86 protein-coding genes, 6 tRNA genes and 1 riboswitch are annotated in these 94898 nt (G+C 38.7%); of the genes, 46 read left to right on the forward strand and 46 right to left on the reverse strand.

Annotated elements, in window-relative coordinates:
• Positions 1 to 674 precede the first annotated feature (674 nt).
• Together H5159_RS12965 and H5159_RS12970 are read left to right on the forward strand one after the other, a co-directional pair.
• A complete protein-coding gene (locus H5159_RS12965; protein WP_182734577.1) occupies positions 675 to 1868 on the forward strand; it encodes a porin in 1194 nt (397 codons plus the stop codon).
• Positions 1868 to 2329, forward strand: coding sequence for a hypothetical protein (locus tag H5159_RS12970; RefSeq protein WP_182780407.1), 462 nt, complete (start codon positions 1868 to 1870; stop codon positions 2327 to 2329). Before H5159_RS12965 ends, H5159_RS12970 begins: the two co-directional genes overlap by 1 nt.
• 40 nt (positions 2330 to 2369) lie before the next feature.
• On the opposite strand, the gene H5159_RS12975 is transcribed toward H5159_RS12970, so the two are convergent.
• Entirely contained in the window at positions 2370 to 4463 is a 2094-nt protein-coding gene (locus tag H5159_RS12975) for an EAL domain-containing protein (RefSeq protein WP_182780408.1), read from the reverse strand.
• A 259-nt stretch (positions 4464 to 4722) separates the two neighbouring features.
• Here H5159_RS12975 and H5159_RS12980 point away from each other — a divergent pair, with 259 nt between their 5' ends.
• The 8 genes from H5159_RS12980 to H5159_RS13015 all read left to right on the forward strand — a co-directional run bounded on the left by H5159_RS12980 (position 4723) and on the right by H5159_RS13015 (position 10747).
• Complete coding sequence (locus H5159_RS12980) at positions 4723 to 5655, forward strand: CHAD domain-containing protein (RefSeq protein WP_182696304.1); 933 nt, start codon at positions 4723 to 4725, stop codon at positions 5653 to 5655.
• Between the two features lie 26 nt (positions 5656 to 5681).
• Complete coding sequence (locus tag H5159_RS12985) at positions 5682 to 6581, forward strand: DUF350 domain-containing protein (RefSeq protein ID WP_024597420.1); 900 nt, start codon at positions 5682 to 5684, stop codon at positions 6579 to 6581.
• 3 nt (positions 6582 to 6584) lie between these two features.
• Positions 6585 to 8306: a polyamine aminopropyltransferase gene (locus H5159_RS12990; protein WP_182737918.1), complete on the forward strand. Its 1722-nt coding sequence runs from the start codon at positions 6585 to 6587 to the stop codon at positions 8304 to 8306.
• A gap of 79 nt (positions 8307 to 8385) precedes the next feature.
• A complete protein-coding gene (locus tag H5159_RS12995) occupies positions 8386 to 8799 on the forward strand; it encodes a YjfI family protein (protein WP_004335098.1) in 414 nt (137 codons plus the stop codon).
• Between the two features lie 24 nt (positions 8800 to 8823).
• Positions 8824 to 9516 (forward strand): PspA/IM30 family protein, encoded by a 693-nt coding sequence (locus H5159_RS13000; protein WP_004335088.1) that lies wholly within the window; start codon positions 8824 to 8826, stop codon positions 9514 to 9516.
• 74 nt (positions 9517 to 9590) lie between these two features.
• Positions 9591 to 10229: a DUF4178 domain-containing protein gene (locus tag H5159_RS13005; protein WP_182780409.1), complete on the forward strand. Its 639-nt coding sequence runs from the start codon at positions 9591 to 9593 to the stop codon at positions 10227 to 10229.
• Positions 10226 to 10546, forward strand: a complete 321-nt coding sequence (locus tag H5159_RS13010) for a hypothetical protein (RefSeq protein ID WP_024597423.1) — start codon at positions 10226 to 10228, stop codon at positions 10544 to 10546. The genes H5159_RS13005 and H5159_RS13010 overlap by 4 nt, the downstream gene beginning before the upstream one ends.
• Positions 10547 to 10561: 15 nt before the next feature.
• Positions 10562 to 10747, forward strand: a complete 186-nt coding sequence (locus H5159_RS13015) for a hypothetical protein (protein ID WP_024597424.1) — start codon at positions 10562 to 10564, stop codon at positions 10745 to 10747.
• A gap of 29 nt (positions 10748 to 10776) precedes the next feature.
• On the opposite strand, the gene H5159_RS13020 is transcribed toward H5159_RS13015, so the two are convergent.
• From H5159_RS13020 to H5159_RS13040, 5 genes are all read right to left on the reverse strand, one after another.
• The gene (locus tag H5159_RS13020) at positions 10777 to 11178 is read right to left on the reverse strand and encodes a hypothetical protein (RefSeq protein WP_024597425.1); all 402 of its coding nucleotides are present in this window, start codon (positions 11176 to 11178) and stop codon (positions 10777 to 10779) included.
• Positions 11179 to 11188: 10 nt separating this feature from the next.
• Positions 11189 to 11722, reverse strand: a complete 534-nt coding sequence (locus tag H5159_RS13025) for a hypothetical protein (protein WP_182737919.1) — start codon at positions 11720 to 11722, stop codon at positions 11189 to 11191.
• Positions 11723 to 11831: 109 nt separating this feature from the next.
• On the reverse strand, positions 11832 to 13208 hold the full coding sequence (locus H5159_RS13030) for an aspartate ammonia-lyase (RefSeq protein ID WP_182725032.1): 1377 nt from the start codon (positions 13206 to 13208) through the stop codon (positions 11832 to 11834).
• 11 nt (positions 13209 to 13219) lie between these two features.
• Positions 13220 to 13585, reverse strand: coding sequence for a hypothetical protein (locus H5159_RS13035; protein WP_223231703.1), 366 nt, complete (start codon positions 13583 to 13585; stop codon positions 13220 to 13222).
• Between the two features lie 101 nt (positions 13586 to 13686).
• Positions 13687 to 13872: a hypothetical protein gene (locus H5159_RS13040; protein WP_024596419.1), complete on the reverse strand. Its 186-nt coding sequence runs from the start codon at positions 13870 to 13872 to the stop codon at positions 13687 to 13689.
• A gap of 200 nt (positions 13873 to 14072) precedes the next feature.
• Here H5159_RS13040 and H5159_RS13045 point away from each other — a divergent pair, with 200 nt between their 5' ends.
• A complete protein-coding gene (locus H5159_RS13045; protein WP_039488722.1) occupies positions 14073 to 14663 on the forward strand; it encodes a DUF938 domain-containing protein in 591 nt (196 codons plus the stop codon).
• Here H5159_RS13045 and H5159_RS13050 read toward each other — a convergent pair.
• From H5159_RS13050 to H5159_RS13065, 4 genes are all read right to left on the reverse strand, one after another.
• Positions 14640 to 15779 carry a GNAT family N-acetyltransferase gene (locus H5159_RS13050; protein WP_138489881.1) on the reverse strand — a complete coding sequence of 380 codons (1140 nt, stop codon included), beginning with the start codon at positions 15777 to 15779 and terminating at the stop codon, positions 14640 to 14642. The two genes, H5159_RS13045 and H5159_RS13050, sit on opposite strands and share 24 nt — an antisense overlap.
• A 6-nt stretch (positions 15780 to 15785) precedes the next feature.
• Positions 15786 to 17186 (reverse strand): carboxylesterase, encoded by a 1401-nt coding sequence (locus H5159_RS13055; RefSeq protein WP_182737920.1) that lies wholly within the window; start codon positions 17184 to 17186, stop codon positions 15786 to 15788.
• Positions 17176 to 19896, reverse strand: a complete 2721-nt coding sequence (locus H5159_RS13060) for an ATP-binding protein (protein WP_182712680.1) — start codon at positions 19894 to 19896, stop codon at positions 17176 to 17178. Before H5159_RS13060 ends, H5159_RS13055 begins: the two co-directional genes overlap by 11 nt.
• A gap of 72 nt (positions 19897 to 19968) precedes the next feature.
• Complete coding sequence (locus H5159_RS13065) at positions 19969 to 20424, reverse strand: Lrp/AsnC family transcriptional regulator (RefSeq protein ID WP_076925888.1); 456 nt, start codon at positions 20422 to 20424, stop codon at positions 19969 to 19971.
• Positions 20425 to 20560: 136 nt separating this feature from the next.
• Here H5159_RS13065 and H5159_RS13070 point away from each other — a divergent pair, with 136 nt between their 5' ends.
• On the forward strand, positions 20561 to 21730 hold the full coding sequence (locus H5159_RS13070) for a monodechloroaminopyrrolnitrin synthase PrnB family protein (protein ID WP_182712681.1): 1170 nt from the start codon (positions 20561 to 20563) through the stop codon (positions 21728 to 21730).
• Position 21731: 1 nt separating this feature from the next.
• Positions 21732 to 22856 carry an aminotransferase class V-fold PLP-dependent enzyme gene (locus H5159_RS13075; protein ID WP_182780410.1) on the forward strand — a complete coding sequence of 375 codons (1125 nt, stop codon included), beginning with the start codon at positions 21732 to 21734 and terminating at the stop codon, positions 22854 to 22856.
• Here the strand turns inward: H5159_RS13075 and H5159_RS13080 are convergent.
• From H5159_RS13080 to H5159_RS13095, 4 genes are all read right to left on the reverse strand, one after another.
• Complete coding sequence (locus H5159_RS13080) at positions 22840 to 23328, reverse strand: RNA-binding protein (protein WP_024597153.1); 489 nt, start codon at positions 23326 to 23328, stop codon at positions 22840 to 22842. The genes H5159_RS13075 and H5159_RS13080 overlap by 17 nt on opposite strands.
• Positions 23329 to 23452: 124 nt before the next feature.
• Positions 23453 to 23545: transfer RNA gene (locus tag H5159_RS13085), tRNA-Ser, on the reverse strand.
• Between the two features lie 52 nt (positions 23546 to 23597).
• A tRNA-Ser gene (locus H5159_RS13090) sits at positions 23598 to 23688 on the reverse strand.
• A gap of 218 nt (positions 23689 to 23906) precedes the next feature.
• Entirely contained in the window at positions 23907 to 24047 is a 141-nt protein-coding gene (locus tag H5159_RS13095) for a hypothetical protein (RefSeq protein ID WP_004335040.1), read from the reverse strand.
• Positions 24048 to 24372: 325 nt separating this feature from the next.
• On the opposite strand from H5159_RS13095, the gene H5159_RS13100 reads away from it, so the two are divergent.
• On the forward strand, positions 24373 to 25242 hold the full coding sequence (locus H5159_RS13100; RefSeq protein ID WP_182716502.1) for a diacylglycerol kinase family protein: 870 nt from the start codon (positions 24373 to 24375) through the stop codon (positions 25240 to 25242).
• Between the two features lie 37 nt (positions 25243 to 25279).
• On the opposite strand, the gene H5159_RS13105 is transcribed toward H5159_RS13100, so the two are convergent.
• Entirely contained in the window at positions 25280 to 26209 is a 930-nt protein-coding gene (locus H5159_RS13105) for a DMT family transporter (protein WP_182716501.1), read from the reverse strand.
• A 103-nt stretch (positions 26210 to 26312) separates the two neighbouring features.
• On the opposite strand from H5159_RS13105, the gene H5159_RS13110 reads away from it, so the two are divergent.
• A complete protein-coding gene (locus tag H5159_RS13110; RefSeq protein ID WP_182780411.1) occupies positions 26313 to 27755 on the forward strand; it encodes a PLP-dependent aminotransferase family protein in 1443 nt (480 codons plus the stop codon).
• A 238-nt stretch (positions 27756 to 27993) separates the two neighbouring features.
• Here the strand turns inward: H5159_RS13110 and H5159_RS13115 are convergent, their stop codons facing one another.
• Positions 27994 to 28788, reverse strand: a complete 795-nt coding sequence (locus H5159_RS13115; protein ID WP_033030970.1) for a YggN family protein — start codon at positions 28786 to 28788, stop codon at positions 27994 to 27996.
• A gap of 387 nt (positions 28789 to 29175) precedes the next feature.
• On the opposite strand from H5159_RS13115, the gene H5159_RS13120 reads away from it, so the two are divergent.
• A complete protein-coding gene (locus tag H5159_RS13120; protein ID WP_007579801.1) occupies positions 29176 to 29361 on the forward strand; it encodes a PA3496 family putative envelope integrity protein in 186 nt (61 codons plus the stop codon).
• A 118-nt stretch (positions 29362 to 29479) separates the two neighbouring features.
• Here H5159_RS13120 and H5159_RS13125 read toward each other — a convergent pair whose 3' ends face one another.
• From H5159_RS13125 to H5159_RS13135, 3 genes are all read right to left on the reverse strand, one after another.
• Positions 29480 to 29977 (reverse strand): glutathione peroxidase, encoded by a 498-nt coding sequence (locus H5159_RS13125; RefSeq protein WP_182780412.1) that lies wholly within the window; start codon positions 29975 to 29977, stop codon positions 29480 to 29482.
• A gap of 73 nt (positions 29978 to 30050) precedes the next feature.
• Positions 30051 to 30350, reverse strand: a complete 300-nt coding sequence (locus H5159_RS13130) for an AzlD domain-containing protein (RefSeq protein ID WP_024597147.1) — start codon at positions 30348 to 30350, stop codon at positions 30051 to 30053.
• A complete protein-coding gene (locus tag H5159_RS13135) occupies positions 30347 to 31051 on the reverse strand; it encodes an AzlC family ABC transporter permease (protein ID WP_182780413.1) in 705 nt (234 codons plus the stop codon). The genes H5159_RS13130 and H5159_RS13135 overlap by 4 nt, the downstream gene beginning before the upstream one ends.
• Before the next feature lie 107 nt (positions 31052 to 31158).
• Between H5159_RS13135 and H5159_RS13140 the strand changes: the two genes are divergently transcribed.
• The 4 genes from H5159_RS13140 to H5159_RS13155 all read left to right on the forward strand — a co-directional run bounded on the left by H5159_RS13140 (position 31159) and on the right by H5159_RS13155 (position 35324).
• The gene (locus H5159_RS13140; protein ID WP_182780414.1) at positions 31159 to 31815 is read left to right on the forward strand and encodes a cytochrome b/b6 domain-containing protein; all 657 of its coding nucleotides are present in this window, start codon (positions 31159 to 31161) and stop codon (positions 31813 to 31815) included.
• Positions 31816 to 31903: 88 nt separating this feature from the next.
• Positions 31904 to 31992: riboswitch (cyclic di-GMP riboswitch) on the forward strand.
• A gap of 96 nt (positions 31993 to 32088) precedes the next feature.
• Positions 32089 to 32652, forward strand: coding sequence for a hypothetical protein (locus H5159_RS13145; RefSeq protein ID WP_024597144.1), 564 nt, complete (start codon positions 32089 to 32091; stop codon positions 32650 to 32652).
• Between the two features lie 137 nt (positions 32653 to 32789).
• Positions 32790 to 34865: a S9 family peptidase gene (locus tag H5159_RS13150; RefSeq protein ID WP_182780415.1), complete on the forward strand. Its 2076-nt coding sequence runs from the start codon at positions 32790 to 32792 to the stop codon at positions 34863 to 34865.
• A 60-nt stretch (positions 34866 to 34925) separates the two neighbouring features.
• Complete coding sequence (locus H5159_RS13155) at positions 34926 to 35324, forward strand: hypothetical protein (RefSeq protein WP_024597142.1); 399 nt, start codon at positions 34926 to 34928, stop codon at positions 35322 to 35324.
• Positions 35325 to 35346: 22 nt separating this feature from the next.
• Here the strand turns inward: H5159_RS13155 and H5159_RS13160 are convergent, their stop codons facing one another.
• On the reverse strand, positions 35347 to 36099 hold the full coding sequence (locus H5159_RS13160; protein ID WP_024597141.1) for a LytTR family DNA-binding domain-containing protein: 753 nt from the start codon (positions 36097 to 36099) through the stop codon (positions 35347 to 35349).
• A gap of 238 nt (positions 36100 to 36337) precedes the next feature.
• On the opposite strand from H5159_RS13160, the gene H5159_RS13165 reads away from it, so the two are divergent.
• Entirely contained in the window at positions 36338 to 39280 is a 2943-nt protein-coding gene (locus tag H5159_RS13165) for a TonB-dependent receptor domain-containing protein (RefSeq protein ID WP_182716496.1), read from the forward strand.
• A gap of 282 nt (positions 39281 to 39562) precedes the next feature.
• Here H5159_RS13165 and H5159_RS13170 read toward each other — a convergent pair whose 3' ends face one another.
• A complete protein-coding gene (locus tag H5159_RS13170) occupies positions 39563 to 40036 on the reverse strand; it encodes a Dps family protein (RefSeq protein ID WP_004334993.1) in 474 nt (157 codons plus the stop codon).
• 334 nt (positions 40037 to 40370) lie between these two features.
• Between H5159_RS13170 and H5159_RS13175 the strand changes: the two genes are divergently transcribed.
• Complete coding sequence (locus H5159_RS13175) at positions 40371 to 40580, forward strand: hypothetical protein (RefSeq protein ID WP_024597139.1); 210 nt, start codon at positions 40371 to 40373, stop codon at positions 40578 to 40580.
• Here the strand turns inward: H5159_RS13175 and H5159_RS13180 are convergent.
• Together H5159_RS13180 and H5159_RS13185 are read right to left on the reverse strand one after the other, a co-directional pair.
• On the reverse strand, positions 40577 to 41182 hold the full coding sequence (locus tag H5159_RS13180) for an alpha/beta fold hydrolase (protein ID WP_149601930.1): 606 nt from the start codon (positions 41180 to 41182) through the stop codon (positions 40577 to 40579). The two genes, H5159_RS13175 and H5159_RS13180, sit on opposite strands and share 4 nt — an antisense overlap.
• 183 nt (positions 41183 to 41365) lie before the next feature.
• The gene (locus H5159_RS13185) at positions 41366 to 41902 is read right to left on the reverse strand and encodes a YaeQ family protein (protein ID WP_182725042.1); all 537 of its coding nucleotides are present in this window, start codon (positions 41900 to 41902) and stop codon (positions 41366 to 41368) included.
• Between the two features lie 91 nt (positions 41903 to 41993).
• Here H5159_RS13185 and ylqF point away from each other — a divergent pair, with 91 nt between their 5' ends.
• Positions 41994 to 42938: a ribosome biogenesis GTPase YlqF gene (ylqF, locus tag H5159_RS13190; protein ID WP_004334981.1), complete on the forward strand. Its 945-nt coding sequence runs from the start codon at positions 41994 to 41996 to the stop codon at positions 42936 to 42938.
• 553 nt (positions 42939 to 43491) lie between these two features.
• On the opposite strand, the gene H5159_RS13195 is transcribed toward ylqF, so the two are convergent.
• A complete protein-coding gene (locus H5159_RS13195) occupies positions 43492 to 46470 on the reverse strand; it encodes a DUF3857 domain-containing transglutaminase family protein (protein ID WP_182780416.1) in 2979 nt (992 codons plus the stop codon).
• 498 nt (positions 46471 to 46968) lie between these two features.
• Here H5159_RS13195 and H5159_RS13200 point away from each other — a divergent pair, with 498 nt between their 5' ends.
• The 7 genes from H5159_RS13200 (at position 46969) to fusA (ending at position 55863) form a co-directional block, all read left to right on the forward strand.
• Positions 46969 to 48210, forward strand: coding sequence for an OprO/OprP family phosphate-selective porin (locus H5159_RS13200; protein WP_008136526.1), 1242 nt, complete (start codon positions 46969 to 46971; stop codon positions 48208 to 48210).
• An 11-nt stretch (positions 48211 to 48221) separates the two neighbouring features.
• The gene (locus H5159_RS13205) at positions 48222 to 49193 is read left to right on the forward strand and encodes a tripartite tricarboxylate transporter substrate binding protein (RefSeq protein ID WP_008136527.1); all 972 of its coding nucleotides are present in this window, start codon (positions 48222 to 48224) and stop codon (positions 49191 to 49193) included.
• 13 nt (positions 49194 to 49206) lie between these two features.
• Entirely contained in the window at positions 49207 to 49674 is a 468-nt protein-coding gene (locus H5159_RS13210) for a tripartite tricarboxylate transporter TctB family protein (protein ID WP_008136528.1), read from the forward strand.
• Positions 49675 to 49677: 3 nt separating this feature from the next.
• The gene (locus H5159_RS13215; protein ID WP_008136529.1) at positions 49678 to 51198 is read left to right on the forward strand and encodes a tripartite tricarboxylate transporter permease; all 1521 of its coding nucleotides are present in this window, start codon (positions 49678 to 49680) and stop codon (positions 51196 to 51198) included.
• Positions 51199 to 51209: 11 nt separating this feature from the next.
• Positions 51210 to 52832 (forward strand): sensor histidine kinase, encoded by a 1623-nt coding sequence (locus tag H5159_RS13220; protein ID WP_024597083.1) that lies wholly within the window; start codon positions 51210 to 51212, stop codon positions 52830 to 52832.
• Positions 52833 to 52846: 14 nt separating this feature from the next.
• Complete coding sequence (locus H5159_RS13225) at positions 52847 to 53572, forward strand: response regulator (RefSeq protein WP_008136531.1); 726 nt, start codon at positions 52847 to 52849, stop codon at positions 53570 to 53572.
• A 206-nt stretch (positions 53573 to 53778) separates the two neighbouring features.
• Complete coding sequence (fusA, locus tag H5159_RS13230) at positions 53779 to 55863, forward strand: elongation factor G (RefSeq protein WP_004334977.1); 2085 nt, start codon at positions 53779 to 53781, stop codon at positions 55861 to 55863.
• A gap of 471 nt (positions 55864 to 56334) precedes the next feature.
• On the opposite strand, the gene mdoH is transcribed toward fusA, so the two are convergent.
• From mdoH to H5159_RS13300, 14 genes are all read right to left on the reverse strand, one after another.
• Positions 56335 to 58296 carry a glucans biosynthesis glucosyltransferase MdoH gene (gene mdoH, locus H5159_RS13235; protein ID WP_182780417.1) on the reverse strand — a complete coding sequence of 654 codons (1962 nt, stop codon included), beginning with the start codon at positions 58294 to 58296 and terminating at the stop codon, positions 56335 to 56337.
• Positions 58268 to 59887, reverse strand: coding sequence for a glucan biosynthesis protein (locus H5159_RS13240; RefSeq protein WP_182693856.1), 1620 nt, complete (start codon positions 59885 to 59887; stop codon positions 58268 to 58270). Before H5159_RS13240 ends, mdoH begins: the two co-directional genes overlap by 29 nt.
• Before the next feature lie 330 nt (positions 59888 to 60217).
• Entirely contained in the window at positions 60218 to 62950 is a 2733-nt protein-coding gene (locus H5159_RS13245) for an ExeM/NucH family extracellular endonuclease (protein ID WP_182780418.1), read from the reverse strand.
• 126 nt (positions 62951 to 63076) lie between these two features.
• Positions 63077 to 64087 (reverse strand): porphobilinogen synthase, encoded by a 1011-nt coding sequence (gene hemB / locus H5159_RS13250; RefSeq protein WP_024597079.1) that lies wholly within the window; start codon positions 64085 to 64087, stop codon positions 63077 to 63079.
• A gap of 12 nt (positions 64088 to 64099) precedes the next feature.
• Entirely contained in the window at positions 64100 to 65953 is a 1854-nt protein-coding gene (locus H5159_RS13255) for a diguanylate cyclase (protein WP_182780419.1), read from the reverse strand.
• A complete protein-coding gene (locus H5159_RS13260) occupies positions 65953 to 66738 on the reverse strand; it encodes a TatD family hydrolase (protein ID WP_182780420.1) in 786 nt (261 codons plus the stop codon). The genes H5159_RS13255 and H5159_RS13260 overlap by 1 nt, the downstream gene beginning before the upstream one ends.
• Positions 66738 to 67253 (reverse strand): hypothetical protein, encoded by a 516-nt coding sequence (locus tag H5159_RS13265; RefSeq protein WP_138489908.1) that lies wholly within the window; start codon positions 67251 to 67253, stop codon positions 66738 to 66740. The genes H5159_RS13260 and H5159_RS13265 overlap by 1 nt, the downstream gene beginning before the upstream one ends.
• A 1-nt stretch (position 67254) precedes the next feature.
• Entirely contained in the window at positions 67255 to 67995 is a 741-nt protein-coding gene (gene tatC, locus H5159_RS13270) for a twin-arginine translocase subunit TatC (RefSeq protein ID WP_004334958.1), read from the reverse strand.
• Between the two features lie 48 nt (positions 67996 to 68043).
• Complete coding sequence (gene tatB, locus H5159_RS13275; RefSeq protein ID WP_024597077.1) at positions 68044 to 68376, reverse strand: Sec-independent protein translocase protein TatB; 333 nt, start codon at positions 68374 to 68376, stop codon at positions 68044 to 68046.
• A 5-nt stretch (positions 68377 to 68381) separates the two neighbouring features.
• A complete protein-coding gene (tatA, locus tag H5159_RS13280) occupies positions 68382 to 68630 on the reverse strand; it encodes a Sec-independent protein translocase subunit TatA (protein ID WP_004334954.1) in 249 nt (82 codons plus the stop codon).
• Between the two features lie 80 nt (positions 68631 to 68710).
• Positions 68711 to 70312, reverse strand: a complete 1602-nt coding sequence (gene ubiB / locus H5159_RS13285) for a ubiquinone biosynthesis regulatory protein kinase UbiB (protein ID WP_024597076.1) — start codon at positions 70310 to 70312, stop codon at positions 68711 to 68713.
• Between the two features lie 9 nt (positions 70313 to 70321).
• On the reverse strand, positions 70322 to 71005 hold the full coding sequence (locus H5159_RS13290; protein WP_182780421.1) for an SCP2 domain-containing protein: 684 nt from the start codon (positions 71003 to 71005) through the stop codon (positions 70322 to 70324).
• Positions 71006 to 71016: 11 nt separating this feature from the next.
• The gene (gene ubiE / locus H5159_RS13295; RefSeq protein ID WP_024597074.1) at positions 71017 to 71772 is read right to left on the reverse strand and encodes a bifunctional demethylmenaquinone methyltransferase/2-methoxy-6-polyprenyl-1,4-benzoquinol methylase UbiE; all 756 of its coding nucleotides are present in this window, start codon (positions 71770 to 71772) and stop codon (positions 71017 to 71019) included.
• An 83-nt stretch (positions 71773 to 71855) separates the two neighbouring features.
• On the reverse strand, positions 71856 to 72842 hold the full coding sequence (locus H5159_RS13300) for a GGDEF domain-containing protein (protein WP_182780430.1): 987 nt from the start codon (positions 72840 to 72842) through the stop codon (positions 71856 to 71858).
• A gap of 334 nt (positions 72843 to 73176) precedes the next feature.
• On the opposite strand from H5159_RS13300, the gene H5159_RS13305 reads away from it, so the two are divergent.
• Positions 73177 to 74955, forward strand: a complete 1779-nt coding sequence (locus H5159_RS13305) for a DUF885 family protein (protein ID WP_182780422.1) — start codon at positions 73177 to 73179, stop codon at positions 74953 to 74955.
• A 175-nt stretch (positions 74956 to 75130) separates the two neighbouring features.
• The gene (locus H5159_RS13310; protein WP_138489912.1) at positions 75131 to 76612 is read left to right on the forward strand and encodes an FMN-binding glutamate synthase family protein; all 1482 of its coding nucleotides are present in this window, start codon (positions 75131 to 75133) and stop codon (positions 76610 to 76612) included.
• Positions 76613 to 76658: 46 nt separating this feature from the next.
• Here H5159_RS13310 and mtnK read toward each other — a convergent pair whose 3' ends face one another.
• Entirely contained in the window at positions 76659 to 77876 is a 1218-nt protein-coding gene (gene mtnK, locus H5159_RS13315) for an S-methyl-5-thioribose kinase (protein WP_182780423.1), read from the reverse strand.
• Positions 77877 to 78005: 129 nt separating this feature from the next.
• Here mtnK and mtnA point away from each other — a divergent pair, with 129 nt between their 5' ends.
• Positions 78006 to 79031: an S-methyl-5-thioribose-1-phosphate isomerase gene (mtnA, locus tag H5159_RS13320; RefSeq protein WP_182725052.1), complete on the forward strand. Its 1026-nt coding sequence runs from the start codon at positions 78006 to 78008 to the stop codon at positions 79029 to 79031.
• 62 nt (positions 79032 to 79093) lie between these two features.
• Here mtnA and H5159_RS13325 read toward each other — a convergent pair whose 3' ends face one another.
• The 3 genes from H5159_RS13325 to H5159_RS13335 are packed head-to-tail and all read right to left on the reverse strand — an operon-like array spanning position 79094 to position 80945.
• A complete protein-coding gene (locus tag H5159_RS13325; RefSeq protein WP_182725053.1) occupies positions 79094 to 79636 on the reverse strand; it encodes an acireductone dioxygenase in 543 nt (180 codons plus the stop codon).
• The gene (gene mtnC, locus H5159_RS13330) at positions 79633 to 80319 is read right to left on the reverse strand and encodes an acireductone synthase (RefSeq protein WP_182780424.1); all 687 of its coding nucleotides are present in this window, start codon (positions 80317 to 80319) and stop codon (positions 79633 to 79635) included. Before mtnC ends, H5159_RS13325 begins: the two co-directional genes overlap by 4 nt.
• Complete coding sequence (locus tag H5159_RS13335; RefSeq protein ID WP_004334937.1) at positions 80316 to 80945, reverse strand: methylthioribulose 1-phosphate dehydratase; 630 nt, start codon at positions 80943 to 80945, stop codon at positions 80316 to 80318. Before H5159_RS13335 ends, mtnC begins: the two co-directional genes overlap by 4 nt.
• 108 nt (positions 80946 to 81053) lie before the next feature.
• Between H5159_RS13335 and H5159_RS13340 the strand changes: the two genes are divergently transcribed.
• The 4 genes from H5159_RS13340 (at position 81054) to H5159_RS13355 (ending at position 85061) form a co-directional block, all read left to right on the forward strand.
• Positions 81054 to 82196, forward strand: coding sequence for a methionine aminotransferase (locus H5159_RS13340; protein ID WP_182672410.1), 1143 nt, complete (start codon positions 81054 to 81056; stop codon positions 82194 to 82196).
• Positions 82184 to 82957 carry an amidohydrolase gene (locus tag H5159_RS13345; RefSeq protein WP_182693263.1) on the forward strand — a complete coding sequence of 258 codons (774 nt, stop codon included), beginning with the start codon at positions 82184 to 82186 and terminating at the stop codon, positions 82955 to 82957. Before H5159_RS13340 ends, H5159_RS13345 begins: the two co-directional genes overlap by 13 nt.
• A 75-nt stretch (positions 82958 to 83032) precedes the next feature.
• Positions 83033 to 84448, forward strand: coding sequence for a mannose-1-phosphate guanylyltransferase/mannose-6-phosphate isomerase (locus tag H5159_RS13350; protein ID WP_182780425.1), 1416 nt, complete (start codon positions 83033 to 83035; stop codon positions 84446 to 84448).
• Positions 84435 to 85061: a hypothetical protein gene (locus H5159_RS13355; RefSeq protein ID WP_259399113.1), complete on the forward strand. Its 627-nt coding sequence runs from the start codon at positions 84435 to 84437 to the stop codon at positions 85059 to 85061. Before H5159_RS13350 ends, H5159_RS13355 begins: the two co-directional genes overlap by 14 nt.
• Positions 85062 to 85101: 40 nt before the next feature.
• Here the strand turns inward: H5159_RS13355 and H5159_RS13360 are convergent, their stop codons facing one another.
• The 3 genes from H5159_RS13360 to H5159_RS13370 all read right to left on the reverse strand — a co-directional run bounded on the left by H5159_RS13360 (position 85102) and on the right by H5159_RS13370 (position 88669).
• A complete protein-coding gene (locus H5159_RS13360) occupies positions 85102 to 87258 on the reverse strand; it encodes a response regulator (protein ID WP_182780426.1) in 2157 nt (718 codons plus the stop codon).
• 166 nt (positions 87259 to 87424) lie between these two features.
• Positions 87425 to 88081, reverse strand: a complete 657-nt coding sequence (locus H5159_RS13365) for a response regulator transcription factor (RefSeq protein ID WP_004334929.1) — start codon at positions 88079 to 88081, stop codon at positions 87425 to 87427.
• A gap of 219 nt (positions 88082 to 88300) precedes the next feature.
• Positions 88301 to 88669, reverse strand: coding sequence for a histidine triad nucleotide-binding protein (locus H5159_RS13370; RefSeq protein ID WP_004334923.1), 369 nt, complete (start codon positions 88667 to 88669; stop codon positions 88301 to 88303).
• Between the two features lie 92 nt (positions 88670 to 88761).
• On the opposite strand from H5159_RS13370, the gene H5159_RS13375 reads away from it, so the two are divergent.
• On the forward strand, positions 88762 to 89361 hold the full coding sequence (locus tag H5159_RS13375) for a DUF2057 domain-containing protein (RefSeq protein ID WP_004334921.1): 600 nt from the start codon (positions 88762 to 88764) through the stop codon (positions 89359 to 89361).
• Positions 89362 to 89419: 58 nt separating this feature from the next.
• On the opposite strand, the gene H5159_RS13380 is transcribed toward H5159_RS13375, so the two are convergent.
• A complete protein-coding gene (locus tag H5159_RS13380) occupies positions 89420 to 91261 on the reverse strand; it encodes a M1 family metallopeptidase (protein ID WP_182780432.1) in 1842 nt (613 codons plus the stop codon).
• 143 nt (positions 91262 to 91404) lie between these two features.
• Here H5159_RS13380 and murB point away from each other — a divergent pair, with 143 nt between their 5' ends.
• The 8 genes from murB to H5159_RS13420 all read left to right on the forward strand — a co-directional run.
• Positions 91405 to 92412, forward strand: coding sequence for a UDP-N-acetylmuramate dehydrogenase (gene murB / locus H5159_RS13385; protein ID WP_182780427.1), 1008 nt, complete (start codon positions 91405 to 91407; stop codon positions 92410 to 92412).
• A complete protein-coding gene (birA, locus tag H5159_RS13390; RefSeq protein WP_182780428.1) occupies positions 92412 to 93404 on the forward strand; it encodes a bifunctional biotin--[acetyl-CoA-carboxylase] ligase/biotin operon repressor BirA in 993 nt (330 codons plus the stop codon). The genes murB and birA overlap by 1 nt, the downstream gene beginning before the upstream one ends.
• The gene (locus H5159_RS13395; RefSeq protein WP_182780429.1) at positions 93401 to 94111 is read left to right on the forward strand and encodes a type III pantothenate kinase; all 711 of its coding nucleotides are present in this window, start codon (positions 93401 to 93403) and stop codon (positions 94109 to 94111) included. Before birA ends, H5159_RS13395 begins: the two co-directional genes overlap by 4 nt.
• Positions 94112 to 94237: 126 nt before the next feature.
• A tRNA-Thr gene (locus H5159_RS13400) sits at positions 94238 to 94313 on the forward strand.
• Between the two features lie 40 nt (positions 94314 to 94353).
• Positions 94354 to 94438 (forward strand) — tRNA-Tyr (locus tag H5159_RS13405).
• 44 nt (positions 94439 to 94482) lie between these two features.
• Positions 94483 to 94557 (forward strand) — tRNA-Gly (locus H5159_RS13410).
• Positions 94558 to 94568: 11 nt separating this feature from the next.
• Positions 94569 to 94644: transfer RNA gene (locus H5159_RS13415), tRNA-Thr, on the forward strand.
• A 129-nt stretch (positions 94645 to 94773) separates the two neighbouring features.
• On the forward strand, positions 94774 to 94898 hold a 125-nt coding region (locus H5159_RS13420), incomplete at its 3' end, for a GTP-binding protein (protein ID WP_033023824.1).

Below are 94898 nucleotides of genomic sequence, written 5' to 3' on the forward strand. Positions count from 1 at the left end.
ACCTGACTCCATGCCGAACTCAGTAGTGAAACGAAACAGCGCCGATGATAGTGTAGCATTTGCTATGTGAAAGTAGGACATTACCAGGCTTCAAATTGTAGAGAGCCCGACTAGAAATAGTCGGGTTTTTTTACGTCTGCAGAAAAGTGAAATACGCGCAATTAATACACACTCATATCGCGACACAAAGAGAGTGTAGCATTTCACTGCGACTTTCTACCGCTGTGGGCACTACGACATCATCAGGGTTCAAATTGTAAAAAGTAAAATGTGGTGAATTACTCACATATCGCATTATAATTTAGCTAATTTACATCCTACCAAGCACTTATGTAAAACACTCAATCTTGGTGAACGAGATAAATTAAGAATCAGTTTGATCCCCTACTTAGTTGAAAAGTATCTATATAAATATAGTTAAGCTCTATCTCAATAATACTGAATGGGATTGAGGTAAAAACAGTGTTACCTAGGTACTTAATACTCTTATAGAGCACATATATTGTGCCAACATGTAATTCATTGACTATAATCATTAATCCTAGGTCGCGGTAAAGAGCGCTACTTAAAATAATTAAATAATGGATTATCCGAACTGGTGAATTATTTCCTTGTTAGCATAATTAATCTTCATTGTACTTTGCATAATTCAACAAAGGATTTAATTTTCTCTGATGCGATATAAAATATCTTGGTGCTTACTTTTTACCACTATGCTTACTCATTTTTCAGCTTTTTCTAATGAGTTAGAATTTTCTGGTTATGCTCGAGTTATTGGTGGTTACTTAGACGAAAAAAATGTCGAGTTTAAGGGATATGAAGACAGTATTAAATTTTCTCCATCTAGTTTAATTGGATTCCAAGGCGAGTATCAATTTGATGATAAGTGGTCTGCAACAGCTCAATTTTTGTTAAGAAGCAATAACACAACAGCTTCCGATAACTCAGGGTTAGAGTGGTTATATTTAACATATAGACCGACAGATAATATTCAAATAAAACTCGGAAAGTTACGCACACCTTTTTTTACCATGAGTGACTTTTCGGATGTTGGTTTTGCGTACCCATGGATCAATCCACCTCAACAAGTTTATGATACTTATTTATTTAAAACGTTTAATGGCATAGATGCTGTTTATAAATTTGGTGCAGAAAACTTTGATTTGAGCTTTGAAGGTTACTATGGTGAAGAGTCGGGTGATATAGGGATTGGCGCCTTAAGAACGGGCTTTGAAGTTGATAATCTTTTAGGGTTCATTGGTAAGATTAATATTGAAAACTTAGAATTTAGAGTTTCCCGTTATAATGGGAATATCAAGCTTGATATTGATGAGATAAGACAGCTAGAAAATGTGCTTAATAGCCTTAATTTTACAAAAAGCGCCAGCTCGGTAAAAACAAAAGGTAGAGCACATGCAAATCAATTTGGCGTAATTTACGACAATTTAGATTATTTTTTTAGAGGTGAATGGGTCCGCATTAAAACTGATTTGGGGATAGTGCCTATAATTCAAAGCTATTATTTAACTGCCGGTGTTAATCATGCTCCTTTTACATACCACTTAACATTTGCAGATAGCGACGTAGAAACTCGTTCTGCTGAAAATGAAATTCCGTTAGGTATTAATAGCGACTTAGATCAACTTGCATATGGGTACAATCGTATTTTTGATGAATCTACGCCTGATTCAATTAAGAGTTGGACGGTTGGTGTACGCTGGGATGTGCTGCCAAACCTTGCCTTAAAAGCTGAGTTTTCAACCCTAGAAGGTGACGATGTAAAAGACTCGTTTTTCGTTACTCCTGATGACTCTGATTTTGATAAAAAAACTAATCTTTATCTTATTGGTTTGGATTGGGTGTTTTAATGATATTTTTTAAACCTATTAATAACATTAAAAAAATAATGATGCTCTTTGTAGTCGCTAGTAGCCTATTTGGTTTTAGCATTTCAGTTTATGCAGAAAATACAAACCCCTTGAACGTCATTATTGTAGTAAATACCACAGATAAAAACTTATCTTTTAGTAAGCAACAAATTCGCCATATTTATATGGGCGGAGCTATGAGCAGACAATTTAAAGCAGTTAACCTATTTGTCGGCAATCCGCTTAGAATAAATTTTAACACTAGGATGGTAGGTCTTACTGAATCTAGAATACAAGCTTATTGGGCCCAAATGCGATTCACGGGGCGCAGCAAGCCCCCTGTCGAATTTGAGTCTACAGAAGAGGTTATAGAGTACTTACTAACCGTTGAAGACTCAGTAGCTTACCTTCCAGCAGGAATTACTATACCTAAAGAGCTCACCATAATTGCACTAAATTAAAAGTAAGCCGTTTGCTTAGTAAAAAATCAATTGCACTGAGTTATTTTGAAGTTATTGTTAGTTCTTTAAATAATATTTTCGCTCGTTCAATTGCGTGTGGTAGTTGTGCAATGCACACTGGTTTTGCAAAGTAATAGCCCTGCATTTCATCACTACCATTTGATACTAGGTAGTTAGCTTGGTCGGTTGTTTCAATTCCTTCGCTACATATTTTTAAACCAAGGCGTTGGCCTAAATCGAGTATTGCTTGTAATACTGCAGTGTCTTTTGCTGAGCTTGCATATTGATTTACAAACATTCGATCTATTTTTAATGTATCAATTTCAATTTTAGTAAGGTAACTCAATGAAGAGTAACCTGTGCCAAAGTCATCTAATGCAATTGAGCCTCCCATAACTTTAACTTGATTAAAAAATTGATTCGCGTTTTCAAAATTTTCTAAATAGCTTGATTCTGTTATTTCAAACTGAACATTTGAAATATCGACGCTATGTTCAAGTAGTTTACTTTTTACAGTATGAATGAAGTTATGATCTTTTAAGTCATGGCTTGAAAGATTCATTGAGACGAGTACATTATTCCCCATAAGTTGTTTTAGCATTTGCACATCTTTAAATACTTGTGTGATCACCCATTGGGTAATCGCTTTTATTTTACCTGCTTGTTCCGCTATAGGTATAAACTCATCAGGAGAAACAAAGCCTAGCTCTTTGCTTTGCCATCTTATTAAGGCTTCTAAGCCTTGAGCTTCGCCTGTATTCGACATTTTAAGCTGATAAAATAACTCAAATTCATTTTGCGCTATTGCGTGAGATATTAAGTTAGCGACTTGCGCTTTTCGTTTGTTATCTTCAAGCATTTTATGGTGGAATATTGTATATGCGCCTTTGCCTTTTTCTTTTGATGTGTACATTGCAATATCGGCATTACTGATAAATGTATTTATATCAAATTCAGCTTCTTTGGCACTTGCAATACCAATACTAATACCCGCTGGTACGTCCCACTCATTTATAGTGAATGGCTCTTTCATACCCTCAATGATACTTTCGGCAATATCTATAACAATAGATTGCTCAGTGATATTAGGTAGCATAATTAAAAACTCATCACCGCCTAAGCGTGCAATTATGTCGTTACTACGCAGATAACTTTTCACTTTTTTAGCCACAGCTTGTAAAAGCATATCTCCGGTTTCATGGCCTAGGGTGTCGTTAACGCCTTTAAAACTATCAACATCAAAGAACATAATCGCAACGTCTCGGTCGTTACTTTTACTACTAGCCAGCTCGAGTTTGAGTAGGTCCATAAAAAACATGCGATTAGGTAAACCTGTTAATATATCGTAGTTGGCGAGGCGCTCCATTGAATGCGTTTGTACTAAAAGTTGTGCGGTGTGTTTATGATTGGTTTGAACTTGGGAGTCAATTGTTTGTAGTAATGCATTAATGTCGTTACCAAGTTGAGATACTTCATCATGACCAGTGACTTGGTATTGAAGCTTATAATTTGTTGATTTTTCAACTTTCTGTGTGAACTTCGAGAGCGCTAAAAGTGGGCTTAATAAACGCTGATATATCCAAAATGAAATAATAATGGTGAGTGCAATAATTAAAACAACAAATGGAGCTGCACTATAAAAAAGGCTAATTTTACTTTCATTCAATGGCTTTTTAAAGTCTTGCACAATGAGCAAATATCCAATAGGAAATTGCTCCTCCCCAATTGCCTTTAAGGCCACTAGTCCTTCATTGGTTATTGTAACCGCATAAGGTAAATTTTTTGGTTGAATACTTATAAGCTCAGGCTTAAAGCTCTCAAGCTCTAAATAGTTAGGGTGGACATACGATTGGATTAATTGCCAGTCAGCGTCAAATACATTAACAAACTTAATGTGTTCATATCGATCAAAACCGAGTAATTCGGTGGTTATAGAGAACAAATCAACTTGCTCAGACATAACACGTAATAAGCTATCGGAAATATTTGAAGACATTGCATCTAAGTTTTGTTTAACAGATTGGCGATATAAATCTTCGTGTTCATTAATTGCGAGGAAAAAAACTAAATTTGCGCTAAATATAATTAAAACCGTTGTTATTATAATAAATTTATATCGAATACTATGAAGCATCAAATCTAACCCTTAACCATCATTTAATTATGTTTTAGTTATTATTGTGTAATCAGGCAATCCATAATTACAAAAAAGTTACTTACTACGCCCTTTGTAGCACTAAAAGCTTAACATTGAGAATGCTTTTAAATTCATATACTAAATATAGCTGTTTATTTAATTTTGTACTGACTTACTTTGTTGCAATTTCATTCTTGGTTTAATAAGTGACCTGTGTAAAACTACCTAAGTTAATTTAGTAAATCAGGTGACATGAATGTCGAATATTAAAGCTTGGAAACTTATAAGCCTGTTTTGTTTGTTCGCAGTGCTTATGGGTTGTCAATCTAAAGAAGAGCAGCTGCAACAAACAATTCAAGAGTCTATTAAAAAAGCAGATACAGAGCTGTCACAGCTTGGTACTGCGCTTGATAATGGGAATGTGCGCAATGCTGTATTACTTAAAGGATATGGCGAGCTCCTTAAAAAACAACAACCAGAGCTTACAAAAGTTGTTGATGTAATTACCCTTGATGCAACGCGCCAAGGTGCACTTTATAGTGGTTTAACACAGCGACTTAAAGATATTAAAGGAACTTACTTAATTCCTCCTTACGAAGATACGTTGCATAGCATTGATTTGTTGCGTGATGCGTCTAAACCTACGCTATTTTCTGATGCGTTAACCGATCCTATTAATATGCTAGCTGATATGTCCAAAGGCACTTTAGCGCGTGTAGGCGCAATTAGTAAGCAAGCTGAAGGTGAGGGTGTTGGTAACCAAATGGTAGGTAACCCTAACTATGGTAACTGGCAAACAAATAGTAATGGTATTAGCTTTTGGCAATGGTACGGCATGTACCGTATTTTAGGCGATGTATTTGACCGCGTTGAATATGGTAGTTGGAGCAAGCGCCGAAAGTATAGTTATTACAATGACTATGGCCGTTCGCGTTATTCAAGCCCTAAACAAATTAAAACCCAAAGCGCGCTAGAAACACGCACGCGCCAAACATACCAACGCCAAGGTAAGCAGTTTACAAGCCCTTATGCGAGTAAAAAAACAGGTGCATCCGGTTTAAGCCGTAGTAGTTATACGCCACCAAAAAGCCGCAGTAGTTATTCTCGTTCTAGCAGTTATAGCAATAGCTCAGGATCGGTGCGTGATAGCGGTAGCAGAACCTCTCGTGGCGTGAGCCGTGGTAAGTAAAAGAATAAAGTTGGAGTTAGAATAATATGTATGAATTTAATGGAATAACTATGTGGTCGCTACAAGCATTGGCGATTGATTTTGCAATTATTGTTTTATTATTTGTAAGCCTTAAATATATAAAAGGCTGGGTTTCAAACTTACACGCAAATGATGAAATAACAGAGCGTGATAACTTTGCTTTTGGTATTAGCTTTGCCGCTGGTTTAGTGGCACTGGCGATTGTATTAACAGGTGTAAGTAGTGGTGCTTTTGCTGCAACACTGCAACAAGAAGCACTGCAAATGTTAGCTTACGGCGCATTAGCAATTGTACTTATTAAGTTGGGTCACTTTTTTCAAGATAAAGTAGCGCTTCGTAAAGTAAGCCTGCACGACGAAATAGTTAAAGGTAACGTTACAGCTTCAATAATTGATTTTGGTCATGTTGTTAGCGTTGCAATAGTTATTCGCTCAGCACTTTTATGGGTGGCTACTGATGGCTGGCATGGCCTTCCAATTGTAATTGCTGCCTTTATTATAGGTAGTGTTGTATTACTACTTGTTAGCCAGTACCGAGTGCAGTTATTTAAGCGTACAAACAAAAGTGGCGACTGCCTACAACAAGCAATTGTTGATGGTAACTTAGCTGTGGGTATTCGTTACGCTGGATTTTTAATAGGTAGTGCATTAGCTATTACAGCTGCAACGGGTGTTGCGCCATACGCTGCTGATAACATTAATGCGAGTTTACTATACTGGGCTATTAGCGCTGTAGTGAGCCTTGTCGCATTTATTATTTTGCACTTAGTGACAATTAAAATAATTTTATCTGGTTGCGATATTTCAGATGAAGTTAATCGTCAAAAAAATGTAGGTGTAGCAGCTATTTCTGCAGCAGTATCATTTGCTGTAGGTATCACTATGGCAACCTTACTAGGCGCATAATCAGTGTCATCAACCAACACTCCCCCAAGTAAGTCTCGCTTACTTGGGCACGATATATTACTAATTACTGTTATGGCCGTGCTTGCTGGGTGCGGCCTTATTTATGAATACTTACTGTCTCATTATGCGGGCCGTGTACTTGGCTCAGTAGAAAGCGCTATTTACGCCATGATCGGTACTATGATTGTAGCAATGGGCTTAGGCGCTTTTTTAGCGCGCTGGTTTAAAGATGCATTTACCGCTTTTGCTTGGCTAGAAAGCATTATTGCTTTGGTTGGCATGGGCTGCATTTTAGCGATAGCGGGTGTAATAGCTGTAAGTTATTCTCTTCCTCATTTATTTTCGAGCATTTTTAACTTACCCCCAGACGTTGTACTTAATGGTTACGTATTTCAAAAGCTACAAGAGTGGTCACGTTTTCTACCTTATGTTTTTGGTTTAATACTGGGTTTATTTATTGGTATGGAAATACCGCTTATAGCGCGCATTCGTCAGCACGTTTATGGCCGTTTTTTAGAAAACAACGCAGGGACTATTTATGGTGCCGATTATATCGGTGCTGGTATTGGTGCAGCCATTTGGGTAAGTATCATGCTCTCAATGCCTATAATGCAAGCTGCAGCGTGGACGGCGTTATTTAATATCATCGCAGGACTCGCTTTTTTATGGCGTTACCATGCCCATGTGCGCTTTGCTAAGGCACTTTTAGTTTGCCATATAGTACTGTTGGCATTGTTTGGCTTTATTTTAGTATTTGGCAGTAGCTGGATGAACAATCTAAGTAATGTTTTATACAAAGATAAAGTAATTTATTCGCAAGCAACCAAATACCAGCACGTAGTTTTAACCGAAAGGTTAAGCAAAAACCAACCTCAGCCAATCACCGATTTATATTTAAATGGACGTTTGCAGTTCTCAAGTATTGATGAACAAATATATCATTCAATGCTGGTTTACCCTGCAATGCTTGCCTCTAACAGACACGACCGTGTATTAATAATTGGTGGTGGTGACGGGCTTGCACTTAGAGATGTTTTAAAATGGCCTGTGAGTGAAGTAACGTTAATAGATTTAGACGCGCAGCTTCTCAATTTATTTGGTCATAAATACGGTGACTTTACCCCGCCAGAGCACATCAATAAGCGATTACTACAGCTAAACAATAAATCGATGCAAGACTCGCGAGCCAACATAATTGTGGGTGATGCATTTTTAGAAGTAGAAAAGCTACTTGATCAATCTAAGCAGTTCGACACTATCTTAATTGATTTACCGGACCCAAATCACCCTGATCTAAATAAAATGTACAGTGATTACTTTTATAATCATGTACGTCAGTTATTAGCACCCGATGGCGCAATGGCGGTTCAATCAACTTCACCTTACCACGCTAAAAAAGCGTTTTTAAGCATTGCTAAAACAGTTAAAGCCGCAGGGTTTGAGTATGTTGAGCAGTATCAGCAAAACATACCTTCGTTTGGGCAGTGGGGCTGGACTATAGCCACTAAAATGGGTCAGTCGGCTAGTGGCCGTATTAATGATGCGACGGCTATGCCTGTGCCATCAAGATGGATTAGTAAAGAATATTTATTGGCAAGTTTTGTATTTCCTAACCAATACTTTGAACAAGTTAAAAGTATTGAGGTCAATAGGTTAGGATCTGGTCAGCTTTATGATTACTACCGAACTGCATGGCAAATAGAAAGCGAATTGTATAAAAACTAACAAAACATGGTTGACATAATATGTCGACCATGAGAATCTTAACTCAGACATAATATGTCAAACGACAAAAGGCAGAGACATGGAATTAAATGAACTTTCAATAAAATTAGCTTCTTTTGAAACTGAAGGCGCTAACTTTGAGTCTTTCTTGATTGCCAACCCAGGCGAGCAAGATGTTTTACAAGTCATTGTTGATGGAAATGATGAACTTCCAATTTTTGTTACACAAACGCAAGAGCAGTTGTTATGTATTAGCTACTTGTTTGACGAAGATGAAGTTAAGAGTGAATTACGCAACGAGTTAAACGAAACATTACTACGTTTAAACGTGCCAATTCCACTGAGTGCATTTGCTAAAATCGATAACAAATACGCGATTTTTGGTGCACTGTCGGTAAATTCATCATTAGATGACGTTACCCACGAACTAGTGACTTTAGCCGATAACGCTATCGATGCACTAGAAGCCGTGACCTTGTATTTAAACGATTAATAGCCAGTTAGTGGAGTTAAGATTATGAGTATTTTAAAAAAATTATTTACAGCAGTACGTGGCGGCGCTCGTGAAGCAGGCGAAGCAATTGTAGACAAAAATGGCATCCGTATTTTTGAGCAAGAAATTGCAGACGCGCAAAATGCACTTCACCGCGCAAAAAAAAGCCTTACAGAAGTAATGGCTAAAGAAATGCAGACTAAGCGTAAAATTAGCGCTGTAGATGCATCAATCGCTGAACATGAAGCGTATGCAGGCCAAGCTCTTGAAAAGGGCAACGAAGCGTTAGCATTAGAAATTGCAGAAAAAATTGGTGACTTTGAAGCAGAAAAAGCCGAAAACGAGCAAGTATTATCTGGTTTTAGTAACCATATTGTTGCGCTTAAGCAGCAAGTTAAAGATGCTGAAAAATCAATTAAAGAGAATCAGCGCCAGCTTACAATGGTTAAAACCACTGAAAGCGTACAGCAAGCAACAATGGCTGTTAACAGCACGCTTAATACAAACAGCTCGTCTATGACATCGGCTCGTCAATCGCTTGAACGCATTAAACAGCGTCAACAAGATCGTAGCGACCAGCTAGGTGCTGCAAAGCAACTTGAGTCAGACGTAAATGGCGATGACTTAAAAGCAAAAATGGCTGAAGCAGGCATTGGCGACACAAGTCCAAAAAGTGCTGATATTTTAGCTCGCATCAAAGCGAAGCAAAATAGCTAACCATTACGTTTATACTTTAAAAAGGTAACCGAGTTTTGCTCAGTTACCTTTTTTGCTTAGAAGGCAGCCTTCCTATGTTTAATTTTTTCAAATCTAAAAAAGAGCCAGAGCGTCAGCTTAATCATCCGAGCGAGCTAAAAAAAGGCGACATGTTTAGCGTTATCGACTCATTTGCTTATCCGGTATGGTTAAAAGGTGAAACGCTACGTGTTACTGATATTCAGACTTACCAATATCAGCACAGCAGCGATACTGAATTTGTACTTGAGACAAATAGCGGCCAAGTTGTATTTTTACAAATTGAGCAAGATGACGGCGAAGAGTGGGCTAACTTTTCTATTAAAATTCAGCGCAACGAAGTTGAAGAGATATTTGGCCTTGATGAGTTTGCGCGTATTTTTGATGAAGAGTCGTTAACCCACATTACAGTGCAAAATACACCAGAGCGCTTTATGCAGTTTTTAGCTAAAAGTTATCAACAAAGCGAGTCGCCTTATGTGTGTTATTTCCATAATAAAGATTACCGCAACCAAACATTGCCTCGCTATGAGCAAGAAGGTGGTGAACCATGCGAAATGATTTGTTTAGCATCAGATAATGAAGGCTTTGGTTTAAATATCGAAATTTGGGATGGCGGCGAAACCGAAGTATCGCTAACGCTCATGCGTCCAATGTCTGATATTGTAGACTTGTTTCCCGGAGATGCTAAGTGAGTGATGCTAAAGACAAGTGGTTGCGTCAGGAACAAGCTGTACGTGCCACACAAATGGCATTTGATCTAAGCAGTGAAGTTCAAAAGCTGATAAAAAAGCAAGCTATTGACCAAGAGTTAACGCCGTCAGATATGATCCGTAAAATACTTGGCTTAGATGTAAAGTCTAAAAAAACGCGTCAACGTTTATCGTTTAATTTAAATGATGATGAGATTGCGCAACTAGCCAGTCGCTTTGATGTCCCAAGTGATGATAAGCGAGCCGTAAAACAACAAGTAGCTGACTTACTAATTGCTCACACTAAAAAAACTAAGTAGTTGCACTAGATTATTATGAATATTACTCTAATTGCTTATCTACTTATTTTTGCATTGTTTGGTACTGCGGCGAGTTATTTTGTACGCTTTATTTATGCATATTGGGTGCTTAAAACAATGCCCATGAAGTACATTATAAAAGCGGGTATTTGCGTAGTGCTGGTTGTTGTAATTTCAGCGTTAATTCCGTATTTAGGTTAACGCTGAAATTAGCTTATACGCGACCGTTTTTATTTTATATCAAACGACTGGCATTGGTGATTAATACACAGCGATTGCACTTCAAGTACTGGTGAACAATCGGTTAAGCCTTGTGCTTTATTTTGTATTTTTTCTTGTTTTGTTATTTGTTGAGCAAGCTGTTCTGCTTCTTCTTGAGATGTGTTCAGCGTTGAATAAACAGCATACTTACTCGGTCCGCCGCATGCGCGGGCGCCCACTTCAAGTACTTTGCACTGAAAGCTTGCAGTGCAGCTGTTATTACTCACCATGTTATTCAGATCATAGTTTAAGTCAGATAAGTTTTTACTTTGCTCATTTGACGTCACAGTACTAGCACAACCACTTAGTAGTAAAATGCTGCTAGCAATGCTTAAAATTGATAGTTTAATTGCCGATGGTAAACAACTCATAACGTTATCCTTAAAATGCACTTACCGCTGAACCTTCAAGTTTAACACATTTATTTTCAACACACTGCGTGCTTGGCGTTGTTAAATGCTGACAAATGCTCATCATCCCTTTTTGTGAATTATAACTACTTTCAAGCTTAGTAATTTTGTCGCTAAGGGCTGCTACTTGTTTTTCAGACGCTGATTTTGTTGAATACACAACAAAGCTACTTGGCCCGCCACACGCGCGACTGCCTACTGCACTTATTCTGCATTGAGTGCTGGTATCACATTGCTTATCTGTAATTAGCGTATTTAATTCGGCTTTAGCTGTTTTTATATCGTCTATTGAAACGTTTTTTAAATCAGCTTTTGGTATTTTTTCAGCAACTAGGTTCTTTTTAGTATTTTCTTGTAATTGAGTGTTTTCTTTTAGCTTTTGTAGCTCTTGCTTTGGTGCTTCAGCTTCTGAGGTTATTGTTACTTGCTGCGTTTCAGTTGGCGTTTTATCTAAGCATGCAGTTAAACAAAGTGGTAAAAGTATGGCTAACAATGGGGTACGCATAACAAACCTTGATAGTGATGAAATATTCATCACTATCATACACGGTGCATTTTTTACGGCAATAAAAACTATATTATCAAGTAATTAAAGCCGTGAAAAATATCGTTTATTAAAGTCCACCCTGCGTTAGTTTGGTGGGATTAAGTAGCTTTTCGAGTTCATTGCGTGGTAAATCGGTTTCTTGTTCGGCTACATCAATAATAGGGCGGGCTTCCTTATAAGCCTGCTTTGCTATTTTTGCTGCTTTTTCATAACCGATCACCGGATTGAGCGCAGTCACTAAAATTGGATTTTTAGCGAGTGCTTTATCTATATTAGGCTTATTTACTTTAAAGCTGGCAATGGCTTTATCGCCCAATGCTTGTGCGCTATTGGCAAGTAATTCTATGCTTTGCAAAATATTATACGCAATGACTGGCAGCATAACGTTTAGCTCAAAATTACCCGCTTGGCCTGCTACTGTAATGGTCGCGTCGTTACCGATTACTTGTGCGCTTACCATGGCTGCGGCTTCTGGTATTACCGGATTTACCTTGCCAGGCATAATAGACGAGCCCGGTTGAAGTGCTTCTAGCTCTATTTCGCCTAAGCCCGCAAGTGGTCCTGAGTTCATCCAGCGTAGGTCGTTCGCTATTTTCATTTGTGCTACAGCGAGTACTTTTAATTGCCCCGAAAGCGCTACTATGGCGTCTTGTGAGCCGATGTTATAAAAAAAGTTACTACTAGGCGTAAATCTAATGCCTACATTGGCACTCAGGTTTTCTGCAAATTTGGCTGCAAACTTAGGATCTGCATTTATTCCTGTTCCAACAGCTGTACCGCCTTGTGCCAGTTCGCATACACGCTCTAAGCTATGTCTAATTCCTGCTGCGGCATGGTTAACTTGTGACTGCCATGCACTTAGTGTTTGATCAAATGTAACAGGCATTGCATCCATTAAATGCGTACGGCCCGTTTTAACTATATGGCCTACTTCAGCTTTTTTCTTTTCTAGGCTTTGCGATAAGTTTTCAAGCGAAGGAAGTAATTCATACACTACATTTATTGCGCTACTGAGTGCGATAGCAGTAGGGACTACATCGTTAGAACTTTGCCCCATGTTTACATCATCATTAGGGTGAATGCTTTCACTGCCTAATCGGCTAGCAAGCGTTGCAATAACTTCGTTGGCATTCATATTTGAGCTTGTGCCCGAACCGGTTTGAAAAATATCAACGGGGAAATGCTCAACATGCTCGCCATCAATAATACTTTGACAAGCTTGCTCAATAGCATTTGCTTTGTCTTTACTTAAATGGCCAAGCTCGCAGTTACTTTGCGCAGCAGCTTGTTTTATATAAGCCAGTGCAGTGATAAATTGCTTTGGCATAGATAAGCCACTAATGGCAAAGTTATTAACTGCTCGTTGTGTTTGCGCCTGATAGAGCGCATCAGTAGGTACTTGTAGCTCGCCCATGCTGTCTGATTCTGTTCTAAAGTTGCTCATAAGTGTGCTCCTTAAAAAGGGTTGAATTCGTGACTAAGAATACGAGCTTCACGCTCAAGTATTAAAAATTGTGCAGTATTGTTATGCACCTTATAAAACCGTTTTAATGCTAATAATGGCTTGTATAGCTGCTCTAAACATTGTTTACGAATAGCATTATGTATAAGAGGGTCGCACATTTTGTTCATAATTTCATGGTGTGTGCGCCTAAGATAAAACTCTTGAAGCAAGGGATTATGTTGTTGCTCAAATTTTTTGGCGACGTTAAGGGCGGTTTCTATGTAATCGGCAACGAGCATGGGGGCATGCAGGCCAGGTCTTAAGCAATGACAAGAGAGTTCTTGATGGTAGCGATGCTGGGCATAATTTGAAGACATAAAAAAACCGACTCAAGTTAACGATAATAGTTATCATTACATTTAATCGGTTTCAGTGTAAACAGTTATTATAAAAATTATTTGCGTTACTAATTTGAGTATTAATTGTAGCCAAGAATAAATATCTGATCTGTTTCATGTTTGCTCATCGCCTGTTGATTATGTTTAGGGTGCGAAAGTAAATCGATTACTGTAGCTCTCATATCAACGGCGTAACTATGATCGTCGGTGGTTTTTTCGGTTATAGCAATGGCCGCGTCTACAGCGGTATAAGGGGGTATATGCATAATTTTATCCTTTGAAATTTAATATAAGTTAAACCCTTTAGTGGGTTAACAATATAAAAGCATATTACGTACCAACCATAATGAGCCAGCTCAACCATATGATAGTTATAGTATTTAAAAATTACCTTTTTTTCATCACGACAAAATAAGCTAAATTTGCTTTACTGTTGTGCATTAATCTACAATTTTGGTGCACAGTAATGACAAAGCCATTTTCACAAGCCTGTGAAAACAATAAAACCCCTATTTTAGAGCAATTAAAGGACGTATTAAAAAATACTAAAACAGTCCTCGAAGTCGGATCAGGAACCGGCCAACATAGTGTGTTTTTTGCAGAGCAATTACCGCATTTACAATGGCATACAAGTGATCGCGCTATAAACCACGAAGGGATTAATTTATGGCACCGCGAAGCTAATTTAACTAATTTACATGCACCACTTGAGCTTGATTTAAATAATGAATGGCCTGTAGATAAGGTTGACGCTATTTATACTGCAAACACATTTCATATTGTAAGTTGGCAATTAGTTGAACGTTTTTTTGACGGTGTTAAACGTCACTTAAATAGCGACGGTATGTTGTGTATTTACGGACCATTTAAGTACCAAGGTGAATTTACCAGCCCAAGTAATGATGACTTTAGTGCCTTTTTAACAGAGCGCGATCCGTTAAGTGGAATAAGAGATTTTGAAGCAGTTGAACAACTAGCTAAGCAAGCAGGGCTTACGCTTATTAGCGATACTGCCATGCCTGCAAATAATCAGTTACTCGTTTTTAAACGGCAGTAATGAGCTACATTGCTCTTTATATATATCAATATGGCCGCGTTCACGCTTTAAGTAGTCGCTTATTGCATTACTGAAATCGCCATCAACAATATGGTGAGCAGAGTAGGTAAGTACGGGTTCAAATCCGCGTGCTATTTTGTGCTCACCTTGTGCTCCCGAATGAAAGCAGCTGAGTTTATGCTTTATTGCAAACTCAATACCTTGGTAATAGCACAGCTCAAAGTGAAGCGAATCTACTTCTTCACTTGCTCCCCAGTAGCGCCCATAAAGTGTATTCTCACCTACTAAACTAAGTGTTGCAGCAATCACGTTGTCGTCTTTTTTGGCCAGCATAATAACGAGGTTATTAGCCATTAATGCATGTAAAAGCGTAAAAAACTCCATATTTAAATAGCCCAAATGACCAGATCGCTTTAAGTAGGTACGCTGATAAAACTCACAAAACAATTGCATTATCTCGGGCGTAATTTGCGTTCCTTGCAGCCATTCAATATCAATATTTTGTTGCGCTATTTTAGCTCGCTCTTTTTTAAGTGACTTACGTTTTCGTGAGTTAAGTATTTGCAAAAAATCGTCAAAGGTTTCAAAACCTTTATTAAACCACTGAAATTGCACACCCACTCTTAGCATGGCATGTTGCTCAGTTAATGATGTTGCTTGGGCTTGGTCGCAAAAATTAACATGCCACCCCGACCACCTTTGCTCAGCACTGTGTATATTAAGTTGCTCTGTAATGTACTGATACACCGCATTTGGATTCGCGTGCTCGATAGCAATACGCTTGCCTTCAATAGGGCTAAAGGGAATGCCAGATAGCCACTTGGGATAATATTCTAAACCGTGTTTTTCGTATGCCTCAGCCCATGCCCAGTCAAATACGTACTCGCCGTATGAATGACTTTTTAAATACCCAGGTGCAAGCGCAATGAGCGTATCATCTTCAAAAATAGCGAGGTGATGGGGCTGCCAACCGCTTTTTTGTGTTACGCATTGGCTTTGTTCAAGGGCATATAAAAAAGCATGTTGAGTAAATGGTTCATCACCAAATAAACGTTGCCACTGCGCCTGATCAATCTCATTAATACTGCTAAACCATTGGTGCGAAAACGTTCCCATGACTACTTACCTTGTAGTTGTTCTAAGCTGTTCTACGTTTTTAATAAACGTACTAATTTGCTTTTTAAGATCGGTAAAATGAGGATTATAAGTTAAGCGTTGTAAAGCCGGATAGTGTTTTAAGTTGGCGCTTGTACGCTCTCCTAGTTGTGGATTTTTTGTTGTTTTACATGTTTTGTACAGGGACTCGTCGTTAATAAAGCTGCCACAATTACGATAGGTTGCGTTAATCCCATAATGTGGATTTTGCGGTGAGTTAACAATAGCAATATGCGACATACCATGAACTTTTTTACACTGAGGCGATGTGCATTGCGGGTTATTTACTGTGTAGTCACTAGCAAAGTCTGGCGGTAAAATATCAGTGTTTCCATAAAGTACTAAAGTATCGAGCGGCTTATATTTTACTGAATTATCTTTGTGTAACGCACTTAATAATTTTAGCGTGGCACGCGTATCTATCGTGGTATCAATATCGCTAAGTACACTAAAAATAGGTAATTTAAGTGCAGAGCGTTTGTTTAAGCTACTTACGCTTGCAAGTGACATTGCATCGTACGACGCGGCAGCTGCATTTAAAGGAAATGATTCATACTTAGCAAAGTCTACATCGGCGTCTTTATCTATCCAATTAACAAAGGGTATGTCATCAATCCACTTTGCTATCCAGCCGTACTTATTATGTGGCTCGGAGCCTGGCGAATAAAGCATAAGCGCTTTAATTTTGGGTGAAACAGTGTGCTTGGTTGCGTAATCAATAAGTAACGCTGCACCGGTAGAGTAACCTGCGAGTATCACCTCATCAAAGTCTTGCACCGAGCGTTTAATACCGTATTTTATTGCCTGTTGCCATTGGCTAACCTCTACATTGAGTAATGCACTTGCGGCGCTTCCATGTCCTGGTAATAAAATAGTACGCACAGTATAGCCTTGTTGATAATACACTTGTGCTAAATCGTGATACGTAAAGGGTGAGTCAGTTAGCCCGTGAATTAGTAGTGCAACTTTATTGCTGTTTGGATGCGTAAGCTCAAAAGGGGCAATAATATCTGCAATAGTAGGGTCAGGTTTTCGCGTACCTTGTGTTACTAATTGCTGGTACGTTTGTGTAATAACAGGGCATGGCATATCTGCACGTGGATTGGTTTTATTTATATGTTTATATGCAAAATCTAAGTAATCGTTAAATGGTAAAAGTGCGTGGTAATTAAAGCGCTGGTGGTTGTGCTCTTTTTCAAAGCGTAATAAGCCTTGTTGCTTACTTTTTGTTATAAATTTAAAGTCGCTCGCCTGCGAGATACAGTTTTGAGCGACAGCAATATGCGAAAAAACACTTAAAACAAAACCAAAAGCGACTCTTAAAACTATTCTTAAAACTATTCTTAAAATTAAACCACTATTGTTCATTAACTTCTGCATATTGGACAAGACACTCGGTTAGCTTAATGAGTTCAAGCGGTTTTGCAAGGTGCTGGTTAAATCCAACGGCTTGTGCATGTGCTTTATCCTCTGGCATAACGTCGGCAGTTAAAGCAATAATCGGGAGCTCTTGTTCAGTTTTAAACTGGCGGATCAGTGCCGTTGCTCTATAGCCATCCATTACAGGCATTTGGCAATCCATAAGCACTAAGTCAAAATGCTGCTTTTTAACTATATCAACGGCCAGTTCGCCATTTTCTACTATATACGGCACAATTCCTAACGAGCCAAGCATCGCTTTAATAACCATTTGATTTACTGGGTTATCCTCTGCGACCAAAATATCTAGCGAAGTAATATTAGTATTATCAAATGTAATAACATGTTCTTTTTTAGGTTCTGTTGTTTCTAATCGCATTGAAAATGTAAAAGTAGAGCCTTTATTTATTTCACTTTTAAGTGTTATATCAGCCCCCATTAGTTGGCTTAACTCTTTCGCTATGGTTAAGCCAAGGCCTGTACCACCAAACTGCCTTGAGGTAGAACTATCCGCTTGGGTAAATGCGTTAAATAATTTTTTATGTTGGCTTGGTTTTATACCTATGCCGGTATCACTAACGGTTATAACTAGCTGTACTTTATTGGCGGCGGTAAACTCTGTTTCTATGTTTAAAGTAACGCTGCCTTGGCTTGTAAATTTAATCGCGTTGCTACATAAATTAAGTAATATTTGCTCAATTCGCATAGGATCACCAATAAACCAGGTATCAACAGGTAGCTTTGAATTAACTTGCCATTTAATACCTTTGTTAACTGCGCTTTGCTCAAACATGTTGTTTATACGTGTTATTAAAGCACCTAAGTCGAATGCAATAGATTCAATAACTAACTTTTGGGATTCTATTTTTGATATATCAAGAATGTCATTAATTAAGTTTAATAAGCTTTTAGATGCTGAGTTTATTTTATCTAAATAGCCAATGAGTGTATTTGCATTGTCTTTTTCTCTAGCAAGTGAAGAAAAACCAATAACGGCGTTTAATGGTGTTCGTATTTCGTGGCTCATATTCGCTAAAAATTGGCTTTTAGCCTGATTAGCTAAATCGGACTGCTTCTTTGCTTGTGCGAGTGAGTGAGTACGCTCTGCAACTTGACGTGTAAGTGCGATTTGTTGCTGATTAAACAGCAGTAAAACCATTAAAATTAAAGAACATACGGCAACTTGAAGTATGAGTAATAATAAAGTTAGTTGACTATTATGTTGTGTTAAAAAGCTTTCTTTAAGGGCTAGTTTTACAATCCATTTTTGCCCTGCAAAGTCCACATCAAACGACATTAAGCGGCTGCCTTTAGCTTGCTGAACATTTTGAGAGTAATTACTATAAAACGGCGGAGTGTTTGTATCTTCGTATATACCAATCGAAAACATATCAGACTGTTCTTTAGAAATTGCCTGCTCAATAATACTACGCACTAAAAATACACCAGTGGCATAGCCTTTAATTGTTTTTTCATCACTATGCTGGGAGTACACAGGGGCAAATAATAAATAGGCTGGTTTAGGTTGTTTGGTTTGCACTAACTGAATTATTTTAGTTCCTACTGGCATGTACTTTATAGCGGGGTTAAGCAGAGAGCTTTTTCGATCAGGGTTTGAAAATACATTAAAGCCAATAGCTTTTTGATTACCATTAAAAGGAGCTATGTATTTTACTATCACAAGGGGATCGCTACTTTCAAGAGGTTCGCCAACTACATCAATATCTAAATGATAAATGTTTGATATTTCTTGGGCAAAGACGTCGCGTTGATCTTGAGGTATTTTTGCGTTCCACGATAAGGCGTTAATAAATGCGTGCTGAGTTAGTAACTGGCTAGCATAAGAATAAAAATCTTGCTGGCTTAGCATGGGAGATGACTGTACCTGACTTGCTAGGCTCTGCACTGCAATAATACTACGATTTGTATATCTATAAAGGCTGTTTTCTATAACATGGACTTCACGTTCAGCAATTTTAATAGTGTTTATACGATTTTCTTGATCGTATAACTGCGTTGTTACCGCGACTGATAAAAATAAAATAGAGCATACTGCAATTGTCGGAAACGCCGATATATTATGTTGATTAGACTTTTGTGGTAATAAAGAAAGTAAAAGCGGAGTCGCAATTAATACTCCTAATGTATCACCAAGCCACCAGTAAGTAACATTCTTCCAATGATTATCAACACTGTAAACCGAGTTGAATTGGCTTAAGGCAAATACGCCAAAGTTAGCCGAAATTAAGCTGACCAATATTGCTATGACAAGGATAAAGTAAATTATATTTTTGCGCTTTTTAAAGCGCAGCGGGTGCCCAAGCCAATACTTTAAAAGAGCTGCGCCGACCATTGCCTGTATAACAACACCAAAGGCGATATACATAGCCTCGTTAAATGAGTTACCGACCAGGACTAGCTCATGAGCTGAACTATCAAAAATATTTAAATTAAATGCAATTGCAGCTACAAATAAAGGCGGGATAAAGCGCCACCACCAAATATAACAACCGACCAAAGCTATACCAGCAGGTAACCAAATTGGAATTATTTGCGAATTAAAAGCAAGTTTAGTGAGTGCTATACCCACTAAAAAATATGCTAAAGCAAACATGATGTAAAAAATAATAGAATGATTTTTAGAGTTAAAATTTTTCACATAAGGTCCAAGCAATTATTATTATCGTTTTGAAATATCAGTATAGCTAACAGTAAGTTATTTGGGTTATTTTTATAATGGTAACTGTTTTTTGCTAAATGATTGTTTAAGCACAACTGTTGATTCTATATTTGCGATACAACTTAAGCCACCTAGTTGATGTTTTACAAATGTTTCGTAGCTCTCAAGATCATGTGCAATGATTTTTAATAAATAATCATAGCTTCCTGATATTACACAACACTCTAATACATGTGGTAATTTTTCTACATGTTGCTCAAATTGCTCTGCAGCACTGACCGAGTTTTGGCTTAATCGTACAAACGCATATACCAACACATTAAGGTTAAGTGCTTTAGGGTTTATGGCGGCGTGGTAGCCGGTAATAATGTTTTCTTGCTCTAACTTTTTTATACGTCTTAGGCAAGGTGTATCCGATAGGTTAATACTACTGGCCAAGTCTGAAACCGACATACGAGCTTGGCTTTGCAGTGCAACGAGTAATTGCTGATCTTTTTTATCTAACATAGTTGTCGGCTTTTATTAATTATTTTTATATTTGTAGTGATTATTGCTAAGTATTGCAGTTTTTACTAATTTTTTTGGCGTTTTACCCTCATTGAACTCTGTTAGCATTTAACTATAAAAATAATAGAGCACAACAATGAACACACATACCGCTATTTTCGATCACTGGATACGAACAGAGTTTGTCACTTTAAATAGTGAATTAGAGCAGCTTTATTGGCAGCAAACCGATAAAGCAAATGTAGAAGGGGTAGGCGAGGCCTTAAAGCAACAATTAGAAAAAGAAGGCAACGTATTAATTAGCAATTTATTAGCCGAGGGAAACACAGATCAAGGCTTTGATAGCGCTTTTGACTTACTCGGTAACGTAGGATTATTTATGGCAGCGTGTAGGCGCCATGAAATTACTGAGCCAAGCAGAGAAACCACTTCACCGCTAATAGAAGCCTCAGCGCTTGCTATGCATATAGGCGCATCTATTGGCGTAACCCCTCGTTTTGCTACCGCCCACTTAACTACTCATAACAAAGCACTTAACGGTATTTATAAACGATTTACCAATTTACCTGATGAAAAGCTGTTTCTTGATTATAACACTCAAGGCATTTTGGCCTACAAACGGGCAAGTGATGCATTATTAAAAATATTGCCGTTAGGTATTTCACATCCCTTGTGTGGTGAGTTATTAAAAGTAGCTAAACAAGCGCTTATAGATGTAATTGAGTCAAACAATGCACTTTATTCTGAGCTCGATACAGATCGCTTTTTTAACTGCGTTCGCCCTTATTATAAACCGTACCGTGTAGGTAAAGAGGTTTACAGAGGGGCAAATGCTGGTGACTTTGCAGGTATTAACGTGATTGATATGCTGTTAGGGCTGTGTAGTGCAAACGAGCCTAGTTACTCGCAAATGCTGGTGGATAAGTTTTTATATATGATGCCAGAGGATCAACAAATCCTGCGAGAAGCCATGCGTATGCAAAGCTTTATGGATGACTTTTTACAAGCAGAGCAATATAAAAATACAGATTGGTTTAAAAGCCACGCAACGTTATTTATCCAAGTGTGTAAATTACATGGCGACACCGCAGTCGGTCATCATAATCAACTGGTTGAAAAGTTTATTGCTCAGCCTTCAAAAAATATGCAACAGCAGCATATGAGCAAGGTAACAGCAAGTGGTCCGCCGCTTAATGTATTACTTGATTCGCTCGAAAAATTAAGAGATAGACGAGCCAGTGCCAAACGCGACGATATAAAAACACGTTTTGACGATCTAAATACACTTAAAGAATGGGTTAAATAGCATGCTTAAAAATGATTTTTGTATGGCTGATGGCTGTTATTTATTAAACCACTCGGTAGGGCGTCCTCTTAAAAATACGCAGCAATATTTAGCACAGCACTACTTTTTACCGTGGGAGAGCTCAAATAAAGAACCTTGGCAACAATGGCTGCCCGCAGTTGAGCAATTTACTACCGCGCTTGGTAAGTTATTTAATGCGCCTAGTTCGCAGTTTTGTCCTCAGGTTAATTTATCAAGTGGCTTAACAAAATTGCTTATGTCGCATCCACGGCTACAGCAAAAAAATTGTAAAGTGCTTATGGCGCAAAGTGATTTTCCGAGTATGGGTTTTGCAATGCAAAAAGCGTTGCCAAAGTGCGCGCAAATCATATTTATACCTGAGCACGAAAACCTAACTGATATTAGTGTTTGGCAGCGTTATATAACCGCCGACATCGATTTAGTTTTTATAAGTCATGTATATTCAAATACAGGTTTACAGGCGCCTGTGTACGATATTGTAGCTATAAGTAAATTAACCAATAGTTTATCAATAGTTGATGTTGCTCAGTCAGCGGGGGTTATACCGCTTGATTTAAGCGTGCTCGATGCGGACTTTATGATTGGATCGAGCGCTAAATGGTTATGTGGTGGCCCAGGTGCAGCTTATTTATGGGTTAACAAAAATCAAATAGAGTATTGTGAGCCTAAAGATGTGGGTTGGTTTTCGCATCAAAACCCATTTGAGTTCGATATTAATAATTTTGAATATAACAGCAGTGCGCTTAAGTTTTGGGGTGGAACACCTTCTGTAGCGCCTTATATTATTGCCGCAAATAGTATTACCTACTTTGCAGAGCTAACAGCTCACAAGGTAAGGGTGCATAACTTAGCGATGCTTACGCTTATTCATGAGCAACTAAGCGAATATGTTGCATCACCTATGAGTGGTGATAAATGCAGCGGGACTGTTATTTTGTTTTTTAACAAGCAGCAAGACCATGTACTTACAGAGCTTAATAAAGCGAAAGTCAGTGTAGATGCTCGCAAATTTGGAATACGAGTATCGCCACATGTTTATAATACTCAAGAAGACGTTGCGCAATTTATTTCTATAGTAAAACGAGCGCTTAAGGGTTTTGGCTAAGCTGCTGCTTTCTTTGCTTTAATGACTCTATTTTTTGCTGCGTTTGACTAATTGATGCGTCGTAGGCTTGTTTTAATGAATTTGTTTTAGTTGCGATAGCATCAGCAATAGACGAAGCGCCTAAACGATTGGCCTTATCTTGGGTCATATAATCTATTTGTTGTTTTTTAGCTGCGTATTCTTTTTGGCTTTGTTCAATAGATAGCTCAAGGCGCTTTATTTCACGCTCTATTTGCTGAACCTCTAAGTAGTCATCAACAGAGGTATCGGTAATACCTTTACCGGGCGTAGAGCTTTTATATGCTTCAATTACATTTATATCTTTTAGAGTAATAACTTGTGCATCTTTAGCGCAAGGCGTTTGGCTAAAAGTAGGAACGCCCTTAATTACACACTTATACACTGTTGTACTTTGTGCCAAGGTAAAAAATGGTGCTGCCGCGCAAAATGATAGCAATATGAACCGGATCATAGCTAAACCTAAAAGTGGCTAAAGTTGTGTTAATAATGCCCTAAGTTATTACTAGGCACAATTTGTTTAGTTTTTATAAAATTTAGGCACAAAAAAACCACAATCAAGTGGTTTAAATTAAGTATGGTGGAGAGGGAGGGATTCGAACCCTCGATAGAGCTACAAACTCTATACTCCCTTAGCAGGGGAGCTCCTTCGGCCACTCGGACACCTCTCCAACGCATAACCGTTTGTATTGATGGAAGTAAAAAAAGCCACCAATTAAAATATGGTGGAGAGATAGGGATTTGAACCCTAGATGGGCTATAAACCCATGCCGGTTTTCAAGACCGGTGCATTCGACCACTCTGCCATCTCTCCGTGACGCAGAATAATACTTAGGTGATACCGCTGTGTAAATAGCAAAATGACTGTTTGCCTAAAAAATATACGTAAATGAGGTTTTTTTTGTAAATAAGGGGAAATTAAGGCAATTTTTAATAAAATAAATAGGTTGCAGCAAACAATGGGAGCTAAATAAGTGACTTCATTTAGTGGTTGAGTGTTAGCTGCACCGAAAAATAATCATGGTTGGGTGATTATTTATATTGAGCTGCACCGCTAAGTGCTAGTCTTTTACCAATCGTGTTAAGTTTAGCTAACATTCTTGCTTTACGGTTAGTTGGTTTAACGGCTACTTGCGCTGCTGCTGTTTGATTTAATGTATTAATTGGTTTCATTATTTTGCTCCGGTTGTATCTGTTGAAATCGCGTGCATTTTGCACGTTGTTTGATTAAAAATACAACGATAAAAATTGAGTCTGAGGGATTAGTTAAACTAATCTGAATTGATTTTATTAATATGCGATTCAGTAAGTTGCATTACTGTTTTTGCATAGCTATTTATATGACGGTTGGTTTTAACCCCTTTGCTGTTGGGGTTTTTGATTTTTTAATTTATTTTTATGCATTTTATACAATGTTTTTTGATTATTTATTCAGATTAAAAAAATTTAATTAAACGTTTGTTATCTCACTCTAAAATACATTGCTGGAAACAAAAGCTTGTCACTACTTATAATTATTAAACCAAGTATCAAAAAACAGAGCCAAAAATCATTGGCATGGCTTAAAAATATCTGTAAAAAACGCAGCTTTTCTTATTGTATATTTACTACAACGGGAAGCTTTGACGATGACTGCGCTCAAATAAGGTTGTTACTGAGTAAATTTCCCAAAGTAGTTGCACTAGGTGGCGATGGTACATTGAACTTGGCGGTCAATGCGCTAATAGGGAGCAGTTGTTCGTTAGCATTATTACCTTGCGGTACAGGTAACGATTTCTCCAGAGGGTTTAATTGCAAAGAAGATGATTGGCGAAAGGCATTATTTAATACACCGACAGCAATTGATATAGGAAAAATTAATAGCCGCTATTTTATTAATATTGCAGGGGTAGGATTTGATGCTCATGTGATTAAAACTATTAACGATAAAGCTAATTTTTCATCTTTTGATTACAGTTGGACGAGCATTAAAGAGCTATTTTATTATCAAGCTCAGCAGTTACAAGGTACGTTTAATAACGATGCTCGGCAGTATCAAAATTTAATTACTGTATTTGCTAATCATAAGTACTTTGGTGGCGGGCTAAAAATAGCGCCAAAAGCAGATTTAACTGATGGCCAGCTTGAGTGTTATCAAATGCGATCGGGTGGGCTTTTTTATAATCTAATAAGCTTTATGAAGTTGTTTTTTAAGCGCCATCAGCATATAAAAAACCTTAACTACAATCGCTTAAATACAGCTTCTATAAAAACTGAAGGGTTATTGATTGAAGCAGATGGTGAACTGGTAGGTAAAACTCCAGCCGTTATTAGTGTGCATGGGCAGGCTTTACTTTTTCATATGCCAATAAAAAAGCGCCTACAGTAGGGTAGGCGCTTTTGTGTTAGTTGCGTTAATAACGCGTCTAACTGGGGACGGAGCCACTTTTAGCTACTGCTCTATTAGCTAAAAAGGCGTTAATTCGTTTTGTTGGGGTAAGCACAATGGCGTTACCTAATAGCACTAGGCTAAATCCTGCAAAGGTATTTGCGTGCCATTCAAAGCCTTCAAAAAAGCTACTCAGTGTTACTGCCACTAATGGGAATAAAACAATAACGTAGCTGGCTTTTTCAGGGCCTATATTTCTTAGTAGAGCAAAGTAGCAACCAAAAGCGATTACAGTGCCAAATATTGATAGATAAAGTAGTGATAACCAGTAACTTGGTGGAGCATTCAAACTAAATTGCACATCGTTCATTAATACATATAAAGCCAAGCCTATAGCGCTGTATAGCATGCCCCATGCATTGCCTTGCAATACACCAATTTGTTTACGAGAATTACGAACGCTTACCATGTTTCCTAATGAAGCCACAAAGGTGCCACCAAGGGCAAGTAGTAACCCGACCAACGCACCATTACTCAAGTCGAACTGCTGTAACTGTGGCCAAAACAGACACGTAATACCTAATACAGCGAGAACAGCACCTGTATAAATTCGTTTTGAGATAGGTTTACCAAAAAATAGTCGAGTGTTAACTATGTTCATAACCAGCAATAGTGAAAAGGCGATAGAGGTCATAGCGGAGGTTAAGTAATTTTGTGCCCAGTAAAGCATTAAGTAATTTAAGGCAAAATTACAAATAGCCAACAAAGCAAAAAAGCCATGATCGATTAATGAAAAGCGCATATCCGGTTTTTTGTACGCTACATATAACCACATTAAAAGTGCTGCAATAGCAAAGCGATAAAATAACGATAGCTCTACCGCAATATCACCTAGCTGAAATTCGATGGCTAACCAAGTAGAACCCCAAATTAAAACGGTTGTAATGTATAGCGCTGCACTTTTCATGGTTACTCTCCAAAGCCCGATTGAATGGCTATTTTAAGACCTGTCTGTATACTTACCATATACAGAAAAGTAAAAATGTAACCTATACAGATTTGGATGCGTGATGATAAGACAAAAAAATAGCCAGGGGCATGAGTTTCTATATCAGCAAGTTATTCAGTTGATCAGAGATATGAGCGCTCAACAAGTTTTACTCCCCGGCGAAAAACTTCCATCACTGCGTAAAATGGCAGATAACTTAAATATAAGTATCCCCACTGTAAAACAGGCTTACCAGTCACTTGAAGATCAAGGGTTGGTAGAGGCGCGTGAAAAATCAGGATATTTTTTAAAAGTCGTTAGCATGGCGCATAATTTACCTAAGCGAGTTAAATTAAGTCGCGAACCTGTTGTGGTAAATAAACAAGCCTTAATAGAGCAGGTGTATAGCGCGATTCATCAAGCTAACGTAGTCCCTTTTGGTATAGCCAACCCAATTGCAGCAGCACCTACCGATAAAGCACTCGCCAGAAACATGCGCCGTGTAATGACAATTGCGGGCAGTAAAGCTATTAACTATGGACCAACAGATGGGTTTGTACCGCTGAAAAAGCAATTGGTGCATCGCTATTTAGATTTTGGTATTGGCATAAATATGGACGAGCTTGTGATCACCAATGGTGCGCAAGAAGCCATGGCTATTGCACTTAAGTGTGTGACAAAGCCAGGCGATGTAGTTGCCATTGAGACGCCTTGCTATCACGGGATTATCGAGTTAATAGAAAGCCTAGGGCTTAAAGCGCTCGAAATACCACTGTGCCCAGATAATGGTATTTGGTTAAGTGATTTGGAACGCGCTTTAAATGAGCATGATATAAAAGCGTGTTTATTCTCGACTGCAATTAGTAACCCTGTGGGCAGCTTTATGCCTGATACAAACAGACAGCAGCTGGTGGAGCTACTTGAAAGTCATGACGTAGTGCTTATTGAAGATGACGTATATGGCGATTTATATTTTACGGCAAAACGAGGCACACCTGCTTTAGCGTACTCTAAAAAAGGATTAGTGATTAGTTGCTCATCTTTTTCTAAAACGGCAGCGCCGAGCTATCGTGTAGGTTGGTTAGTTGCGGGTAAATTTGCAACGCAAGCAAGGCGATATAAAAGAGCACTAAGTTGCTCTGCTTCGTTAATAAACCAATGGACGTTATCTGAGTTTATTGCCAGTGGTGAGTACGACCGAAATTTAAAAGTACTTAGGCAACGCCTGCGCGATAACAAAGAGCGTATGCGATGGTGCTTACAACAAGCTATGCCAAAAAACACACGTATAAGCGATCCAAAAGGAGGCTGCGTTATGTGGCTAGATTTAGGAGGCGAGTACGATAGCCAAACATTGTTTTTACTTGCGCTTGAGGTTGGTATTAGTATTACCCCTGGGCTTGTTTTTTCGGCCTCTAATAAATATAAAAGCTGCGTAAGATTAAGTTATGGTGTGCAATGGAACGCGCAAATTGAGCAAGCAATAGTTACATTGGGTAAGCTTACTTTATTAGCTAAAAAGTAATACCAATCTGCTTATATATGGGGTCTATTTAACGTTAAGAAAATTACGCTAGAACTAGGCAAAAGTTTTTGTATCTAGTTGTTCTAAATAAAAAATTTTTAACGACGTTATAGTGCAATTTAATTCGTTAAATTGCTCAAAGATTTATGCAGGTTGGTATAAGTTTGCGAAACACAAAAAAGCAGCATTTAAGTAAACTTAAGTGCTGCCAAAGGGATGTTAAATAACGTTTGCTGTACTAATTTTGTTTAAAGCTAAATAACTGGTAACCTTCAAGCTCAGGCACTTGCATTACTAATTGCTCTTCTTGTTTTGCAATATCAGCAAAGTTTCCACATAAAGAGTTGGCACGTTCTTCAAGTGCGCTTGCATGTAGCTCTACTTTTTCTTCTATTTGTGCACCCATATTTTCCATACGTTGTTCAAAGGCATCCATATCACCGCCTGAACCAAGTAACTCAGAACCTAAAGCTACTAAAATACTGCCCATTGATTGCATTACTGCTGATTCAACCGCTGTTTCTATCTGCTGCTCAAATTGTTGTTCAAAGTTTTCGCCAAATTGATTAAAACTTTGTTGGCCCATCACAAATGTACCTTGCTGGTAAAATGTGTTTTCTACTTCGATTTTAATGTCATCCATAAGCTCAGACATATTATCAAGACCGTCAATATTAAATGCATTGCCTACTTCTTCTAATGCTACTCCGGCAATTTTAACACCCTCAAGCGCTATATTAGCTACTTCAGGTAATTGAGTGCGTAAGCTATCAGAGTACTTGGTTAGCGCGTCGCGCTGCGAACTATTCAGCGCTACAAGTTCGCCATTTACGGTTAAGTCACCATGGGTATTAAACTGCATGGTTTTATTGTTGGCGGTAAAAATTTCCAATTCGTTTGGCTTAATGCGCACATCATTTTTAAATTCGACGTTACATTCATCATTACTAAATGAAATTGCAGAATCGTTATCGTTATGAGCCATAGCGGCTGGTGAACAAATTAATGCGCTAACTAATAGTAATTTTTTCATGTTTGTTCTCTACTTTTTGTTGATGACGATTAATTAATAACAAGTTTGATGCCAGTTTTATTTTTTAATATAAAACATATGCTTAACTGTTTTTGTTTGTTTTTTAGTAAATGAAATTAATTAATAAATAACTATTTTTTAGTCAAATTGGCTAACTAATAAAAATTAATAAATTTTATTTATCGATACGATAAAAAACTCTCACTTTCCTCAATTCAAATTTAGCGCTATTTATTCACATTACTGACATGAAGACTATTTACAGTAGTCACGTGGCTTTATTTTGATGTTAATTTGCACAGCATTTTGACGTTAAACATTTTAATTTTACCGACTATTGCGATAATAAAATCCTTGGTTGGTCTCAAACACTTTATGGAGTGGGTTGTGGGTAAGACATTTAGTTACGATGCGCTAGATGACGATTTTGTTGAAGACGAGTACGAAATGCTCGGCCGTAATCAACACGATAAGAACAAGCAAAAGGTTAAAAAGAAGTTGGAAGACTACCTTGAGCAAAAACGCTTGCGTAAAAATCTAGGCGAAGATGATTTAAGCGATTACACCGATTAAATTTCACTAGTATAAATAAAATACCAATTAATATTGAGAGTTTAAATGTGCAGTTATGCGTATGTTTAAGTTTCAGTAGTATTGGCAATAAAGAGGCCTTGCGCCTCTTTATTACTTTTTAAAGCGCATTTTTAGTTTGTGCCAAAGCTTTTTGAATTGTAAGTTCTAGCTTTTCTGGTTTAGTAAAAGGTGCATAACGTTTAATTGGCGTGCCATCTGTAGCAATTAAAAATTTAGTAAAATTCCACTTTATTTTACGTGTTAAAAAACCAGGTAAAGCCGATTTTAAAAAACGAAAGACTGGGTGAGCATGCTTACCGTTTACATCTACTTTGGCCGCCATTAAAAAACTCACACCAAAGTTAATTAAACATCCTTGCTCTATTTGTGTAGCGTCGCCGGGTTCTTGCTGACCAAATTGATTACACGGAAACCCTAAAATAACTAAACCTTGGCTGGCATATTTATTATGCAAAGCTTGCAGCGACTCGTATTGGTAGGTAAATCCACATTTACTTGCGGTATTAACAATAAGCACAACCTTACCTTCAAAATCACTAAAGTTAATAGGTTGACCCTGCAAGCTTGTTGCGCTTAATTGATGGAATTTGTGCATATTGGCGTCTTTTTTATTATTGTTATCGGTATTTTAACCTGAGTACAGTATTTCATAAAGTATAAAGAGCGCTCTAATTTAAAATCAGAAATAGCCCCATACCGGCAAGTGTTGTGTAATAAATATTATGTGTTTTATAGGCAACAATGATGGCGACTATCGCTGCGCTTAAATAAGGGTTTTGCCAGTCTAAGTTAATGCCATCTTCATTCAAAAACACGATAGGCACCCAAATTGCTGTAAGCACCGCAGGTGCGCTAAAGCTTAAAAATTGCTGCATTTTAGGACCTACTTTAAACGGTAAAGCGCGGTGTAAAAATAAATAACGCGTAAAAAATGTAATGCACGCCATGAGTAAAATAGTTGTCATCATAGCGTTGCTTCCTTTTTAGCGGTTAGCCTTGCTGTGCTGTAACCTGCGGCCATTGCCAGCAGCGCTGAGCAAACAAGCCACAACTCAAATCCTGTACTTTTTAAAAGCGTTGCGCTAACACCAGCTACAATTACCGTAACGAGTGAGGCCAAATTTTTGATTCCCGGAATAACTAACGCGATAAACGTCGCGGCAATTGCAAAGTCGAGCCCTAAATTAGTTAGGTCGGGCAGCATTGTGCCCGCTACAATGCCAATTAACGTCCAAATATTCCATGCAATATAAAAGCTAAAACCAGCGCTTAATGCGTATATTAAGCGTGTTTTTGTTCTATATGCTCTTCGATGATGAGAAAACGCAAACAGCTCGTCGGTTAAAACAAAACTTACTGGTAAGCGCCAACGCATAGGTTGATCAATCACCTTATGACGCACGGCTAAACCGTATAAAAAATGTCGAGAGCTAATAATAAATGTTGTGAATAAAATTGTAAGCAATGGTGTGTTGCCCGCTATAAGTTCAATTGCAACAAGCTGTGCAGAGCCTGCAAATACTAATAACGACATTGCTTGGGTTTCTAATGCACTAAAGCCATTTTGAATCGCTAAAGAGCCACATAAAATACCCCAAGGAATAACCGCTAAACACAGTGGTAGCATATCTAAAAAGCCTTTTAAAATAGCTTTTTTAACTGGTTGCATGATATTTACTCTCACGGCTTGTAGAATGGCTCATAAGGATACCTTAATATTATGATGTTAAAGTAGTTAACAAATTAAATAATACTGTTTTTTTAAGGATAGGCACAATGACGACGTTAAAAGTGTGGGATGGGTTTATTAGATGCTTTCATTGGTTTTTGGTTGTAAGTATTGCAGTGCTTTATTTTAGTATTGAAGAGGGCATGATTGAGCTTCATTTTGTTGCTGGCTTTTTTACTTTAGCACTTATAGTAACACGTTTAATTTGGGGTGTTATTGGTAGTAAAACCGCGAGATTAAGTGGGTTACTGCATTCTCCTAGAGCTATTTTAAAGGCGCTAAAAACACCAAGCGAATCGTTAGGCCATTCAGCACCCGGTAGCTGTATGGTGATAGTGTTTTTTATATTGATCATAACGCAACTTGCAAGTGGCTTAATGAGCAGTGATGGTATTTTAACTGACGGGCCGCTTGCTCAATATGTGTCTAGCGATACGATTGATTTTGCCAATTGGCTACATGAGCTGAATTTTGACATTTTACTTTATGCTATTGGCTTACATGTATTAGCTATTATTGTTTATAGAATAAAAGGTAAGCCGCTAGTTAAGGCGATGATCACAGGCTCAAAAGAGTTAAAAGCAGATGACTCTGAGGTTAAAGTAACAAAAGCGTCTTGGCCAGCGTGGCTAATATTTATATCTTTATTGGTGTTGCTGATATTTACGTGGGCGAAAGAACCTTTAACTTATTTATTTAGTTAAAAATATATTAAACCAACCTTAAAGGGTTGGTTTTTGTTTTTGGTTACATTCTTTTGTTTGATTGTTATGCGGGGCCGAATTATAATCGCCGCATTGCTGGCAAACTAATCGAAAGATTAGGGCGCAAAGTTTCCGGTCTAAGGCTTTTTATAAAGCTATGGTAGCGGGACTACTGCATAACGTGTTGTTATGTATCACTTGCCCTCAGTGTATTTTTTGTGTATCCATAGTGTATGGATAAGATTTTGTAACTCTTAAGGTGTTGCCGTGTTTATGCATACGTCGTTGGCCTGTGGAAAGTGGTCAACAATAGGTTGCTTAAATCATCATACCCAATTATTTATTGGTGATGTGGTGAGTGTAACCTTTTACGACATGCAAGGAGAGCTGGTTAGTTTATCATTTGATTACAAGATCACCTCGCTTGAGCAAGGTGAGCCCCACGCATGGCCACGTTTAGTTGCCGAGCATATTAATGTGCATGTTCCTCTGGTTAGCGCAGGTAAAATGACCGAACAGGGTTTAATTGTAGCCTATAGAAATAATGAAATTTTTGCTTTGCAAAGCAGTGGTATATGTAAAGCACACGTCGACTTTCATTGTATTGCAAAATGCGATGAGCGTGTTGTTAAGAACCTTGATACTTATGATTACGTGTACCCTGAAAATTGTGAAAACTATAATGCGGGTACAAAGGTATTGCAGCCAAAAACTGGGCATGTATATCAATGCAGGCCTTGGCCATTTAATGAGTTTTGCCGCACGAATGACGATAATAAGTCTATGTTCGAGCCCGGTGTAGGGCAAAGCTGGGCTATGGCTTGGCAGCAAATATAAAGCTTAAATTATCTTCCCAAAGGTATAGCGGTTTTAGTAATGAAGCGTTTACCGTTTTAGCCCATCCAACTATTGGATGGGCTTTTTTATTTTTATGATAAACTGCAAATCACATTATTTTTTTAATTGGTTTTGTTGTGTCTCGTCCTGTCTACTCTTTAAGTTTATTACCTAATTTCCCGATTGCTAAACAGCAAGCCCATACATTAAGTACTCATAATAAGATACGTACCGATAATTACTATTGGATGCGTGATGACGATCGCCAGGATGAGCAAGTACTTGCGCATTTACATGCTGAAAATGCGTACTGCGATGAACAGTTAGCTGCTATGAAGCCACTACAAAATACACTTTTTGAAGAGTTAAAAGCACGCATTGTAAAAGATGATAATTCGGTACCCGTTAAAGACGGGAAATACTGGTATCACTCAGAAGTTCGTGGTGATGATGAATACTCGCGTCATTATAGAAGTACGAGCATAAAGGCCGATAATAAAGAGCTTTTACTCGATGTGAATGTCTTAGCTGAAGGATTTGAGTTTTTTGAGCTGGGCGAAGTCGCACTAAGTCCATGCGAGCAGCTTATGGCTTACTCTGAAGATACTGAAGGTCGTCGTATTTATAATGTTCGCTTTAAAAGCTTAGCGACCGGTGAAATGCTACCTGATGTACTTGAAAATACAGAAGGACAAGTTGTTTGGGCTAACGACAATAAAACTGTTTTTTATGTAAAAAAAGATTTAAAAACGCTATTAGGATACCAAGTATTTAGGCATGAGCTTGGCAGCGAGCAAAGCCAAGACGTAATGGTCTACGAAGAGCAAGACAGCAGCTTTTTTATGGGACTTGGTAAAAGCCGCGATGAAAGCTTAATTATTATTGATTTAGCATCGACAGAGACCAATGATACATGGGTGCTTGATGCTAATAAGCCCACTGGCGAATTTAAAGCATTAATGCCGCGTGAAGATGGCCACGAGTTTGACGTAGATAAGCTAGGTGACACATTTTATATTGTGACTAACTGGCAAGCTAAAAACTTTAGATTAATGACGGCAACAAACGAAACAATTGCTGATAAAACACAATGGGTTGAACATACAGCTCACAGAGAAAATGTACTGCTTGAAGGTGTAGAGTTATTTAATAACTTTTTAGTATTGAGTGAACGCGAGCAAGGGCAAGCTCGATTTGTAGTTGTTAATAGGCAAGGGGATCGTATGGCACTTGAGTTTGCCGATCCTTGTTATTATGCTGCAATAGCAATGAACCCAGAGCCAGACACACGCACTGCGCGTATTTATTACTCAAGTTTAACAACACCAGGCTCTTTATATGATGTTGATTTAGCAACTGGCGAAAAAACACTACTTAAACAGCAAAAAGTACTCGGTAGTTTTAATGCGGATGACTATCAGTCTGAGCGATTAATGGTAACTGCTCGCGACGGAGTTAAAGTACCCGTATCAGTTGTTTATCGAAAAGACAGCTTTAAAAAAGATGGCTCAAATCCGTTATTTCAATACGGTTATGGTGCGTATGGCTATACGATTGATCCAAGTTTTTCAAGTTCATCGCTGAGCTTGCTCGATCGTGGTTTTGTTTATGTAATAGCACATGTTCGAGGCTCTGAAATGCTAGGCCGCGAGTGGTACGAGCAAGGTAAAAAAGAGCATAAACAAAATAGCTTTAGTGACTTTATTGATGTGACAAAAGCGCTTGTTGCACAAGGCTATTGTGATAGCAGCAAGGTGTTTGCCTCAGGCGGCAGTGCTGGTGGTTTATTAATGGGGGCGGTTGTAAACCAAGCACCAGAGTTATATTGCGGTGTTGGCTGTCATGTACCATTTTTAGACGTATTAACCACGATGCTTGATGAAAGTATTCCGCTCACAACAAATGAATATGATGAATGGGGTAATCCAAATGAGCCTCAGTTTTATGATGTAATTGAAGCTTACTCGCCGTATGACAATATTCGCGCCCAAAACTATCCGAACATACTCGTTACTACCGGTCTTCATGACTCACAAGTGCAGTATTGGGAGCCTATGAAGTGGGTTGCAAAAATGCGTGAACTTAAGACTGATAGTAATATTTTAGTATTTAAAACCGATATGGATGCAGGGCACGGCGGTGCATCAGGTCGCTTTAAAAGTTTAGAGGAAAAAGCACTCGAAATGGCCTTTTTTATTGCTTTATTAAATTAACTGCAAAATCGGAAAATTGTATTATCCTATATATAGAAGTTGATATATGTAAGGCGATATATGTTTGGTGCACATGGTGAATTTCAAATTTGTTCACAGCCCCCTCAGATGTATTTAGAATTGAAAGGGAGCTTTAATAATGAAGGCATTACGCTGTTAACTAATGGAGTTGTTCAGGAGTTGAGCACTCACCCTGAAAATACGATTAAGTTTGTGGTTGTTAATTTAAAAGAGTTTGAGCTGTTAACTTTGGATGGCCTCGATTCATTAGAGGCCTATTTTGCCGGTGTAAAAGAACGTGGCTATCAACGAGTTGATTATATAAACATTAATATCATAGCTAAAAATATGTTTGAAAAAGTATGGAAAAATAGCGATGTAGAAGTTAATTTTTATAAAGATACCGAAAGCTATTTATTAGTGCACCCAAATGACAGTTATATAAAACAGAACTGGTAATTAATATGAGTATTATAAACCGCTATTGAAGAGGGCTTATAATACTCTCTAAACACCCTTTATAGCGCCGTGAAAGGTTTAAACACATATCGTTTTTCAGTCTTACTCTATAATCGCCACTGTCAGTAGGCATCAGTTCGCAAATAGCTTGTTTTCTTACCAGCGTAGAGCGATGAATGCGAACAAATCCTTCAGGTTCTAGTTGTTGTTCAATATTTTTCATGGTTTCGCGATGTAGTACCGGCGTATTACCTTGGGTAAAATGCAGCTCTACATAGTTGCCCGCGCCATTAATCCAAATAATATCATTTATATCAATTAGCCTTACCTTACCTACATCTTTAACCACAATGTGTGATGATGGCTTTTCAGCTTGTGTGCTTTGCTGGTATTGGCGTTCGGCCGCACTTGCAATCGGGCAAAGGTGAATCAGCTTATCAAAGCATTTATCAATACGTGATGCAGTTGAATCTAATATTAAAAAATCTACAGCGCCAACTTCAAAGGCAAAACTCGCAAAATGTCCCGATTGAGCAATAATGACTAACTTCAGCTTTTTAGCAAGCTCAGTTAAATGCACTATTTGCATAGGGTCAGCTAGGTTGGTTAGTTCGTAAAACAGTACGTTGTATTGATCTGTGTCTATTTGATCTAACCTATTTGTTTGAAGAAAAGATTGAGATTCAAAGTGTCGGTGATCTTGCACACGCTTTGTTAAAAATGTTGCAAACTTAGTGTTACTAACAAAAGTTAATGCATGAAAAGAAGCGATCATTATTTTATATCTCTTGCTGTATATAATAATAAAGACCGTGCTTAGCGGAAAAACTGTTATGAAAAGTACAATATATTTATAAAATAATTGTGACGTACTGATTCATCCCATAAAAGCTGCTATTCGTACCAAAGACTACGCCTCATAAATAATGCCCGTAGAGTGTTTAAATAAATCCCCTTACTGTAATCCGCGAAGTAACCATTTAGTTACAAAAATAACAATTCAGGGGAATTATATGACATTAACTAACAAAGGTAGCGCGCGATTATTTAAAAAATCGTCGTTAACAGTTGCGCTAAGCAGCGCGATACTTGCAAGCTTTTCATTTCAAGGTGTTGCAGCAGAAGATGACGAAATAACTAAAATAGAACGCGTACAAGTTACAGGATCTCGAATTCGTTCAGCTGAGGCAATGTCATCGGCTCCTATTCAAGTTGTAGATAGTGCTGCTATCGATGCATCAGGGTCGTTAAATATTCAAGACTTATTATTAGAGAACCCTGCATTTGGTACACCAGCTATTAGCCGTACTAACTCAAACTTTAATACCGCAAGTGCGGGTGTTGCTACTGTTGATTTACGTAATTTAGGCTCTAACCGCACATTGGTTTTAGTGAATGGTCGTCGTTATGTATCAGGTGTACCAGGTAGCTCTGCTGTCGATTTAAATACTATTCCGAGTCAATTCATCGAACGTGTTGAAATTATGACAGGTGGTGCTTCATCTGTTTATGGTTCTGACGCTGTTGCTGGTGTAGTTAACTTTGTACTAAAAGATGATTTTGAAGGTATTGAATTCGAAGGCCAATATGGTGAATCAAGCGAAGGCGATGATGAATCACGTCAATTCAACTTTACCTCGGGCTTATCAAGCTCAGATGGGAAAGGGCACGCGATGTTCCATCTTGGGTATTCTGATCAAGGTGCTGTTTTTTCACGTGACCGTGACCGCTCGGCAGTAGACCAATTTTCAGGTATCTTCTTTGAAGATGATCCAGTAGCAAACCCAGGTTCTGTATTTGATGCTGTAAGCCCATTTTTATCTTCATTTCCGCCACAGGGTCGCTTTAGCGCTGGGGATGAAACATTTACGTTTAATGATGCAAACACCCTACAAAACTCGTTTAGTACTAACGGTGGCGATGGCGTAGCTGCAAATGGTTTTAACCGAAGTGGCGTACGTACGATAGCGATACCTACAGAACGTTACTTATTTGCCTCAAATGGTAGCTACGAGCTAAGCGACAAGCATAGCTTTTTTTATGAAGGTACTTACGCTGCAACAACAACCGTTTCTGAATTAGAGCCATTTCCTTTTGCCTCTGACGACATCTATGCAAATGGCCAAGTACCAATTGAATTTAATGTAAACGGTGAAATATTGCGTAACGCATTTGTACCTGATGATATATATAACGCAGCAACCGACACCGATGGTGATGGTATGCGTGATATCTTTTTTGCAAAGCGCTTAAGTGATATCGGTAACCGTGGAGCACGAGCTGAGCGTGATACATTCCGTTTAGCACTAGGCTTTCAAGGTGAAATAGCAGATGGTTGGTTCTACGATACTTACTATGTATACGGTAAAACAAAAGAGCAGCAAGTTTCTGGTGGTTTAGTTAACGTACAAAGCTTTCGTCAAGGTTTAGAGGCTGTTATCGATAGCCAAGATTTAGATGGTGATGGTATTACTGATGAGGCTATTTGTATCGATGCGACAGCACGTGGCTTTAACTGTGCGCCGGTAGACATTTACGGTTTCAATTCGCTATCGCAAGGTGCTATTGATTTTGTAAGTGCACCTAGCTCACTTTCAACGTCGGTTGAGCAAGAAATCATTGGTGGTAATATTTCAGGTGATTTATTTGATTTACCGGCAGGTACGGTAGGTATCGCTGCTGGTTTTGAATACCGTGAAGAGTTCTCACGTAGTGAATTTGATGCTCTACAGCAAGCTGGCCTTAATGCGGGTAATGCAATTCCAGCAACAGAAGGCTCGTTTGATGTAACTGAATATTATGTAGAAGCAAACATCCCCGTGCTTGATTCTGTAACAATGAATGCAGCAGTTCGTTTGTCTGACTACTCAACAGTAGGCAATACTGAAAGTTGGAACGTGGGTATAGACTGGGAAGTAATGGATAGCTTACGTTTACGTGCTACCCGTGCACGTTCAACACGTGCTCCAAATATCGATGAACTATTTTCTCCACCTTCACAAACTTTCCCAAGTGGTTTAAACGATCCATGTTTAGGTGTTACTAATAGTGGCGGTGGTGCTGCAGGTGATGCTTGTCGTACAGATGTTGGTGTTACAACTAATATCGCCTCAAATGGCGAGTTCACGCTTAACCAGTCTGACTTACAAGGTATTAGTGGTTTTAACCGTGGCAACCAAGATTTAAAAGAAGAAGTTGGTGACTCTGTAACAGTAGGTTTAGTATTTACACCAGAAAATCTAATATCAGGCCTAGACATTACGCTTGATTACTTTGATATCGAAATTACAGATGCAATCGTATCAACACCTCGTCAGTTTATTCTTGACCAATGTTATGGTGGTGGCGATACAAGCTTTTGTGACTTTGTAACTCGTCGTAGTGCGCCATCAGGTAATAATAGTGCTGGTTCACTAGAGTTTATTGACAGTGGTGTATCTAACAGTGGTGGTTTAGGTACAGAAGGTGTTGATTTAACACTAACGTACTCTACTGATATTGGCCCAGGTGCGTTTAGAACTCGCCTTGCTTATACTTACCTAATTGATGGTTATAGCATCCCACTTCCAGGCGCTGATAAAGATGAGTTTGCTGGAGAAATTGGTGCATCAGAGCATAAAGCTAACTGGAACTTTGGTTATAAACTTAACGACTTTGATTTTAACTGGAGCTTAACTTACATTGGCGCTGCAGACTTTGATGATCAATTCTTAAGTGGTTTTGGTATTGCTCCAGGTGGAGTAGGGATTGGTTCAGTGACATATCATGATGTTCAAGCAAGTTACCATATCAGCGATTCAACAGAGCTTTACGCTGGTGCGAGTAACTTATTTGATAAAGAGCCACCACGCATTTTATCGGGTGTGAGCGGTTCAAGTACTGGTACTGAAACAGATGCAGGTACGTATGACCCAATTGGTCAATCATTCTACATAGGTTTTAGAAGTAAATTCTAACCAACAATAACGACACTAATATAGTTACTTAATTCGTAACGTTCACAAAGCCTCAGTATTGCTGGGGCTTTTTCATGGGGAAAAATAATGTAGTAGTAATGCTTATACATTGTTTATCCCAATATATGAGCATTCTACCCACTTAAACCAAAAACAACGCCACTGGTAACAGGGGCGTTGTTTAGTATTGGGAGGAGGCTAATATAGTAACCGAATCGCTTGATTATTTAACGATTTATCCCTATTTGTGGCCCTCTTCATTGAGGGCTTTTTTTTGCTGGTTTAGTCTAAGTAAGCCTTTAGCATCCAAACCAGTTTCTCTTGCTCTGAGATGTAATCGCTCATTAGTGAGGCTGTACCTTCATCGTCTGCATCACCAGCTTGGCTTAAAATATCACGCTGCATGTGAATTAATGTACTGTAACCAGCAAGTAGGTTTTCTACGGCTGTAACACCATCACTAATACCTTTAGCTTCTTTAATTTTACTTACTTCAAGGTAATCAGAAAATGCATGTAGTGGTGCGCCATCTAACGTTAAAATACGTTCTGCAACTTCGTCTACTTTTAGAAGTAGCAAGTTATAAATTTCTTCAAACTTAACGTGTAGTTCAAAAAAGTTACGGCCTTTAATATTCCAGTGAAAACCACGCGCATTCATGTATTGAATCTGGTAGCTACTCAATAATGTATTGAGTGACTTTATGATGTCTTCGCTTTTTGCGCTGTTTAGACCAATTGCGTTTACATGTGACATAACTTGCTCCTGAATAACCGTTTGTTTGTGAACTTGTGATAAGTATTACTAATTTCGATAAATTAGTAAAATCGTTTAAATGTATCTAGTTAATAGTTTTAACCTATTAGCTGTTTTTGATACCTGTATTCACTTTAGACTATTAATAGAAATGGGACTGATTAATAAAAATACTACCCCTCAAAAATAAATAAAACCCAGAAGTATATAAATCATGATCTAAAACAAACTTTATTCAAGGTAATAACTTAGCTATTTTTTTATTGATGTAGGTCAAAAATCATCCACCCTAACGGCGCATAATAATGTTGTTGAAATAATTAGGAGAGATAACATGCATGCAAAAACAGCGAAACAAAATAAAGCAGAGTTAATCGTGGTAGGAATTGCAGTCATCGCATTTGTGCTTGGGCTAGTCGCGCACTTAGCAGGAGCAAGCTTTGCGAACTCAGATTTTTTTGGTTACATTGCGGCGCCCATTCCGCTGATACTGGCTGTGATATTTTTAATTAGTTATAAAATAGCAGCCAATGCTGAGGATTAATCTTTCTCGTTTAAGCACTTTAAAATGTAATCGAGTACTTGGCGCGAGTAAATCATACTGGTATGGCTTAAATGAAACACTTTGTGTTCGGCCATACCTTTAAGTTTGGTTTCATCTAGTAATACGGTGCCATCTGATTTGCTACCTTTGACTATTAAAGGCATAAGCCCAATAGGTAAATCGCCTGCGATACTATAAAGCTTAGCTTTAAAAGGCCAATTACCATTTTTAGTAAGCAAAAACTCAACACTATTTTTTAAAAATGATTCAAACCCTTTTTGCTTCATTTTTTGCGCTATATGGCTGCCTTTATGTGGAGTACCCAGTGTAATTACCTTCGTAATATTCTGGCTAGCAGGAGAGTTTGCCTCTAGGTAAGCACGTGCAATAAGCCCTCCCATTGAGTGGCATACAAGCGCTGCAGGTTCGTTAGAAATACACTCATCAATTTGTGCAAATATGGTATCGCGGTGAGGGTCGAGCGTATTATAGGTAATGTTTAATACCGTCATACCCGATTCTTCAAGTCGTGAACAAAGTGGGCGCATAACAAAGCCAGACATATACAAGCCATGTAAAACAATAACGTGTTTAACTTTCATATGCTCCCTAATACCAATTTTATTAAAAACATGATCATCCTAGCGTATTAAATAATCCGCTACCTGCGTTAAAAATTATTTATATAAAACAACTATATGTCATAATTTTCGCCTTGTTATCGACTTATTTATTTGTCGCTATAATACATAACTAATTTAATGCAATTGGTATAACTACCGTAATTACATTAACTTTAGCGGTTTTATTTCAATATTGGTTGTATCGGTATTTACCCATACTTCACCATCTTGAATGGTAATGGCGAGCTTAATTCCACGATCAACCAAAGCAGCAAGTGCTTGTGTTGCTGCGTAATCAAGGCTAAAAATACTTAGATTTTTAAATTCATATAATTTAGGTTGATGTTTTTGCCACCAAATTGCTTGATTGTTTTCACCATAAGTATACAGCACCACTTTTTTAGATTTATTACAGGCTTTTTTAAGGCGTTTCTCATCTGGTAAGCCAAGTTCAACCCATAGTTCTATTTCTTCACTATAGCTTACATGCCAAAGTTCAGGCTCATCATCAGCACTTAATCCTTTAGTAAATTCTAAACCATCACAGCTATTTAGCGCAAAAGCGAGTAAGCGAATCATCAACCGTTGGTCGGTTTCTGATGGGTGTTGAGCCAAGGTTAAATTAAAATCTTGATAAACGTGGCGGTCCATATCGCTAAGCGATAACTGCACTTTCATAATGGTGGATTTAAGAGCCATAACAACTAATCTGAAAAAATTTGCGCCAGTATAGCGCAATTAAATGAATTGCCAGTTAAAATAGCGGTTAATTATACGTTAGGAGTTAAAAATGGCTATCCAGTGGTTCCCTGGGCACATGAATAAAGCCCGCAATGAAATTAAAGAAATAATGCCACAAATGGATGTGATCATTGAAGTGCTTGATGCGCGCATTCCCTACAGTAGTGAAAACCCGATGGTGGCAACCTTGCGTGAAGGTAAGCCGGTCATCAAAATTTTGAACAAAGCTGATTTAGCTGATCCTAAAATGACTCAAATCTGGAAAGATTATTTTGAGCAAGAAAACGGTGTTAAAGCGATTTCTTTTGGGCATGATAAAGCAGCTGAAGTACACCGTATTAATGAGCTTTGTAAAAAGCTAGTGCCGCATAAAGTGGGTGCAGATAAGCAAATTAAAGCCATGATCATGGGTATTCCTAACGTGGGTAAATCTACGTTAATTAATGTATTGGCTGGGCGTATAGTTGCAAAAACAGGTAATGAGCCTGCTGTTACTAAAGCGCAACAACGCATTAAGCTTGAAGACGGTATTATGCTTTACGATACGCCAGGTATGTTGTGGCCAAAAGTAGAAAACGAAAACTCAGGTTATCGCTTAGGCGCCACCGGTGCCATTCGTGATACAGCACTTGAGTATGAAGAAGTAGCAAGTTACACAGCTGAGTACCTATTGCGTGCATACCCTGAGTTATTAAAAGCGCGTTATAAAATAGATGAATTACCACAAAGTGATTGGGAATTTGTTGAAATGGCGGGGAAAAAACGCGGCTGTATTCGTGGTGGTAATCAAATAGACACATATAAAATGTCTGAAATACTAATCAACGAATTACGCGACGGTATCATTGGCCGTATTACTATGGAAACTCCGCAAATGCGTGAGGAAGAAGAAGTAATGGTTGCTGGTTTACGCGCTGCAGCAGAAGCTAAAAAGGCAGCTAAAGAAGAAGAGAAAAAACAACGCCGAGCACGCGCACGTAAAAACCGTCGTTAATTGATTTAGTTTAATTTAACCAACTAAATTACAGACATAAAAAAAGCCCGTAAGGGCTTTTTTAGTTTCATATCTACCGTCACCGATATGAGCAATGTAGCAAGTAAAATAGTAGGGCGGTTACTCATCATCAACATCAAGGGGCGTTGCGGTTCATAACAAGTAACCATAGCTGTTTACGTGCGCCACACGTTGTTTCAGGGTCGAGAAACAAATCAATTCATTCCTTAACAAGTGGTATGCAATCCGTCTTGTTGATATTGATTATCAGTTAGATCTAACTATCTGTCAATATCTAAATGCAAATAATTCTTATTATTGGTGAGTTTGTTTTTTATTCATATATAAATCGGCTAGTTAGCACTGACATTTAATAAAAATACTTACTTTGGTTGAACAATTAAGAATAAAAAATAGATGCTTAATACTTATTAAATAATTTGATATGGATTTTTATTATAAAAGCATTGCTTGTAAAACCTTAGCCCCTAAAGATCAACAGCCTTTAATTTATGGCTAAAAATATTCGTACTTAACTGGATATTTTAAGCCACTAACGCACTTTATTTGCTGTTATACGTAAATTAATCTGCTCTACTAGTACTTTATCCTGCTTGTTTAGACGCCCTACAATGAGCAAGAAATCACTACCGTCAGTTTTTATTACTTTAATGCTTGTGTTATCAAGTTTGGTTTTACCGTATGTGGTTTCTATTTTTTCTATGTCTTTAAAGTGACTAAGATCTGATTCAAGCTTACCGTCATCGTTTTTGTAGTAACTAAAAATATAGTTCTCGGTTATTCCGTTACCGTCTTCTCGGTAATCAAACATTGCATCGCTATAAAAATAAAGTATTTCTTCGTTTTCAGGTGTTAGGCGATTACGTTTTAAAAAGTGTACTTGGTAAGGCCATAAACTATCGCCTTTTATAATTGCAGCATTGGGTAAAATATTTACTTCTTGAAGTACGCCTAAAAATAATAGAGGTGCAAACGCAAGCGAGATTAAATACTGTCTAATTCGCCAGTATGAGTTGTAATGTAGGGCTTCTTTACTTATATCGGTTTGCTCAATGTAACTAACTAGGGGCAACCATAAAAATGGCATTATACAAATCACTATGGTTGCGTATTCGTCCATACGATAAGCAAAGGCGCTGGCAAGTACCATTAGCCAGAGTGTTAAGGCAGTCCAGTTAGGCATTACTCTATTTTTGTTTAACTGTTGTTGGCTGTGCTGTGCAAGTGCGAGATACAAAGGGTAATACCATAAAAATGCAAATATACCTCGAGCAATAGGCATAATACTTGAGTTATCGCGCTCTTTAATGGCCTTAAAGTTACGATAACTCCAGTAGTTAACAAATATGCCTAAACTTAAAATACTGTAAATAATAAACTTACTTACAGATACAGCATAAAATGGACTATCTTCAAATTTAACTTTTTTTGCTGACTCTAATCGCCAATCGGCGAAGAAGAATATGAGCACTAAAATATAGCCAGCCAACACATATTTAAGCCAGCTATAACCAAAGCTATCTAGCACATCAGCTGTTGTTTGAGGCGTTTCGCTCGCCTTTGCATATTTTAGAATAGGGTAATGGGTTGCTGATATTAACTTTTTACGCTGTGCTAAATAATCATCTATTTGATCCGCTTTAATATGATCTTGTTTTGCGTAATAGTTATAGCTCAGTGTTAAAACATTATCATTAAATTCAGTAGTTGTTTTTAGATTGAAGTAGTCGTTGTCAATTTCTTCTTGATCGCTATCAAATCCCCAACCTTTTTCTGCAAAATGTAGTTTTATTGTGGTGTTAATTATATCGGGGTAGTCAAAGTAAAGTGGGTCGGTACGATTTACCTGCTTTGGTTCGTAAACGCTATTTTGTATTTCACTCGCATAAAAACTAGCTTCGTAGCCTTCGTCTGTTTTTTCCCAAAATTCACTAATTAAATACGATTCTTTGGTTATTAGATTCCCCGTTTTTTCTTGCTCACTAATTGCCATTGCTTCATTGATTGATAAGCCATTTAAAAAACCTTGGTAATACTCGAAGTAAGATTTAGCAACGCTATTTAGACCACTGCTGGCTATATTGTTTCTTCGGTTAATTGCTTCAAATTCAGCATAAGTGTACTGGGTTTCAAAACGTGATGACTCAGATACTTTTTCAGCAATAAAAAAGTTATCCTCTACAGATACATTTGTATGTACAGGTTTTTGCGCCATTGAAGTTAAAGCGCTTTCACCTTTATCAATAATTAGGGCATAGCCATAATCAGGCTGTGCTAAATATTCGAGAGTACCTCGCTGGTAGCTAACCGTAGGATCGAGCCAGTAGCGTTTTCCGTTTTGTTTAAGCGTAACAATAACGTGATTAAATACACTTGCAGAAGGTGGAAGTTCTTTTAAACGTTTGGTTTCCTCTGTATCAACTAGCGCAGGGAAGGCTTCTATATCCATCGCTTTTAATAACGAGATAAGCAGTACTGTTTTATCTTTGCAATCGCCGTATCGTAGCGAAAGCGTTTCTGAAGCTGACGTTGGTTGATGCGAGTTAGTGCCCATTTCAAGCCCTAAATATCGAACTTCGTCTTGGCTAAAGCGCAGTGCTGCTGCAATTTTATCTGATGTTTTTGTGTGTTTTGCTTTTATTTTTTTAGCTATATCCAAAATGCTGCTTGGGGTTTCTATGGCTGATTGATAAAGCGGATATGCCCAGTTAACTACCTGACCCCAATCGTCAAACTCAGAAAAGTAAACTTGTGTATATGGGTCGTACCACGTTGGGGTTTGAGAATTCTGCTCCAGTAAAGGTTCTTCAAAAAGAGTTATAGAATAATCTTTGCCATATTTATTAAGCGTTTCTTGAATATCTGCTGTGCCGTTTATTGTATTTATATGTAGAGGTGTTTGTTTACCCCAAAGTACACGCATATTTTGTTGCACTACGGGTACCGACCAGTTCAGCGTGCGTCTTGTACTAAACTTATTAGCATATATAGGGTTGCTGCCTGTCACTGTGTAGCTGTAATCGAGTATGTCGCCACTGCGCATATCATCAATAATAATATTGAGTGATAAGCTACCATTATAAATACGCTCAGCTAATTCAGATTCACTCTGTATAACCGTCATTCTCGCGCTATCAAGCTTATCAATGTGCTCATTATTTCTGATAATCGTTAAGCTATTTAGTGTTAGCGACTCGTAACTTGGATCAAAATCAAGACTAAGCTGGCTTATATAATCAACACCACTTTGATTTAAAGCTTTCATAACCAAACGCGTATAGCGTTGCTGTTTTTGTCTGCTCGGTATATAGGATTGGTTATCGAGTAACAAATAAAGTGTGCCGTCACGTACCTTGGTTATGTCGGAATGTTTGGGTTGCTCAATAATATGTGTATTAACCCAATTAGCTGGTTTATCTATTTTATATTGCTGCGCAAAAATATTATGAGAGAAAATTAATAAGGTAAGTGCAATTAGCCAAGAGCTGAGTCGAAGGAAGTTCCATTTCATTGTAGGGTCTTATAGTTGTTTTTATAAATACTATTGAAGGAATAATGTACCAAATTCAGGCTTTTTTGACAATGTGATGTTAACAAATTCATTGTTGAGCAGTTAATTAATAGTATATAAATAAACTGCTATGGTAAGTGCGAAACGCTTAACCCCCTCAAATGTTCCTAAAATGATTTTCTAGTTGTATTGCTAAATCATAATTAGCTAAGCCTACTTTATTGTGGGCTTTATTAGAGCTGCAAAAATCCTATCTATTTATTCGTACGGTAATCATTCAAACCTTTAAAAGTGTTTATAAATCAAAATATAACAGTAACTGTTTTTGCTCTTTTTGTTCATGAACTTTATGAGCAAAAAGCATATAACGATCATCAATGCACCTTACCTTCTAAATATTTAGTTAATTTCACGTTAACAATAAGCTGCGAGTTAGATAGCAGTTTGTCGTCGCTTATCTACCTGACAATAAATACATACACAAGCGTGGAGAAAATAATGAAAGCAAGTAACACACAACTCGCTTTGGCAGTTGCTGCAGCATTAGCAAGTACATCCGTTTTAGCCGATAACGATACGCAAAAACTACAAGAGGAATTAGATGCGTTACAAAAAGAAGTAAGTGCACTAAAAACAACCAGTGGTTTTAATTTAGAGTTTGGTGGACGGGTTCAGCTCGACTACAACTATTTTGATGGTGCTTACAATGCTGATAACGAGGGCTCTGGCGGGAGCAATTTTTTCCCTCGTCGTATTCGTACTTACGTTGAAAGTGAGCACGGAAATTGGGATCACAAGTTGTTACTCGAGTTTGCCGAAGGCACTGCTGAAATAGTGATGGCGCGTGTTCGCTATGCGTTTGATAACGGACTTAAAGTTAAAGCAGGTAAAATTCGCGAAGATATATCGCTAAATGCATTAACCAGTTCAAAGCACATTAATACAATTGAGCGTAGTTCGCTTGCCAATACTTTCTCCCCATTTTTTCGTTGGGGCGCTTCTGCCTATCAATATTTTAAAGACTCTGGCTTTCGTTACGCGATAGGCGTTTATAAAAATGATGCATTTGGTGCAACAGGTAGCGATGAAAACGATAAGCTTACTCTTGCTATTACTGGGCGTGCTACATGGTCGAGTACATCACCTGGCGATGTAATTCATTTAGGCGTGTGGCATTCATATCGCGATATGGGTGGCAATGAATTAGGCGCACGTTTTGCGCGTGGTGAAGTGCGCGAGACTAATACTCGCCTTGTTGATTATGCTGCTGGTGGTGTAACAAGCCCACTTGATAGTTTATCGCAAACCGGTCTTGAGTTTGCTTATCAGGCGGATTCTTTAACACTTGAGGCTGAATATGCAAGCCGCTCACTTGATGCCGCTAATAGTGCTGATTTTTTAGATGGCGAGCGCTTTGATGGTTTTCATGTATCGGCAAGTTACTTTTTAGGTGGAGAACAGCGCCAATACAAAGCGAGCTCTGCATTATTTGTACAACCTAAAAATATTAAAGATGCATGGGAGTTGGTGGCACGTGTTTCAGAAGTAGATGCTACAAGTAGCTTACAAGGCACAAAAGCGACAACTTATACATTAGGTACATCTTATTACGTAAGTAGTGATATTAAGTTTATGGGTAATCTAATTTACAGCGATGTAGAAGGTGCCGGTACTACTGCGCTGGTTGGCGACGAAGACTCTGGTATGGGCTTTAGTGCACGTATGCAGTATTTATTTTAAAGGGACACACAATGAAATTATTTAAATCATTACAAACGACCATACTTGCAGCATCGTTAGTACTTAGCAGCCCAATGGCAATGGCCGACACTCACTTTTTAATCCCTGGCGGACCTGGTGGTGGTTGGGATACAACAGCCCGTGGTATAGGCGAAGGTTTAGTTAAGTCAGGCATTGAAAATAATGCATCTTTTCAAAATATGTCTGGTGGTGGAGGCGGTCGTGCTATTGCGTATTTAATTGAGTCGGGCACTAAAAAGGGCGATATTTTAATGGTTAACTCAACGCCTATCGTATTGCGCGCGTTAAGTGGCCGAATTCCTTATAGCTATCGCGATTTAACACCTGTAGCCAGTATGATTGCAGATTATGGCGCGTTTGTAGTGCGTAACGATTCTCCATTTAAAACTTGGGAGGATGTTATTAAATCAATAAAAGAAGATCCAAGTTCGGTAAAAGTAGCGGGCGGTTCTGCTCGCGGCAGTATGGATCACTTAGTGGCGGCTCAAGCTGTTAAAGCTGCGGGTATAGATGGTCGACGCCTACGTTATATTCCTTACGATGCAGGCGGTAAAGCTAAGGCTGGGTTGCTTTCAGGCGAAGTGAATTTACTTTCTACTGGCTTAAGTGAAGCGCTTGAAGTAGCTAACGGTGGTCAAGCACGTATTTTAGCGGTTACATCGGGTGAGCCCTTACCTGATTACCCAAAAATACCCACACTTAAGTCACTAGGTTACGATATGGAATTTGTTAATTGGCGTGGTCTTTTTGCTGCACCTAATTTACCCGCTGAAAAGTTAGCACAGTACACAAAAAAACTACGTGAGTTGCAAAGTACACCTGAGTGGGAAGCTGTACGAGCTCGTAACGGTTGGCTAAATCTTTTTCAAGAAAAAGATGAGTTTATTAAGTCACTAGAAGCACAAGAAGTGCAGCTTAGAGCTGTAATGGAAGAGCTTGGCTTTATCCGCACATTGCCGTAATCGAGGTTTTAAAATGACGAATCGAGAATTAATAGGGCCAAGTTTATTCTTGGCGCTATTTACTTTATACGCTGTGGTTGCATGGCAAATTCCGCTACTACCGTTTGAAGAATACGAAACGGTTACCTCAGCGACACTTCCTAAAGTATATGCCGGGTTTGGTATTGTGGTGTGCTTACTTTCTATTGGTTCAACATTGCTTAAACCAAGAGAGAAAACTAATACTGATGATGTTCTTGAAAAGTCACACGTACTGCGCACCTTTGGTTTATTAATATTAATGGTAATTTATAGCGCGGCACTGGAGCCAATTGGTTTTTTAATTTCTACTAGTGCGTTTTTGCTTGCGGGCTTTTTTGTGATGGGCGAAAGACGTAAGGGAATTTTGCTATTTGCATCGATACCGGTTGCGGTGGTTTTTTGGTTTTTGATGACTCAAGTATTGGGTATTTACTTGGTTCCGGGCGATTTGTGGAGTTAAGTTATGTTTGATGGAATTATGCTTGGTTTGTCGACCGTGCTCGACTTTAATAATTTAATGTACGTTATAGCTGGCTGCTTGGTAGGTACTTTTATAGGTATGTTACCAGGATTGGGGCCAATTACCGCAATTGCCTTGATGATCCCAATTACTTACAGCATTGGCGCCGATTCGGGCATGATTTTAATGGCGGGTGTTTATTACGGCGCTATTTTTGGTGGCTCTACGTCATCTATTTTAATTAATGCGCCTGGCGTGGCGGGTACGGTAGCTTCCTCCTTTGATGGCTACCCGCTTGCTAAACAAGGGCATGCAGGTAAAGCATTGGCAATTGCTGCTTATTCCTCCTTTATAGGCGGAACGATTGGCGCCATATTATTAATGGTAGCTGCACCTTTATTAGCAAAAGTGTCATTGAGTTTTCAATCCCCTGATTATGTTGTGTTGATGTTTTTAGGCTTAACAGCTATTGCAGCATTTTCAAATAAAGGGCAATTTTTAAAAGCAATGATGATGACTGTGTTTGGCTTGATGCTAGCAACGGTTGGTATTGATCCATCATCAGGGACTGACCGATTTACCTTTGGGCAACCTGATTTACTCGACGGAATAAGCTTTTTACTGGTTGCTATGGCAACGTTTGCATTAGCCGAGGCGCTTGTAAATGTTGTAAAACCAGAGAAAAAAGATGCTAAAAACATTAATGACTCAGACACACCGCAAATAGGTTCAACCAAGTTAAGTAAAGCCGAGATTAAAGAGATAGCACCAGTGATTGGTCGCTCGTCTATTTTAGGTTTTATAGTGGGGGTGTTACCGGGTGCTGGTGCAACTATTGCAAGCTTTATGGCTTATGCAACAGAGCGAAATTTAGCGCCAAAAGGTTTGAAAGAAAAGTTTGGTAAAGGCTCATTACGTGGTTTAGCTGCGCCAGAGTCGGCAAATAATGCGGCGTGTACAGGATCGTTTGTTCCACTGTTAACGCTTGGTATTCCGGGCTCAGGTACTACGGCAATTATGCTAGGTGCTTTGATTGCTTACGGCATTCAACCAGGTCCAATGCTTATGCAAGAAAACCCAAGTGTATTTTGGGCGGTTATTGTAAGTATGTACTTTGGTAATATTGTACTGCTTATTTTAAATTTGCCGCTTATTCCTTACTTTGCAAAAGTATTAGCAATGCCTAAGTCGGTACTCACCGTGATGATATTGTTCTTTAGCTTAATTGGTGTTTACTTAGTGTCCTTCAATACCTTCGACTTATTTATGATGGTAGGATTTGCGGTGGTTGCGCTAGTATTGCGATTACTGTCATTTCCTATGGCACCACTATTATTAGGTTTTATATTAGGAGATATGATTGAGCGAAACTTCCGTCGTTCAATGATGATTTCTGATGGCTCATTAAGCTTTTTATGGGATCGTCCGCTAACATTGAGCATATTTGTAATTTCAATTTTAGTGCTGTTGTTTCCGTTAAAAGATTATTTAATGCAACGCCGTGCAGACAAAGTAAATGCATAATTGAGAATGAAATGAAAAACACCAACAAGCTAAATCCATTGCAAAACATGGTCACAAAACCTAAGCGATTAGAAACACGATTAATTATTTGGGTAACAGGATTGTGTGTATTGCAGGCTTTATTATTTGGCGCGTTGGTGTATCAACTTACAGCGCAAAGCTTACATAACCATATTGGTGATAAAGCATTAGCTGTGGCAAGCAGTATTGCCACACGTGCTGATGTAATTAATGCACTGAAAATACCTAGTGACTTAACCGCTATTAACATGAAAATTGAAGATTTACGACAGCTTGTAGGTGCTGATTTTATTGTTGTTGGCGATGAAAATGCGCTTCGTATTGTGCATCCAGATGAAGATAAAATTGGCAAAAAAATGGTCGGAGGCGATAGCAAAGCTGCATTAAAAGGTGAACGCTATATTTCGGTGGCCCATGGTAGCTTAGGTGAATCAATTCGTGGCAAAGTGCCGGTGTACGCAGGTAATAATGAAATAGTAGGCGTTGTATCGGTTGGTTTTTTAGTACAATCAATCGATCCGCTTATTCTCTCTCGCAGTAGTGAAATTTTAATATGGGGCTTAATACTTGTAGGTTTAAGTATACTGGCGGCTATTTATATTGGACAGCGTGTCAGAAATGCTATTTTTGGCCTGCAGCCAGATGAAATTGCACGTTTGTTTTCAGAACAAGATGCAATTTTAAATACGGTACGCAGCGGTATTATTGCACTCGACCCGGACGGAAAAGTACGAAAACTCAATCAACGCGCCTGCGAAATATTAGATAAACCAACTTCAATTCTTAATCAGAACCTCAGCTTAAACGATTTATTACCTGAACATGCAGAATTTTTATTGCGTAATCAGCGACGTAAAATAGTGGGTTTTGAATTATTTGCCGCCGATAAACGCCTTATATTATCGAGATTTTCTTTGCAAGTGCAAGGGCAGGCGGATGGTATTTTACTGAGTATGCGCCCCTCTGATGAACTTGAGTATTTAAGCCAACAACTTACTAAAGTTCAGGCTTTTGCAGAGCTTTTAAGGGTACAAACTCATGACTATTCTAATAAGCTCAACTTAATTGGTGCGTTAGTGCAAATGGGCAAAAACGAACAAGCTATAGAAATAATAGGGCAAGAAAGCCAGGGCTCTCAGGCACAAATTCATAACTTGTTAGAGCGCATACAAGACCCTGTGCTTGCTGGTTTGTTGGTGGGTAAATATCATAAAGCAAGAGAATTAAATGTTGCGCTTGAGCTTAACCCCGACAGCCTACTTGGTGTTATTGCACGTAAAGATATGCTCGAGCGAGTTGTGTCTATTTTAGGTAATCTTATAGATAATGCGATTGAGGCTGCTATTAGGTCATCGAACTCTCGCTCTGCAAAAGTACGGGTAACCGTTGATGAAACCAGCCAAACTCTCTTATTTGATGTAGAAGATACAGGCTTTGGGTTAGGTTCTGACCATGATGTTATTTTTACCCCTCAGTACAGCTCTAAATCAGGAGCAGAGCATGGTATTGGTTTATATTTAGTAAAAACAAATTTAGACTCATGCGGTGGCACGTTAGAAATTGGTGAGTCAGACCTACTTGGTGCAAGACTAAGTGTTTACATTCCAAAATAATAAGAGCATTAAACATGACGTATTCAGTAGTAATAATTGAAGACGAAGTAGAGGTAGCACAGCTATTAGCGCAGTACTTGTTATTACCAAATGGTGTCGCAGGTAGTCAAACGCCAAAGCAAAGTTTAAGGCAAGCACAGTATCAGGTAGTGGGCATTGCAGGTAATTTAAGCACGGCAACAGCCTTACTGCATGCAATTGAACCCGATTTGATTTTACTCGATATACATTTACCTGATGGTAACGGACTTGATTTATTGACCGACTTACGACGTCGAACGATTAAAAGTGAGGTTATGCTGCTCACTGCTGCAAAAGAGGTCGAAACCCTTGAAAAAGCAATGCAGTTAGGTGCATGCGACTTTTTAGTAAAACCATTAATGTTAAACCGACTTGATCAAGCACTCGCACGTTTTGAATCACGTCAGCAATGTTTTTCTGATGCAAGTGAAGTAACGCAGTCAATGGTTGATATGTTATTTGGTTCAAAGCAGCAAACCAACACGTCTGTTCGTTTACCAAAAGGGGTCGATCAACTTACCCTGCAAAAAATACATGATGCTTTTGTAGAGCACGCAACCACTGCATTTACTGCTCAGCAAATGGGCGATTTGGTCGGTGTGAGTCGCTCTACAGCACGCCGTTACTTAGAGTATTTGCTTGAATCAGGTAAGTTAACAGCGGATCAAAGTTATGGCAGTATTGGCCGTCCTGAACGTTGCTATAAAATAGCGAAGTAACTTGGTGTATCTGAAACTTAAGTATTAAACGCTATTAATTTCAATGTCTTGCGTTTTTTTTGTTATGTTTGATATTTAATAGATTCTGACGATAAAAAAAATATGTTGAATTGATTGCATTTTAAGCGGCTTGTATGGTGATGTTCGCATTAAGTGATGTTATACTCCTGCCGAATAATTTATCGACTTTATTAAGAGTAAAATTAATGGCAGATTTATCGAAGTACAGAAACATTGGTATTTTCGCGCACGTTGATGCGGGTAAAACCACGACTACTGAGCGTATCCTAAAGCTTACTGGTCAAATCCATAAAACAGGTGAGGTTCATGATGGTGAATCTACTACTGACTTCATGGAACAAGAAGCTGAGCGCGGTATTACTATCCAGTCTGCGGCTGTAAGCTGTTTCTGGAAAGATCACCGTTTTAACGTTATCGATACTCCTGGACACGTTGACTTCACAGTTGAAGTATACCGTTCACTTAAAGTATTAGATGGCGGTGTTGGTGTATTCTGTGGTTCTGGTGGTGTTGAACCACAATCAGAAACTAACTGGCGCTATGCTAACGAATCAGAAGTTGCACGTATTATCTTTGTAAATAAATTAGACCGTATGGGTGCTGATTTTTACCGTGTAACTGAGCAAGTACGTAAAGTACTTGGCGCAACTCCACTAATCATGACTTTACCAATCGGTATCGAAGATGAGTTTGTTGGTGTTGTAGATGTTTTAACTAAAAAAGCGTACGTATGGGATGACACTGGTCTTCCAGAAAACTACGAAATCACTGACGTTCCTGCAGACATGGTAGAAAAAACTGATGAATACCATGAAATGCTTATCGAAACTGCTGTAGAGCAAGACGATGACCTTATGGAAGCGTACATGGAAGGTGAAGTACCTTCTATCGAAGATATCAAGCGTTGTATCCGTAAAGGTACTCGTGACCTTGCTTTCTTCCCTACGTTCTGTGGTTCTGCTTTCAAAAACAAAGGCATGCAACTAATCCTTGATGCTGTTGTTGACTACTTACCTGCTCCAACAGAAGTTGATCCTCAACCTCTTATGGATGAAGAAGGTAACGAAAATGGCGAATTCGCAATCGTATCTGCTGACGAACCTTTCAAGGCGCTAGCATTTAAGATAATGGATGACCGTTTTGGTGCATTAACTTTCGTACGTATCTACTCAGGTAAGCTTAATAAGGGTGACACTATCCTTAATGCGTTTACTGGTAAAACTGAGCGTGTTGGCCGTATGGTTGAGATGCAAGCAGATGACCGTAACGAATTAACTAGCGCACAAGCTGGTGACATCATTGCTATCGTAGGCATGAAAAATGTGCAAACTGGTCACACTCTATGTGATCCTAAGCACCCAGTAACACTTGAGCCAATGGTATTCCCAACTCCAGTAATCTCGATTGCTGTACAGCCTAAAGATAAAGGCGGTAATGAGAAAATGGGTGTTGCTATCGGTAAAATGGTTGCAGAAGATCCATCTTTCCAAGTTGAGACTGATGAAGATTCAGGCGAAACTATCCTTAAAGGTATGGGTGAGCTTCACTTAGATATCAAAGTTGATATCCTTAAGCGTACTTACGGTGTAGACCTTATCGTTGGTCAACCACAAGTTGCTTACCGTGAAACTATCACTCGTGAAATCGAAGATAGCTACACGCATAAGAAACAATCTGGTGGTTCTGGTCAGTTCGGTAAAATCGACTACCGCATCAAGCCAGGCGAAGTTGCTTCAGGCTTCACGTTTAAATCATCAGTTGTTGGTGGTAACGTACCTAAAGAATTCTGGCCTGCAGTTGAGAAAGGCTTTAAGTCAATGATGGGCGAAGGTGTTCTAGCTGGCTTCCCAGTATTAGACGTTGAAGTTGAACTTTTTGACGGTGGTTTCCATGCCGTGGATTCATCAGCAATCGCGTTCGAAATCGCTGCTAAAGGTGCTTTCCGCCAATCGATCCCTAAAGCGGGCGCACAACTTCTTGAGCCAATCATGAAAGTTGACGTGTTCACTCCAGAAGATCACGTTGGTGATGTAATCGGTGACCTTAACCGTCGTCGTGGTATGCTAAGCGACCAAGAAGCTGGTTTAACTGGCGTTCGCATTAAAGCTGACGTTCCGTTATCAGAAATGTTCGGTTACATTGGTTCACTACGTACAATGACATCTGGTCGTGGTCAGTTCTCTATGGAGTTCTCACACTACGCACCATGTCCACAAAACGTAGCTGACACAGTAATCGCTGCAGAAAAAGAGAAAAAAGCTGCTAAGTAATTAGCTCTTTAACTCTTTAAAAAACCCGCACATGTTGCGGGTTTTTTATTACCTATAATTTGGTTTTATTTTTTATAGTATTTTATAGCTGCTTTTTATTATTAATTAGTCCTATATTTTTAATTAATAAAAAGGTACTAGAGCAATTTATTTATATTGTTACAAAGCAGGGATTTGTTATACACGTCTATGCACAGAGCGTTATATCAATAGTGAGGAAATTACTGTTGTATCATTTAGCTCGTTTTTTCTTTTCACTATTTTTAAGTAGAACTGGAGAATGGTAAGGTTTTTCATTTTTATAACTGGCAACTTGATGATGAAACGCAATCAGTTATTTCTAAAATGTACTGTAATAAGTTAGCTAGAAAAATAGAAAATATTAGCGGCAAATGCAGCGCATGATTTTTTAATTTAGATAGAAAAAAGGAGCAATTAATTGCTCCTTTTTTGTTTTTATTTTATAACGCGCTAATTAAACTTTTTTATAGCCTTAGCTTTTAGCGCTTTAATCTTTAGCCTGCGTGGCTTTTTAAAAGATTGTATAGGCATTGATACCATATGCTCTTGTGGCAGTGCCGGAATTGTTTGTGGGTAAGTTCCTTCCTTTGGCACGGAAATCTCTTTTAGATGTACTTTAAGCGCCTCTAGAGTTGAGTCGTTATCAACTTCACTAGGGCAAATAAATATACCTAACTTTCTTAGTTGTACGCCGAGTTTGATACTACTGGTATAACGGATAATTGGAGCACCTAATACTAAGCCTAATAATATAGGTGATAGCCACCAAAAGAATACAGGTGTGAAGTAGTAGGCTGTGCTACCCCATGCTATAGCCACAATAGTAGAGAATAACGTATAACCAAACGCTTCTTTCCACGGAACCATACGACCTTCGCGCGGTTGTGCATCCCACTTCACTTTTTTACCTAAAAATACGCAAAGTACAAAGTAAGCATGAAATACCATCATTAATGGCGCAACAATAATAGCAAATACAGTTTCAATAATTGAACCTAGGATTAACTTAATTGAACCACCAAAGCGTTTGTTTCTATGTATTAGGGTGACTATTACGCCCATTAATTTAGGCATTAATAAAATAACAATAGTTAAATACAAGAGTGAATCAATAAGATCGGTTTTAGCTATTTGCCATGTAGGAAATAATTGATAAACACGGTTAAAGTACACATCACTATTTAATGCGCGCGTTACTGCATCAATAGTACTTAGCGCTAGCATTGAGAGCCAAATTAGTGATGAAATATAAGCGGTTGCACCTAATAGAAAGTGCAGCTTACTCATTAATTTTAATTTAGATGACGATAGTAAACCTAAGTGCTGAATATTACCCTGTACCCAGCGTCTATCGCGTACAGCATAATCGAGAATATTACTTGGTACTTCTTCGTAGCTACCTTCAATATCTGATAGTAATAGTACGTCCCAACCTGCACTATGAAGTAGTGATGCTTCTACAAAGTCATGACTTAAAATCTCACCGCCAAAAGGTGCGTTACCTTTGAGTGTTGGCAAGCCACAGCACGTTATAAATGCTTCAACTCTAATGATTGCATTATGACCCCAGTAGTTGGCTTTATCTGTTTGCCAAAATGCTGAGCCAGTAGCGAGCATTGGGCTATATAGCACTGACGCAAACTGTAAAAAACGACCAAAAAAGGTATCTTGACGAACAGGTATTGGAATCGTTTGGATCAGGCCTGCTTGTGGGTTGTTTAGCATGCTTGTAGTAAGTTCTAACATACATTTACCGGTCATTACGCTATCTGCATCAAGCACAATCATATGGTCGTAATTACTTCCCCAGCGCTCACAAAAGTCGGTTAGGTTACCTACTTTGCGGTGTTTGTTATCTTCGCGACGACGATAAAAAACATGCTTTGCTGTATCCCCTAAACGTTCGCACAATGCATGCCATGCACTTAGCTCGTTTTTAACTATTTGAGGGTCTTGTGTATCGCTTAATAAATAAAAATCAAAATTATCAAGCTGACCAGTTTCTTTTAACGATTGTAGACTTACTTCAAAGCCCGCGATAACACGGTGGGTATCTTCGTTATAAATAGGCATTACAACGGCGGTTTTCTGAGCGTTAATTGCCTCGTTATTGAACTCAATTGGTTTAATACGTTTTAACGTAAGCGGGTCAATTCGAAACAACTGTAGTACAAAGCCGATTGTGCCACTACAAAAAGCCGTTACAATCCAAGCAAATGTGATTGAGAATAATACTAAAAGGGCATACTCAAGTAATGTCATACCGTTTGAGCTTAAAATCTCAAACATAATAGATATGCCGTAGCCAGATGTGCCAAGTGCCGCAATGGCAAATAGCCATACTCTTAGTGTTTTGAATGGCATTGGAGTGCCCCTACCTTTATTACTTGATGTCATTTGGGTACCAAACATAGCTCCATACCTCGCTAATTTCTTTGTCACGTAGTTTTAACGATAAACGCATATCAACGGGTTGATCGTCCTGTGGTGCAATTTTAAAGGCTACACGCCATCCACGTGAATCCGGAAGTTTTTGTACATTCACGTCGGTTACTTCGCCTGTTGTAAGTTGAATGTCGGCATCTAGTTTTAACTGTTTAGACAGTTGATTTATTTCTGATCCAGTAAAATCAACAGTAAATTGGCGGTGGCTTTTTGGTGGTGGGTTGTCCTCACCTGGTAAAGCGGCGCTACCAATTCTTGTACGTAGTACACGTGCTTTCTCGTGCTGAGTTAAAACTGAATTAAAGGTGGTCATTTTGTAGCTTAATTTTAATGAATCTCCGGCCTTCATTGGTTTTTCTGGTACCCAGTAACTTACGATATTGTCGTTAGTTTCTGTATCAGTCGGTATTTCTACAAGCTCTACACGACCATTTCCCCACTCACCTTGTGGTTCAATCCATAGGCTAGGGCGGTCGTGGTAATGTGCTTCTGTGTCTAGATAGTTATTAAAGTCTCGGTCTCGTTGAGCTAACCCAAAACCTTTTGGGTTATTGTACGAAAATGAAGTAACGCTGAGTTGTGATGGGTTGTTAAGAGGGCGCCATACCCACTTGTCATCAGCAGATTGAGTTAATAGGCCATCCGAGTCATGAACTTCAGGGCGATAGTCATCAAAAAATTTGGTGCTGTTTTCGCCGTGATAAAACATACTCGTTAATGGTGCTACACCTAGTTTTTTAATATCTTTACGCGCAAAAATCTGCATATCAACATCAACTAGCATATTCGTTGTAGGGTCGACGCTAAATTTGTACGCACCAGAAATAGATGGACTATCCAACAATGCAAAAATGGTGATTTGTGTTTGCTCTGCCTTTGGTTTAACTAACCAAAACTCTTTGAACATTGGAAATTCTTCACCCGAATTCTCAGCAGTATCAATGGCAAGGCCTCTTGCTGATAAGCCATAAACTTGTTGAGGGCCAACGACTCTAAAATACGATGCTCCCTGAAATACCATTACTTCGTCTTTATACTCGTTAGTATTTAATGGGTAATGTAAGCGAAATCCAGCATGGCCTAGTTGAGTGCCCGCCACACTTTTAGCTATTTCTTCTTGTAGTGGTGCAGCAGTGCCATCGTATTGGTAAAAGTCGGTGCTGAAAGGTAAGCGGCTACGTTTAGAGTCGCTATCAACAGTATTTATTGTTACAGGTGTTTTATATAAAAAACCAGGGTGGAATAATTGCAGCTCGTACAGGCCTTCATCTTTCCACACCGCTTTGTCTTTTTTAAATCGAATTGAACGGTAGTCTTGATAATCAATATTATTTAGTGCTTCAAGCTCGATGTTTTTAGGTGCCACATATTCTTCGCTTGCTAGCTTTTTAGCGCGAGCGCTAATTACATCAAATAAGCTACTTTGTGGAATTGCTACATCAACAGTTGCAGCAATCGCTTGGTTGCTATTGCCCCAAGTCGAAAAAATAATAAGTAGACCCAGTAGTGGTGCTGACTTTTTTTGCCATTTAGGCAAGTTTTGGGTTAGTTGTTTCATTCTCATTCCTTTATAAAAACACGACTTATTTTTACGTTTAGGGTAAATATTGATTTTGTTTTGTAAGTATCTTCTAATTTACTTAAAGCAAAATGTGAACCCTTATAAAAGTTCATATTTTTCAATAGGAAAACCAATATACGTAACTCATTGAGGTTTTTGTTGTGTAAAATTCACTCAATCTTATGTAGTTGTTACTGATTAATTACTAGAAGACTCACTAATCGTATGAACATATTACGGGGAGTTTAATGAAGCTTGTCTGAATTACATTTGTATAAAATAAAAAAGCCGCAAAAGCGGCTTTTTATATGTTTAGATTTTACTTAATTATTTCTTTTTAAATCGACGCACTATTGATAGTGGTGCTAAAAGAAGTGATAACCATAATAATGAACCTGCATCATTATCATCATCTGAGCGTAAGTTATTTACCTTAACGGCTACTTTTTCAATGTTTGATAAGTTACCAGCACTATCTTGAGCTTGTACTGTTAAAGTAATACGATTTTCGAATTCGTAATCAATCTCTCCAGCAACAATTAACTGCCCCTCATTGTTAATAGAAACGCTGTCATTATCAGATGTAATAAATTTAACAACAGGTGATTCATCGGCATTTGGATCACTAAAATCGAGCGTGCCGATAATTGTGCCAATTGCGCTGTTTTCATCGATTGCAAAAACTTGATCGGCTGCAATTACAGGTGTTTGCTCTTCAGGCGTTAAAGTAATTTCAGATTTAATGTCAATAATCACAGGGTCATGGTCTGATGCGCGGTATGCACTTTCAGAGTACAAGCTAGATTGTTGACCTTCGCTTTTAAACTCTACATTGTAATCAAGTGAAATAGGTTCATCTGCGTTGATATGCCAATCGGTTGCAGCGACAACTTTGCTAAGTAATGATTGTGTAGCTACTGCATGGTCTAAACTTCCTGCACGACCAGAAAAGCTATAAGAATAACCAAGTGTATCACCATCAATTTCAGCAACTACATTTTTGTAGCCTTTATCAGCAAATGCACGTATTGGATCTTCCATTGCGTAAGCATTCATATCGCCGACTAAAATAGTATCTTCGTCATCAACACCGGTTGGTTTGCTATCAAGCCAATCTGCGAATGCATTAGCACCTTGCGTGCGTATTTCATTCCAACAGCCTTGGCCATCACCTAAATCTGCATTATTTCCAGAAGCACTACCACAGCTTTTAGATTTAAGATGTGACACAGCAACAGTAAATACTTCATCAGTTTCTATTGATTTAAAGCTTTGTGCAATTGGAGCACGGTTACTAAAATCAAATGGAGCCTCAGTTGTAATGGCAGCAGTGCCTACTTCTTCTACTTTGTTAGCACGATAGATAAGTGCGGTAGTAATTGCATCGGTACCAATTTGATCTACGTTAAAATCAACAAATGCATAGTTGTTAGCACTATCTGCATCATTTAATGCATCTACTAAGCTAGCAATTGCACTAAATTCGCCAAAGCCATCATTCTCAATTTCCATTAAACCAACAACATCGGCCTCAATAGCGCTAATAGCACTTACAATTTTAGCTTCTTGACGAATAAATTCAGCTTCAGTATCTGCACCTCGAGATGTAGGGAACCCTCCGCCTTGGCCATCACCATTGAAGTAATTAAGTACGTTAAAGCTAGCTACACGTAAATCTGCTTCAGCATTAAGTTCAGGCGCATCTTCACGTGCATTTGTTGCAATAAACGAAGGCGCTAAAGTTGGGTGAATTCGGTAAAGACCGAAGCTATAAGCAAGTGCCCCTGTAACAGTATTAACAGTATCGCCAGTTCGTAATGTATTTTCTGCCGATAAGCCTGGAGTTGGATAAGCTGTAGGGTCTAAGTTTTGTACTGTAGAGCCATCATCTATTAAAATCTTTTTAAGTAGATTTTCAGTTTCAACTGCATTAGCAGCATCGCCAGGTAACGCAACCTGAGTACCTTGGTACAAGCGCTCTGTTGCTAATTCAACTTCACCATATCGACCAAGACCAAAGTTATTAGTCACTACTAATGGTTGCTCTAATGTGACTAACATACCTTCAAAAGCTTCTAAATCAGTTGTATTAGCTAAAGGTAAAGTGATTTTTGTAGCTGCTGCAGCTAAACCAGTGCCACACACCGCAACTTGGCTAACACTGCCAATTTGTGTTGCATCAAAATATTCTTCAACAGTACCTTTTACACGTACATGGTCGCCTACATTCACGTCAGTATCTGCAAAATATACAAATACACCTTCAGAGGTAAGTGGATTTGCATCTATATCAGCAGCTAGTGAGTTAACAAAAAAGCCTTTTAATTGTTCATCACCTTGAAAATCGGCGCTTACAACACCTTCAAGTTCTACTAATGTACCTACAAGTGGGCTAGCAGAGCCGTCACCTTGAATAGCATTTATTAGTGTTTTTTCTGCACCACAAACTAGTGGTTCAAGTGGTTCTGGCTCAGGGTCTGGCACAGGAGCGGTACCGCCGTTTCCTGTGTGTGAGCCTAATCCATCAAAGGTGTCAATATCAAACTGTTCCCATTCTTCGCTAGGATCAAAAATGGCTGTCGAGTCAGTTCGGCCTGTGGTAATACTATCTTTTCTTCGCAGCGTTTTGTTAACCGTAGTTACACCCCCTTCAGACCACTCTGAACCCGGATCAACACCAACTTGACCAAAACTATCAACAATTACACCGTCTTTAGTTAAAACAAGGGCATCATCACCGTTATAGTAGGTTACTGTGCTGGTTTCATCTGCAATATCAAGTATTGCAGCTGCTGCACTGGGGTTTGAAATAATGTAGGTGGTATTGGCGGCCAATGTTCCGGTTAAATCAATCGAGTTGCCAATCGAACTGCTACCATTTGAATAGAGTCCTAAAGTATAACCTTCAAGAGAAAGCTCCGTATCAGCATTATTATAAAGCTCGATTGCTTTATTATTACTGCTTCCCTCTATATATTCTGAAATGATTAGATCAGCGGATGCTGGTGCACTGAGACTTGCTATAACAAGTGCGAGTGGTGTTATTTTTGTTTTAAACATTTTTTATTATTCCCGTGTATTAATCCCAAAATGGGACACCAGTTTAGAGAATAAATATGACGAAAATAATACAAAAATGTAAATGAATGTAAACAAAAGGCGGTTTAACCGCCTTTTAATAAAAAATTACTTTTTAGCTAGATATTTTGCGGCTTGCTTAGCAAAGTAGGTTAATATTCCATCGGCTCCTGCACGCTTAAATGCAAGTAAAGATTCCATTATTGTAGCCTCTTCACTTAACCAACCGTTATCAATTGCTGCTTTGTGCATTGCATACTCGCCACTTACCTGATATGCGAAAGTAGGTACACCAAATTCGTCTTTAACACGCCGTACAATATCTAAATAAGGCATACCGGGCTTTACCATAACCATATCAGCGCCTTCTTGTAAGTCTAATGCGACTTCACGTATTGCTTCATCAGAGTTTGCTGGATCCATTTGGTAAGTTTTTTTATCAGCACCTTTTAAGTTACCAGCAGAGCCTACAGCATCTCTAAATGGGCCATAGTAGCTAGATGCGTATTTAGCTGAGTAGGCCATAATTCGAGTATGAATAAACCCATCAGCTTCAAGTGCTTCGCGAATAGCGCCAATACGACCATCCATCATATCAGAAGGGGCAACAACATCAGCACCAGCTTCTGCATGGGAAAGTGCTTGTTTAACTAAAATTTCAGTAGTGACATCATTAATAACATAACCTGAATCATCAATAATACCGTCTTGGCCATGCGTAGTGAAAGGGTCAAGTGCTACATCAGTAATCACACCCAGCTCAGGAAAAGCTTCTTTTAACGCTCTTACGGTGCGTTGTGCTAAGCCATCATCGTTATATGCTTCTTCGGCAAATAATGATTTTTTATCCGCAGGCGTTACTGGAAAAATAGCAACGGCAGGTACGCCAAGTTCAACGAGTTCTTTTGCTTCAACAAGCAGTAAATCAATTGATAGGCGCTCAATACCAGGCATTGATTCAATTACCTCGCGGCGATTTTTACCATCAAGTACAAATACAGGGTAAATTAAATCATTTACGCTAAGCTGGTTTTCAGCCATTAAGCGGCGAGAAAAGTCGCTGCGGCGCATTCTGCGCATGCGAGTATATGGGAAAAGGTCTAATCCTGATTGGGCCATGTTAATATGCTCCTACTGTGGTAATGGAAAAGTAATTACTTGATTACGGCCATGCTGCTTTGCGTAATAAAGTGCTTTGTCGGCGCACTCAGTAAAAATTTGAGGGTTGCTAACATCATCAGCAATACTGGTGTATACACCAGCGCTAATAGTAAATTGAATATCATTATTGGCAACCGTTACTGTACTTACTGAGATATCAGCTCGTATTTTTTCAGCTATGTCTTGTGCGCCTTCACTAGGGGTATTAGGTAATAGCACAACAAATTCTTCACCGCCATAACGGGCAACTTCATCGAGTGGTCGTTTTAAATGGTCTTTTATAAGGTCAGACACTGCTTTAATAACTTGATCGCCAATGATATGGCCGTACGTGTCGTTGATATTTTTAAATCGATCTATATCAAGCATAACAATGCTAAGCGGCGTTTGTTCTCGACGAGAGCGACGAAGCTCCATTACCAGTTTTTTATCAAAAAAGCGTCTGTTTTTTATTCCAGTCAATGCGTCTTCAGTATTTAGTAACTCAAGTGAGCGGTTTTTTTCTTCAAGCTCTCTAAGCGTCACTTGTAATTCAAAGGTGCGCTCGTCCACCTGAGATTCAAGTTCTTGGCGAGTTTTTTCTTGTAATTTTAAGCGCTCTTTAAGTAGTGTATCTTGTGCTGTGTTTTCAGCAATCAAGGTTTGTTGAGCAATCACTTCTTCATCGCGTTGTAAAATAAATAACTTCATTACGCTGTAGCATAAGCAAAAAGTGCAACCAAAAAAGCATGCAAATACAAATGCGAGCGTACTTCTGTCAAAGGCGTATAGGCCCATTACTGCAACAGTAAAATAAAGCATTACCACCAAGAAAAAAACCAATACAAGTAATAGTGCTTTGTTTGGTTTAGAAGGCGTTAAACGCACGCACATAAACGTAGTTACAATATAAAAGCCTAAAACGATTGGAGTAGTGATTAAACAAAATAATGTAACTATGTTGTTTGGAAGTAGCCAAATAAATAATAACGAAATGGCTAAAGCGTTAACTACAACTTTTTGAATAGTTAGCAGAAGAGAGGGCCTGGGATGGCAAACTTGCTTCTGCAAAGGCAAAAACAATAAAGTGATAAGCATAAGTAATATAGGGGTCATAACTTGCTGTAATGCAGGCAAATTAGGATGAACGTACCTTAAGCCAAAACCACAAAGGTAGGCTAATACACTACCTAATGTGAGAGATATAACCCCAGCATAAACAAAATAACCTTTACGTGAAAAACCATATAAAACTATGCAACTGACACCCAAAGAAAATATAAAACCAATCAATAAGCCATAGAGTAAATTGAGTTTTCCTTTGTGTGCCAAATAAGCTTCTGGTTGCCACAGTGTTAAAGGGACTCGCAAGCCTGAACTATTCGCCACTTTCATTATAATAAACGTTTCGCTATTTGCAGGGCTGAGCAGTTTAACTAATAAAGATTCACTTTTAATTGTGCGCTTATATAAGGGGTAGGCATCACCAATTTGAGTATAAGAAAGTAATTGCGAGTTATGTAATTGATATACTTGAACGTCGTTTAGCAAAGGATTGTTTAGTGACAATATTTGCTCAGTATTATAACTAAGTGTATTTTTTATTTTAAATTTTATCCATACAGGACGCTGCTCTAGTCCTAAATTAAGGGGTTTTGCTGTGTTTTTTTGCCACTGTATATGGCTACTTTGTTGTGCACTTAATAGCGACGTTGGTTCAAAAGAGTAATACAGGTTATTAATGTTTTGAGAGTTAAAATCGTGTTTTATTATTACTGGGTTTGCGAAACAGCAAAAAGTGCAAAGGAATACTAATAGGCTTAAAAGTGCCTTTGCATAGGCCATTAACGATCTTCTAAACCAAAAACACGGTGAAAGTTTTCTGTAGTTTTACGGGCCACAACTTCTTCATCTATTTGATAAAGTTGTGCAACCGTTTGACAGATATAAGGAAGCAGGGCAGGTTCATTTTTACGTGATTTAGGTTTTGGTTTAACTGTTCGTGGAATTAAAAATGGTGCATCAGTTTCTATTAATAATCGATCTAGAGGAATGCTAGGCACTAGCTGTTGTAAATCTTTTCCACGCCTTTCATCACATACCCAACCCGTTATACCAATATATAGACCTAAATCTAAATATTGCTTTAGAGCTGCTGAGTTACCCGTAAAGCAGTGGAGTATACCGCGAATACTAAACTCTTTTAAAATACTTAGCATGTCGTCACTTGCATCACGTTCATGCAAGTAAACAGGTAAATCTAATTTCTCTGCAAGTGCTAATTGGCGCCTAAAAACACTACGCTGTACATCGCGAGGCGAAAAGTCGCGGTTATAATCAAGGCCGCACTCACCAATAGCAATAACATGCTTATTATTTGCAAGTACAGTTAGTTGTGCTTCTAGTTCATTAGTGGCTGATTTTGCATCATGTGGGTGGATACCCGCCGTAGAATATTGAAGATGCTTTGTTGCAAGTTCAAGTGATTGCTGACTGCTTGCAATATCACAACCAATAATAAGCATATTTGTAACACCCGCTTCATTGGCACGGGTAATTACATCGTGATGCTGCTCATCAAATTGATGATTAGTTAAGTTAACTCCAGCATCAATTAATGTATATGACATTACTTAGTACGTTTAACGCGAATAGAGCGGTTTTCACCGTCAATTTTAAGTAAAAATGAGTTAAAAACACCACGGCTAATTACAATCGTATCGTTCTTTTTCAAGCGCATGCTGTCAGAGCCAATTTGACGCCATTGTTGACCGTTATCTAGCGAAATAATTAACTCGCCGTAAGCAGCTTCTTCAACTGAAGCAACCATCGCTTTAATTTCAGCGTCTTTTTCTGTCTGTGATTTTTTGTACTCTAACCCAAACTCATCAGCTGTTTTTTTCACTTCTGTTGGTGTTGTGGCTACTGCCTGAGGTACATTATTAGCTGTTGGTGGTGTGAGCGTTTTTGTTACTGATGGCTTAACCAGTGACTTACCCGCGATGGTATTATCGTAACAAAGTAAGCGGTTAAAATCGTTTTCAATAAAGCTACATGCTTGTAACGCTTGAGTATTAAACTCTGTTTGCGCAGCAAAAGTCGGTGCGCTTAATAAAACCAATAGTGAGAGTAGTTGTTTTTTCATTTTATTCCTCAGATTCTTTTTGTGGTTTAGCGGTATAAAACTTTGCTAAAATTAGACCTAGCTCAAACAGAAGAAGCATCGGAAATGCTAACAATGTTTGTGATAATACATCAGGCGGTGTTAAAAACATCGCGACTACAAAAACACCCACTACGATATAAGGGCGCTTTTCTTTTAAGCTTTTTGTTGTTGTTGCACCACTCCAGCATAGCAACATAATAGCCACTGGAATTTCGAAAGCGACGCCAAATGCAAAAAACAACTTTAATACAAATCCTAGATAACTACTTATGTCAGGTGCAAGGGTCATCATTTCGGGACCGGTACTTGTAAAAAACCCTAAAATAATTGGCAGAACTACAAAGTAACAAAAGGCTATGCCGCCATAAAATAATATTATACTTGAGGCGAGAATAGGCATGAGCATTTTCTTTTCGTGCTGATATAAACCCGGCGCTATAAACCCCCAAACTTGATGCAATATCCATGGAATCGACGCAAATAAAGCGACAAATAAAGTAAGTTTGAAAGGTGCAAAAAAGGGAGCTGTTACATCGGTTGCAATCATGGTTGCCGTACTTGGCAAATGCGAGACTAACGGCTGTGCAACAAAAGCATAAATATCATTTGCAAAATATACTATGGCAATAAAAATAACAAAAATGCTTAGTAGCGCTTTTATTAGCCGATCACGCAACTCAATTAAATGAGCTACAAACCCTGATTTTACTTCCTCAGCCATTATTTTTTATACCATGTAGTAAGTTGACCACAAAGTGAGAAATAAATTTCACTTTTTCTCATCAAGTTGTTGGTTATTTGATGTATCAGATTGTTGTTTTTTGTAGCTGTGAGTAACTGATTCAGCCGCTTTTTGTAGCTCTGTTAGTGAGCTTTGTAACTCAGGGCTTAAATCTTTTAATTCTTGCTGTTCTGCTTTTTTAAGGTTTTCGTGCAGCTCATGGATGCGAAGCTCTTCACTTACTTCGGCTTTTACTGAGTTGGCAAGTGATTTAGCGGTTTTAACCCATTTACTCACTGTTCTAATCGCAACAGGTAAGCGCTCAGGGCCGAGCACCACTAAACCAACAATAAAAATAACAACAAGTTCCCACATGCCCATACTAATTAAACCTTATTGTTATCTTTGTTTTTTTCAGTATCGGTTGAGTTGTCAGCAGTGTTTTTTTCTGATTGTTGAATTTGCTCGGATTTCTCTTTCTCGCTCATTTGATCATCTGACATTGCTTTTTTGAAGCCCTTTACAGCGCCCCCAATATCGCCACCCATACCGCGTAGTTTTTTTGTGCCAAAAAGTAAAACTATGATCGCTAAAACAATTAATAATTGCCAAATACTAATACCACCAAAACCCATGGTTTTCTCCAATATATAAAACGGTTAAATGTTTATTTTAAATACTAATTATACGCTCACTAGCGCAAATAGCACCCAGTTTATGCGCTGCGCCATGCCGCTATAAAGCTAATAGCCGATAAGCTTATTGCAAGACTTGCAGCTATTAAATCGTGCTGTAAATAACAAAGTGTTGCCATAATCATTGTAGCACTACCAAATAAACTCAATATTAAAGGTTTATGAGATACCTTTTGTTCTTGCGGTTGAATGTGTGGTGCACGCTTTAAATTTTGGTAAATTAGATCCGGTAACTCGGGCATTTTTTCAGCCCAAAATGGCAAGTTAGCATACATTTGCTTCAGTACTGATAGCGGTCCAACTTGTTGCTTTACCCAGTCTTCTAAAAAGGGCTTAGCTGTTTTCCATAAGTCGAGTTGTGGGTATAGCTGACGCCCCAATCCTTCAACGTATAATAAAGTTTTTTGTAGTAATACTAATTGCGGCTGTACCTGCATGTTAAAACGACGTGCAGTATTAAATAGATTTACGAGTACGTGCCCAAATGAAATTTCAGCCAAAGGTTTATTAAATATAGGCTCGCAAACTGTGCGAATCGCAAATTCAAATTCTTCAATGCTAGTATCTGGTGGTACCCAACCAGAATCAACGTGTAGTTGTGCAACTTGGCGATAATCACGATTAAAAAAGGCGATAAAGTTTTCAGCTAAATAGCGTTTATCTTCTTTGCTTAACGTACCAACAATACCGCAATCAATACCGATATACATTGGGTTTTCAGGGTGCTCTCGAGAGACGAAAATATTACCCGGATGCATGTCGGCATGAAAAAAACTGTCTCTAAACACCTGCGTAAAAAACACTTCTACGCCACGCTCAGCAAGTAATTTCATATTAGTGTTTTGCGCCATAAGTGCATCGGTATCAGAGACGGGTATGCCGTAAATACGCTCCATCACCAGCACATTGCTACGGCTGTAATCACTGTAAACTGCAGGGATGTATAATGAATCAGAGCCTTCAAAATTGCGTTTTAGTTGAATGCCGTTGGCACCTTCTCGCATTAAGTCGAGCTCGTCTAGGAGTGTTTTCTTATATTCTTTAACTACTTCTACAGGACGCAGGCGTTTTGATTCGTTATGTACTTTTGCAAGTACCTTTGCGAGCTTTTCCATTAGCGCTAAATCGGCATTAATTTGCTCATAAATATTGGGTCTAATAACCTTAATTACGACATCTTGCTCAATACTCTGCTCATCAATAAGTTTTGCTGTATGTACTTGCGCTATAGATGCAGAGGCCAGTGGAGTTTGTGAAAACTCACTAAATAATTCACTTATATCGTTAATTTCGAGCGCTTTTTCTATTATTTTTTGTGCAAGTTCGCCTTCAAATGGTTGAACTTGATCTTGCAAAAACGCAAGCTCTAAAGCGATATCATGAGGGAGTAAATCACGACGAGTAGAGAGCATTTGACCAAATTTGATCCAAACAGGACCCAGCTCTTGTAATGCTAAACGTAAACGTAGCCCCGCCGGTTTTTCTTTGTGCTGATTACGCAGCCAAAATAAACTACCACGGGCTATTTTACCAAACCAAGGCACTTTATGCTTTGGAATTAGCTCGTCTAGTCCATAGCTAAGTAACGTTTTGGTGATGTTATACAAACGTGCAGTCGACACAAAAAATCCTTAGCGGGTGTTTGAAGGTAAAAAAGAATTTAAGAGGGCGTTAATGCGTTGCTCAACGGCAGCGACTTGTCCTTTGAGTTCTCTATTTTTTTGTTTAAATCGCTCAAGTTCTAATGGATGAATAGTAATTGCGAGCTCATCTTGGCATAAACTTGTAAGCATGGTACTTATTTTAGTATTGGTTTTGCTGCTCTTTTGTTTTAGTTCTTTTAAGTGCAGGTATAACTGCTGAGCGGGTGCATCGCCAATGTATTTAGAAAGTTGTTCAGGCCAATCAATATCAATACCTGAAAATGCATTGCTATAAGTTTGCGCAATATTTAAATCGCCTTGTAAGTCGAGCTTATCTTGGCGAATTAATTGGGTAAGCATTGCAGGGTTTTTGAGCGCTAAAAGTGTTTCTATATCTGCGCTGATCATACAATCTGCGTTTTCATTGCTTTGAGCACTGTATAAGTGTAATTGATCAGCACTATAAACGAGTTGGATGCTTTGTTGCCAATCTCTTATTTCAACCACTAAGCGCTTATGTTTAACGGCGTTTAGCTTTTGAGATAATTGTGGGTCAAGGCTAAGCGCTTGATTTAGTACACGCTCAATAAGCGAAAGTACAAAATTAGGTAACATAAAAAACTCAGATGACATTGCACCATTATTGCTTTTTGTTATTTTTTCAAGCGCCATAACTGCTAGCCTTAATATTTAAAACCACGATGCAGTGCAACAATTCCGCCTGTGAGGTTTTGGTATGTTGTTTGTTCAAAGCCCGCATCTTCCATCATCGCTTTTAATGTGTCTTGATCTGGATGCATACGAATAGACTCAGCTAAATACTTGTACGATTCACTGTCGTTAGCAACTAGCTTACCCATTGTTGGCAATAAATTAAATGAGTAAAAATCGTAAGCTTTACTAAGTACGTCATGCTCTGGTTTTGAAAACTCTAAAACAAGTAATCTGCCACCTGGCTTTAAAATACGGTACATAGAGCGTAATGCTTTGTCTTTATCGGTAACGTTACGTAAGCCAAAGGCAATAGTGATCACATCAAAGCTATTATCTGGAAATGGCAGCATTTCAGCATTCATTTGTACGTAGTCAATATTGCCTACTAAGCCAAGATTGTGTAGTTTTTCACGACCAACCTTAAGCATAGATGAATTTATATCGCCCAAAACAACTTGACCGGTCTCGCCAACTAGTTGACTAAATTTTGCCGTTAAGTCGCCAGTGCCGCCGGCTAAATCGAGTACATGATGGCCTTTACGAACACCTGAGCTTGCAATAGTTTGACGTTTCCATAAACGATGCACACCAAAAGACATTAAATCATTCATTACATCGTATTTTGCAGCTACTGAGTGAAATACATCAGCAACCATAGAAGCTTTATCGCCCTCGGCTACTGTTTTATAACCAAAATGCGTGGTCTTTTGTTCGGTTTCGTTCATGACTAATCTCTATCGTGACAATAGAGGTTAGTGTACTTTATTGTACGCAGTAGGTGCAATTTGAATATGATTTATCAGGTAATTTATTGCCCTGCAGTGTAGCTACTTTGCCCTAATGACCGCGCTTTAAAAGCCGCATGAGACGCTTTTTTAGCTAACTGGTTAAAATCATCTTCTTGTAGATGTTGAGCAATTCCTAGAGATAAGCCAATACTAGGTAACTTAATCCCTGTTTTTGAACTAACAAAGCGAAGCTTTTCGACTCCATTTCGGACTTTTTCAGCTATAACATTGGCTGTTTCTGGGTCTATATCGGCGAGTAAAACAGTAAATTGATCTTTAGCTGTGCGGCCAGGCAAGCCACTTTGAAAAACATATTTTTGCACTTGTTTAGCTACTTTATTCAAAATAACTTCACCAATTATATCACCGTAATTTTCAGTAAAGTGATCAAGGTTATCTATTTGAATCGCAATGGCGCAAATAGACTTTTTTTGATTAGTCCATACTTGAGTTTGTTGCGTTAAATAATGGCGTTTATAAAGCCCTGTTTGGCTATCAATAATATGTTGTTTACGAAGTTGATTTAGCTGCTTTTTTGTTTTTTCGTGTAGTTGTTTGGTTTTACTTAGTTCTTGCTTAAATTGCTTGTGTTGATTTAGTAATTCGGCGGTTTGATTATGAAGTACTTCAAGCGCTTGACGGCTTTGTTCTATGTTGTTCTCATCTAGTGAATGTACGCATTCGCTCACCTGACCCGCAAAGCGAATTATCTGTTTTTCAGTAGCTTGAGAGTTTTGAGAAAGTGAACTTATAACACCATCAACATTTTGAATCATGTTGACTTGCTCTGTGTGACCGGTATTTAAAAATTCAGCATGGAGCTGTTCAATTAAAACACTGTCTATATTATCTTCAACCGCAATAGCGCGGTCTAAGGCTTTGTTCAGCTCAAGGTTAGTTTGGCTAGTATAGGTATAAACAACTTGATAATTGAGCGGCGTAGGAGAAAGTGCATAGCGCTCTAAAAACACACACACTTTAGTCATCTTCTCTTGTGCAATAGCCATGGAATCATGGAACATCATTTTAAATACCAACTAAGTACGCATAAGTGCAAATTTTAAAATATCTCATTCCATGAGGCGGTTATGCGTCCGAGCTTTTTATTATTTTTTTATACAGTAATCATTATCCGCGCTATTTAAAAGCAAAAACGATAGTTAGGGAACTTAAATTTTACTTTAGCAGCCCAATCGCTGTTTTTCTCATCAATTCGGCTGGTTTTTACTTCTGTTAACGTATGTAGCATTATTTCAATATGCTAGTTTGTCTCATTTACTTGCTATTTCTTTAGCCTACGATAGTTTTATGCAATCTATTGCATCATCAAGTTAAATAATAATGAATCTTTTTTTACCAAAAACGCTTCGCCAAACGCTTCTTGGCATAACTGCTTTATGTTCGTTAAGTGCATGTCAAATAACCACACCCAATGCGGATGAGCAGTTTACTCAAGTAGCACAATCTATTGTTCAATATAGAGAAAGTATAAATCCTTATAGCAGTTCAAAAGGGGTTGATGGCTATTTACTTGCCAATTTATCGCCAGAATTTTTAGCAAAGCAGTACAAAAGTAATACTCAATTATTAGCAGACTTAGATGCCGTAGATGCAACTAAGCTTAGTGACGAAAATCAAATTAACTTAAGTATTATTCGTGCTCAGGTGCAAAATAGCGTTGACGAATATGTGTTTAATGCGCATTACATGCCGCTTACATCTGAGTATGGTTTTCACTCCGGTCTGTCGTACATCGTTAACAGTTCTCAATATAAAAAAGAGCAAGATTTAGAGACATACCTTGCACGTTTAGCACAAATCCCCCGCTTTTTTGAGCAAAATATATATTGGATGAAAAAAGGGCTCGAAACAGGTCTCACCCAACCAAAAGCAGTTTTAGAAGGATACGAAGACTCCATAAGTACTTATATTGTTGATGATGTAACTCAATCAGAATTTTATAAACCGTTTTTAGCTAACACTGCCAGTTTAAGTGAGAGTGACTTTTATGCACTTCAACAGCAAGCTAAAGTTGTTTTAAAAAATAAAGTAATACCAGCATATAAAGCCTACCTAACGTTTTTTACTGAGCAATACCAACCGGGCGCCCGCACAAGTATTGGTATTTCAGAAACCCCTAATGGCAAAGCTTTTTATAAAAACCGTGCTAAGCATTACACCACTACCGACATGACACCAAAAGAGATCCACGAGCTAGGCTTAAAAGAAGTTGCTCGCATTCGAGGTGAAATGGAAGCTGTAATAAAAGAAGTTGGTTTTAAAGGCTCATTTGCTGAGTTTATTCACTTTTTACGTACCGACCCACAGTTTTACGCAACAACACCTGAGCAACTTTTGAAAGAAGCATCTTACATTGCTAAAAAAATGGATGCACAGCTGCCTAAGTTATTTCATACCTTACCGCGCAAACCTTATGGCGTGGCACCGGTACCCGCAAGTATTGCCCCTAAATACACAACAGGTCGGTATTCTGGCTCTAATCGAGATGATGAAGCTGGATACTACTGGGTAAATACTTACGCTTTAGATAAGCGCCCTTTGTATGTTTTAGAAGCATTAACATTGCACGAAGCAGTGCCAGGTCATCATTTACAAATATCACTTAATGCAGAGCTTGAAAATTTGCCGAGCTATCGTCGTGATGCTTACCTTTCGGCATTTGGCGAAGGTTGGGGGCTTTACTCTGAATATTTAGGTTTAGAGGCAGGCTTTTATCAAGACCCATATAGCCGTTTTGGTCGCTTAACTTATGAAATGTGGCGAGCAGCACGTTTGGTTGTTGATACAGGGATGCACATGTATGGCTGGAGCCGCGAGCGAGCTATGAACTTTATGAGCGAGAACACCGCGCTTTCGCTGCATAATGTTAAAACAGAAACTGACCGTTATATATCTTGGCCAGCTCAGGCACTGTCATACAAAATTGGTGAGTTAACTATTAAACGTTTACGTGTTGAAGCAGAGCAAGCGCTTGGACCAAATTTTGATATTCGCGAATTTCATCATCAGGTTCTTCGCCATGGTTCAGTGCCCTTGTCAGTATTAGAAACACAGGTACGTTTATATATAAAAAATGAGTTAACTAAGCTGCAAAATTAGCTTTGTAGGGCTTATAAACCTTGAACAAACAAAGGTGTTGTGTCATTTTGACCGCAACACCTTTTTTATACCACAGACCTAGTAATGTAGTTTATTTTAGCGACTCCAATCGTCAAAATATTCACATACTACGCAATAGGTATTATCTAAAAATATAGCCATCAAGGGGCCTTAGATGAGCAATTTCATTATGTTTAGTATTGACGTATTTGCGAGTATTTTTATTATCGCACTTGGGTTAATTGTGCTTACTGTTATTATTTTTTACTTTCGCGATATAACACAAACAAAACATGCTATTAGGCGTAACTACCCAGTAATTGGCCGCTTTCGATATTTTTTTGAACGCCAAGGTGAATTTTTCAGACAATACTTTTTTGCTCTCGATCGAGAAGAAATGCCATTTAACCGCGCTGAGCGCAGTTGGGTTTACCGCGCAGCAAAAGATGTCGATCGCACCGCTGCATTTGGTTCAACACAAAGCTTAGAAGTGACGGGTACGGTTATGTTTATGAACTGTGCTTTTCCTACTTTAGATGAAGAAGCACTCGACCCGAGTAATGTTACTTTAGGTCCGTATTGTAAAACACCTTACACCACTAATTCGTTATTTAATGTGTCGGGCATGAGCTTTGGTGCGCTTTCAAAGCCTGCTGTGCGCGCTTTATCAAAAGGTGCTAAATTAGCGGGTTGCTGGATGAACACAGGTGAAGGGGGCTTAAGCCCTTACCACCTTGAAGGTGGCGCCGATTTGGTATTTCAAATTGGTACAGCTAAATATGGTGCCCGAGACGAGCATGGAAACTTAAGCACCGAAAAACTTAAAGAAATAGCAGCTCACGAACAAGTCAAAATGTTCGAGCTAAAAATGAGCCAAGGTGCAAAACCAGGTAAAGGCGGTATGTTACCAGGGCGCAAAGTTAACGCCGAAATAGCTAAAATTAGGGGTATTCCAGAAGGGCAAGATTCGATTAGCCCAAATGGACACCCTGAAATCAAAAACCCAGCCGACATTCTCGATATGATTGCCACTGTACGTAATGCCACAGGAAAACCAACAGGCTTTAAAGCCGTTATTGGTGATTACACCTGGTTAGAAACGTTATTTGCAGAAATAAATCATCGTGGCATTGAGTCGGCACCCGATTTTATAACAATTGATAGTGCTGATGGTGGTACGGGGGCTGCACCGCAGCCGCTTATGGATTCGGTGGGTTTACCTCTTCGCGAAAGCTTGCCGCTTGTAGTTAATATGCTTGAAAAGCACGGGCTTCGAGATCGCGTGAAAATTATTGCATCGGGTAAATTAATCGTTCCTTCAAAGGTTGCATGGGCATTAGCGCTTGGTGCTGATTTTGTTGTCTCGGCTCGTGGTCATATGTTTGCACTGGGCTGTATTCAGGCAATGCAATGTAATAAAGATACCTGTCCAACCGGGATCACTACGCATAACGAGCGTTTGCAACGCGGCTTAAATGTAGCTGATAAAGCGCAACGAGTAGCTAACTATAATAAATACATTCATTACGGAGCCGGTTTAATTGCTCACTCATGCGGTGTAACAAGTGCACGAGAGTTGGCTCGTAAGCATGTACGTATAGTGCAAGAAAGTGGGCTTTCAGAGCCGCTTGATAAAATTTATGAAAACTACAAGTAAGTTTTAACTAACTAGAAGGCGCTTATAGCGCCTTTTTTAATGCTTGTTAGTTTAATTGGCTTATTAATAAACTAAAGAATGCTTCTTTGTTGTTGCATGTTTGTGCATTTAAAATAAGTTGCTCGCCTAGTGCTAATGTTTGTTTTTGCACTGTAAGGCGCGCATTGTCATCACTAATACTATCTATATCGCTTACGTGCGCAAGCCCAATAGTACGCCTAATTAACTCAGCACCACAGTAACCAACAGCATCTTGCAATACGTTTTTCATAAAGTATTGCGCATAGCCTACTGGCGCTAGTGATTCATCTGTTGTTTTAGTGCGTATTAATTCAAGCCATTGCTGCTCAAATAAACTATAGGTGTCTACGATACAGCTAAGTAAATGTGTTTGGTAATTACGACGTGCTACAAAGTCATCAATATGCCCTGCTTGTGCGCAGTAATTCAATAGCAAATTACCAATAAAAGAGCCAATATCGAACCCAATAGGCCCAAAAAAGCCAAACTCTGGGTCAATCATCTTTGTATTATTACAATCAACAAAAATGCTACCGCTGTGCATATCACCATGAAGTAATGTTTGCGGGTTAGATAAAAAATTAGCTTTTAGTTTTGCTATTTCTAACTTCAATGCGTTGTTTTTTTGTATTGCGTCAACTTCGTTTTGTAGTTGCTTTGGGTAGTTATTGCGTTCGTGCTCAATGTACGGATCGCTAAAAAATAAGTCTTCAGTGATTTGGCAAAGCTCAGGATTAGTAAATTGGCTAACGAGTGCTTTTTTAGTTTGCGCGGTTAAGTAAAAATCTGAATTATAAAAGCCGGTGTGGCTTAAGTAGGTCGCTACGTGCTGCGCTAATTTAGGGAATTGCTCTGCATTATTTTGTGCAGTACGCAATATTTGTAAATTACCTAAATCTTCTAAAATAGTCAGCGCTTGCATTTCACTATAATGTAAAACATTAGCAGTATAAGTAGGGCAAATAGCACCATGGTTAAGTAAAACTTGTGCTTCTATACGGGCTCTATCAAGCGTTAATGGCCACGACTGACCCACGCAACGCGCGTAAGGCAGAGCTTGCTTTAAAATAACACTATTGTTTTGCTCATCAGTAATTCTAAATACTAAATTAAGATTGCCATCACCAAACTCATATGCCGATAAGGTTTGTCCGGAATCAAAAAAATTACATTGTTTAGATTCAATTAATGTCGATACGTAATCGATAGCGCGCTGTGCATTAAAAGCAACATAGTTAGTCATGGTTTAAATCTCAAAAATCAGCTTTTAAGCATTCTATACTTTTAAATGTTTAGATGTCTACAAGTCTAACTTGAGAGTTATTCAAAGTGGTGTAAAATAACGTTACGCATTTTTAATACCTTAAGCATTATGCAAAACTTAATCGCAAGCAGTTTAAAATATGAAAACGGGTCGCTTAGTGTGCTCGACCAATATTTACTACCTCACCAGCAGGTATGGCATCAGTGCCATGATGTAGAAACCATGAAAGAGCTGATCATTAACTTAAAAGTGCGTGGAGCCCCACTAATTGGCTTAGGCGCGAGCTTGTTAGTGGCGTATTTAGCTGAGCAAGGGTTAGTGAAAAGTGAGCTTGAAAAAGCAATCAATGAACTAGAAGCCACTCGTCCAACGGCGGTTAATTTAATGCATTGTATGGCGGCATTGCGAAAAGCTTTAACGCAAAGCGATTATGTTGCCGGTATTGTTAGTACTGCTGAGCGGTTGTTTATTGAAGATATTGAGCTGTGTGAACGAATGGCAAATCGTGGTGCCGAGCTTATAAATAGTGGCGACAACATATTAACTCATTGTAATACAGGGGCGCTTGCAACCGCTGGTATTGGTACTGCACTAGGTGTTATTTACAAAGCGCAGCAAAAATATGGCAACGTACATGTGTGGGTTGATGAAACACGACCATTATTACAAGGCGGTCGCTTAACTGCCTTTGAGCTTGAGCGCTGGAAAATTCCGTACACATTAATTTGCGATAATATGGCGGCAAGTTTAATGGCTGCAGGTAAGGTGGATAAAATAGTAGTAGGGGCTGATCGTATTGCTGCCAATGGTGATTTTGCTAATAAAGTGGGCACCTATAATTTAGCCGTACTTGCGTATTTTCATAACATTCCATTTTATGTAGTTGCGCCTATTACCACGCTTGATACCAACACCGCTTGTGGTAATGATATAGAAATAGAGCAACGTAATCCTCAAGAAGTGCGCGGAGTTAGCGGTAGCTTTGGCGAGGCTTTATGGGCGCCCATCAATGCTAATGTATATAACCCTGCATTTGATATAACGCCGGCAAAACTGGTCACAGGATGGGTGTTAGATACAGGTGTGTATAACCAAAGTCAGGTTGAAAATGGCGATCTCATAAAGCTTAAGTAGCTTCGCGATGTTTTGGTCCACGTTATGTTTATCAGTGTGGACCAAGGTTTTGAATGGCTAACTTACGATAATAGCGGAAATTGCTCTGCAATAGACGAGGCAGTGCTTTTTGCCACCCAGCCTTCTGTATTGTTAAATAAGCGAATGGCAGTAAACTCAGGGTCGCTTCCCATATCAAACCAATGCGGGGTAAGTTCAGGCACTGAAATTAAATCGCCTTGTTGGCAAAGTACCTGGTAAACCTTATTGCCTAAATGCAGGCAAAATAGCCCTTGGCCTTTTACAAAAAAACGTACTTCGTCTTCACTATGAGTATGTTCAAATAAAAACTTTTTGCGCAGCTCTGATGCGCCAAGATTACCTTTAGCTAGAGATATAACGTCTACTGTTTGATAGCCATTTTCGGTTTTTAACCGATCTATATCGTTTTTGTACGCACTAATAATTTGCTCGTGGGTGGTGTGCTCATTAATATCTGCATTTGCTTGCCACTGTTCAAAACGTACGTTTACTTTAGCTAGTTGCTTTGTAATATCATCAGCATTTGATGTGCTTACAAGTGCTTTGCTTGCATCGTTGTCAGCATATATTGTTAATTGGCTCATACTAATTGCTCCAATTTAAATTGGCTAAAGTCATTAATATAAGGGTGTGCTTTAGTGCTTGCTTGCCCATCACGAATTAAATGTAGTGTTTTTAAGCCCGCAGCTTGCGCGGCATCAAGCTCACTGGCTACATCACTTAAAAAGAGTATTTCTGCTGCTTTAAACGGTAACAGCTCAACAATGGTGTTATAGGCTATTTGCTCTTGTTTTGCGCCAACTTTGGTGTCAAAAAAGTCAGTAAACAAGCTGCGAATGTCATCATAATCACTGTATTTAAAAAGTAGCTGCTGCGCTTTTACTGACCCTGACGAATACACATATAAAGCTATATCGTTGTTGTACTGAGCTTGTAAAAAATCAAATGCATCTGGGTATAAATGACCTTTAAAATCACCGTGTTCATACCCTGTTTGCCAAATCAAGCCTTGTAACTGCTTAAGTGGAGTGATTTTTTTATCTTCATCAATCCAGGTAAGTAAAGTGCTAATGACTTCTTCAATATCGGCGTTTGGCTTTTCGATAAGGGCTTTTACGGCACTAATTTGCTCAGCTACATCTGGCTTATTAGCATTGGCACGTACAAAGGTAGGTAACTGTTTTGCTGCGTAAGGAAACAACACCTCTTTAACAAACGAGATACGGGTTATTGTGCCTTCGATGTCGGTTAAAATGGCTTTAATCATTTAGTTACTCCCGCTTGAATACCTATTATTTTTAGGCGCTCTAGTTCGCAGCTAAATAAAAACTCTAAGGCTTCTAGGTGGCGACGAACTTCATCAATATTACGTCCTACCGCATATAAACCATGACCACGTATCAGTACGCCGTGCTCTATAGGCGTGTGTAAATGATGGTCACTGACCAGTAGGCTTAATCGATCAATATCTTGATCGTTATCGAAAATAGGAATGCTCAGCGTTTCTAAATGCGAAGTAAAGCCGCTCAGTGCTTTTTGCATTTCATAGCCTGTTAAATCAAGCTGATGCCCTTGGGTAATTTGCGACAGTACGGTAGCGGCTACAGAGTGAGTATGCAAAACACACTGCGCATCAGGTATTAGCTGATACAAACTTAGGTGTAATTGTGTTTCTGCCGATGGTTTTACAGCTCCTGCTAGGCGCTCGCCTTGGTGATCTAATTGCAAAAAATGCTCTTGCGTCAGTGAGCCTTTATCGTGCCCACTTGCTGTAACAACAAAGCCAGTGCTAGTACGAGCTGAAAAGTTTCCGCCTGTTGCGGGTACCCAGCCTTTTTGGCTAACCCATTTTCCGGCTTCAATAAGTTGTGAAATAGCGGTATTGTTTTGCATACATTCCTCACTAATGAGCGTAAAGTTAATTGTTTTTAGACGGCTATACTTCTGTTTTAAGCAATGATAGCATCGCTTTAAGCGCAAAACCATCATTAAGGGCATCACGTGTTTGAAAGTAAATTACCAAATTTAGGCGTTAGTATATTTAGCCAAATGAGTGGGTTGGCTAATGAGTTTTCGGCAATTAATCTCTCTCAAGGCTTTCCTGAGTTTGATGCTCCTGATCTTTTAAAAACGCAGTTAAATTATTATGTGCAGCAGGGCGTTAATCAATATTCACCTTCAAGTGGTGTACCACGATTACAGCAACAAATTGCTGATTTAGCAAAGCGCAAATATGCAGCTGATATAAACGCAGCTGATCAAGTGACTGTTACCTCGGGTGCAACAGAGGCATTGTTTGTGGCTATTCAAACAATTGTACGCCCAAATGATGAAGTGATTGTATTTGACCCTGCATATGACTCTTACCAACCGGCAATTGAACTCGCTGGTGGAAAGTCGGTACACATTGCTTTAAGTGCGCCAAATTACACCATTGATTGGCAAGTAGTAAGCCAAGCAATTACTAAAAATACCCGTGCAATTATTATAAATACGCCTCATAACCCAAGCGGTAAAATATTACAGCCACAAGATATAAAAGCGCTTAAAGAGTTAGTTGGTACTCACAATTTGTATGTAATAAGCGATGAGGTATATGAGCACATTACGTTTGATGAACAACCGCATTTAAGCGTATTACGCGATGATGAATTATTTGCCAAAAGCTTTGTTGTATCGAGTTTTGGTAAAACGTTTCACAGCACGGGCTGGAAAATGGGTTACTGTATTGCACCTGCCGATTTAGCTGTCGAATTTAGAAAAATTCATCAGTACGTTACGTTTTCAAGTTTTACCCCCGCACAGCATGCGCTTGCCGATATGCTCGAGCAGCAAGGTGAGCATATAGATGAGCTAAGCGGGTTTTATCAGCAAAAACGCGACTTATTAGCGAGTCATTTAAGTAACAGCCGTTTTAAAATTTTACCTAGCCAAGGCACTTACTTTTTATTGTTAGATTACAGCGATGTATCGGATTTAAACGATGTTGAATTTTGCCATTGGTTAGTTGAGCAAGCCGGTGTTGCGGCTATTCCGTTAAGTGTTTTTTATCAAAATCCACCAACCGACAAAGTAATTCGTTTATGCTTTGCTAAAAACGACAACACTCTCATAGAGGCTGCGCAAATATTATGTCAACTTTAACCATTACAGCATTGCAAAGCTCGCTTTATTGGCTTGATAAAGATGCTAATTTAGCCATGTTTAATAAGCAGCTTGAAGCAATTACGCATCAGCCCGATCTTATTTTACTGCCCGAAACATTCTCGACTGGCTTTGCCATTAATTTAGATTGTGCAGAGCCTGAAAACGGTAAAGTACTGACGTGGTTAAAGGCGCAGGCTCATAAACATGATGCGGTTATTGCGGGTTCGGTACTTGTTGCACAAGGCGATAAAAAAGCGAATCGGTTTTATTGGGTAAAACCCGATGGTGAGGTGAGTTATTACGATAAGCGCCATTTATTTCGCTTAGGCAGCGAGGGCGATTATGTTGTAGCAGGGCAAGCGCGCAAAGTTTTTGAAATCAATGGTTTTAAACTATTACCGCAGGTATGTTACGACCTGCGCTTTCCGGTATTTCAACGTAATAATAACGACTACGATGTAATGATAAACGTAGCAAATTGGCCTGCTGTACGCCGCCATATTTGGGATACGTTACTTATGGCGCGTGCAATGGAAAACCTATGTTACGTAGTAGGTGTTAATCGTGTGGGGGAAGACGGTAATGGTGTGGCGCACAATGGCGGTACCGCAGTATACGACTTCAAAGGCGATGCATTAACTAAAGCGCAAGATGACGCAGAGCAACTAGTTACTATAACACTTGAAAAAGCGCCACTGGATGAGTTTAAAGCAGCGTTTCCTGCCTATTTAGATGCAGACTCTTTTACATTAATATAAACACGTTAATTTAGCGCAGAGCCAATAAAGTGTTAAAATAGTCGCTGATATTTTTGTTGGCGGCTAATGTACATTATGAACACTTTAATCACTCCTGTAATTTTAGCAGGTGGCATAGGCTCTCGCTTGTGGCCGCTTTCTCGCCAAGCAATGCCTAAACAATTTTTACCACTACTAAATGAAAACATGTCATTGCTACAAAGTACGTTGGCGCGTGTTTCTAATGAGTTGTTTGATAATGCTATTTTAGTGTGTAACGAGCAGCACCGATTTATTGCCGCCGAGCAGGCTGAAAGCTCAATTCCTACTGCATTATTACTCGAACCTAAAGGTAAAAATACCGCGCCTGCCATCGCATTAGCCGCCCACTATGCGCTGCAAAATGGGATTACCGGCCCGCTATTAGTGATGCCTGCCGATCATCATATTAAAAACTTTGATGTATTAACGGCTAAGCTCCCTGAAGCTGTAAAACTTGCTGAGCAAGGAAAGCTAGTGACATTTTCTATTACTCCTACAGAGCCTCATACTGGCTATGGTTATATAAAACAAGGCGCGGCTATTGTTGGAACGGGTTGTTACGATGTTGCACAATTTAAAGAAAAGCCTGACGTAGATACAGCGAACCGCTATTTAGCTCAAGGTGGTTATAGCTGGAATAGCGGCATGTTTTTATTCACCCCTGCAGCCTATTTAAAAGAGCTCGAACGGTTTGCGCCAAAAATAGCAACGAGTGTCGCTGCAGCGGCGCAATTTACTAAAGATTTAGGGTTTACCCGCCCAAGCAACAGTGCGCTTGAACACTGCCCAAGCGATTCAATTGATTACGCCATTTTAGAGCGCAGTAATAACGTAGTTGTTATGCCTGTTGATTTAAAATGGAGTGATGTAGGTAGTTTTTCATCCCTTGATGCGCTTACAAAAAAAGATGAAAACGGTAATAGCTTAAATGCTAATTATATGGCTCAAAAAAGCACTAATAACTTAGTTATTAACGAGGCTGAACACACTATTGCTACGCTTGGAGTTAGCAATTTAGCAATTATTCATACTCATGATGCCACGTTAATTGCAAACCAAAATGAGCTAGATTCTCTGCCTTTGTTGCTTAAGCAAATTGCTACCACACAGGCTGATAAACTTAACCATCATCAAGTGGTTTTTCGCCCATGGGGGAATTACCGTACTTTGGTTGAAGGCACTGGCTTTAAAGTTAAAAAAATTACTGTTAACAGCGGTGCTAAGCTTTCGACGCAGCGCCATCAGCATCGTGCTGAACATTGGGTTGTGGTTTCGGGTATTGCAGATGTGTGTATTAATGAGCAAGCGTATACGCTAACGCATGACCAATCGTGTTATATCGCGGCTAAGCAAATTCATAGTTTGGCTAATAATCAAAAAGACCCGTTAATTGTCATTGAAGTGCAAACCGGTACTGTACTTGATGAAAGCGATATAGAGCGATTTGATGATAAATATGGAAGGGGTTAAAAATAAAATTCATGCCAAAAAGGACGTTTCAATATTAATGAGTAAAGTCATTTATAAAATCACACCTGACGTGAATCATTATCGAGTCATATTTCCTGATGATGAAACTTTATGTGAATCTGAGTTATGGAAACCTAATACTTCTACAAAAGAGTCTACACTGATAAATTTTAGTGCCCATTATAATAATGAAAAAGAGACGCCGATAGGTGATATGACAGCAATAAATTTACAGGGTCTTGCTATAAGGGATCATGTAGCAAATGAATTGGCAGAGATTTTTGAAGATTCGGGAGAGTTACTGCCTTTCCATGTCGGTGATGATAATTGGTACTTTTATAATGTCACTCGAAAAATAGAGGGTATATTAAATGTTGAGATGAGTACTTTTATGCTGCCAAGTTTAAATATCGGATTACAAAAAGCGGTGTTCAAAAAAGAAAAACTACCAAAGCATAGCTGCATATTTAAAATGCCAGAAGTCCGATTTGAAGGCACTTACGTTTTTGACTCTCGTGTAAATGATAAAGATATTACTTTAAACCTATTTTGTGCCTTGCAAGCCCATGGCTTTACTGGGCTTAGCTTTGAAGAGGTTGCGAGGTTTGATTAACCTAAAGTAAAATTTAAAAAACTTAAACGCTTTTTTAATTTCACTCTAACTGTCCTCGCACAAACTTTAAATATTGCTCTAAGCTGCGTTGCCACAGATCTAGCGCTTCATCAAGCATATCGTTATGTGGCTTTTTATCGAGTAAACGGCGCTCTATTTTTTTAAGCTCAATACCATAGCGATTAAAACCAAGTTGCAGAGCGGTACTTGCTTGGCGATGTAAAAGCTTAATGCATTGCTCTGGTTGTTGGTCAATAAGCTTTTGACAGCGAGTTAGCTTGTTGCGGGCTGAAAGCACAAATTCATTATAAATTGAAGACACTTCATCTTCACTAAATGAGCTGGTGAGTGTTTCGGCCGCTGTTTTGTCATACAAGGTATCAATAAGCTCTACTGCAATGCTCGCAGTTTGATTAGATTGAGAGTCACTAAGTGCTTGGCGAAGCTTTTCATGCTTAATAGGCTTGCCTACAATGTCTTTTATTCCTAATTCTAAATACTCTTTTACTTCGTCAGGGCTAAGGCTTGCAGTAAATGCGAGTACTGGCGTTCGTTGATTTTTATGATCAATGCGTTTTAGACGTTTAAGTACTTCTTGGCCTGTTAAATCAGGTAGGTTCATATCAAGCAAAACAACATCGAAGTGGTGAGCTTGCATGAGCTCTATGGCACTTTTCCCATCTTTTGCGAGCTTAATTTTGTGTTCATCGTCGGCCATAAATTCTATAGCAATTTTTTGATTTAAATCTAAATCTTCAACCAGTAATACATCAAGACCTGTTAAGTAATCTTTAGTTTGATGGCGCTGCTCTACAAGGCTTAATTCACCTAAAGTAAAAGTAACGGTAAAGCTAAATACACTACCAGTACCAAGCTGGCTGGCTATTTCGAGTCGGCTACTGAGCTTTTCAAGCAGGCGGCTAGTAATAGCTAAACCAAGGCCGGTTCCGCCTTTTTCTTTTCCTGCGCTACTTTGTACATAAGGTTCTGTTAAGTAGGCTATCTCGTCATTTTCTATACCTGGTCCTGAATCTTTGACACTAATTTTTATCGTGTGCTCAAGTTGTTTTTCTAATACTAAATCAACCTGAATTTTAACGGTTCCGTGATCTGTAAATTTAATAGCGTTACCGACTAAATTAATAATTATTTGTCTAAGTTTTTGTTGGTCGCAGTAATAACAGGCTTGCTCAGGAATATTATAGATAAGATCAAATTTTAGCTGCTTTTGCTCGGCCATTGGGCTTAGTAATAAACATAAATTATTAAGCCATGTTTTAAATTCTACATCTTCTTCGTAAAGCGCTTCGTCACTCTGATCTAGGCTCGCGTAATCAAGGACCTTATCTACCAACAAGTTAAGTGATTCGGCAGAATTTATAATTGCCTCGCAATAGGCTTTATTGCGGGTATCACTTGTTTGGTTCATAACAAGTTGGGCACTGCCTAAAATACCGTTTAGTGGGGTGCGAATTTCGTGGCTTATTGTTGATAAAAAGAGCCCGCGAATTTCTAAATCTTTTTGTGCTTTATCGGCGAGTTTATTGAGGTGCTGCTCTCTGCGCTCATTACATAATAACGCCATACCTGCAGCGTAAAACATGGGTGCAATTACGCCATTTAAAAATAGCAAAGAGCTAAACCAGCCGTTTACTAAAAGATTTTTTTGTTCAATGTTATCCATAAATAACGAGCGGCCAATAAAGCTCAAAGCAACAAGCGTTAAAATGGTTATGTATACAATGCTGCCATTAGGGTAGGGTTTGCGCGCGTACTTAATAAATATAAAGAGTAAAAAGCCGGCTTCTGCTATGTGCTGTATATCGGATGCAATCACTCTTTCGTGTAAAGATGGGTCAAAAAAGGTGTAATAGCCAAGCATTACAGTGCAAAAAGCAGTTACTGAGCAAAGTAATTTAAAACCAATACCGTGATAATTTAAAAACTGACTGAGCGATAAACAATGCACTATTGATGCGGCAAACATCATGCTACTAGCAGCGCTAATAATCACTAAATTATGTGTATCACCAACAAGCGTAAAACCAATAACAGAGCCTAATAGCAATATGGGATAAAAAATGCATAGCAGCGTGCCCGATATTTGTTTGTTTGTTCGCCATGTTAAAAAGTTAAGTAAGGTCATTACAACCATGATGGCGATGCTGGCAAAATAAAGAGTGAAAGAGTCGAGCATTAATATTCCAGCAAAGTAGTTTTAAACTAAGATTATCAAAAGTATACACTTATACCAATTATCAAAACAGATTACTTAGGCAATCAAATTGGTATTAAATAAGTGTGTAACACATACAAAAACAGACACCTAAGTGTCTGTTTTTAATTTTAAACTAAATATATGATTAACGAATTTCATCAGGGATATTTTGTTGTGCCCAAGATAGGAGCTCAATACGGTTACGACATTTAGTTTTTCTAAATGCGCTATATAAATGTGTTTTAACTGTGTGTGGACTGATACTTAAATCTTCTGCGATTTCTTTATTCTTCGAACCTTTACTCATTAATGAGATTATTGCTTTTTCTCGCTTAGTAAGTTTAACAGGCTCAATATCCCCTTCGGTTAGTTTATGCAGCGCATCTTTATTAAATTGCAGCATACGATTTAATGCATTACACATAATATCGCGACGGTACCAAAGCTGATCTTCAAGTAGTAAACGAATACCTTTCATTAATACATCGGCGTTATCTGTTGTGTAAAATACGCCACGAATACCGCTCAACAATGCACGATTAGCAAGCTCAGGGTTCTCGTCTAGATTAAATAATATGATATCGCATTTAATACGTAGGTTTACTAGTTGTTCTTTTAGTTTTCCCCATGCATCCTTGCTAGATGTTTCGATAAACAAAAGTCGAGTCCCTTCAGGTATATCTAAAATATTAGTACCCGTGGTTACGTCAAGGCCTTGCGTTTTTAACAAAGGTTCTAAAACGTTAATACCAATAGTGTTAATTGGCTCTTGATCTAATAACAAAAAGGCTGAACTGCTCATGTTTTTATACTCTTTTATAAAGCTGACTGTTTAAGTTTATCACGACTTCCGCACCTTTTGTATTAGAAAGTCGCTGAAGCACTCAATAACAAATACGATTTTACGATTATTTAAACATAAAATGTTGCAAATAAGTAACTGTTTATTCTTTATAACCATGAAAAATCATAACATTTGTAACTAATTGGTTGAGCAGAATAGTTAGATAAAAATTTTTAATTAATTTACTTTTTTTACATTTTGGTAAGGTGGCCATCCCATTTCTTTACCGCCAAGCATATGTAAATGTATGTGATAAACGGTTTGTCCACCATGTTCGTTACAGTTCATGACCACGCGGTATCCGTCCTCAGCAAAATTGTGCTGCTTAGCTAATTTTGCCGCAACAACGTATAAATTGCCTACTAAATGTGAGTTTTCAGGATTTATATCATTTATAGTAGCAATTGCTTTTTTGGGGATAATTAACACATGAAATGGCGCTTGTGGATTTATATCTTTAAATGCGAGGGTGTCTTCATCTTCGTAGACAATGTCGGCCGGAATTTCACGATTAATTATTTTGGTAAAAATAGTCTCTTGGCTCATAGTGTGTTCCTAATTAAGTGTTATGAATTTTAAGCTCACTAATGACAAACTTTCAAAGCAGTGTCAAACTGAAATCAAATAAAGGAGTTAATATGCTTAAACCAATTTTAATAAGTAGTGCAGTTGCATTACTACTTAGTTTTTCGGCTAATGCTGAAAACATTCACTTTCCAGAAGAAATTGTACCACTACAAGTGGGCGATAAAATGCTAGAAAGCTCTTTGTTTAGCCGTATTGATGATGTAGAGCTTGCGCCAGGAACTTACCAGCTTAGGCTAAAATATACCGATTTATATGAAGATGATTATGACACGCATGAAGTTGTGGAGTCGGAACCATTTTGGGTAAGTGTAACTGTTGAAGCAGGTAAAGATTATACCTTAGTGTTTAATCGTGCTGAAAATGCAGTATCTGCAAAAGTATTTGCAGAAGCACCACAAGTTAGTTTAAAAGCAAAAAGTAGCGCTGTTGCTAAGCCTTTAAGTGTTATTTCTAACACGCAGCTAGCAAGCAATAAACCGGTAATGCAAAATACAATGCCTGCAGGACCTTCTCGTCCTAGTCAGCCAATAAAGCCGATAGCACCAATTACAGGTAAAGGCATGCCAAGTGCGCCGCAAATGCTTGATTTTTGGTGGCAACAAGCCACAACTGCAGAGCGTAAAGCTTTTTTAGAAAAAGTGACAAAGTAGAAAAATAGCAAAACAAAAGGGCCAAATTTGGCCCTTTTTAGTTTCTAGTTAACGCTATTTATTCAAATAATGCGTCAATAGTACCTTGTGCAAGAGGGTGATACCCAGGGCGTGCTTTTAAGTACACGCTTTGTGCCCACTCTTTTTTACCGTTAGTGATAAGGGATTTATATAATGGGACAATTAATTTACGACGGCCAATACCTGATAAGTGCTTATCAAGTGCAGGGTAAATTGGTTGATAACCATTTCCTACTGCTAGCATAAACCAAGCAAATGCACGTTCAGCATTAGTTGACTGTGTTAGGTTAAATTCTGAGTCAAGCTCTACCATGTGCTCTTGGCTTAAATCACGTGGTAAGTTATTTAAAAAGTGTAGCCACTCATGCACAGACCAATCAGCTGTTGGCAGTTGAGCTGCAGTTGTGTCGCCTTTTAGCCATGCTGCTGTTGCAGTATCTACTTTATCAAATGCATCAGAAGTAGGGTTTGGCGCATCATTTGGTAATCCAGGTTCAAAAATCCATTCGTTTACTTTATCCATGCTTACAACACCAGGATACTTTTCAATTAAGTTAGCTTTTAAGTAAGTAACAAATTGCGCGGTAGTAAGTGATTTAAACGAAAACTCTTTAAAGTACGCTTTTACAAACGGGTCAAACTTATCGCGACCATATTTGTTTTCTAGGTAAATTAAAAATAATTGACCTTTAGTGTAAGGCACTGAACTGAATGCATCGTCTGGGTCGCGGCCGTTAAGTTTTAAATTAAGGCGTGTATCTGGTGCATCAATTGTTTTAAGTTGTGCGCGTAAAGACGCTGAATCAAGTGCTTGTTCCATAACCGCACGGTCACGGCCAAATACTTCTTCCATAATGCGGTTTTCAACGTACGAGGTAAAACCTTCGTTTAACCATAAATCTTCCCACGTTGCGTTAGTTACTAAGTTACCTGACCAAGAATGAGCAAGCTCATGAGCAATAAGGTTAACTAAGCTTTTATCACCGGCAACAACCGTTGGAGTAATAAATGATAAGCGTGGGTTTTCCATGCCACCAAACGGAAAACTTGGTGGTAGCATTAATAAGTCGTAGCGACCCCATGCATATTCGCCGTACATCGCGTTTGTTTTATCGATCATGGCTTGGGTGTCGTCAAATTCAGCAACAGAGGCATCTAAAATTGTCGGTTCAGCAAATATGCCTGTTTGATGCGACATTGCTTTAAATTCTAAGTTACCTGCGCCAATAGCAATTAGGTAAGGTGAAATTGCTTGTGGCATATCAAAAATGTAGTCGCCATCTTTATAAAGCGCATCTTTGTTATCGGCACTCATTACAGCACGTATATCTTTTGGTGTATGAATTCGTGCAGAGTAAGTTACACGCATTGCGGGTGTATCTTGCACTGGGATCCAACTACGTGCATGAATTGCTTGCGACTGGCTGTACATAAATGGATGCGTTTTACTTGCCGTTTGCGTGGGTGTTAACCATTGCAGGCCTGAAGCTTCTGGACGACTGTTGTAATAAATACGAACTACTTCAGCTTGGTTTTTAAACACAATAGTAAGCTTTGAACCTTTAACGTCATCTCGCTTAGCTAAATCAAAAGTCGCTTTTTTCCAGTTACCGCTTTGATCTTTGTACATTACTTTATCAATGTCTAAGTCGCGGGTATCAAGTACGAGAGTTCTACTTTTGCTGTTGTTCCACTGAAGAGTATGCTCTACAAAACCTTCTAACTGCTTGTCGGCAAAATCGACATCTAAATCAAGGTTTAAGTGAGTAGTAACAACATCATCAAGGTTAGCATACGAGTTTTGGTCAATCGCATTAGCCATTGCTTGCGAACACATACCCGCCATAGCGAGGCTTAAAAAAAGAGGTTTAATTTTCATCATTACTCTGAACACAAATAAAAAAGTGCTGGTTTTATATCACGATTGACACGGCGGGTTGAGTGATTTTTACAATCTAGTGCCACATTTGCGACGATGAGGTAAACTATTGCGATTAGTTACCGGTATTTTTAGAGAGCTTTGTGGCGCATTCATTACACTCCTTACATACATTCGCATTAAACAGCCAATGCCAAAATTTTGTTGAAATTACTCAGCTTGAGCAACTTAAAACGCAAAATTTTAGTGCACCGTTTTGTTTGCTGGGCGAGGGCAGTAATACCGTATTTTTAAATGACTACATGGGTACGGTTATAAAAATAGCTTTAAAAGGTATTAAAATTACTGAGCGCGAGAGCGACACACTAATAAGTATTGCCGCAGGCGAAAACTGGCATCAACTAGTTAGCTATTTATTAGAGAAAAATATACCCGGGCTTGAAAATTTAGCACTTATACCGGGCACTGTTGGCGCATCGCCGGTACAAAACATTGGTGCTTATGGCGTTGAGATAGCTAAATTTGTTGAGTTGGTAGAGTACTTTGATATAACCACTAACACTATGCATTCATTAAATAACGAGCAATGTGAATTTGCTTACAGAGACTCAATATTTAAACATGCCCTTAAAAATAAAGCGGTGATCACGCAAGTACACTTAGCGCTCCCAAAAAAATGGCAACCAGCATTAAGTTATGGTCCTTTGCAGCAGCTCTCAAGCATCACCCCGCAAGCTGTATTCGATCAGGTTATAAAAACACGTAATAGCAAATTACCTAACCCATATACACTTGCCAATGCGGGCAGCTTTTTTAAAAACCCTATAATAACCAACCAGCAGTTAGCTGAACTATTAAAGCAATTTGCCGATTTACCTCATTACGAATATGGGCAAAGTCATCACAAGGTCGCGGCAGGTTGGTTAATCGATCAAAGTGGTTTAAAAGGGCACCGCGAGGCAGGTATAGAAGTGCATCAACAACAAGCTCTAGTACTTGTTAATCACGGAAATAGTGAAGGCAGCGACCTAATAAATATGATTAAACACATTCAGCAAGTTGTTTATAGGCGTTACAACATTATGTTAGAGCACGAAGTACGTTTAATGGATGCACGCAGCGAATGCCATATTAACGCGGAGCCTAAGTAATGAAAGCACCTGATGGAAACAAACTCGCTATTTTAAATGCACTCAACCAAGGAGGGTTTGTATCTGGTCAAGCCTTGGGTGAAAAGCTAGGTATTAGCCGAGCTGCGGTAAGTAAACATATTAAAACGTTACAAGAAATGGGCTTGGATATTTTTAAAGTGACTGGCAAAGGCTATTGTTTGAATAGTCAGGTGGGCCTTTTAAGTAAAACGCAAATTGATCAGCACTACAAAGCGCTAGGTGCAAATACTGCCGATGTAGAAGTACACCCTATTATTGATTCGACCAACAGCGAGCTTATGCGCCGTATACAGGCCAAAACAACGCTTGAGTCTGGCACTGTTATTGTTGCTGAAATGCAGCAAGCAGGACGTGGTAGACGCGGCCGTGTTTGGCAATCCCCATTTGGCGCTAATCTGTATTACAGTTACTTTTGGCGTTTAGATGACGGCTTACAAGCTGCAATGGGCGTATCAATTGCGGTAGGCCTAGCTGTTTATGATGCTATTAAAGCGTTATACCAAGTTGAGGTAGAACTTAAGTGGCCTAACGATATTTATATAAATAAGCAAAAACTTGCAGGTGTATTGGTTGAATTAGATGGACAACCGCAAGGACCTTGTCAGTTAGTGATTGGTATCGGTATTAATTTACAAATGCCTGAGAGCTTTAGTCAGCATATAGACCAAGCGTGGACCGACTTAAATCAACATACTCAAAAGCTCGATAAAAACCAACTTGTGGCTTCTCTTACTCACCATTTAGAGCAGCGTTTAGCGCAGTATTGTCAAACGGGTTTGCAAGCTATGTATGAGCAATGGAATTCGCTCAATGCGTTTGCTGGTGAATATGTTGAACTAAACACAGGGCACCGAAGCTGGCGTGGAATATGTGAAGGTATTGACGCACAAGGTGGAATACGAATTCGCCAAGACGGGGAAGTAAAAAGTTATTACGGTGGGGAAGTCTCCCTTAGAAAGGCGCAATTATGAGATTATTGATCGACGTAGGAAATACATCATTAAAAGCTGTGTTGTGGCATAACGAGCAAACACAACCGGCAGATATAAATAACCTGCCTTGGTTACAAATAACCAAAGTGATTTATGCATGTGTAGGGCGCAGTGATTTACTAAACGATATTCTCGCACAAGCGGCTAGCAATAATATTATTTGTTTTGAAGCCAAGGTAACCAAAACGCTTGGAGATCTTGTATGCGCTTACGAGCATGTAGCTAACTTAGGCATAGACAGGTGGCTTGCGCTTATTGCTGGATTTACGTTATATCCAAACACAGCATGCATTGTTGTTGATGCGGGTACTGCGACAACAATTGATGTGCTTAGTAGTGAAGGGTTGCATTTAGGTGGCTGGATTTTACCTGGGCTTGATTTAATGACCTCATCACTTACACAAAATACTCAACGTGTTTTTGATGATGGTAAAACTCCATTTACCAATGAACTGGGTAAAAATACGCCTAATGGTTTAAAAAATGGTGCTTTAGTGGCAACCATTGGAGCAATTGAGCAAGCTAAGTTGCACTTAATGGATAAAAAAACAGAGCAAAAAGTACAAATAATTTTTGCTGGTGGCTATGGCTTGCTTTTACAACAGCAATTTGAGGGAAGTATTTTTGATTCATTACTCGTAATGAAGGGGTTAAATTACTGGCACCAGCTAAGCAAAACAACATAAAAAAGTGCAAAAAACGTGTTTTCGCGTGAATATTGAGCATTTAAACTAAAAATTTACACTTTTTTTAATTTTATAGTTGCATCCCAATAAACCTTACTCTAATATCTCGCCCCGTACTAAAGCAGTGCCGACTTAGCTCAGCTGGTAGAGCAACTGACTTGTAATCAGTAGGTCAACCGTTCGACTCGGTTAGTCGGCACCACTTTCCTTTTACCGGAAGTGAATTAGTAGAGAATTATCGTGGAGGGGTTCCCGAGCGGCCAAAGGGATCAGACTGTAAATCTGACGGCTCAGCCTTCGCTGGTTCGAATCCAGCTCCCTCCACCACTTTATTCTTGACGGTTAGAGGTAGTTTAAGAACAGATTTTTATGCGGGCATCGTATAATGGCTATTACCTCAGCCTTCCAAGCTGATGATGCGGGTTCGATTCCCGCTGCCCGCTCCAGTTCTTGTGTTGCTGATATAGCTCAGTTGGTAGAGCGCACCCTTGGTAAGGGTGAGGTCGGCAGTTCGACTCTGCCTATCAGCACCAGTCCTAAGAATCTCCTTGATTACTTCCTTTATCTGTCAGAAAATACTATTTGAAAAAGATTAACTTAATCTACCTTTGGTGGATTATTTTCATATGTAATTTAGATACACAAAACTGATAGGTTCCGTCATGGCAAAAGAAAAGTTTGAACGCGTAAAACCGCACGTAAACGTTGGTACAATCGGCCACGTTGACCACGGTAAAACTACACTAACTGCAGCAATCACTAACGTACTTGCAAAAGTATACGGCGG

The sequence above is a fragment of the Pseudoalteromonas sp. SG43-1 genome, from assembly GCF_014164415.1.
Classification (GTDB): domain Bacteria; phylum Pseudomonadota; class Gammaproteobacteria; order Enterobacterales; family Alteromonadaceae; genus Pseudoalteromonas; species Pseudoalteromonas distincta.

Coding starts and splice junctions, on each gene's coding strand:
- H5159_RS13395 (WP_182780429.1), top strand. CDS start 93,401: ATGAGATTATTGATCGACGTAGGAAATACATCATTAAAAGCTGTGTTG.
- H5159_RS13370 (WP_004334923.1), bottom strand. CDS start 88,669: ATGAGCCAAGAGACTATTTTTACCAAAATAATTAATCGTGAAATTCCG.
- birA (WP_182780428.1), top strand. CDS start 92,412: ATGAAAGCACCTGATGGAAACAAACTCGCTATTTTAAATGCACTCAAC.
- H5159_RS13115 (WP_033030970.1), bottom strand. CDS start 28,788: ATGAAAAAATTACTATTAGTTAGCGCATTAATTTGTTCACCAGCCGCT.
- H5159_RS13075 (WP_182780410.1), top strand. CDS start 21,732: ATGCTTAAAAATGATTTTTGTATGGCTGATGGCTGTTATTTATTAAAC.
- tatB (WP_024597077.1), bottom strand. CDS start 68,376: ATGGGCATGTGGGAACTTGTTGTTATTTTTATTGTTGGTTTAGTGGTG.
- H5159_RS13210 (WP_008136528.1), top strand. CDS start 49,207: ATGACGAATCGAGAATTAATAGGGCCAAGTTTATTCTTGGCGCTATTT.
- H5159_RS13185 (WP_182725042.1), bottom strand. CDS start 41,902: ATGGCTCTTAAATCCACCATTATGAAAGTGCAGTTATCGCTTAGCGAT.
- H5159_RS13015 (WP_024597424.1), top strand. CDS start 10,562: ATGAATATTACTCTAATTGCTTATCTACTTATTTTTGCATTGTTTGGT.
- H5159_RS13045 (WP_039488722.1), top strand. CDS start 14,073: ATGACAAAGCCATTTTCACAAGCCTGTGAAAACAATAAAACCCCTATT.
- H5159_RS13175 (WP_024597139.1), top strand. CDS start 40,371: ATGCATGCAAAAACAGCGAAACAAAATAAAGCAGAGTTAATCGTGGTA.
- H5159_RS13105 (WP_182716501.1), bottom strand. CDS start 26,209: ATGAAAAGTGCAGCGCTATACATTACAACCGTTTTAATTTGGGGTTCT.
- H5159_RS13080 (WP_024597153.1), bottom strand. CDS start 23,328: ATGATCCGGTTCATATTGCTATCATTTTGCGCGGCAGCACCATTTTTT.
- H5159_RS13360 (WP_182780426.1), bottom strand. CDS start 87,258: ATGCTCGACTCTTTCACTCTTTATTTTGCCAGCATCGCCATCATGGTT.
- hemB (WP_024597079.1), bottom strand. CDS start 64,087: ATGGCCCAATCAGGATTAGACCTTTTCCCATATACTCGCATGCGCAGA.
- fusA (WP_004334977.1), top strand. CDS start 53,779: ATGGCAGATTTATCGAAGTACAGAAACATTGGTATTTTCGCGCACGTT.
- H5159_RS13245 (WP_182780418.1), bottom strand. CDS start 62,950: ATGTTTAAAACAAAAATAACACCACTCGCACTTGTTATAGCAAGTCTC.
- ubiE (WP_024597074.1), bottom strand. CDS start 71,772: ATGAACGAAACCGAACAAAAGACCACGCATTTTGGTTATAAAACAGTA.
- H5159_RS13200 (WP_008136526.1), top strand. CDS start 46,969: ATGAAAGCAAGTAACACACAACTCGCTTTGGCAGTTGCTGCAGCATTA.
- H5159_RS13095 (WP_004335040.1), bottom strand. CDS start 24,047: ATGAAACCAATTAATACATTAAATCAAACAGCAGCAGCGCAAGTAGCC.
- H5159_RS13350 (WP_182780425.1), top strand. CDS start 83,033: ATGAACACTTTAATCACTCCTGTAATTTTAGCAGGTGGCATAGGCTCT.
- H5159_RS12985 (WP_024597420.1), top strand. CDS start 5,682: ATGTATGAATTTAATGGAATAACTATGTGGTCGCTACAAGCATTGGCG.
- H5159_RS13000 (WP_004335088.1), top strand. CDS start 8,824: ATGAGTATTTTAAAAAAATTATTTACAGCAGTACGTGGCGGCGCTCGT.
- H5159_RS13260 (WP_182780420.1), bottom strand. CDS start 66,738: ATGTCATATACATTAATTGATGCTGGAGTTAACTTAACTAATCATCAA.
- H5159_RS13300 (WP_182780430.1), bottom strand. CDS start 72,842: ATGGCTATTGCACAAGAGAAGATGACTAAAGTGTGTGTGTTTTTAGAG.
- H5159_RS13125 (WP_182780412.1), bottom strand. CDS start 29,977: ATGCACAAATTCCATCAATTAAGCGCAACAAGCTTGCAGGGTCAACCT.
- H5159_RS13050 (WP_138489881.1), bottom strand. CDS start 15,779: ATGGGAACGTTTTCGCACCAATGGTTTAGCAGTATTAATGAGATTGAT.
- H5159_RS13220 (WP_024597083.1), top strand. CDS start 51,210: ATGAAAAACACCAACAAGCTAAATCCATTGCAAAACATGGTCACAAAA.
- mtnC (WP_182780424.1), bottom strand. CDS start 80,319: ATGATTAAAGCCATTTTAACCGACATCGAAGGCACAATAACCCGTATC.
- H5159_RS13195 (WP_182780416.1), bottom strand. CDS start 46,470: ATGAAATGGAACTTCCTTCGACTCAGCTCTTGGCTAATTGCACTTACC.
- H5159_RS13110 (WP_182780411.1), top strand. CDS start 26,313: ATGATAAGACAAAAAAATAGCCAGGGGCATGAGTTTCTATATCAGCAA.
- H5159_RS12975 (WP_182780408.1), bottom strand. CDS start 4,463: ATGCTTCATAGTATTCGATATAAATTTATTATAATAACAACGGTTTTA.
- H5159_RS12965 (WP_182734577.1), top strand. CDS start 675: ATGCGATATAAAATATCTTGGTGCTTACTTTTTACCACTATGCTTACT.
- H5159_RS13225 (WP_008136531.1), top strand. CDS start 52,847: ATGACGTATTCAGTAGTAATAATTGAAGACGAAGTAGAGGTAGCACAG.
- H5159_RS13255 (WP_182780419.1), bottom strand. CDS start 65,953: ATGGCCTATGCAAAGGCACTTTTAAGCCTATTAGTATTCCTTTGCACT.
- mdoH (WP_182780417.1), bottom strand. CDS start 58,296: ATGTTTGGTACCCAAATGACATCAAGTAATAAAGGTAGGGGCACTCCA.
- H5159_RS12980 (WP_182696304.1), top strand. CDS start 4,723: ATGTCGAATATTAAAGCTTGGAAACTTATAAGCCTGTTTTGTTTGTTC.
- H5159_RS13325 (WP_182725053.1), bottom strand. CDS start 79,636: ATGAGCCAATTAACAATATATGCTGACAACGATGCAAGCAAAGCACTT.
- H5159_RS13065 (WP_076925888.1), bottom strand. CDS start 20,424: ATGTTAGATAAAAAAGATCAGCAATTACTCGTTGCACTGCAAAGCCAA.
- H5159_RS12995 (WP_004335098.1), top strand. CDS start 8,386: ATGGAATTAAATGAACTTTCAATAAAATTAGCTTCTTTTGAAACTGAA.
- H5159_RS13030 (WP_182725032.1), bottom strand. CDS start 13,208: ATGAGCAACTTTAGAACAGAATCAGACAGCATGGGCGAGCTACAAGTA.
- mtnK (WP_182780423.1), bottom strand. CDS start 77,876: ATGACTAACTATGTTGCTTTTAATGCACAGCGCGCTATCGATTACGTA.
- tatA (WP_004334954.1), bottom strand. CDS start 68,630: ATGGGTTTTGGTGGTATTAGTATTTGGCAATTATTAATTGTTTTAGCG.
- H5159_RS13165 (WP_182716496.1), top strand. CDS start 36,338: ATGACATTAACTAACAAAGGTAGCGCGCGATTATTTAAAAAATCGTCG.
- H5159_RS13345 (WP_182693263.1), top strand. CDS start 82,184: ATGTCAACTTTAACCATTACAGCATTGCAAAGCTCGCTTTATTGGCTT.
- H5159_RS13130 (WP_024597147.1), bottom strand. CDS start 30,350: ATGATGACAACTATTTTACTCATGGCGTGCATTACATTTTTTACGCGT.
- H5159_RS13140 (WP_182780414.1), top strand. CDS start 31,159: ATGACGACGTTAAAAGTGTGGGATGGGTTTATTAGATGCTTTCATTGG.
- H5159_RS12970 (WP_182780407.1), top strand. CDS start 1,868: ATGATATTTTTTAAACCTATTAATAACATTAAAAAAATAATGATGCTC.
- H5159_RS13305 (WP_182780422.1), top strand. CDS start 73,177: ATGAATCTTTTTTTACCAAAAACGCTTCGCCAAACGCTTCTTGGCATA.
- mtnA (WP_182725052.1), top strand. CDS start 78,006: ATGCAAAACTTAATCGCAAGCAGTTTAAAATATGAAAACGGGTCGCTT.
- H5159_RS13365 (WP_004334929.1), bottom strand. CDS start 88,081: ATGAGCAGTTCAGCCTTTTTGTTATTAGATCAAGAGCCAATTAACACT.
- H5159_RS13040 (WP_024596419.1), bottom strand. CDS start 13,872: ATGCATATACCCCCTTATACCGCTGTAGACGCGGCCATTGCTATAACC.
- H5159_RS13205 (WP_008136527.1), top strand. CDS start 48,222: ATGAAATTATTTAAATCATTACAAACGACCATACTTGCAGCATCGTTA.
- H5159_RS13035 (WP_223231703.1), bottom strand. CDS start 13,585: ATGTCTTCAAATTATGCCCAGCATCGCTACCATCAAGAACTCTCTTGT.
- H5159_RS13020 (WP_024597425.1), bottom strand. CDS start 11,178: ATGAGTTGTTTACCATCGGCAATTAAACTATCAATTTTAAGCATTGCT.
- H5159_RS13180 (WP_149601930.1), bottom strand. CDS start 41,182: ATGAAAGTTAAACACGTTATTGTTTTACATGGCTTGTATATGTCTGGC.
- H5159_RS13335 (WP_004334937.1), bottom strand. CDS start 80,945: ATGCAAAACAATACCGCTATTTCACAACTTATTGAAGCCGGAAAATGG.
- H5159_RS13025 (WP_182737919.1), bottom strand. CDS start 11,722: ATGCGTACCCCATTGTTAGCCATACTTTTACCACTTTGTTTAACTGCA.
- H5159_RS13380 (WP_182780432.1), bottom strand. CDS start 91,261: ATGAAAATTAAACCTCTTTTTTTAAGCCTCGCTATGGCGGGTATGTGT.
- H5159_RS13310 (WP_138489912.1), top strand. CDS start 75,131: ATGAGCAATTTCATTATGTTTAGTATTGACGTATTTGCGAGTATTTTT.
- H5159_RS13005 (WP_182780409.1), top strand. CDS start 9,591: ATGTTTAATTTTTTCAAATCTAAAAAAGAGCCAGAGCGTCAGCTTAAT.
- H5159_RS13375 (WP_004334921.1), top strand. CDS start 88,762: ATGCTTAAACCAATTTTAATAAGTAGTGCAGTTGCATTACTACTTAGT.
- H5159_RS13170 (WP_004334993.1), bottom strand. CDS start 40,036: ATGTCACATGTAAACGCAATTGGTCTAAACAGCGCAAAAAGCGAAGAC.
- H5159_RS13155 (WP_024597142.1), top strand. CDS start 34,926: ATGTTTGGTGCACATGGTGAATTTCAAATTTGTTCACAGCCCCCTCAG.
- H5159_RS13355 (WP_259399113.1), top strand. CDS start 84,435: ATGGAAGGGGTTAAAAATAAAATTCATGCCAAAAAGGACGTTTCAATA.
- H5159_RS13070 (WP_182712681.1), top strand. CDS start 20,561: ATGAACACACATACCGCTATTTTCGATCACTGGATACGAACAGAGTTT.
- H5159_RS13290 (WP_182780421.1), bottom strand. CDS start 71,005: ATGGCGCTTGAAAAAATAACAAAAAGCAATAATGGTGCAATGTCATCT.
- H5159_RS13145 (WP_024597144.1), top strand. CDS start 32,089: ATGCATACGTCGTTGGCCTGTGGAAAGTGGTCAACAATAGGTTGCTTA.
- H5159_RS13240 (WP_182693856.1), bottom strand. CDS start 59,887: ATGAAACAACTAACCCAAAACTTGCCTAAATGGCAAAAAAAGTCAGCA.
- H5159_RS13055 (WP_182737920.1), bottom strand. CDS start 17,186: ATGAACAATAGTGGTTTAATTTTAAGAATAGTTTTAAGAATAGTTTTA.
- H5159_RS13135 (WP_182780413.1), bottom strand. CDS start 31,051: ATGCAACCAGTTAAAAAAGCTATTTTAAAAGGCTTTTTAGATATGCTA.
- H5159_RS13215 (WP_008136529.1), top strand. CDS start 49,678: ATGTTTGATGGAATTATGCTTGGTTTGTCGACCGTGCTCGACTTTAAT.
- H5159_RS13160 (WP_024597141.1), bottom strand. CDS start 36,099: ATGATCGCTTCTTTTCATGCATTAACTTTTGTTAGTAACACTAAGTTT.
- ylqF (WP_004334981.1), top strand. CDS start 41,994: ATGGCTATCCAGTGGTTCCCTGGGCACATGAATAAAGCCCGCAATGAA.
- H5159_RS13265 (WP_138489908.1), bottom strand. CDS start 67,253: ATGAAAAAACAACTACTCTCACTATTGGTTTTATTAAGCGCACCGACT.
- tatC (WP_004334958.1), bottom strand. CDS start 67,995: ATGGCTGAGGAAGTAAAATCAGGGTTTGTAGCTCATTTAATTGAGTTG.